The sequence below is a fragment of the Limnospira indica PCC 8005 genome, assembly GCF_000973065.1.
Classification (GTDB): Bacteria; Cyanobacteriota; Cyanobacteriia; order Cyanobacteriales; family Microcoleaceae; genus Limnospira; species Limnospira fusiformis.
Map to the genome: position 1 here is coordinate 4,983,514 of NZ_FO818640.1, position 115,343 is coordinate 5,098,856.

Below are 115,343 nucleotides of genomic sequence, written 5' to 3' on the forward strand. Positions count from 1 at the left end.
CTTATTTTTGCATTATGTATTATACTGTATTTATTTTTCACACATATAGGTGGTAGTTAGTATGTTATAGTCGGCCAACAGTAATTTCTACTATCTACAAAACAAATAATATAAACCCGGACAAGCACATCACGTAGCAAAAAGGCACCTCAATTACGATGAATTTAGTGGAGGTAACTACCCCGCACAAACCCCTCCCCCAAAGGATAGAGTATAGAACGCCCCCCATCCGACCGACAGACTTCTGTAGCCGCACACACAAGCGAGGGAGGAGTTGTATTATAGCCAACAACACTCCCACACAGAAGATAGAAGACCCGACCTACCCTGAGGGAGAGTGAATATATTGGTGTAGTTGTAGGTGAAAAAGAGAATTGTTTAACTTTGGAGGAAACGGACACCCCTACTCCACCACTAAAAGTAATTTTGAGGGAAGGAGTAAGAGTTTCCGATTAATAAACCTTAAAAATAACACACACATAAATATGAAAAATACGGGGGACCCTTGACCACAGCTTTTATTAACAGGAATAACAAATCACAATATTGGCGAGAAAAATAAACCAAAGGACGGATAATGTTGTTCAAAAAATGGCTTAAATACCGCTCTATTTATTGTTGATCCCCCAAAAAAACCAGTATATTATCTCCCCTTTTTTAGAGAACCGGGGGGAAACTTTAACCCCACTTATGGCGCTAGAAAGTTCCAAGATATTCCGGATATGGTGGGAGAATTCCGGGAAAGAGGATGAGATTGGAGATGTGGTTTAAAAATTGGGGGATTATCCCCCTTTTTGAGGAATCTTTATTATGACTAACTTTAATATTTATTCTAGTAAATTTGGGCAATCAACCGATGACTTGCCAGAAGGTGAAGTCAATCTGTATTTAACCAATGAAAGGGTACAGGCAGTTATTGACTCAAATACTAATTTAGTCAAATTAACTGATTTATCCTGGAATAATATTACTAATAAACCTAGCGCTTTCCCCCCATCTACTCATTCCCATAGCTGGACTGAAATAACGAACAAACCGACTATCTTTGCAAGTGACTGGGCAAACGTGGCGGATAAACCAGCTACGGCAACCCGTTGGCCTACGTGGTCTGAAGTTACAAGCAAACCGACAACGTTCACGCCTTCAGCGCATACTCATGCTTGGGCTGACATTACGTCAGGTGTTCCAGCTACCGCTTCACGCTGGCCGTCTTGGGCTGAAGTGACTTCTAAACCTACTACGTTTACTCCTAGTGCTCACAACCATGCTTGGAGTGAGATAACATCTATCCCAGCGACTGCCACTAGGTGGCCTACGTGGAATGAGGTGACAGGCTCACCAACTACGTTCCCCCCAACACCGCATAATCATGATGCTTCTAATATTACATCTGGTATTATCGATGTTGCTAGACTCCCTGCTGCTGCGTTGATAGGGGATACCACATACTCAGCGGGTAGTGGTTTAACTCTTAGTGGTACTACTTTCAGTTTACCAGTAGCTACCTCTGGTAGCGGTACATTTGTAACCAGTATCACCCAAACCGCTAATGGTATCACCGCTAATCTGGGGACTCCCCCGAATACAACATATAGCGCAGGTACAGGTATATCGTTATCAGGTACAACCATTATTAACTTTGCGCCTCATCAATCCACTAACCTTTCTATTTCTGGTACAGGTGACACTCGAACAATTACAAGTTCTACTGGTACTGACGTAACTATACCTGTTGCTACAACTTCCACCGCTGGTTTAATGTCTTTGGGAGACAAGACTAAGTTAAATGGAATTGCTGCAAGCGCAAATAATTACGTTCACCCAACTACAGATGGTAATTTACACGTACCTGCCACTGGTACCACAAACAACGGTAAAGTACTAACTGCGGGTGCAACTGCTGGTAGTTTGAATTGGACAACATTGCCTACTGCTCCAGTCACTTCAGTTGCTGGTAAGACAGGCGCTGTAACTTTAATTAAGGGAGATGTTGGTCTAGGTAACGTAGATAATACTGCTGACTCAGTTAAAAGTGTATCAAGTTCAGCTACATTAACTACAGCTAGAACAATTGCATTATCTGGTGCGGCTACAGGTACAGCAACCAGTTTTAATGGCAGTGCTAATATTACTATTCCTGTTACCAGTTTAAATGCAGCTAATCTATCTGGTACTGTACCAAATGCCAGTATATCTGGTAGCTATAGTGGTATGACTAATTTAACTGGGTCAGGTACAGTAGACTTTGCTAAATTTTTAGGTAATGCTTCAGATACTGTTAATTTACCTAGCTTTAGTTGGACTGGCGATTTAGATACAGGTATTTATCGACCTGTTGCTGACCAGTTAGCAATCACAACTGGTGGTGTACAACGAGCTTTATTTAGTAGCGCTGGTATAACTGGTAATTTAGTGGGTAACGCTTCAACTTCAACTACACTTCAAACAGCTAGAACTATTAATGGAACTTCATTTAATGGAAGCGCTAATATAACGATAACTGCAAATACTCCAAATACATTAACAAATGGTACAGGATTAACTGGAAATAATTTTAATGGTAGTGCTGCTACTACATGGGCTGTAGCGTATGGGACTACAGCGGGAACAGCTTGTCAAGGTAATGATAGTAGATTATCTAATGCTAGAACACCTACAACTCATACTCATTCAAACATTGCATTAACCGCAGGAGATGGTTTAAGTGGTGGTGGAACATTAGCAGCTAATAGAACTTTTGATGTAGATTCAACTGTCTTAAGAACCTCTGGAAATCAAACAATAACCGGAATTAAAACATTTAACATAACAAATAATCCAGTAACTTTTACGACTAATGAAAGTTTCCCCGATGGAAATATGCTTATTGATTTTAATGTTTGGAGGGGGTTTGACATACGCCGAATAGGGTCTATTGCTAGTACGGCAAGTTTAGTACTAAATAGTAGAGTTGGAGGAAATAGCTGGGCGTTTTCTTATCAGGGAAATTATTCTATGCTACTTGAAGCAGAGCCTAATCCTAGAGTATTTATATATCATGGTATTAATTTTCTTGAAAATAGTGTTTGGAGAAGTGCTTCTCCCAATCCATATACAATGCAAGTATATAACAATCAAATGTATTTCATAAAAGACCCTGGTCTAGGTTCTTCAAACATACATACTAGATTTCGACTAGGTGTCACAGGTATTGCGTACATTAATGACAGCGGGGATTATGTCAAAGGGTCTTCAGATATCAGGTTTAAAACTGTTTTAAATGAGAATGTTAATAGCTTAGATTTAATCAAAAAATTGAATGTAATTAAATTCAAATACAATAAATTAGCAGAGTTGCATGGCTTTTGTGACAAAGAAGCCAAAATAGGTTTAATCGCACAAGAAGTTCAAGAGCACTACCCAGAAGCGGTTGAAGTAGTTAAAAATGACCACACAGATAGCCCTGAAGTTGACGACAAAAAAATAGATTATCTGACGATTCTTTATGAAAAATTAGTTCCTTTATTAGTGGCAGGGATTCAAGAATTATCTCAAAAATTAGACGCACTAGGTAAACCCACAGCATCTACAAATGGTAATATCAGTAATTTACCGACAAGCCCTATCGGTTTAAGTGTAGGTGATTTATGGTGTGACACGGATAACGATAATGTAATCAAGCAGGTGAGATAATGTCTAACAAATATGATATATCTGAAACTAATTGGTTTTTAGCTTACAATCAATATTTTATCCAAGAAGATGATACCCCACACGGGAGTAAGCGATTGCCAGATATATCAGGCAGTAAATTTGTTAGGATATTATTTGATGCTGACCAGGTTTCCACTTATTGGAAAATGGCGGGTTGGTTAAAATTTTACGCATACAATGATGTCAAACAGAATATGATGGTTAAACGTGAGATTGTCTGGCTTAATGAATATCAAATAATTGAATCACCACCATATAGCAGCTTTTATGCGGTATTTGACCCGTTAGAACGGATTAAATGGTTTACCCTTTATTTTTGGAGATTAATGTAATGAATATAGTATCAATCTGTCAAAGATTCATAATTATTGAATTAGCTTTGATAATAATTGTGGTCTTGTGTTCAACGTATGCGATAATCAAGGAGAATAAAATTATCGAATCAAAACTAGATTTAAATAATCATAAGTTAGGTATATTATTTGAGTTTTTACAAAAATCGTTAGAACAAATAATCTGTAAACAACAGTTAGAGAGCAAAAAACAATCACCTCATCTCCCAATCAACAGAGATGATATTGATGATGATGGTTGGCGTAAGCCCTAGCTCCTAACAGCTACCCCAATAACTTAATGGCCCCCTATGGTTTCTGACTGTAGGGGGTGTCTATGTATTTTTCCGTTTCAGGCCTGAATATTCAGGCCTGAAAAAAGTTAAAAAATCATTTAGCCTATCCCGTTTCAGGCCTGAATATTCAGGCCTGATAGAAGTTTATATGAATGCCTACCCTATCATGTCCAGATATTACCCAGAACTGAGTTACCCCCAACAGATAGCTTTACCTACAACCTACGACTAAGATTTTGGAGGTGAACTGATTATGTTGGTATCGGTTTCCGCACGGGATGATTACCATCAAAGATTGGAGACTTGCTGAGGATTATGTGGGTATCGATTCCCATCTCGGTAATTGTCACCAGTTGAAAAGTTGTTTAGGGGTATCGGGTTGGAGTCGGTAGATGATAGCCCATAGTTTCCCCTCACCGAGGATTATGAATTAGACCCATAGATAACCGGATAGGCGATCGCTCATAGGTTTACCTTACCTATAGGTCTAGTCCATGGAAAGGCGGTCTGATATCTTTGTACATTGATAGGTGTATCTTTGTACATTGATAGCTTGGGGAATTATCTTCTGCTGTTGTCGTGGTTGATTTTGAAACATATCCTCCCCCCAACCGGAACAAACACTCTTTGGGGAAACGACCGACGTGATAGCAGTCAATGGTGAGGTACGAACCGATAGGCTTGCCATTGACGGGTATCACAAGGGAGTTAACCTATCGGTGTCTGGTTGGGGGGTGATGTAGCTATTTGACAGATTGATTAAGTTGTGCTTATTGATTAACCCGTCAATAATTAAGTTTTGTTGCTAAGGGATATGCACTAATCGTCCCATGTGCTAAGACTAAATGGAGTGCATTTAGAGTGTAACGGTACGACTATCGGGTTGAGTAAATCCCGGTTATCGCAGTCAGGGTAGGGGTTTAATCGAAACCGAAATATCTGGATCGAAACCCGGTTTAAAGGCTATAACTCCTATTCTACCGTCACTCTAATGCACTCAATGGCGATCACACATTTAGGAGTGAGTGCAAAATGAAACCCCCTAAGCATTTAGCCTAGGGGGTGTTGTATTGTGGGTTTATTGGGGGTTAATCATCTAGCCGATAAATTAACCTAAGACCTGTTTTCATTTCTGGGGATTCTGGGTCAATACCGTGATTGAGTAATGTTTGCTTTGCCATCTCTAGTGGCAATGGTTGCCTTTGGTGTCGTGTTAGGATACCTAGCTCTGTAGCAAGGTTACGGCGTTTTTTGTACTTGCCATCATTAACCGCCACACTGTGACCAAACGAACGCGCCCTGATTTCCTGTGGTATCCCGTTCATCTCTCCCAGTTGGTTGGCTAGATGTCGGAAAGCGTAGGTTTGAGTAATTCCCCAATTGTGACGATTAAGCCATAGTCTGTGATTGCTATTAAAACCGTTAGGGTGATTAGATGTTGTGATAGGCAGACAGACGTTATGAATCCCAAGACGGTCAATTAAAGCCTTGTCTTTTGACATTGGTATTGCTAACCTTTGACCTGTTTTGGTGCTACTGCCAAAGTAAGTAAACTCACCAATAACCAGCACTAACTCAAGGTTATTAGGGTCAGATATGGCCGGGAAAGTAATGCCGTCAATCTTGACTGCTTTGTTTAGGTTTTGGACTGCTGCTATCTCTGATGGTCTCAACCCGTATAAAGCGCACATTGCTGACACCCAACACCAACCATCACGAGCTTGACGTTCCCTTGGATTCTCATAATCAGTGTTACGCTCCTTGTCTAGCAAGCCTAGCAAGGTATCCAAGTCTACACTCTGGGATTCAGCAAATACTGTCTGGGTAGGGTTAATCTTTTCCATCTTCTCTAGTGCTTTTTTGCAGTCAGCACGTTCCGCTACCTGTCTTAATCGATAGTACCTGTCTCTAAATGTTTTACTACCTACCGGACTATCGCCATTCTGTAACGGGCTATATAGCGCTTCTTTAATACCCTCCCAGGTAACGTAAGCATCCCAATCTGTAACTTTGTTAAATACACCCAAAAAACAGTCCTGAAACGTTCTAATGTCACTAGCAATATCACGAGAGCGTTTCCGTTTGGTGTTACGATGCACTCCATTAAAGTAATCATCTTCCATCTCTTTAAACACTTGACGATAGGTGATTAAGTCATTCTCTAGGGGAGTTTTGGATTCATCTAGGATAGCAGCCTTGTACCAGTCCAGCCATTCAGATACTGACTGGAATTGTCCTTCAAGGGATTTATGGACTAACCAGGCTTTGTCAACAGCCCTACGGATACCCTCAGAAGTAAATTGACAATTGCATCCCCGTTGTTTACGTCCCCCGGTTTCTGGGTCATTGGTGATATCTAACTGAATCGTCCCCCGGTTACGTTTAATCCTGACACCCTTGGGACATTGTTTACGGGATAGGTTGAAAAATTCAAGCATATCCTCAAAGCCTTGATATACACCACTGTGTGTACTGTTTGTACTTGCACTCATTTTGCACTCACTCCTAAATGTGTGATCGCCATTGAGTGCATTAGAGTGACGGTAGAATAGGAGTTATAGCCTTTAAACCGGGTTTCGATCCGGACGGTCAGCCCATGATGCAATAGCCAGGATTTACCTGAGTATTAACAAAGGTGAATATTTCGTGCTAGATGCGGATATAGCAAAATGCTTTGACCGAATAAACCATGATTATCTACTGTCCAAAATTCATTGCCCAAACAGCCTGAAAAGAGACCTAAAACAATGGTTAAAATCAGGTGTTTTGGACAACGGCGTGTTTGAGGATACAAAAGCAGGGACACCACAATGAGGGGTGATAAGTCCACTCCTAGCTAACATCGCACTGGATGGTATGGCAAGGCACATAGAAACAATGTATCCTAAGAAAAGGAACAAGCCACAAGCTACCACAATAAGATACGCCGATGATTTCGTGGTCATCTCAAAAGACCTAGAAATTATTGAACAGTGCAGTGCAAAACTGCAATTTCTGAATGGTTAAAACCTGTAGGATTAGAAATCAAATCAGAAAAGACCCGAATTTGCCACACGCTCAATCCCATTGAGTATAATGGCAAGACTGAAAACCCGGGTTTTGATTTTCTAGGATTCAATATCAGGCAGTATCCGGTAGGAAAACATAAGTCTGGAAAAACCGGGGGGGACAACAGGACGATTAATAGGTCATAAAACCCTCATCAAACCCAGCAAGAAAGCAGTTAAAGCCCACACAGAAGTGATTAAAGACGTAATCAAACAGCACAAAACATCGCCTCAATTAACCCTAAGAAGTCAACTAAACCTGATGATTCAGGGATGGTCAAATTATTATTCAAGGGTCGTCTCATCGGAGACCTTCAGAAAACTAGATTATATAATCTGGGAAATGTTAAGGGCATGGACAATATCAAGATGTGGAAGGGCGAACCTACATGAAAAGCTAAGAAACTATTTCAGGAATGAAACGGTTAAACTTAGTAACGGAAAAACAAGGCACGAAAGTTGGTTATTTAAAGCCAATGATGGAACCACACTATGGCAACATGATTGGACTCCATTGGTCAGACATACCCTAACACGCCCGGAAGCAACACCATACGACGGAAACTGGACTTACTGGGCAACCAGGAAAGGACAAGCAACCGACACGCCAAATAGGGTAGCAAAACTACTCAAAAAGCAAAAAGGTAAGTGTACCTGGTGTGGGCAATACTTTACCCCATCAGATATAGCTGAAGTAGACCACATTGTACCTCGAAGCCAAGGTGGAAAGGATGAATACAAAAACCTTCAGTTACTACATCGCCACACCCGCGATGATAAAACAGCTCTTGATGAAGAGAGGTTGCTGTACTCTTAACAGGGAGGCAGTCAAACTAGGAGCCGTATGAGGTGAAAGTCTCATGTACGGTTCTGAATGGGAGGGGGTGAAGGCGACTTTACTCTCGACCCCTAATCGTCGTCTAGCCCAGAGGTGGGACTCTTCCCAAGCGTTACTTTCGGTATGCCCTACCGTAGTTGCATTTCTGCCAATCCTGTTTAGATTGAAGCAAATATACCTCAAAAACTGATTTGTCTAGTTCCTGTGAATCTTTTACCTGCTGCCAGGAGGAAGCTAGAACAATGCAGCCAAACCGCATAGATTCAATGGTCAAGGTTCAGTGTACGCCTTGAGGCAACAAGGTTTTTTAAGTGGTTGGTTACCTTTATCCACGCTCAATCGGTGTAGCATTTATCTAGTAAGCGTGTCAAGTAAAACAGCGATGTTGTTCGAGAGTTGATCAGGTCTTGGGCTGACGGGCACTAAAGTACCCGTGTCGCCTTTCATCCTTGCTCTCTTGAGACAAGGTTTTCATGCTCCAGTGCTGTTCGTATAACCTAGAATAATGTCGATCTCATGTTTGATAGCTTTAATTGGGGGGCTGGTGTGATTATTGTAAATCTGATTTTATCCTTAGCGATCGCCATTGTAGTAGCGATCGCCATCATTTTAATTGCCTTAGAATGGCAGCATCGTAACCGTCCGGGTAATGACCTAGAACTAAGAGCCGTCAATTGGGAAAAGACACCCACAGAACCCCAAAGACTCCTCCTCAAAGGAGAATTTGAACTCTGCAACCGGACCAAGACCCTAGAAATAATGGTGCCGGAGGTGACAGCCAAAGTCAAACTCCTATCTGATGGGAGTTTAGCCAATACCAGGGTAAACACCCGCATCATTGCCGCCCATGAAGCCACCACCCCCAGAGCCGATGATTACTGGTTAGCCTATATCGTCAAAGCGCGCCAACTCACCCGATTTCAAGTAATTATCGACATTCAAAGCCCAAACCTCAAGGAACTCCAGTCAGCTTGGGTACAAATTCGCTACGTCACCTATGGACCCCAAGGCAGAATACCCAAAGTCCGCCATTTGGTGATTCCCATGCAATACCCAGATCCGCAAATCCCCCCCACTCCTCGCCCCGTAGAAGGCGGCGGTCAAGTATTCCCGATCCGCACCCATCTCCTAGCGCAACTAGATGATCCCGTGGAAGTAGTGCAGCGTTATGTAATGCCACACGCTAAACCGGGAGATATTGTTACAATGGGAGAAACTCCCCTAGCCTTAATTCAAGGTAGGTTCCGCCACCCAACGGAAGTCAAACCCGGATGGGTAGCGGTGCGAATTTGTTACTTTTTTATGCCCACCTCCCCTCCAGCCTAGCCACCGCCTGCGGACTGCAAACCCTGGTCGATATAGTCGGTCCGGTGCGGGTTTTCGGAGCCTTTGTCGGAGGCGCTATTGGCAAGGTATTAGGTCATCCAGGCGGGTTTTACGAATTAGCAGGGGAACAAGCACGCCTTATTGATGATGTCACCGGAACCTTACCACCTTACGATCAATTTATTGTTCTTGGTCCAGAAGACCCTCAAGGGGTAGTTAACCGTATTCGCCAAGCGACGGGACTAGAAGCGGCCATTGTAGACGTTAACGACTTGAAAGCGGTTAAAATATTAGCAGCTACTTCACTTCTGGTTTATCTACGGCTTTAGTGGAGCGATCGCTTAGAAGCAATCCCGCCGGAAATGCTGATGAGCGCACCCCATTAGTTCTGATCCGTCCCGAATCGGATCAAAGCCTTTAACTCTGCCTAAAATGATCTACCAAGACCCCAAAACCCCACAATTCACATGAATTTATTTCCTTCTCCCAATCAAACTCAGGCGACAATTCGCGCCTTTCAATACCGCGATTTAGAGGCTTTTGAGCGTTTGTCTCAGCTTACCCAGCCGGTAGATGAGCCATGGCGCGAAGACCGCACCATTGACCCGGAAACCAAACAACTGCGACTCTGGTATGGCTTACTCCGATTTCTGAGTTGGTTTCCTAACCCCTGTCAGCATCTATTTAATACCTATGTGGCGGAACAGGGGGGACAGGTTCAAGGAGTGATCAGAGTTTCGCCGTTTAACCGTACCCGTAGCACCTGGCAGGTTAAACGAGTGTCCGTAGACCCCAGCACTTCGTCTAGTAGTATTGGTTCCCAACTGTTGCGATACTGCTTTGAAACTATCTGGGAAGCTAGAACTTGGGTTTTGGAGGTCAATGTTAACGATAAAGATGATTTGGCTCTATATCGACAAAATGGGTTCCAACCTCTGGCTAAAATCACTTACTGGTCTGTAGAACCTGAATTGCTGGCTGATTTAGCCCAATCTGTGGCGGATGTCCCTAATCTACTTCCGGTCAGCAATGCTGATGCTCAATTGTTGTATCAATTAGATACGGTTTCTATGCCTCCCCAAGTCCGACAGGTGTTCGATCGCCATATTCTCGATTTTCAAACTAATGTGATCAGAGCGATCGTCGATGGAGTGCGACAATGGCTTGATGGCATCGAACAGGTGAGCGGTTATGTGTTTGAACCCCAACGGAAGGCGGCGATCGGTTATTTTCAAATCCAATTGTGTCGAGATGGTGGCCAACCCCATCAAGCTGAATTAACCGTTCATCCTGCCTATACTTGGTTATACCCAGAACTTTTATGTCAAATGGCTCAATTAGTCCAAGATTTTCCGCCTCAGTCCCTGCGACTGGCTTCGGTGGATTATCAACCGGAACGCGAAGCCTATTTACAAAAAGTCGGAGCGGAGCCGGTGGAACACACTTTGCTAATGTCGCGATCGGTTTGGCACAAATTGCGTGAGTCAAAAACGATCGCCGAACCTCTCCAATGGTCGGAAGTTCTCCAAAGTTTGCAACCATCGAGAAAGCCAGTTCCTGGGGGAATGTCATGGCTGGGACCCATGGAGCATCATCAGACCCATGATGATCAAACCAGCACTGCTGATTCCTCCAAAATTCCACCCCAAACTATCGCCGAGAGTAGTGCGCCAGACCCCAATTAAACCTGCCGATGAATGACATCATCCCCAAAGGCTATATATCAGCCCTAGGCTTAGATATCGGTCGCCGTCGCATTGGAGTGGCTGGCTGTGATGGTACCGGATTAATCGCCACCGGGTTAACTACTATTGTCCGCACCCACTTTGAGGCGGATTTGGCCCAGTTTCAAGCCATCATCCAACAGCGCCAGGTGCAAATTTTGGTCGTCGGTTTACCCTATTTGAGCAATGGAGAGTTAGGAACCCAAGCCCGTCAGATCCAAAAATATACCCGACGACTGCAAAAATCCCTGGCTCTACCCGTGGAATATGTGGATGAGCGCTTAACATCTGTGGAGGCTGAACAGATGTTAAAAGGGCAAAAAATCCCCTTGTCTGAGAATAAGGCGCTAATCGATCGCAAAGCTGCCGCCTTGATTCTGCAACAGTGGCTCGATCAACGCCGAAACAAATCCTAGGGGTTAAGATATCACTGTTATGGTATTCTTTCTGGTGCAAGTGGATCTGTATCAATTGTACCCATCGGTACAATTAGCATTGCCTTATTCTTTTTGAGCAACCATACTACTTTCAAAAATCATGCCATCCCAATTTTCCGACGAGAATATCCCCGAACCAGAGGCCACTACCCTAACTGATGAACAAGGGCGATCGATTGAATGCACAATTGAGTCATCTTTTAGCCTAGACGGGGAAGAATATATTTTGCTGCTTCCCCTCGATACCCCGGTGGAAATCCTCACTTGGTCTGATGATGAGGATGAAGAGGTGGCGGTTCCGGTAGAGTCAGAAGCGGTCATAGATAGTATTTTTGATACGGCTAAAGTAGTTCTGGAAGAACAAAACCTTACCCTCAAACGTACAGCAGTCACCTTGACTGTGGCTGGGGAACTACCAGAGGACATTTTTGATAATGATGTGGAAGAGAATGGCTCTGTGGGCGGGGGGGAAGAAGATTATGAGGAACTGTTAATGCTCACCACTTTTTATCATGAAGAACAAGAATATGGCATTTATACTCCCCTCGATCCATTTTTTATTATGGCTCGTATGAATGAGAAAGGTGAACCCCAATTGCTATCTTCTGAAGAGTTAGATAAAATTGAACCACTACTACCGATGATTGAGGAAAAACTCTTTGGAGATTTTAGCTAAAAGCCGAACTGCTAATTGAGCAAAAGTAGTTATCAGGAATTGATAGAATAGGTTATGGGACGGATTTCTAAAGGTATTTTTTACACCGTTGTACCATTAGTTTGGGTGTTTTTTGGGTGGCAAGGATGGAGTTGGTGGAGTTGGGCTAGTTCCCCCCCTGTAGATGAAGATGCGATCGGAGAAAATGCTAAATCGGAAACTGCTATCCTGATTTCAATTCCCCCAGGAACATCTAGCCAACAAATTGGTCTCGATTTGGAAAGCGCTGGCTTGATTAGATCATCGACAGCTTGGCGGTTATGGTCTAGGTGGTTGGTTTTCCGAGACCCAGATGGAGAATTTAAAGCGGGAAATTACCAGCTATCTCCTACGGAGTCCCTCAGTGCAATTGCCGATCGCATTTGGACTGGGGAAGTGATGCAAACCAGCTTTACCATTCCAGAGGGGTGGTCGATTCAGGAAATGGCTGAATATTTCCAAGCCAAAGGATTCTTTTCGGCGGAAGAGTTTATCGCACAAGCTCAACAAATACCATTCGATCAATATCCATGGTTGCCGCAAGGATTACCTATACTGGAAGGATTTTTATATCCTGATACCTATGTTCTGGCTAGTGATTTGATTACCCCTAAAGCGGTGATTAACCAGATGCTAACTCAATTTGAAAGGGTGGCGCTACCAATTTATCAACAAAGCCGAGACAGACACAATCTCGATCTCAATGAATGGGTAGCACTGGCTAGTATTGTGGAAAAAGAGGCGGTGGTGGCTGATGAACGGAATTTGATTTCTGGGGTGTTTCATAATCGCCTCAGAATGGGAATGCCATTGGCTGCAGATCCTACGGTAGAATATGGTTTGGGGATTCGCCAAACTGTTGACCAACCTCTAACTTTTAGACAGGTGGAAACTCCGGGACCTTACAATACTTATCTGAATGTGGGACTCCCACCAACAGCGATCGCCTCCCCAGGTGTGGCTAGTTTAAAGGCTACCCTAAATCCAGCCGAAACAGATTACCTCTATTTTATGGCTCGGTATGATGGTACTCATATCTTTAGCCGCACCGGAGAGGAACATAAGGCGGCGATCGCAGAAGTTGAACGACAACTCGCTAATCAATAAAAATGTCATGAGTTACTCTGTTTTAATGTAGGATGGTAGAGTTCAACTCTACGATCAGCTATGTCCTGGGGAAAACTTTTAGAACCGGATCTGGTTCTGGGCGACTCGATTATGCAGCTTACACCTGATATCCTTCATCAGTATGATCTCAAAGGACTGGTGTTAGATGTCGATGAGACTTTAGTACCTATCACCACCCAGGAAGTCTCTGATGAGTTGCGAGAGTGGGTAGAAAATGTTAGACCCCTATTTTCCCTCTGGTTAGTTAGCAACAATATCAGCAATACTCGCATTAGTGGTATTGCTAACGCCCTGGGTTTACCATACATTAACGCCGCCGCTAAACCCTCCCGTCGGAAACTTCGTCAAGCGGTCGATGCTATGGATATCCCCACCGGTCAAATTGCAATGGTCGGCGATCGCCTATTTACCGATGTTCTGGCGGGAAACCGTTTGGGAATGTTTACAATTCTAGTGGAACCCATGGTGGACCCCATGCAAACTGGTATATCTTTCTCAACTAGATCTATCGAAGTTTGGATATCTAAACTCTTTGGCGCTGTTTTGAAAAGTTAACCACTCCCAAACCTCCCCCCCCTCTCCCCTCAACAATTATGACCTGTACTATTGTTGTCAAAATTGGTACTTCCAGTTTAACCCAGTCGGAAACTGGAAACTTGGCGCTGTCAACCTTGGCGACTCTGGTAGAGACTTTAACCGATCTACGCAGAAACGGAAATCGCGTGGTTTTGGTGTCCTCTGGTGCGATGGGAGTAGGACGCGATCGCCTAGGATTAACCGAAAGACCTAGGGCGATCGCCCTTAAACAAGCCGTCGCCGCCGTCGGACAGGGGCGCTTGATTAGGGTTTATGATGATTTATTTACTACCCTCAAACAACCCATCGCCCAAGTCTTGCTAACTCGCGGAGATTTAGTGCAACGCAGCGGCTATGTCAACGCTTATAATACCTTTCAACAACTGCTCAAATTAGGTGTCATTCCTATTGTCAATGAAAATGATACCGTCGCTGTCGATGAATTACGGTTTGGGGATAATGATACTTTATCGGCTTTAGTGGCTAGTTTAGTAGAAGCAGATTGGCTATTTATGTTAACTGATGTCGAAAGCCTTTATTCCGCCGACCCTCGCAGTAACCCTCATGCTAAACCCATTCATTTAGTTACTAATATTCAACAGTTACAAGAATTTCAAGTCGAGGTAGGTTCCTCCCGCAGCAGTTGGGGGACTGGGGGGATGATTACCAAAATTGAGGCGGCGCGTATTGCTACCAGTTCCGGGGTGCGTACTGTCATTACTGATGGTAAACATCCTACTAATCTTAAAAAAATTCTCAGCGGAGATGCGATCGGTACTCAATTTGAACCTCAATCTCGCCCCGTAAATTCCCGTCGCCACTGGATCGCTAATGTCTTGGTTCCTATGGGTAAACTTTACCTTGACCCCGGCGCAATTAAAGCTATTAAAGAGGGGGGAAAGTCTCTCCTAGCCGCAGGAATTATCAGGGTGGAGGGAGAATTTAACCCTAATGATTCTGTGCAATTATGTGATAATGAAAGCCAAGAATTTGCCAGGGGTTTAGTTAACTATAGTAGTTCCGAAATGCAGAAAATTAAAGGTTGTCACTCGGAACAAATCCCCGAAATTCTCGGTTATTATGGGGCGGAAACTGTCATACATCGAGATAATTTAGTCATCCTGTAGCCGGGTTTTTTAGCTGTCAATGCCACCATAGATGATGACGTTTATCTATGGTCATATAGGCTGGGTTTCACCGTCACCTAGGGACTGGGGGGATACATAGCGCCATCTGAGCAATCACTATTCATAACAAAAAATACCCAGGCTGATCTATTCCTATGATTGGACCATTTAACCACAGAACCCAAATCAGATGATTTATAATTACTGTGGGATTCGACCCATAAACAAGGAGGATAACTCATGGTGGGTAGTCGGATAGCAGCCGACTTGTGGCTTAGTGATTATATAACATCTTGGGATATTTATGCTCACGGTGTCATCAGGGTTCTACTTTCTCAGCAGACTGCCTATCAGAAAATGGAGATTTTAGAAACCGTATCTTATGGTCGGGTTTTGGTTTTAGACGGGAAACTGCAATCATGTATGGTTGATGAATTTTTATATCATGAACCCTTAGTGCAACCCGCCTTGATTTATCATGGGAAACCCCAAAAAGTTCTTATATTAGGAGGTGGAGAAGGTGCGACTGTGCGGGAAGTGTTGCGCTGGCATACCGTGAAAGAAGTAGTGATGGTAGACCTAGATCAAGAAGTGGTAGCAGCCTGTAAAAACTATTTACCCGAAATGAGCGATCGCGCCTTTGATGACCCCCGCACCACAGTTAATATTGACAACGCGATTAACTTCCTAGATAACAGTTCTCAACAGTGGGATGTGATTATCTCTGACCTGTCCGACCCGGTAGAGTCAGGACCATCTTTTCAACTGTTTACCCAAGAATATTTTAGCAAAATGGCGCGAGTCCTGAAACCCGATGGTTTCCTAGTAGTACAAGCTGGCTCAACCGCGTTAGCTGGATTGAGGTTTCATACAAAAGTCGCCCATACCATCAATCAAGTATTTCCCCATATCCAAAGCTATAGCAGTGATGTTCCCAGTTTTGGAGAACCTTGGGGGTTTGTGTTAGCATCTAAACAGCCGATTTCCTCCCGACCTGACCCGGAATCAGTTAATCAGTTATTAGCTACCCAGACGAAGGGAGGGTTAAGGATGTTAGACGGAAACACTCTGTTAGGATTATTTCAGATCCCTACCTACCTAAGAAATGCGATCGCATCTGAAACCGAAGTGTACACCCTAGCCAACCCCCCTCAAAATCACTCGATAAATAATTGGGGGTGAATCTGGGCGAAAACTGTGTAAAAATAGTGGATAGCTGCGATCGCATCTTAACCATAATATCCAATCGATCTAAGAGAAAATCTATCTTTAAAATCCCCTATGGAAAGCCTATTTTTACAACACCTTCACAGTCCCCAACGTCCAGTAATCATCTTTGATGGCGCAATGGGAACTAACCTACAAGTCCAAAACCTCACCGCCGAAGACTTTGGGGGGAAAGAATACGAAGGCTGTAACGAATACCTCGTCCATACCAAACCCGAAGCCGTCGCTACCGTCCACCGCCAATTTTTGCAAGCTGGCGCTGATGTTATTGAAACCGATACCTTTGGGGGGACTTCTATCGTCTTAGCAGAATATGACCTCGCCGACCAAGCCTATCAACTGAATAAAACCGCCGCCACACTTGCTAAAAGCGTCACTGCTGAATTTTCCAGCCCCGAAAAACCTCGCTTTGTGGCAGGTTCCATGGGACCGGGAACTAAACTCCCCACCCTCGGACATATTGATTTTGATACCCTAGAACGTGCTTTTTGTCAACAAGCAGAAGGCTTATTTGATGGTGGGGTAGACCTGTTTATTGTCGAAACCTGTCAGGATGTCCTGCAAATTAAAGCCGCCCTTAATGGTATCGAAGAAGTATTTAAAATGAAAGGGGAACGGCGACCAATTATGGTATCCGTAACTATGGAGGCTTTTGGAACTATGTTAGTCGGTTCCGAAATTAACGCCGCCCTAACTATTCTCGAACCCTATAAAATCGATATTTTGGGACTAAACTGCGCCACCGGTCCCGATTTAATGAAGGAACACATCGCCTATTTATCAGAACATTCCCCCTTTGTGGTCTCCTGTATTCCTAACGCTGGTTTACCGGAAAATGTCGGCGGTCAAGCTCATTATAAACTCACCCCCCTAGAGTTAAAAATGGCTTTAATGCACTTTATAGAAGATTTGGGAGTACAGGTGATTGGCGGCTGTTGTGGAACCCGTCCTGACCATATTAAAGCCTTGGCGGAAATTGCCCAAACCTTGACCCCAAAACCTCGCCATCCTCAGATTACACCCTCGGCGGCTTCTATCTACAGTACCGTGAGTTATGAACAGGAAAACTCGTTTTTAATTGTAGGTGAAAGACTCAACGCCAGCGGGTCTAAAAAATGCCGGGATTTACTCAATGCCGAGGACTGGGATGGTTTGGTCGCCCTCGCTAAAGCACAGGTGAAAGAAGGGGCGCAAATTCTTGATGTGAACGTGGATTATGTGGGTCGCAACGGAGTCCGAGATATGCACGAGTTGGTATCTCGACTGGTGACTAATGTTAATTTACCTCTGATGTTGGATTCTACGGAATGGGAAAAAATGGAGGCGGGCTTAAAGGTCGCTGGGGGGAAATGTTTACTTAATTCTACTAACTACGAAGACGGGGAACCTCGGTTTTATAAGGTGTTGGAATTGGCGAAAAAATACGGCGCTGGTGTGGTGGTGGGAACCATTGACGAGGAGGGAATGGCGCGGACAGCCACCAAAAAGTTTGCGATCGCTAAAAGGGCTTATAATGATGCGATCGCCTTTGGTATCGCCGCCACCGAAATCTTTTTTGACCCCCTAGCTTTACCTATTTCTACCGGAATTGAAGAAGACCGCGAAAATGGGAAAGCCACTATTGAAGCCATTAACCAAATGCGCCAAGAACTCCCCGGCTGCCATATTTTATTAGGGATATCTAATATTTCCTTTGGTTTGAACCCGGCGGCGCGACAGGTGTTAAATTCAGTGTTTTTGCACGAAACCATGGCCGTAGGTTTAGATTCGGCTATTGTGACTGCTAATAAAATCCTACCTCTGGCTAAAATTGAACCCGAACATCAAGAAGTCTGTCGCCACTTGATTTATGACCAAAGACAGTTTGATGGGGATGTTTGTACCTACGACCCGTTAACTAAATTAACCACCCTATTTGAAGGTAAAACTACTAAACGCGATCGCAGTGGTGATGCTAATCTACCAATTGAGGAACGCCTCAAACAGCATATCATTGATGGGGAACGCATAGGCTTAGAAGATGCTCTCGCCGAAGCCCTCAAAAAGTATCCACCCCTAGATATTATTAACATTTTCCTATTAGACGGGATGAAAGTTGTCGGGGAACTATTTGGGTCTGGTCAAATGCAATTACCCTTTGTTCTCCAGTCCGCCCAAACCATGAAGGCGGCGGTTGCTTACCTAGAGCCGTTTATGGAAAAATCCGAATCTGGAAATAACGCCAAAGGAACCTTTGTAATTGCCACAGTTAAAGGAGATGTTCACGACATCGGCAAAAACCTAGTTGATATCATCCTTTCTAACAACGGTTATAAAGTCGTTAACTTAGGCATTAAACAACCCGTTGATAATATCATTGCCGCCTACCGAGAACATAACGCCGACTGCATCGCCATGAGTGGTTTACTGGTAAAATCCACCGCCTTTATGAAAGATAACTTAGAGGTATTCAACCAAGAAGGAATTACCGTTCCCGTGATTTTAGGCGGTGCGGCTTTAACCTCCAAATTTGTCTATGAAGACTGTCAAAACACCTATAAAGGGCGGGTCATTTATGGGAAAGATGCCTTTTCCGACCTCACCTTTATGGATAAATTGATGCCAGCCAAGAAATCCGGAAAATGGGAAGATTTCAAAGGCTTTTTAGATGAATTTGTCGAAGATGAAACCATCACGGCTAATGGTGATAATCAACAGTCAGCACAACCAGACCAGCCAGAACCTGACACCCCCAAAGTAGTAGATACCCGACGTTCCGAAGCCGTAGCCGTAGATATAGACCGTCCTACCCCGCCATTCTGGGGGGTAAAAGTTCTGGAACCTGCGGATATGCCCTTTGATGAATTATTCTGGTATTTGGATTTACAAGCCCTAACCGCCGGACAATGGCAGTTCCGTAAACCCCAAGGACAGCCCAGGTCAGAATATAACCAGTTTTTAGAAGCTAAAGTTTATCCAATTTTGGCAGAGTGGAAACAGCGAATTATTAGCGAAAACCTACTCCACCCCCGCGCCGTGTATGGTTATTTCCCCTGTCAGTCGGAAGGGAACACGCTGTTAATTTATGACCCCGAAAAAATTAAGGCAGGAGAAATTTCCGAACCAATTACCAGTTTTGAATTTCCCCGCCAGCGGTCTGGTCGTCGCCTCTGTATTGCTGACTTTTTCGCCCCTAAAGATAGCGGTCAAATGGACGTTTTTCCGATGCACGCGGTTACCGTCGGACAAATCGCGACAGATTACGCCCAGAAGCTATTTGCTGCTGATGATTATACCAATTATTTGTATTTTCATGGTATGGCAGTACAAACGGCTGAAGCTATGGCAGAATGGTTACACGCGCGCATTCGCCGCGAGTTAGGTTTTGGTGGGGAGGATGCTGATAATATTCGCGATATCCTCAAGCAGCGTTATCGAGGTTCCCGTTACAGTTTCGGCTATCCGGCTTGTCCGAATATGCAAGACCAATATAAACAGTTAGATCTGTTGAAAGCAGAGGTGATTGGTTTATATATGGATGAAAGTGAACAGCTTTACCCGGAACAGTCTACTACTGCGATTATCACTTACCACCCAGCGGCTAAGTATTTTAGCGCCTAACAATCTAAGTCGGGTGGGGAATTTCCCACCCAAGTATTTTTAAGAACCATGGCGCTTTAGTAAAGAAACTGTGCCGAGTACACCTAATCCTAGGAATCCTAAAATTGATGTGGGTTCGGGTACGGTAGCCCGACGAGTTGCGGTCCAAGTTCCCGAACCATTTGGAACCTGTGGAATGCTAGAACCACTGACACTCCACTCATTAGCAGTCATTCGTGAGTTAAACCCCGTCCGGACATTGAGAACCCAGGAATTATAAGTAAATCCAATTCCTCCGGTGTTGGCAATACATCCGGCAGAGGTACAAGGAAGGAAACCAGCTAGTAACTGCTCATCAAAGGGTCGAAAAAAATGAGCCCCACCTAACCCGGGGATGGGCGAGGAAAAACTCTGTACTAGAAAAAAGTTATCTTCCTTCTTGATATCCAAAGGCGGAATCCTGCACCAAGGAGTCACACACATATCTATAATTCCCTCAAAGGGTTTTCCGGCGTGAATAAGTTCTCCTGTCCCCAGTAAGTTACCATTGTGATCAAAAAACTCTAGGTCATAGAAGACAGACCGATGATTGGGGGTTCCACGATTCGCCAAAACATCCCAGGCGTGGAAGGTAGCAGCATGACTAGGGGTGGCTAATGCGATCGCACTAACCATAGTCACACCAGCAGATAGAGCGATTTGATTACATAAATTTTTCATAGTCTTTTGGGTTAGGTTTGGATATATGCTCAAAATAATGGCAACAACATCCCCTCCCGACTCTGAATCTTCCCCCTAGAGTCGCTCCAACAATTATCACGTAAAACTCCTGGGAGGGTTGGAAGCTCCGTGATTTATCGCGGAGAGGAAAACCGACTCAAGCGGCTGACCGCCGCCAGCACCCCCTTGCGGGGTGGAGGGGTATGGTTGCCCCTCCATGGAGCTATGGTTGGCTCCGACTCCCTTGCGGGGTAATGTTTGCTTCGCCAATGTTCAGAGTCGGTACTATCCAAATCGCACGTCCTTAACCCCTTAGAGATGTTTAACGATTCGGTTCTAGGGCCTGGAACTAGCACGCATTCCAGGGTAGGAACTTTAACTCTTGCTCTGAACGTAGCCAGTTAAGGCTATAGCTGGTCAGCTACCTGAAAGGGGGGCACGAAGCCCCTGTGCTTCAGCCGGGGGTGCTGACCAAAATTTAGAGTTGTTATATGATAAGTAAACAGAATCCCACTCATGAATAAAAGGGGGGTTATGTAAAAAAGCGATCGCTCTTATATAAATCTTTGGTAAAGTTTGAACAGACCAGTACCCCAGGGCAGGGAAAAATCAATATCCAATTAGGGCATATCGGCAATCTCAGACTCTCTGGAGTGACACCAACCTTGATCCGCTATATTTTTTGAGGTTTAACCGGACTGAGAGTTAGATTGATTGAAATGGATAATTGGTTGATATATAGATGAAAGTGAACAGCTTGAACCCGGAACAGTCTACTACTGCTATTATCACTTGCCACCCAGTAGCTAACTATTTTAGTGCCTAATATCTCTCTACTCAACTATCTCTATTAATGAGGTAACTAATCATGAAAGTTTTTGTGCATACCCGCACCATTTTTAAAGCCGAACCTCTCCCGGCTAATCAACTACCTACTCATAAAAAAATCGAAGTTCCGGCGGGCGCTAGTTTTATCGGTCGGTTTGAGATTCACCGTCTTCCTTGGCACGAAGATCATCATCATGTTATCCTCGCTTCTAATTTGGGTTCAGGAGAACAAAATCGCAGTTGTAGTTGGTATGTTCCGAAGGTTCATGTTGATATATTTGAATGTCTTGCTAGGGTGAAAACTGAGGGTTTAAATTTGAGAAGATCCCCTAACCCTAATGATAGTAATAACATTATTGAAAAGCTACCATTAGGAGCCTTTGTTGAAATATTTGATGCGACTTATGTTAATCAAAATCTAGGGATATGGTGGTCTGGTCGCCCTTTATGTACCGCAGACCAACAACATTGGTTTTCTAACGCATATTCTGATCCCAAAGTAGGCTGGATGTCCTCAAAACATTTAGACATGACGGAGCTAAAGTATGATTATGATAATAGAGACCAAAGGATAGTTCCTCGTTAAAAATCAGTAATTTTTGATGTCTAATCTGACTACTGCTATTATCACTTACCACCCGGCGGCTAAGTATTTTAGCGCCTAATATCTCTCTACTCAACTATCTCTATTACTGAGGAAATCAATCATGAAAGTTTTTGTGCATACCCGCACCATTTTTAAAGCCGAACCTCTCCCGGCTAATCAACTACCTACTCATAAAAAAATCGAAGTTCCGGCGGGCGCTAGTTTTATCGCTTGGAATAATAGTCGTTATTTGGAAGACGGACATTATCAGATGATTATAGATTCCGATTTGGGTTCAGGAGAACAAAATCGTTCTACTTCCTGGTATATTCCCAAGGTTCATGTTGATGTATTTGAATGTATTGCTAAGGTGAAAACTGAGGGGTTAAATTTGAGAAGATCCCCTAACCCTAACGATAGTAACAACATTATCGAAAAGCTACCATTAGGAGCCTTTGTTGAGATATTTGATGCGACTTATGTTAATAAAAATCTGGGGATATGGTGGTGTGGTCGCGCTTTATGTACCGCAGACAAACAAAATTGGTTTAATGATGCACAAATAGGGTGGATGTCCTACAAACATTTAGACATGACGGATCTGAAGATTCACGATATCTATTAATAGTTAAGAATGATGACTTTTTGATGTTCAATCTAAGTCAAGAGTTTATACAGCTTGTTCACCAGTCGCTTAATACATTGCCCTCACCCTAAATCTGGATCCCAAAGAGGGAGAGGGACTTTGAGAGGTGATCAGATTATTTCTGAACAGGCTGTAATGGGGGTTGGGGATGAAAAAGGCGGGGGTTGATATTGCCAGGAATAACCCACCGCCTTAACCTAGAGTCGGGAAAATCTCAACAATCTACATATCTACATCAGCTTTGTTGGCGATTTGACTCATACCCCAGGAAACTAAGGAGAGGACGATAGAACCCCATAGGGCTGGCCAAAATCCATTAATGGTAAAACCGGGGGTAAATTGTGCGACTAGGTATAGGGAAATGGCGTTAACGACAAAAAGGAACAAACCTAGGGTTAAGAGGGTTAAGGGTAGGGTGAGGATGGTTAAAATTGGTTTAATAATGGCATTTACCAACCCCATAACGATCGCCCCTACAGCAGCAGCCTGCCAACTATCCAGAGCAAAACCCGGCACTAAATAAGCGGTAATGGACAGCGCAATAGCTGCTAACAGCCAAGTCAAGAAAAAATTAATCATCAATACAGTTTAACCTCGTCTTTGGTTTCCCATTGTAGTGAAAAGGCTGCTTTAGTTCGCTATCCTGGAGATAGATTGTGGTTATTCGAGATATTTTTATGGGACTTTTGGCATTGAAGAGGATGATTGGATCATTAGCGATCGCCTTATGGGTAGGACTAATATTAACTATGGGACCGGGGTTAGCCCTAGCTGAGAACCCGTCCCACCTGTTTTTTAACCACAGCTTGCTGCAAAACCGCGATTTTTCGGGTCAAAAACTACCCGCCGCCGAATTTGCCAACTCCAATCTGGAATATGCTAACTTTGACGAAGCCGAATTGCGAGGTTCTGTGTTCAGTCGGGCAATTATGCTGGGGGTGACGATGAGAAAAGCAGACCTCACCTATGCTATGGTGGATCAGGTAGACTTTTCCCAGGCAGACCTAAGCGATTCGATTTTTACGGAAGCCCTGTTTTTGGGGTCTACTTTTGCTGATACCAAAATCACTGGCGCAGACTTTACCGATGCTATTTTTGATCGGGAACAGTTGCGCCAACTCTGTCTGAGGGCAGAAGGTGTCAACTCTAGGACCGGAGTTGATACCCGCTACTCCCTGGGGTGTCGTTAGGCTTCAGCCTTCGGGGTCTAGTTGATAGGAACACCAATCACTCCAACTTCCGGCATACAATTTTCCCTGGGATAAGCCTGCCAATTCCAGGGATAACAAATTGGCGCAGGCTGTGACTCCTGACCCACAGTAAACGATAATTTCCTCAGCTTCCTGATACTCAGTCCACCGCTGCTGTTGTGTAGACTTCACAAAACCTTGATCATCGGTGACTTGTTGCCAGGGTAAATTCACCGCGCCGGGAATATGTCCGGCTATGGGGTCTATGGGTTCATGTTTGCCTAAATAGCGGTCATGGTCACGAGAATCAACTAAAATCACCCCAGGCTGATCCTTGCGCGCTTTCACCTGTTCATAACTTACCACCCAATCCGATCGCAATTTGGGGGTAAACTTAGCAGGTGGTGAACCTGGCAACTCTTCAGATACGGGATAACCCGCCGCCTGCCAACTCTTAAAGCCACCATCGAGTAAACTAATGCGATCGTGACCCATATATCGTAACAGCCACCACAGCCGCCCAGCAAAGGCAAATCGGGCATCATCATAGGCTACGACATGAGTTTCCCCAAATTCAATCCCCATTTTACCCAATTTATCCCCTAGTTCATCGATATTGGGCAAGGGATGACGGCCCCCATGTTTAGTCACTGGTGAAGACAGATCCCGGTTGAGATCCAGATGAAAAGCGCCTAAAATGTGACTCTCTTGATACTGTTGTTGTCCCCAAGCTGGATCAGCCAAGGCAAAACGACAGTCCACAATTTTCACCTGGGGATTATTTAGATTTTCGCGTAACCATTCGGGGGAAACAATCGGTTCAGTATTCACCATTAAAATTCCATCTCCCTGCTATCGGATTAGCGATATTTGCACGGGGTATTATATCATATATTGGCAGTTTTTAGACAAAATTCCCCCGATTTTATCCTCAATCATCACCGATTCCTATAGTCTCGCCCAATCAGTATAATTGACATTGAACTACATCCCCCAGGTAAAAACTTGGAAAATAGACGATTGTTAGATATGATACATATTGTTATCACTAAGTCTGTTGAGAGCGGATGTCAGCACTTATCCTAGTTGGTAGGATGACTAACCCTCTCTGTGCGGACATCTTAATCTTTCGATAACCTTAACCATGGCTACTGTCTCGCCTATAACTATATTTTCGTGGGCTATGGTTCACCCTTTGAACATTACCAAATTGAGATTATGAATGACGATAAATCTTTACTCCCAAAACTCTGGCATTGTTTAGCGATCGCTGACACTGCTGCTGAAGTTGGGGCTAACCTAGAACAAGGTTTAAACTCGGAAGAAGTTGCGAAAAGACAGGAACAATTTGGCTTAAATCGCCTGGAAAGTAAGGGCGGTAAACATCCGATTATCCGATTTTTAGAACAATTCAATCAACCTCTACTTTATATCCTCATTATTGCTGGGGGTATTAAGTTTTTATTAGAAGGATGGCAAAGTGCTAATGGTTGGGTGATTTGGGCGGTAGTGCTGATTAATGCTATAGTTAGCTTTATCCAAGAAACTAAAGCGGAAAATGCGATCGCCGCCCTGTCATCGTCCATAGAAACGGAAGCGACGGTATATAGAAATGGTGAAAAAAACAAGGTTCCTTCATCGGAAATAGTCCCTGGGGATATTGTATTTATAGCTTCTGGCGATAAAGTTCCGGCAGATTTGCGCCTGGTAGAAACCAAGAATTTACAAGTTAATGAATCCGCCCTAACGGGAGAATCGACGGCGGTGGAGAAACACCCAGATACGGTAGAGGCAAATGCCTCTCTGGGAGACCGGAAAAGCATGGGTTATGCTGGCAGTTTTGTGACAGCAGGACAAGGGCGAGGCATAGTTATCGCTACTGGGAAAAATACGGAAACGGGGCGGATTTCCCAGTTAATGGAAAAACAAAATAATCTGATTACTCCCCTAACTCGGAAATTTGATAAATTCAGCCGCCAACTGCTTTATATTATCCTGGGAGTGGCAGCGTTGACGTTGGCGGTAGGGTTAGGATATGGGCAGAGTTTAAACGATGTGTTTGAAGCGACGATCGCCCTAGCAGTTAGTGCAATTCCGGAAGGTTTACCAGCAGTGGTAACAGTCGCCCTAGCTATTGGGGTTTCTCGGATGGCTAACCGCCATGCTATTATTCGGAAACTCCCGGCTGTGGAAACTCTGGGAAGTGCGACGGTTATTTGTTCTGATAAAACGGGAACTTTAACGGAAAATCAAATGACGGTCCAGCAGATTTATGCTGGGGGTGAAAATTACCAGGTTTCGGGTAGTGGTTATACACCAGAGGGGAATATATCCTTAGCAGATGAAGAGATTAACTTAGCATATCACCCTGTCCTTGAAGAATGTTTGCGAGGGGGGATGTTGTGTAATGACTCCCATTTAATTCAGGAAGAAAATACCTGGAAAGTTGTAGGAGACCCGACGGAAGGGGCTTTAATTGTTAGCGCGCGCAAAGTGGGATTTACCCTGGCTGCATTGGAAGCAGAAATGCCTCGCCAAGATGTGATTCCCTTTGAGTCAGAATATCAATATATGGCGACTTTGCATGAATCTAGCGATCGCCAAACATTGGTAATTTATGTTAAGGGTTCGGTGGAAGCTATTGTTTCCCGCTGCGATGAAATGTTAGACTCTGACGGCAGAATCATTCCGGTAGATGCTGCGGAAATTCATAAACAGGCTGAAACTATGGCAGCTTCTGGGTTACGGGTATTAGCGATCGCCAGAAAAATCACCCAGCAAACTACCCTAGACCATGAGGATATTGCACAGGGGTTAGAGTTTCTCGGCTTACAGGGAATGATTGACCCCCCACGCGAAGAAGCAATTAGGGCTGTAGCGGCCTGTAAAAATGCTGGTATTCGGGTCAAAATGATTACGGGAGACCATATCATCACCGCTAGTGCGATCGCCTCCCAAATGCGCCTGAAACGGTCGGGGAGAGTTATTGCTTTCACCGGAGAAGACCTTAGCCAGATGGATCAGCAAGAGTTTATTAACGCGGCTGAAGATGGCGTGGTATTTGCGCGGGTCGCCCCCGAACAAAAATTTCGCCTGGTGGAAGCGTTACAGTCTCGGGGAGATATTGTCGCCATGACGGGGGATGGGGTCAATGATGCGCCGGCGCTTAAACAGGCTGATATTGGTGTGGCTATGGGACAAACGGGAACCGAGGTGGCTAAAGAAGCCTCCGATATGGTTTTGACGGATGATAATTTCGCTTCTATTGAGGCGGCGGTGGAAGAAGGGCGCACGGTTTACCGTAATTTGATTAAGGCGATCGCCTTTATCTTACCTGTCAATGGCGGGGAGTCCATGACTATTGTTATTAGTGTCCTCCTCGACCGATTGTTACCTATTCTCTCCCTACAAGTCTTGTGGTTAAATATGATTAACTCCATCGCTATGACGGTTCCCCTGGCTTTTGAACCTAAGTCTAAACAAGTGATGGAACAACCCCCCCTCTCCCCTAATCGACCTCTGTTAAATAAGCCACTACTCCTGCGAATTCTGTTGATTTCTGTCTTTAACTGGGTGCTGATTTTTGGAATGTTTGAATGGGTGAGGATGACTACCGAAGAAGAAGCGATCGCCCGGACCATGGCAATTCAAGCCCTGGTATTTGGGCGGGTATTCTATCTTATTAGTCTCAGTCAAATTGGCGAAACTCTCTCCTCCAAACTACTGGGGAAAGATACCGAAATCGCCCAAGCGCCAGTAATTTGGATTGGTATTGCTGTTACCATGGTTCTACAGGTCATCTTTAGTCAGGTAGGCTTCATGAATACTTTGTTCAGCACTGCGCCCCTAGACCTGCAACAATGGTTAACCTGTTTCCTGGTAGGTTTACCTATGATTATCGTGGCGGCGATCGCTAACCGCATTGACCCACCCAACCAACTTGCCCAAAATTAACCCTAGATACTAGACAGGGGGCAGTAAATAGCTCATAATTAATCATTATTAATTAATTTCCCGCTTACCTTGGTCTGTCCCCTGTTAAAAATCCTATAAATAATATGAATCCTGAATCGACACTAAACTTACTTAAAGCCTCTTTACCTGATAGTCAACTCCCCTCTAGTTTTGGCGTTTACTTTAAAAATACTCTGGTCGCACTCTGTCACGCTTTAGAAGACCATCTTCTACAAACAGGTGAAGCTACCGGAGAAAAACCCCTGGTTTTAGTGACTTTTCAACAAGGAAAATGGTATCTCCAGGAAGCCGATCGCTATTTGCAAATCGCCCAACTTTCCCGCCATGTTGTCATTAGCGCGGTACCTGATAGCGGTTTTGCGGAACATCCCACAGGTCAATTAGATAATGTTTCCTTGATTAATCTGGAACCATCTGATAGCCTAGTAGAGGAGTGGAACCTGTTAATTATAGCACCTGGATATAGGGCGATGGTTCTTTGTCATGAATTATCAGAATCTGAATATTTGGCTAATGCGAAACCTACCATTGACACGGAACGCAAATTTTATGGACTCTGGACTTTTGATAAAGCCCTAGTAGACCAAACTACCGAAATATTAATTAATCGCTTCCGTAACTATAACCCGGAATTAGGCGATCGCCTCTGGGAATCTTATCAAAATATTACTGCTACCCCTAACCCCACATTTCCCGACCTCAGCACCGTAGTTTCTCGGATTGTTACATATTTACAATCATCACAACAAGAATTAATCTCCGTTAATCGCCAAAATAGACAACTCTGGCAATTGGAAGGACAAGCCAAACGAGTTAGCCGGAATTTAAGCGCCAACAAACTGCAAGCCCTATTACGCATGGCGCAACAAGTAGATGAACGCGACTCCTTTAACCCTTGTGCTTCCCTACAAGTCGCCGCCTTATGCGAAACCATAGGTCAGATTTTAGACCTACCAACCGTTAAGCTGCGACGGCTGAAATTAGCAGGTTTATTGCATCGTATTGGTCTGGTATCTGCACCCCCAGAAGTGTTTTTAAAAACTCCCTCCGAAATGGATGAAGCCACCCAAAAATTTTGGCGCGATCGCGCATCTATTGGTGGTAGACTATTGGAAGCTATGCCAGAATTAACAGTAGTGCAACAAGTGGTTAACCACCACTTAGAAAATTGGGATGGTAGCGGAGTTCCTGATGGTCAAAAAGGAAAACAAATCAACATCAAAGCCAGAATCTTAGGGCTAGTTAGCTATTTTCAAGAACTAACTCAGCCCAGAGGAAACCGCCCAGCTTTGACCTTAAAAGATGCCCTAAATGAATGTGAAAAATACAGCGGCACTAGATTTGATCCGGCTGTGGTGAACTCCTTAGCCACAGTAATTAGGTTAACGGAAGTGGGTTTAATGCAGTTACCAACTCAGCCGACCCAACTCCCGAATATCTGGCTAGAAGAAATCACTAATCCCGCCTATTCTGAACATCCAGAATCACCCAAAATTACACATTAATAACCTATGATTAATCATCAATCTGCATCCCTAAATATCGAAGACATTAGAAATGGTAGAATCAAAGACCTAGTTAATGCTGATTTATCCGGTCTTGACCTGTCCGGGGCTGATCTGGCTGACGCGGACCTTTCCCAAGCCAAGCTAATGGGGGCGAATTTGTCGGGGGCGAATTTGGCTAGGGCGATCGTTAGGGCTAACCTCCGAGGGGCTAATCTTACGGGGGCTAACCTCATACAGGCAGATTTTCGCAATGCTGACCTGCGGGGTGCTATCTTATTAGATACAGACCCACGAGAGGCTACCTTTGCAGGGGCTTTTCTCACCGGGGCGGTATTTGGTAATCTGGATTTAAGTGGTGTTAGTCTCCAATCGGCTGATTTGCGCGGGGTGAGTCTGTCTCGGGCGATTTTGCAGGGCTGCGACCTGAGAAATGCTAACCTTTCGGGAGTGGACTTTTCCCAAGCTGATTTGGAAGAGGCTAACCTGAGTGGCGCAGTCTTGCGAGGGGCGAATTTGCGAGGGGCTAACCTACTTTGTGCGATTGTCGAAAATACACAATGGGGCGGCGCTTGTCTTGATGAGGCTTGTTTAGATGGTACTCCCTTGGAGTCAATTCGCCAAGGCGATCGCCTTTAACCTCACCAAGATATCACTCAAGGTGCGCTACCTAGCCGATAGTCAAAATATAAGCCTCATGGATGCGAATATTGGGAACAGTCAATCGGACTATTTGATTAGTGACCGTAATTTGCTCCCGTTTGACGATCGCTAAATCCTTAACCACCGCTTCCCCACTGTCTGGAATTCGGGAGATAGTCAAATTTAAAGGCTGTCCAGGCTGTCCCAAACCAAGCTGCTGAAGATTTCTGAGAGTCAGCGTAACAGTAGCTTGACGGGCGGAAGGACCTTGCTCAAAATAACCAAAGAGGACTTGGGCTTGATTTTGACCATTAGACTGACTCGCCAAACCAATCACTCTGGGGTTATTTCCCTGAGTCCTCACCCTAGTGCTAAAGCCATCAGAATAGGCTTTATAAACCCACCAAACCGCCCTAGGTGCAAAAGGTCCCGGCTGCACCAAACCATCAAGACTTTTGTTAAAACAGTTATTTGGACCCCCCCCTTTCGGCTCCCAACAGGCTTTGGCGGCGGCAGAAGCGCCCCCCTGTTCTGTATAATACAAATAGGCTAAATTTTCGGCCGGTCGATATTGGGCAGTCGGTCCAATGATTTCGTTAACATCCAATCGCTGAATTCTTAGACTGCGATAAGCTGGGTTCTGTCGAAAACTCTGGTTAGCATCTCGGATATGGGGTGCGATCGCATTAATAGTTTGATCATTCAGTTCATGCCAAGATAATGAGTTAACCTCAAGATTATTGTCTCGGCAATAGTTTAAAAAAGCCCTCAAAAAACCCTTATCATACTTAGTAATACTCGGCCCACCAATAATCACATCAGAGCCTAACTCTTCCCGTAAAACCCGATAAGCCCTTTTGTAGGTTTCAAAAAACTGTTGTCTGGTTCCATGCCAAAACGGATCGCGCAAATCGGGTTCATTCCAGATATCCCAGAGCATCTTTTTTCCCTTATGTTCTCTAGCCAAATTCCGAACATGGTTTTCCCAGCGAGTATAGTCATCATAGGGCCACCCCCGTGGTCTTCCATATCCCCAAGTATCACTGAGTAACAACTGAAATGTTGCTCCAAATCCAGTTAAGCGCCGATAAAGGTTGAGGCGAGATGTCCGCCACAGTCTCGGTTGCAGGGGTTCAATTAGATGATCTGGCGGTTCATCTTGTTCAACTCCATACAGAAAACCACTCATAGATTGAACGCCTGGTTGAGTGGTGGCAAAATCAATGGTCAAATCCCCTTGAGTTTGAGCGATCGCCGGAATTATGCTCACCCCAACAAATAGCAATCCTCCTGCTATTGCCAATAACACAGAAAGCCATTTAATTCGCCCAATTCGGCGCAAATTAGTTAATTGTTTAATCATTGGTCAATTCTCAGTTAATCTTGATACAGTCATTTCAGTAATCATACAATAGGCTTTAAAAGTGTCTCTCCTCCCGGTTTACTAATTCCCCTGTGGACTGGGGCGGGTTTATTAATATAGTCGTCGGCAGTTGAGTTGACAACGGAACCCGCCCCTACAATTATTGATTATGAATTATCAATTCAATTGTCTCTCCTCTTCCCCTGTGGACTGGGGCGGGTTTATTAATATAGTCGTCGGCAGTTGAGTTGACAACGGAACCCGCCCCTACAATTATTGATTATGAATTATCAATTCAATTGTCTCTCCTCTTTCCCTGTGGACTGGGGCGGGTTTATTAATATAGTCGTCGGCAGTTGAGTTGACAACGGAACCCGCCCCTACAATTATTGATTATGAATTATCAATTCAATTGTCTCTCCTCTTACCCTGGGGACTGGGGCGGGTTTATTAATATAGTCGTCGGCAGTTGAATTGACAACGGAACCCGCCCCTACAATTATTGATTATGAATTATCAATTCAATTGTCTCTCCTCTTCCCCTGTGGACTGGGGCGGGTTTATTAATATAGTCGTCGGCAGTTGAGTTGACAACGGAACCCGCCCCTACAATTATTGATTATGAATTATCAATTCAATTGTCTCTCCTCTTACCCTGGGGACTGGGGCGGGTTTATTAATATAGTCGTCGGCAGTTGAGTTGACAACGGAACCCGCCCCTACAATTATTGATTATGAATTATCAATTCAATTGTCTCTCCTCTTACCCTGGGGACTGGGGCGGGTTTATTAATATAGTCGTCGGCAGTTGAGTTGACAACGGAACCCGCCCCTACAATTATTGATTATGAATTATCAATTCAATTGTCTCTCCTCTTACCCTGTGGACTGGGGCGGGTTTATTAATATAGTCGTCGGCAGTTGAGTTGACAACGGAACCCGCCCCTACAATTATTGATTATGAATTATCAATTCAATTGTCTCTCCTCTTACCCTGGGGACTGGGGCGGGTTTATTAATATAGTCGTCGGCAGTTGAATTGACAACGGAACCCGCCCCTACAATTATTGATTATGAATTATCAATTCAATTGTCTCTCCTCTTCCCCTGTGGACTGGGGCGGGTTTATTAATATAGTCGTCGGCAGTTGAGTTGACAACGGAACCCGCCCCTACAATTATTGATTATGAATTATCAATTCAATTGTCTCTCCTCTTACCCTGTGGACTGGGGCGGGTTTATTAATATAGTCGTCGGCAGTTGAGTTGACAACGGAACCCGCCCCTACAATTATTGATTATGAATTATCAATTCAATTGTCTCTCCTCTTACCCTGGGGACTGGGGCGGGTTTATTAATATAGTCGTCGGCAGTTGAATTGACAACGGAACCCGCCCCTACAATTATTAATTATTAATTATTAATTATTAATTATTAATTATTGCCTGTTGTTAACTGCTTACCAGGGACTGCTAATCATAGTAAAACCAGCCCAATAATAGGTGGTGAGCAAAATTCGCCATTGTCCGGGGTTTAACCGTATATCAATTATTGAGTTGCGAATCTTCTGAAGTATTATACGCTATTGTCGTAAGATGTCCTGCAAATATACGACTAAATCATGGCTCCGACATTAGAGCTAAGGTCCCCAAATCGCTAATGTTCCAATTTGGATGCCAAGATATAGGTAAAGCGGAAAAGGAGGGTGATAAATTTGTGGGGGCGGGTTCCGCAATTAGTTAAGGTTCCCGACGACAATTTTAATCAACCCGCCCCTACCTACCCTCCTAGCTATCAATCAGGAATCAGCAATTAACGCATGGTGACGAATTCTTCACCGCTGCTGGGATGAATACCCATTGTGTTGTCGAAATCTTTTTTGGTAGCTCCCATATTAACAGCGATCGCAACTCCTTGGATCAGTTCGGCTGAGTCTTTACCCACCATGTGAGCCCCCAAAACGCGATCGGTATTAGTTTCCACGATTAACTTCATTAATACCTTTTCATCAGCCCCCGTCAGACTGTGGAACATGGGTCGGAACACAGCCCGATAGCATTTAATCCCATCACCGAATTTTTCTTGGGCTTGGGCTTCTGTCATGCCTACTGTCGCCGCCTCCGGTTGGGAGAATACCGCTGTAGCGATGTTATCATGGCTGATGGAGCGCGGTAAATGACCAAATTCCGTATCTGCAAAAGCCCGACCTTCGGCGATCGCTACTGGGGTCAGGTTCACGCGGTCTGTGCAGTCTCCCACCGCAAAAATATTAGATTGAGTCGTGCGGCTGTCTTGAGTTACAGCGATCGCCCCTTTAATCGTTTCTACCCCCGCATTTTCCAGGTTTAATCCATCCAGTTTAGGCTGGCGACCTGTCGCACACAACAGAGCATCTACAATCAACGGTTCTGTATCATCACCTGTTAGGGTGAGTTTCAGACCTTCCTCCACTTTTTCGATTTTTTCAATGGTGGTATTAGTGCGGAAATTCACCCCATGCTTGGTCATACCCTCTTGAATATGGCTCCGCAGGTCTTGATCAAATCCCCGCAGGATCAGGTCACGCCGGATAATTTCTGTGACTTGGGAACCTAAACCATTGAGGATACCCGCAAATTCTACCGCAATATAGCCACCACCCCAAACCGCGAACCGTTTTGGTTGTTCCGGCAGCAAAAACATATCATCAGAAATGATACTATGTTCAATGCCGGGAATCTCTGGGCGCACCGCTTTCGCTCCCACTGCCACCAGAATTTTATCGGCGGTAATTTTGCGATCGCCTACTTCTAGTGTATGGGCATCAATAAATTTAGCGTATCCATCAATAAGTTCCACTCCGGCTTTTTCCAAAAAGCTGATATGGAGTTGGCTTAACCGTTTAACTTCCGTATCAACCGCTTGGGTGAGTTTTTGCCAATCAAAGCTACTCTCCACCTCACTCCAGCCATAGCCTACCGCGTCCTTGTATAGGTGGGAAAACTGGGAAGCATAGACCATCAGTTTTTTGGGGACACAACCCCTGATCACACAGGTTCCCCCAACCACTGAATTTTCAGCGATCGCTACTTTCGCCCCATAGGAAGCCGCCCGTTTCGATGAAGCCAACCCCCCTGAACCTGCACCAATCACAAACAAATCATAATCGTATGCCATACAATAATAGCCTCTTGTCTAAAACATCAATTTTCTAAGATGACTTGGATCGCCCAATGACTTCCAATATATTTTACCCCAATCAGTACCCGGCTCCAAATTTGTGGAACTTATTGCCCACCTGACCAGTCCAGACCATGAGAAATCAATTACCATCTAATTCATAATTGATAACTCTTGACGTATAATGGCGGTCATCATCTTTGGCTCAAATTTTGCTGATCGCAGTTGAATTAGTCGTATGATTGGGAAGTAATCATCTGGTTAGCAAGTTACAATATTATGAGAATTTGTCCCCCCAAAACTGTGTCTAAATTTCTGGTGGTGTTCCCACTAATTGGCAGCACCATAACTGCCATGTTTCCGGCGCAAGCGTTGACCCCACAACAGCGCCAGGAATTTCAGACCAATTATCTGCAAGGATGCCGAGCCGGAATGGCGGCTGAGAATATTTCCCCCCAAAGAGGAGAAGCCTTTTGTAATTGTACCTTAGATCGTTTAAGTAAACTGCCAGATGACAAATTATTGGCGCTAAGTAATCTGACAACTCAACAGGAAATTATGGCAAATCGAGATTTTCAAGCAGCTTTTATGCAATGTTCTCCCACCTTGATAAAAGATTGAAGTGAGTTGTTGATTGTCAGGAGGACCAGGGTAGAAGTTGCCCTATCTCTGGCAACCTAGTGGATAATAGAGGTATTTTACTGATATTTTAGGTAGAATTTCCCTGTATAGGAATCCACTGGAGTTATAGAGATAGAAACTATGAGTTTAAACGTCGCACCCTATGGCTCCTGGAAGTCGGCTATCACCACCGACTTAATTATTAAAGGGGCAGTCGGGTTGGCAGATCCTGCCTGGGATAGCGGTGATATATACTGGATCGAGGGACGACCCTCCGAAGGGGGACGCAATGTGATTGTGCGCCTAACCCCCAAAGGCGATCGCATTGATTGCACTCCGGCCGCTTTTAATGCTCGTACCCGTGTACATGAGTATGGGGGAGGATCTTATACCGTCAGTGAGGGGACGGTATATTTTTCTAATTTTGCTGATGGACGCATTTACCGTCAGGCGATCGCCTCAGTTGCTCAACCCACCGAAATTGTACCCGAACCTATCACCCCAGAAGGAAATTTCCGCTATGCTGATTTGCTCATAGATACCCGCCGGGGACGTTTGATTTGTGTGCGGGAAGACCACAGCCAACCAGGAGAACCCGTTAATACCCTCATTAGCCTTAACCTTAACAACCCTGAAGATATCCAAATCTTAGCCACTGGGGCCGATTTTTACGCCTCCCCTAACCTCAGTCAAGACGGCTCGCGTCTCTGTTGGATTTGCTGGTATCATCCTAATATGCCTTGGGATGGTACAGAATTATGGGTGGCTGAAGTTACCGAAAATGGGACTTTAGACCAACAACAACGGGTGGCAGGGGGAGTCCAAGAGTCAATTTTTCAGCCTCAATGGTCTCCTGATGGAACTCTTTATTTTGTAAGCGATCGCGCTAACTGGTGGAACCTCTACCGGGTTCGTGATCAGAAAATTGAGCCATTATTTCCCCTCCCGGCGGAATTTGGACTACCTCAATGGGTCTTTGGGATGTCTACATTCGGTTTCATCTCCCAACGGCGGCTTTGTTGTGCCTATACTCAAAATGGTATTTGGTCCTTAGCTACTTTAGACCCAGAAACTCAACAATTACGTTCCTTTGATGTTTCCTATACCTATATTTCCTCCGTCAAAGTTCACAACAATAGTATTTTGATGTTGGCATCTTCCGCTACTGAACCGACCGCCTTGGTGCAATTGGATCTCAATGCTGGAGAAATGAATGTCGTGCGATCTTCCACCGAAATAGACCTAGACCCTGGTTATTTATCGGTCCCAGAACCTATTGAGTTTCCTACCGAAAATGGCCAAAGCGCCTACGGCTTCTTTTATCCACCCCAAAATAAAGACTATGTGGCTCCTGAGACCGAAAAACCACCTCTCCTAGTCAAAAGCCACGGCGGACCCACGGCGGCGACTTCTAGCAGTCTCAATTTGAAAATTCAGTATTGGACCAGTCGCGGTTTTGCCGTATTGGATGTTAACTATGGTGGTAGTACCGGCTATGGTCGGGAATATCGCCAACGTCTTCAGGGTAACTGGGGAATTGTTGATGTCGCTGACTGTGTTAATGGTGCTAAGTTTCTGGCGGCGCAAGGGTTGGTTGATGGCGATCGCATGGCGATCGCTGGCGGTAGTGCTGGGGGTTATACTACTCTGTGCGCCTTGACTTTTCATGATGTGTTTAAAGCTGGCGCTAGTTACTATGGCGTTAGTGATTTGGAGGCTTTAGCTAACGATACCCATAAATTTGAGTCTCGCTATCTTGATGGCTTGATTGCACCTTACCCAGAAGGTCGGGATTTGTATATAGCCAGGTCGCCTATTCATCATAGCGATCGCCTCAACTGTCCCATTATATTTTTCCAAGGACTCCAGGATCAAGTCGTCCCCCCTAACCAAGCTGAGAAAATGGTGCAAGTCCTCCAAGCTAAAGGCTTAACCGTCGAATATGTCACCTTTGCTGATGAACAACATGGCTTCCGTAAAGCTGATAATATTAAGACAGCCTTAGAGGATGAGTTTCAATTCTATATCCGTGTATTTGGGATTGGTAACTAATAGCTACTCCCAGGGGAATGATTACCGGGGAAATTAATTGATGCTTGATTCTTGATTCTTGATAGTTAGGAATTATCAACTATTTTCCCCATAAAAAACTGCGACATTAACCAAAATATAATCTTCCTTAATTCCTAACCAGAATTAGGGGAGGTTAAACCGATATATGTCGCCATCTGTTTCCCAATTATCTACATTGTCTCGTATACTCTCTAATTACCGGAATCAGCGTAAATAATGTTTGCTGTTCCCGTTGGATATTATCCACTAAAAACCGCTTTTGTAAAGATTGAACCGCCCACAATAAATCCGAACTATTATGGTTAGTATTCTCTAGCAAATCCGCCATAGACACACCGGAATCTGATGCCGATAACCGCCCCATTACCTGTTTTTCCAAATCCGATAATTGCTGCCAAAAATAATCTAATATATGCTTGATTTCTGGCAATACCAAGATAGAGTTATTGGCTAGATATTGCTTCACACTACCACCAAAAAACTCTTTTATTGTCCGGGATACAATTTTCAAAAAGCCGGGATTACCACCATATATATCTATCAATTCTTGCCAATTATCAGCGTCTAACAAACTGGCAGAAGTCAAAATATTATGGGCTGAATCTGACCCCAAGCCTGCTAATGTCAAGCATTTAACCCGATGATTATTATTAGTTAACTCGATTAATTCTTGAGGCAAAATTGAACTATTCATAATCAAACAACTGTTATGGGATAGTTCGCCAATCGTTTTAAAGAATAATCGATAACTTTCGTAACCCGGTTTATAGCCTCCCACCAGGTTATGAGGATTTAAAATCGCCTGCACATCGTCTAAAATGAGCAAGCAGCGATGTTGTCGGAAAGATTCCATGACTAATGATAATTGTTCTGCTAATTGGTGGGATGGGTTTTGAGCTTCTGCGACTGTGGAAGCGTAACTGATGGTCAGGGGTCGGATATCCGGGTTGGGGGGAGGCAAAAATTGGGTTAAATAAGTTAAGATTGAAGATAGGGAAGGTAGGGTGCGTAAACTCCGCCAAATCACACAATCAAAATGGTCTTGAATTTGTGGTAAAAGATGCAGGGCGACTGCGGTTTTACCTATACCACTAAGGCCCAAAATCGAGACTAAATGACTGCGATCTTGTAGTATCCAATTTTTGAGAGTAGCCACTTCTTCTTGGCGATCGCAAAAATAATCCCCATTAGGTATATCAGTGCGATCGATACGCCTGAAGGACTCAGTGTTATATGGTTGCGTGGTAGTTTCACCCTGGGGAGGTGGGGAATTTGTTTGAGTAACTGTATCAATGGTAACAAATTCTTCGCTATTGGACAAAGCCGGAAGTTGTAGCCTCTGACAAGTCGATCGCAAATTAGATTTATTGATTTCCTCTCCCGACGCTTGGGAAAGGGTTTTCCATAGCAGATAAGCCACCTTTTTGGCATGGGGTTCGCTACAGTTGTAGCCCGCGGCAATTTCCGAGTATTTTTGATTTTGGTAAGTCCCCTGCAAAATTGCTGTCTCCAGGTCATCTAGGTGTTTTCCTGTTTGGATCAACACTAGACCGTCAGCCCATTCGATAATTTGTTGAACTTCCATAATACTAATAAGTGTTATTACTTATTCAAATTGTCTCATCTTCGCCAGTAGCGATCGGTGATCAGGGGACAAGGGACTCGTAATGAATAACACCGGATCACAGAGAAAAACAGCCTATATATCTGTGATCTGATAACTCCCAACCTGTGACCGAAAACAACTATCTGAGTTGAGGGAGAGACCAGGGACAGGTAACAGACGGCATAGAATCCTTGAGGCTGTCCTATATATAGCAGTTCCCGGACTGATGAGGTACTTTTCAAAGCCCCTCTCCCTTTCTGGGAGAGGGGTTTGGGGTGAGGGCTGTATTTCATAGAGATGAGAAGCGCTATATATGTTATATATTCGGAAAATGTCTAGTAATGGTCTCTTATCTCTGGGAATTTTATACCACTTTTGACAACTTTTGACAACTTAATACTACTTTAGACTACCTTATCCCACTAGCAATCACTCCATCCTACTCAATCAAACTTTATCCGACTTGGGAAACTTTTGCCTACCATTTCGCGACCAGCAAGCTGAGATTTTCCGAAAAAAGTAGATACACAATCCTACTTTTTGCTGCTGACATAAAGAATTTAGTTTGCTATAAATGAAAGTGGGCAGAGTTAAAGGTTAGCTACCAATAACTAATTCGTCCAGATTACATACTGGAATCCTTTATTTTATCAGAGTTCGTCTATGTGTAGGTATGTGTTCACCACCCATGTTAATAAGTTGACCATACCTACCTTTTTGAACTAAAGGGCATCTATCACCTGAATTGGCTATAATTGCTGGCAATGATTAAATATCATCGTCGGGGCTGAGTATGGCAAAAATCACCATATTTGATAGCAATTTGATAGCATATCCTTGGCAAAAAATAGCCTCGCAAATTCTCGCAAAAAAAGAAGCGTAAACCATGAAAATTAGCCAAGAAACTCACCTGAATGATTTAATCCAACAAGTCAAAGACGCTCAAGCCCAATACGCGACTTACAGCCAAGAACAGGTAGACAAAATTTTCCAAGTCGCTGCTTTAGCCGCCAACGCCTCCCGGATTAATCTGGCTCAAATGGCTGTAGAAGAAACCGGAATGGGAGTAGTAGAAGACAAGGTAATCAAAAATCACTTTGCTTCTGAATACATTTACAACAAATACAAAGGCGAAAAGACCTGTGATGTTATCGAGTCTGATCCCCATTATGGCTGGCAAAAAATCGCCGAACCCCTAGGAATTTTAGCGGGAATTATCCCCACCACTAATCCGACATCTACCGCTATTTTTAAAGCCTTATTAGCCCTGAAAACCCGCAATGGTATTATCTTTTCTCCTCACCCCAGAGCCACAGAATGCACCATTAAAGCTGCCAAAATTATCCTAGATGCGGCGGTAGCTGCTGGCGCACCAGAGGGAATTATTGGATGGATAGATAACCCAACTCTCCAATGGTCTCAACAGTTGATGCAGCATCCTGATATCAGCCTAATTTTAGCAACAGGCGGACCGGGAATGGTGCAGGCTGCTTATTCATCTGGACATCCTAGCATGGGGGTGGGTTCCGGGAATACTCCCGCCATTATTGATGGGACTGCTGACCTGAAAATGGCTGTTTCTTCTATCTTAATTAGCAAAACTTTTGACAATGGTATGATTTGCGCTTCTGAACAAGCAGTGATTGTTCAAGATGAGGTTTATACCAGCGTTAAACAGGAGTTAATCGCCAGGGGTGCATATTTTCTGAAACAGCAGGAAAAAGAAGCCATCCGACAACTGATTCTTCAAGATGAGCGATTAAATCCGGAAATTGTGGGTCAGTCGGTGCAAAAACTAGCAGAAATGGCAGGTATTCAAGTAGAAGAAAATACCAAAGTTCTGATAGGAGAGGTTACAGAAGTTGGGGTTAATGAACCTTTGTCTTATGAAAAGCTGTCGCCAATTTTGGCAATGTATCGGGCTAGTAGTTTCCCCGCAGCAGTTGAGACCGCCCAAAAGTTAATTATTTTTGGTGGTAAAGGACATACATCTGTTTTGTATACTCACCCTGGGAATAGCGAACATATTAAATATTTTGAAAATCGTTTGCACACTGGGCGGGTATTAATTAATAGTCCTTCATCTCAGGGGGCTATTGGCGACGTTTACAATTTCCGACTGTCTCCTTCTTTGACTTTAGGATGCGGTAGTTGGGGGGGTAATTCGATTAGCGAAAATGTGGAACCACACCATTTATTAAACATTAAAAATGTCGCGGAACGTCGGGAAAATATGTTGTGGTTCCGAGTGCCGCCCAAGATTTACTTTAAGGGGGGATGTTTACCAGTAGCCCTGGGAGAGTTACGGGGTAAAAAACGGGCTTTTATTGTGACGGACAAACCTCTGTTTGATCTGGGATTAGTTACACAAGTTACGGAGGTGTTAGACCGGATAAAAGTACCTCATTATGTGTTCTATGATGTGGAACCAGATCCGAAACTTTCTAATATTAATAAAGGGGTGGAACTTATGAATAGTTATCAGCCCGATATGATCATCGCTTTTGGTGGCGGTTCCCCCATGGATGCGGCTAAAATTATGTGGCTGATGTACGAACATCCACAAATTGAGTTTGACGGTTTAGCCACGCGATTTATGGATATTCGGAAGCGGGTTTATGCTTTACCAGAACTAGGAAATAAAGCTATTATGGTGGCAATTCCTACTACTTCTGGGACGGGTTCTGAGGTGACACCTTTTGCTGTGGTTACCGACGATCGCACGGGGATTAAATATCCTCTCGCTGATTATGCCCTGACCCCAAATATGGCGATCGTTGACCCGGAATTAACCTTAAATATGCCGAAAAAACTAACGGCTTATGGTGGTATTGATGCGGTGACTCACGCCTTAGAAGCCTATGTCTCAATTTGTGCGTCACAGTTTACTAATGGACTGGCATTAGAAGCATTAGGGTTACTGTTTAAATACTTGCCTTCTGCTTATCAAAATGGCGCAAAAGACCCGAAGGCGCGTGAACAGGTGCATTATGCTGCCACTATTGCTGGTCTGGCTTTTGCTAATGCTTTTTTAGGTATTTGTCATTCCCTAGCACATAAATTAGGCTCGACTTTCCATTTGCCTCACGGCTTGGCAAATGCTTTAATGATTTCCCATGTAATTCGGTATAATTCTACGGATGTCCCTTTTAAACAGGCGATTTTTCCGCAGTATGAATACCCCCAAGCTAAACAGCGTTATGCAGAAATAGCTGACTACCTCAAATTAGGCGGAAATACCCTTGATGAGAAGGTAGAAAAATTGATAGAAGCTGTGGAATCTCTCAAGCAAAAAATTGAGATTCCACTGACCATTAAACAATCACTAGACATCGAAGAAAAGGAATTTATGAGTAACTTACCTAATTTGGCTAACCAGGCTTTTGATGACCAATGTACTGCTGCTAATCCCCGTTATCCGTTAATTGCTGATTTGCAGAATTTGTACGCTACTGCTTATCATGAACCGGCTGTTAAAAAAGCACCGACTCACCCAGAATCTCAGCCGGAAAATACGGCGCAAACTCAACAAAAACAATATCTGGAAATGATTGACAAGTATTGTCAAGGTGGTGAGTCGGCTATGGCTGTTGGCGACCTGGATAAGGATACATTAATCGGGTTAAATGATGCTTGGTGGAAAACTGGGGTTATGTAATCCCATGTAATCGAGGATATTTCCATCAAATTTACTTGACTTTCGGCTTTTGGCGATCGCTATAACATAGCGATCGCCATTTGATTGACCTGTTTTGAGTAATCATCACTTGACCAAATTCTCCCCAACTATCTGGCTATTGCTGAAAATGCCACCCGCCCAAAAGTTAAAAAAATGTTAATTTTTACCAGAATCATCAAAAAGTATTGTATGATGTATGCAATTTATAATAGCAAGGAAAATATTAATATGACTACAGCCACTAAAGTTAAGGCTTATGCGGCTTTAAATTCCGGTGAAAAATTGCAACCTTGGGAATATGAACCAGAACCTCTACAGGTTGATGAAGTAGAAATTCGAGTCACTCACAACGGCTTGTGTCATACGGATCTTCACATGAGGGATAATGATTGGAATGTCAGTCAATATCCCCTGGTTCCCGGTCATGAAGTGGTTGGAGAAGTTACAGAAGTTGGGGAAAAAGTGACTTCTCTACATAAAGGCGATCGCATAGGGGTTGGCTGGATTAGAAATTCCTGTAGGTCTTGCGACCATTGCTTACAAGGAGAAGAAAATATCTGTCGCGAGGGCTACACAGGTCTGATTGTAGGTCATCATGGGGGATTTGCTGACCGCCTACGGGTTCCCGCAGATTTTACCTATAAAATACCCGATGCTTTAGACTCCGCCAGCGCCGCCCCCCTATTATGTGCCGGAATTACCGTTTATAGCCCCTTGCGGACCTATATAAAACACCCGGGGATGAAAGTTGGGGTGATGGGAATTGGCGGACTCGGACACTTAGCGATTAAGTTTGCTAGGGCTATGGGGGCTGAAGTTACGGCGTTTTCTACTTCCCTAAATAAACAAGAACAAGCTAAGGAATTTGGCGCTCATAACTTCCAACAATGGGGGACGGCTGAAGAAATGAAGGCGATCGCCGGAAGTTTTGATCTAGTGCTTTCTACTATCTCTTCAGAAACTGATTGGGATGCGGCTTTTAGCTTGTTAGCTAATAACGGGGTTTTGTGTTTTGTGGGTATCCCAGTTTCGACTTTAAATATACCCCTAATTCCTTTGATTTTTGGTCAAAAAGCTGTGGTGGGTAGCGTTGTCGGCGGTCGGCGGTTTATGGCGGAAATGCTGGAGTTTGCAGCCGTGAATCAGATTAAACCGATGATTGAAACTATGCCATTAAGTCAAATCAATGAAGCTATGGATAAGGTAGCCGCTAATCAAGCCCGCTATCGGATTGTTTTACTAGCTGATTAGCCAATAGTTGCAATCACGGCTAGATTTACCAGGTTATAGCGCCAAGATACTTGCTGAGAATTTTGGCGCTAATTTCTACTGAAAATTTGTCGGGGAACTGGTGGCGGATAATTTGGCGATCGCATCAATTATTCCCAGGGAAAAAGCATAACCGGGGGGACAGGGTAATTCATCTGTGGAAAGGGGTAGTGATTCCCCTACCGTTGATAATAATGGCGGTTCTGTCGTCGTTTGGATGCTTTCACAATAGTTAACTCTCGTGATATAATCAGAGGGGGTTTTCCGAAAACTAGGCAGACTAAAAGTTCCCAAATCTGTCGGGTCTTTAGGTTGCCAATTTTGTTGGCGTTGGTTATCCGCATCTGAGATTTTACCCCCCCATAAAACCGCTACATAACCATAACTATCACTTTGGCGAGGAATCGCGGCTATTTGTACTCCATGATTATTAATAACTTGTACCTCAAAATAATGGCTAGGTATGGCAATTAATTGTGAGAGTTGGTCGATAAATTTTCCCGTGTCTAAATAGGCTGCATTTTGCAGATTAATATAAGTAGATAATGATTGAATTGCCTCTAAATTACTGGGGCGAATAATCGGTTCATTTCGTGAGGTAGTGGGTTCAATCTTTGATGATTGTTGGGTGGTTTTTAACACAGAAAACAGGGCTATAGATGCAGCGATCGCACTCCCAAACCACAAATACCTACCATAGACATTTTTCGCTTTTCGAGGCTGATTGAGGTCTTTTAATGCCGCTGAAGCTGATGTATAACGGTTACTTAGACCTGGCGAAATTAGACCATCTAAAACTTCCGCTAATTGAGAACTAACCGCATTTTCCCCCAGCCAATCTCGCCATACCCAATGATTATCACCATCCACCAAATTAAACGGTGATGTATTCGTTAATAAATAAATACAGGTCACACCTAAACTATACAGGTCACTGGCAAAAACCGCTTTTCCTCGTAATTGTTCTGGGGCGACAAATTCCGCAGTTCCGATGCTAGTTCCCGTTTTAGCCAGGTTAGTTCCCGTGTGGAGTTTACTCGCCCCAAAGTCTACTAAAAAGAGAAGTTTATCGCTTTGTCTACGGATAATATTAGCGGGTTTAACATCCCGATGAATTAGGTTTCTGGCGTGTAGATATTGTAAAATCGGTAAAATTTGATTGAGGATATCTCGGATTTTGCTTTCCCCAAATACCCCCCTTTCCGCTAATTCTTGTTCTAAGGTTTCTCCCGGAATGAACTCTTGGATAATATACTGTTGTTCATCTATGGAAAAATATGCCAAAAATTTGGGAATTTGGGGATGGTTAAGCACCTGTAAACTTTGGGCTTCTCGACGGAAGAGGCGAGAGGATACTTTAGCATCATTAGTCAGAAGGGTGAAAAATTGTTTAATCGCACAGGGAGGGTGATTAGTTTCGCTTTCATCTATACCTAAATAGGTTCTTCCAAACCCCCCAGACCCAATTTCTCTCAATCCTCGATAGCGATCGCCTAACTTTAATGACTGACCGCAGCGTTCACAGGATACAATATCCTTGGGGTTTTCGTGGCGACAGGCGGGATTAAAACAAAGACTCATAGTTTTTCCCTGGGACATAGTTATCCCTTAACTCTAACACAGATGCTAAGACTATGAGATAATCAACTGTTGATGATTATAATGTCCGTCTGATGAATACAAGCGATAAAATCAAACCCGACTGGGCTGGTGGTGATTTCCTCTCCCAATTTGTGAATCTTCTCATCCAAACTAAGCCAATTTTCAACCTCATGAAATATCAGGCTAGGCGGGTGTTAATTAAAACCGCCGAAAAGAAAGGCATTCCCTGGCGAGAAACTTATCAGCAACTCGAAGGGTCTGGCGTAACAGCCTTACTCCCAGAAATCACTGATACCACAGTAGTTTACCCCGACTATTATCAAGTTCCCTTTCATGCTTATGATGAAGGAAATCTTTGCTGGAAAGCTGCTTTTGAGGCGGAGTCTGCTACCTATTCAATGGCTTTGCGAGTATGGCCAAAAGAGGATTTATCATGGCTAACAGCCCAGGAAAGGTTGCGGCACAGTTTTCATCAGGTTTTAGAAAACTATAGCCCTAACCCAGTTCATGATATTTTAGATATAGGTTGTTCCGTGGGAATTTCTACCCAGGCTTTACATAGTTATTATCAACACAGACAAGAAACCTCAATCCGAACAGTAGGCTTAGATTTATCTCCCTATATGTTATCGGTGGCAAAAATGCGGGATACTCAAGGAAAAATTAGTGAGTGGAAACACGCTAACGCTGAGAATACGGGTTTTCCTGATGATTCTTTTGATGTGGTAACTTTGCAATTTGTGATTCATGAATTACCGCGAACAGCCACGCGGAAGATATTTAAAGAAGCCTTACGAATTTTGCGATCGCATGGTGTGTTAGCCATAGTTGATAATAACCCCAAATCCGCCGTCATTCAAAATCTGCCACCCGTGCTATTTACCTTAATGAAAAGTACAGAACCCTGGACGGATGATTACTATACCTTTGATGTAGAAACCGCCTTATCTGAATGTGGATTGAACTATCAAACCACCATCGAAACTGACCCTCGTCATCGAACTATTATTGCCATCAAACCTTGATTTAAAAAATAGGGCGCTATTGCGCCCAAGTGAAAATCGGCGTTTTTCTAGTTAGGACTTATTGCCAAAAACCTGTTTGCGTAAAGCGTTAACTTCCTGTACTAATTCCTGGCGGGTGGAGGCTTTCAGCAAGTAACGGTAGACAAACCAAGCCGCATATCCCATGCCAATCAACTCAAAAGTGGGAGCTACCAAGGGAATATCATTGAGGGCATCAACTACCGCAAATAACACCTTAATTGTGACCACTGCCACCACAATTAACAGGATAGTAACAATAGGTTTTTGATACTCTCCAAAAAACTTGGAAACATAACCTGGTAGTTCCGACAAAAAGACAACTACTTTCTCTTTGATTTCTTCAAATTGTTCTTTATTCGGTCCCTGGTCTGGTGTGGGTGTCATAGTTCCTCCTTCGGGGGAAGCTGTGGTGGGGTTGGCACTTTTGGTAGGTTCTACCATGTTAAATCTCCTTCGACTTAATACAAGATTATCGCTATTGACACTCCCAGCCCTAACAGGACGGGGATTCTTGGGTCTTCGGGGAGCGAACGCTTAACCCCTCACCAAGCATCTTCACCGCGTGTCCCACGGCTGCAAGTCCACGCCTTGAAGTTGAGTTTTTCGGCGAATATCACCCCTACCCTATCACAGAGACGGTCCGCTAGTTTCCAGAAGAAATACCGCCTGGTATTGCAGATCTATTCCTGCAATTGAGTCACTTTCATAGATCACCCTTGCGCCGGGCTAGGTTTCAGGCCCAATTATCCGGTAAACCGCATTTTTCCAGGGTGTCCCTATCCTGCAATAGTTCTTTAGTGGGTCGATCTACTTGAATTTTGCCATCTCCCAAAATTAGCGATCGCTCTGTTACTCGGCTTACCCATTGTAGATCGTGGGAAGCAATCAATAGGACTTCGATAGGTAAATTAACCAAAATTTCCGCTAAGTTACGCCGCCACCACGGGTCTAGCCCATTGGTCGGCTCATCTAAAATCAAAATGGTAGGATTTAGGGCTAGAATGGCTGCTAAGGTGGCTAAACGTTTCTGACCCCCTGATAGTTCATGGACAGACCGATGAGCCAATTTAGCTAAACCAAATTGGGCTAATAATTGATGGGCGATTTCTGAGGCTTGCTCATTACTAACCCCATAATTACAGGGACCGAACATGACATCCTCAAAAATGGTCGGCATAAATAGCTGGTCGTTAGGGTCTTGGAAACCAAAACCTATCTGGCGGCGTATCTGTCGCAGGCTTGACGGTTCTACCAAGGTTCCCTGAATCCAAATCTTGCCACTGTTAGGAGTTTTTAAGCCAATTAGGGTTTCCATCAGTGTACTTTTACCCGTCCCCGTTGGTCCGAGAAGCCCTAGACGTTCTCCTGGGTTCAAGCTAAAGGAAATTTCCCGCCAAATTGGCTTTTCCCCAGCATAGCTAAATGTCAGATTCTCAACTCTTATGCTACAATCAGATTCCCAATGCGATCGCTTCATCAAAACGCCGTTTATCTTCAAGATGGTCTTGGGGAATTCATAATTCACAGCGGAACCCACCCCTACCCAATTATTAATTATAGCCGGGTTTCTACCGCAGAAGTCAAGAAACCCGGTTTCTCAAAGAAACCGGGTTTCTAACCAGTGATTATTCGCCGTGGGGCGGGTTTATTAAGATGGTCGTGGGGAATCCATAATTTACAGCGGAGGCGCGCCCCTACCTAATTATTTATTAGAAGTCAAGAAACCCGGTTTCTCAAAGAAACCGGGTTTCTAACCAGTAATGATTATTCGCCGTGGGGCGGGTTTATTAAGATGGTCGTGGGGAATTCATAATTCACAGCGGAGGCGCGCCCCTACCTAATTATTTATTAGAAGTCAAGAAACCCGGTTTCTCAAAGAAACCGGGTTTCTAACCAGTAATGATTATTCGCCGTGGGGCGGGTTTATTAAGATGGTCGTGGGGAATTCATAATTCACAGCGGAGGCGCGCCCCTACCTAATTATTTATTAGAAGTCAAGAAACCCGGTTTCTCAAAGAAACCGGGTTTCTAACCAGTGATTATTATTCGCCGTGGGGCGGGTTTATTAAGATGGTCGTGGGGAATTCATAATTCACAGCCGAACCCGCCCCTACCTAATTATTTATTATAGCCGGGTTTCTACCGCAGAAGTCAAGAAACCCGGTTTCTCAAAGAAACCGGGTTTCTTAAGATGGTCGTCAGCCCTTCATAATTATTAATTATTAATTATTAATTATTAATTATGATTGGATTCCCTCCTGCATAGTTTGCAACCATTGAATCAGACAATCGAGCTGCTTACTAGGAGGTAAGGCCCCCAAGCCACGAATCTTTACCTGTTTGCGACCGTAGATAAAGCGAGGCTGTAAATGTTCAGGTAAATTCTGCTTTAATAAATTCCAGGCGGGTTCTTCCATAGGTGTTTCTAAAACAATATTCTGCTTAGAATCATCCGGTCTAATGCGAGCAAACCCCAACTTTTTAGCGATTTGTTTTAACTCCATTACCCGGAGTAACTGTTGGGCTGGTGCGGGAATTTTACCATAGCGATCGCTCCAATCTTCCTCAATTCTACTTAACTCTTCCGAATCCTGACAAGATGCCACCGCCCGATAAGCACTCATTTTTTGATCTAAATCTGTGATATAATCTGATGGGATGAATGCCGTCAAAATCAGATCCACCTGAGTATCATCGACCTGGGGAATTTCCTGTCCGCGTACCTCTTGGATAGCTTCCTGTAGCATTTCGGTATATAAATCAAAACCGATCGCATTCATTTGACCCGACTGTTGAGCGCCCAAAATATCCCCAGCGCCGCGAATTTCCAAATCTCGCATCGCCAATTGATAACCAGACCCCAACTGGGTAAACTCCTTAATCGCCCTCAGTCGCTTAACTGCATCTTCTGTTAAAGCCGCCTGTCCGTCACCTTTAACCGGATAAAATAGCCAAGCGTGGGCTTGAACTCCCGCCCTCCCCACACGACCGCGCAACTGATACAATTGTCCTAGCCCGAATTTATGGGCATCCTCGACCAGAATAGTATTAACACGGGGGATATCTAAGCCCGACTCAATAATGGTCGTACAGACGAGAATATCAGCCTCTCCGGCGCTAAAAGTGAGCATGATCGACTCTAACTCTCCAGCTTCCATTTGACCATGAGCGATCGCCAATCTAGCACTAGGGACCATTTCTCTAATCGCCGCCGACTTCTCCTCAATACCCTCAATGCGGGGAACCACATAAAACACCTGTCCTCCCCGATCTAGTTCCTGACAAATCGCCGCCCTAATAGTTTCCTGGTTTAATGGTCCTAAATGGGTTTGAATTGGGCGACGAGAGGGTGGTGGGGTTGTAATTAAACTCATTTCTCGAATACCTGATAACGCCATATACAGCGTCCTGGGAATGGGAGTCGCCGTCAGAGTCAAAACATCCACATGAGTTTTTAGGGCTTTAATTTTCTCTTTTTGATTCACCCCAAACCGCTGTTCTTCATCCACTACCAACAGTCCCAAATCCCGAAATTTAATATGTTTAGATAACACCGAATGCGTACCCACAATAATATCTATTTCTCCGGTCGTTAACTTTTGTTGAATCAACTTTTTTTCACTAGCGCTACGGAAGCGATTAAGCAATCCAATTTCAATGGGATAAGGCGCAAAACGTTCTTTTAGTGTGTGATAATGTTGTTGGGTGAGAATCGTTGTGGGGGCGAGAAATGCCACTTGTTTCCCCGCCGTAACTGCTTTAAAAATCGCCCTAATTGCTACTTCCGTTTTCCCAAAACCGACATCTCCACACACCAGACGATCCATAGGGCGATCGCTTTCCATATCCCGTTTCACATCTTGGCTACATTTCAGTTGGTCGGGAGTCGGTTGATAGGGAAAAGAATCTTCCATTTCCTGCTGCCAAGGTGTATCATCGGGATAGCTAAATCCAGTTTTTTGGGAACGTTCGGCGTAAAGTTTCAGCAAATCAACCGCCAATTTTTTAATGGACTTACCCACTTTTTCCCGACTTTTTTCCCAGGCTTTACCCGTCAACTTATTGAGTTGGGGAACCTTCGACTCTGACCGCCTTAGACGGGATAAAGTTCCCACCTGATCCGCCGCCACTCTTAGGGTTCCATCTGCATATTGTAACACTAAATAATCGCGGATTTCTTGATTAATAGTCAGGCTTTCCAACTTCACAAATTTACCGATTCCATGTTGGCGGTGAACCACATAATCTCCCGGTTGTAGTCGATTCGGATCTACCTGTTTGGAGGCGGCGCGGCGGCGTTTGCGGATATAACCAGAAGTAGCTAAAGCGTGTTGACCATAAAACTCTCTGTCCGTGATAATAACTAAACGGAAGGTGGGGAGAATAAACCCTTCTAATTCGGCTAGTCCCGTATATTTTAAAGCAATGGGGGTATTACGGATTAATGAGTCTATGGCTGGATAGTCGCGGGGGTTGGGTATAAATTTAGATGGGCAATCATGTTCCGATAACAAAGCCACTGAGCGGCTAGGTTGGGCGGAAATTAGAAAGACTGTAAATTGGCGATCGCGTTGTTGGCGAATCACCTCGGCAATTTTTCCGAATTGGTGGGGAGTCACCGGGACGGGACGACTGGCTAAGTTTATCGATGCCGTGGAAGCCTGAATAAGAGGGGATTTATAATCAGCCAGTTCACTGAGATACAGCCTATCAAAACGATTTTCAACCGTCGCTAGGGACTCCCGGAAGCATTGATGAATTGCCGGAATTTCCACAGATATCCCTTCTGCTGTTACCAGCTTACCTTGTTCATTTTGCCACTGTTCATCGATATGTTCAAACCAGCGATCGCCATGACCTGCACATTGGTCAGGTTCATCAATTACCGCTAAAGTTAATTCCGGTAGATAATCAATTAAAGAAGCTGGCTTGTGATATGCTAATCCTAACAGATGAGATAGTCCGGTTTTCGTCTCCGATATCTGAGCCGATTTGAGAGTTTCTAGGGTCTCCGTAGATAGGGATAAATTCGCTTCGATAATCGGAGCAAAATTCGTCGGCGTGAGAATTAGTTGCTCAACCCGATCAAGCGATCGCTGTGTCACCGGGTCCAGTTCCCTAATTCTTTCTAACTCATCCCCAAACCATTCCAGACGCACCGGAAGTTCTGAAGCCACCGGGAACACATCTACAATATCTCCCCGGCGACTCCACTGCCCCTCAGTTTCCACCACTGCCACCCGTTGATATCCCAACTGGGCGAGTTTTTCGTCTATGGTTTTTCCTTCCCAGGTCATCCCCAACTTCAGGGTTAGACAATAACTCTGGAAGTCACTCACCGGAGGGAGATGAGGTTGTAAAGACCTCTCTGTAGCTACCACCGCCACCGGGTCTGCTTTCCCTGTGTTTCTTGCCACTAAGTCCGCTAATACCTGCATCTGTCCCCAGACCATCTCTTCGCTATAACTGGGTTCATAGGGGGATGCTTCCGAGGTCGGGTAAAAGTGTACCGTCTGCCACCCCATCACCTCTAGCTGGGCTGACCACCTACCAGCCTCTTCCAAAGTAGCTGTTATCACCAATAGGTTTAACCCAGCTTCCTGGGCTAAAGCTGAAGCCGTCAGTCCTTTGGGAACACGGGGAAGACCGTTAAGGTGAAGGGCTTGCTGTTGGTTCAGTTTAGTCAGAAGTTCAGCCGTCAGAGGCGATCGCCCCAAGGCCCGAACTACAGCAGAAAAGGTCATAAGTTAGCCGACTGACAACGAAATATTTTTATATTCTATAACCTTTGGGCTATTTTGACGGCAACTTCTCTGATTTCCCCCACTTACCCTGATTGCCTATTTATCAACTCCACATCATCCGCCCATTTCCCTTCTGCCTTTTGATTACACTATTATCAAGTATTTATACTCCCAAACCATGCCCCTCCCTATTCCCAGTTATCCATCAGAGATAGGTATGGACAATATCCGTCGGGACTGCTATCCTATTAATCATGCGAGGAAGTAAATTCATAAGGCTTCATGAAAAAATTATTACCATCTGTAAAATTACCGCCCTTACGGCAAATTTTACTCCTACTGTGTTGCTGGACAATTGTACCGTTCTTCTTAGTAGAAGTAATCATGATTGTCTCCGAACCCTATTTATTTCGCGGACTCTATCAATACGACCCTGATATGGGGTTTAAAATTCGCGGTCATGCTAACGGTAATAATCAATTTGGCTTCAATGACCGAGACTATCCCCTCCAACCAGATCCTGATATATTTCGGATGCTCATTCTCAGCGACTCTTTTAATTGGGCTGGTGGTCAACAAGGCAACTATACCGCTTTATTAGAAAACCAATTTCGGGAACATTACGGACAGCATCAAGTCGATGTCATTAATGCTGGATATCCCGGAACCCATACCGCCGAACAACTAGCCTTATTGAAAAAATATGGATTGCAGTATAATCCCCATTTAGTCGTCTTGGGTTTTTTTGTGGGGAATGATTTTCTTGATGCTGACCCCTATCGAAAACGAATTATTGTTAACGACCTTTACATTGATATTGACCGCCGTCAGGAGTTAATAATATTTGGCTATCCGATTATTCCTAAATCACGACTCTTATTGTTTATTCAACAAAAATATAAAATCTTTCGAGAAGCCGCTAGGTCTCAACAGTCCCATCAACTCTCCCAGAGTCAGTTAGTGGCGACTACCGAGGCGATCGCCTTAGACGAACCCGAAACATCCCCAGGTATTCTGTCCCTGGAGAAATTTCTGGATGTAGAACGTGGTCGGATGAGTTTCTGCAATATCGAGAAGCTACAAAATGGCGATCGTGATGCTAACATTAACTATATCTTGGATAGCATCTCAGAAATGAATGCCATTCTCCAAGCCAGGAACATTAAGTTTATCGTGGCTATCTATCCCGACGAATACCAGGTTAACGACCACTTGTTAAATCAACTCCAGTCTACCTTTTACCTAAACTTAGATGATTATGACATTACCTGTCAGCAAAATATCCTCATCTCACATTTGGAGTCAAACAACATTCCCTATATTGACCTCACTCCTAGATTTAGAGTAGAACAACAAAACCGCCATCTCTATCTATTCCAAGAACCCCATTGGAACTCCCACGGAAACAAACTGGCTAAAGATATCTTGTTTGAACACTTAGTTAAAATTACCGACTCCGTATTCGCACCCGAGGAAAAATGAACCAAGAAAAGTTAAAAATTTCCCAAAAATTACCGATAAAAGCCATTGTTAATAACCCAGTTTGTAAATTTTTTAGCCAAACCTTAATTATCGCGGGAATTACATTTCTGCTAACCGAGGCTACCTTCAGGATTTATCACAGAATTAATCCCACATTTGTTTTCTATAACCGTTCATATAATCGTTGGCGAGGAAGACCCCACGCCCAAGATTTTGACTTTCAACTAAACTCCCATGGCTTTAAAGATGTGGAATTTACACAAGCAAAACCGGAGGGTATTTATCGAATGTTGGGAATTGGTGATTCCTTCGCCTTTGGAATAGTTCCCTATCACTATAATTATTTAACCTTGATTGAGAAACAGCTAAACAGCCAAGATAAAAATATCGAAGTGATCAATATGGGAATTCCTGGCTTAGGACCCGCCGCCTATTTGGCTTTATTGATTAATGAAGGGTTAGTGCTTAATCCTGATAAAATACTCCTATCCTTTTATATTGGTAATGATTTTATCGACAATCACCTAACTTCCCTCGATAGAAATAAGGAAACCTTCTATACCGTCGCCTTTTTACAATCTTTGATTAAACTCCAAACTCAGTTTGAAGGGACTGTCTATAACCCCAATAACCTCGAATATAAAGACGACCACCCCACCTTAACTGATGAGTCCTATCTTGAACAGGTTTCTAACCTAAGTCGTATGTTTGATATTAGGACAAGGGACGGCATTTTCCTAGGGTTTTTTGAAGACGCTATGGCGGATATTCGCCGCATTAAGGAGATTTGCGATTATCGAAATATTGACCTAACCATTGTGATTATTCCTACCGAGGTACAAGTCAATAAACAACTACAATCCCAAGTTATTGATATCCTCAAGCCTGATGACCCCCAAGGTTTGGATTTTGAGCACCCTAACCGCCTCCTACGCGATCGCCTTTCTCAATACAATATCAACTATATCGACTTATTAGATGATTTTAGGCAGGTTTCCCAAACCACCCGACTCTACCGACCTAATGACAGCCACTGGAATATCGCCGGAAACGCATTGGCCGCGGAATTAATTACCAAACATCTACTTACTCACCACTTCAACTCTGACGGGGATTAGCATAAATGTGGAATTTTGTCAAGCCCCCTAATTTTGGCCTAAAAAATACTCGTGCATCGCGGCGAAATCTTCTCGAGTCTCTATTCCCGAAATTGGTCAATGTCACTACGGCTTTACTGGCTTTGGGTTCCTATAATCTCTCTTGTAGCTGACATAACCCACACCAAGAGGAGCATAACCTATAGATTCCACTCTATCATTAACATTGGGGCTTGTCAAGTACCGATTCTCTCGTCAGATTTTCTGCGATAATGAGAACCATTATCATCCCAAAATTTACAGATTGATTTAATGTTTGTATCTAAAACCATGTTTAGATAATCCTAGATTATGTTTTATAGTCAGAAACCGGGAATTTTTGTGATTGACGATATTGTAGTGATATTCTATAACTCAGGGATTCAATAAAAGTCAGCACCCCCGGCTGAAGCACGGGGGCTTCGTGCCCCCCTTTCAGGTAGCTGACCAGCTATAGCCTTAACTGGCTCCGTTCAGAGCAAGAGTTAAAGTTCCTACCCTGGAATGCGTGCTAGTTCCAGGCTCATGAACCGAATCGTTAAACATCTCTAAGGGGTTAAGGACGTGCGATTTGGATAGTACCGACTCTGAACATTGGCGAAGCAAACATTACCCCGCAAGGGAGTCGGAGCCAACCATAGCTCCATGGAGGGGCAACCATACCCCTCCACCCCGCAAAGGGGTGCTGGCGGCGGTCATCCGCTTGAGTCGGTTTTCCTCTCCGTGATCAATCACGGAGCTTCCAACCCTCCCAGGAGTTTTACGTGAATTATTACTAATAATCTACATGAGTTGTAATTACTGCTCTAAAAACTGTTCAGGTAAAACGTCTAGCTCACCGAGACATTGGTGGAAGTGGTGGAGACCGAAAAGCGATCGCCATTTCTCGGCGGTGTCAAATAAGCCTACAGTCGCCCTAGTGGGTTCTCCGAATGTGGGAAAAAGCGTATTATTTAATGCCCTAACTAGCCATTATGCCACAGTTTCCAACTATCCGGGAACCACCGTAGATATTTCCACAGGAGACATGATAATTGGAGACAAAGCGATCGCCATTATAGACACCCCAGGGATGTATTCTCTCTTACCCATTACCGAAGAAGAAAAAGTCGGTCGAGACCTATTGATGACTAGGGGGATAGATTTGGTCATTCATGTAGTAAATGCCCAACATTTAGGGAGAATGCTAAACCTAACCCTACAATTACTAGAAGCCGGATTACCAGTTTTATTAGCAGTTAATCTGATTGACGAAGCCGACCATCTTGGTATTAAAATCAATGCTGAAGACTTAGAGGAAAAGCTAGGTATTCCCGTAGTGTTAATGGCTGCAGCCCATAATATTGGAGTTCAAGAATTAAAAACCAAGGTAGTAGATTATGTTGAGTCCAGTAGTGTATCCTCCGACCATAGAAATAGCGATCGCTCACATCGAATCTCTGTTATTGAAAGATAATAGTCTCCCCTCCTATACCCTCTCCCATAGAAGTTTAGCCCTACTAATTTTGCAGCGAGATCCCCAATTTTTGGAGACCATAAAAACCAGCCCCTATCGGGAAGAATACGATCTGGCTATTATGGAAGCCCAGGTCAGTCTTGATGTTCCTATTAGTCGTGCGATCGCCATTACCCGACAAGAAAAAGCCGGGAATATTGAAAAAGAAGTCTTAACCGAATCAGCCTCCGACACCTCAGACCTAGCCGAAAAATTGCACCAGATTACAGTTAATCCGATTACCGGGTTTCCTCTACTTTTAATCATCCTATATTTCGGCGTTTATAAATTTGTCGGTGAGTTTGGCGCGGGGACTCTAGTAGACCTAATTGAAGGCGGTTTTGAAACCTATATTAATCCCAGGGTAGATGCTTTCGTAGCCGCCGTAATTCCCCTAGAGATATTCCAGGATTTATTGGCTAATGATTATGGTATTATTACTCTAGGAGTTCGTTATGCGATCGCTATTGTCTTACCCGTAGTAGGGACTTATTTTCTCATGTTTTCCTTATTAGAAGATAGTGGATATTTACCCCGGCTATCTCTCATGCTAGATCAGTTATTTAAGATAATAGGCTTATCAGGAAGGGCGGTAATTCCCATGGTATTAGGCTTAGGATGTGATACTATGGCAACTGTCGTCACTCGCACCCTAGAAACTCGTCGGGAGAGGATGATTACCATTTTTCTCCTCGCCCTAGCTGTTCCCTGTGCCGCCCAGTGGGGCGTGATTTTAGGACTACTTTCCATGAAACCAACAGCCCTATTAATTTGGGGGGGATTTATCCTCTCCGTTTTTCTAATAGTCGGCGCATTAACTTCTCGGATTATTCCCGGAAATAGATCCGAATTTTATATGGAAGTTCCCCCTTTGAGAATACCCAAGTTACAGAATATCCTCATCAAAACCTATCTGCGTATGAAGGGATATTTTTGGGAAATAGTCCCCCTATTTATTTGGGTTTCCGTGTTTATTTGGATTGGTCATTTAACCGGAGTCTTTAACTGGTTGGTTGGTTTATTGGAACCCATTACTTTAGCCTTGGGACTACCTCGAGAAGTCGCACCTATTTTCCTCTATGGTTTCTTTCGTCGTGATTATGGCGCGGCGGGACTTTTTGATTTAACTCAAACTGGTATATTAACAGGTAATCAATTAGTAGTTACCGCCATAGTTTTGACTCTGTTTCTCCCCTGTGTGGCGCAGTTTCAGGTAATGGTTAAAGAACAAGGTTTGAAAATTACTCTGATTATGGTAGCATTGATTATACCTTTTGCTTTTACCATGGGATATGGTGCGAATTTTTTACTGGACCTGGTTGGGGTGAATTTTTAATGATTTCTCTCGTGAGTTTGGATCTGAGGGTAGATGCGATCGTTGTCGAGATTAAAACCCAACAGGACACTATCCTACATAAACTCTTTGCTATGGGAGTTATGCCAGGAGTACCTCTATTTTTAGAGCAACGTTTTCCCTCCTATGTTATCAAAATCGGACGTTCACGGGTCGCTTTAGATACCGAAACAGCTAAAACTATTTTTGTCGAGGTTAAAGCATCACCCTAAACCTATGTCAGTTCATCTTCTCAACCCTCACAGGTCCGAGACTCTCCCTCAAATAGAAAGTCACCAGTTGGGAGAGTTACCCTCATATCACCTACCCACATAGGAGTTTCCCCGTTGACTTGAAAAGGTCGCGGTTTTCCGAAGTGGGAAGTTGGGAGAGTCTCCCTCAAACGGAAAGTCACCAGTCGGGAGAGTTACTCTCATATCACCTACCCACATAAGAGTTTTCAGCTTGACTTGAAAAGGTCGCGGTTTTCCGAAGTGGGAAGTCGGGGAAGTCTGTCAAATATCACCTACCCACATAGGAGTTTTCAGCTTGACTTGAAAAGGTCGCGGTTTGGTGAAGTCGTAATTGGGGAGAGTCTCCCTCAAACAGAAAGTCGGAAGTTGGGGAAGTCGGTAAAATATAACCTACCCACATAGGAGTTTTCAGCTTGACTTGAAAAGGTCGCGGTTTGGTGAAGTCGGAAGTTGGGAGAGTTTTCCTCAAACAGAAAGTCGGAAGTTGGGGAAGTCGGTAAAATATAACCTACCCACATAGGAGTTTTCAGCTTGACTTGAAAAGGTCGCGGTTTGGTGAAGTCGGAAGTTGGGAGAGTTTTCCTCAAACAGAAAGTCGGAAGTTGGGGAAGTCGGTAAAATATAACCTACCCACATAGGAGTTTCCCCGTTGACTTGAAAAGGTCGCGGTTTTTAGAAGTCGGAAGTTGGGAGAGTATCGGTAAAAGAGAAAGTCGATAATTGGGAGAGTCAACTATCGACTATTAATCATTAACTGTTTAGGGGGATGATAGATTATGATTGGGAGTCAGGACGTACTAACCATTTAGAGATTTGATTCATAGCCCCGATTAGTAACGCACCCGCCATCAATAGACCGATCGCCGGTGTGAAAACAGGTTCCCAGAGTTGATACCAAAGTTCTAATCCCAGGTTAACCCCCATAGATTTACCCAAAACAGCGATCGCCAACCATAGGAAACTCAATAACACCAAAAACACATCAGCTACCAAAAGGCGGTTCAACCAGAGAATAACTTGTTCTTTCATGTTCGGATTCTGCTAAAATATTTATCTAAATAGTCATTCTAGGCAATCTGTGTCAATATGGTTCGCTACACCCTCCCCCAAAGTCCAGAAATTATCCTGTCTGTCCGGGGTAAAGACTCCCCTAAAGCCCGTGACCAGGCTATGGATAAACTTATGGAACTTATGGATGATGGAAAATTACCCACTGAGTTGGAAGATGGCTTTGGTCCAGAGCAGTTTGTGGAGGTTAAGGAAACCTCTATGGCAACTACTGGAGAAGAAGATGCTGTCACGGAAGCTGTCCAGACCCTTAGCAACCTCGCTTCACTCAAGTTAAAAATGATGGAGTCTCGCGAAGAAGCCCTAAAAGCACGTGACCAAATTGATATCCTCTTTAGTGACCAAACTACCACCATGGAAGAAATTACTGACCTCAAAGAAGGGTTTAAGGCTTTGAAAAATTTTGCGGTCGCTAACCTTCGCTACCGGGAAGCGCGCAGCCATGCTGAGGCTGCTAGAATGGTTTTAGATGAAGCCCTAAAGTCTTCTGACAGCCACTCCCCCCCTCAAACCGATACCCCCAACGACAAGAAAAAAAACTGAGACTACATTGATTTACCGCGTCAGAAGTCAGATCTAAATTAATTCATAATTCAGAATTTGTGACTAACAATGATTACCTCAAGTCATCAAAAAAGTGATATAATTGTTATAGGTGGTGGTATTATTGGGTTATCTGTGGCGATCGCTCTCCAATGGCGAGGCGCAACTGTCACCGTCTGTAGCCGCAATACTCAAGAGGCGGCGGGATATGTGGCGGCGGGGATGTTAGCACCCCAGGCGGAAAGAATTCCCCCAAGTCCTCTGCTTGATTTAGCCCTCCGTAGTCGATCGCTTTATCAACCTTGGACTAGACAAATTCAAGACCTCACTGGCTTAGATACCGGTTATTGGCCTTGTGGTATTCTCGCCCCCGTTTACCAATATCCCCACCAAACACAACTACCACAAACTCCTGAAAGTCCCGCTATCTGGCTAGAAGCTGATCAGCTGATCACTCAACAACCCGGTTTAACTTCAGAAGTGGTTGGAGGATGGTGGTTTCCACAAGATGGTCAAGTTGACAACCGCCGCCTATTAATGCGATCGCTAATTCATGCCAGCCAACAATTAGGCATCCAAATTAGGGATGGTGTAGAAGTCCAAGAAATCGCCACCACCACTAATAAAATTAAGCAAATCAACACTAACCAAGGGGCGATCGTCGCTTCCCACTACATTCTCGCAGCCGGAGCTTGGTCAGGTCAAATCCTGCCTATCCCAGTATACCCCATAAAAGGTCAAATGTTATCACTGCGAGTCCCTAGTGATATTTCCCAACTACCCCTAAAACAGGTTCTATTTGGGTCTGGTATTTATATTGTACCTCGTCGTGATGGTTTAATCGTCCTGGGGGCTACCGCTGAAAATGTCGGCTTTCACAAGAGTCTCACCCCCAAAGGAATAAATACTCTCCTCTCAGAGGCTACCCGACTTTATCCCGGACTCGCAGAGTTTCCCATTGAGGAATTTTGGTCCGGTTTTCGCCCTACTACCCCCGACGAATTACCTATCTTGGGTAGGAGTCCCTTTGAGAATTTAACCCTAGCTACAGGTCATCACCGTAATGGTATTTTACTAGCCCCTATTACCGCTGAATTAATTGCTGATTTGGTATGCTATGACAAATCAGACCCTCTACTAGAATACTTCTGCTGGGATCGCTTTTCTAGCTAATTATGTGGTGGCTGTGTCAGTCCGTTTCCCTGGTTAAAGCTGAAAGCCGATTTTTGGTCCAGTGGGTCGCTGTCACTGTGGCTGGGTTTCTGGTCAGTTTGCTATGGATAGAAGTGGGAGAACGTCCTGATGTTAATTGGTTGGTCGGAGTTGTTGGTGGGTTGAGTGTTGGCGGCGCGCAATGGTTTGTCCTCCGTCACCATATTTCTTACCCCTGGCGTTGGATTTTCGTTAGTGCGATCGCTTGGTGTTTAATGGGGTTAACTCCTATGGGTGCTATGGGTTGGATGGCACCGCGGACCCTTAACCTGTTTCTCCGTCTGTTTTATGGGGTCATAGAAGGATTCAAGGTCGGTGTGGCGTTGGGACTGTTTCAATGGTGGGCTTTGCGAGAGTCCGTATTTTGGGGTCGTCGCTGGGTCGTCGCTAGTGTTGTGTGTTGGAGTGTGGGATTACCTATAGGGTGGCTATTAGGTGGCATTTTGCGACAGTTGACAGGCTTTTTCTTGGGAGATGTTATTGGTTTGACCCTCACCTGGACTATAGTTGCTGGTCTCACTGGAGTTGGTCTTATGCAACTGTTTTGGACTCAAGTCAGAATTAGGCAATAGATTGACCCCTCTGGGCTGCCCTAGCCAGTACAGCCATATATATGCGCCCACATTTTCCCATGATACTATTATAGGTCAAGTCGCATAATATGTCAATAGTAAATTTGGGAATTAATCAGAGAGAGACAGGAAGGGGTGGGAGGAGTTTTTGGGCATGAGTTAGATTAGTGACTAAGAGTCAAAAAGGCTGCACATTCAACATGGGAGGTTTGTGGGAAAAAATCGGCAGGTTGTACTTTGGTGAGTTGATAAATGCCGTTTTCGCAGAGTAGTTGTAAATCTCGTGCCAAAGTAACGGGACGACAACTGATATAAACAATGCGTTGAGGCTGTAGATTTAAGAGAGTTTGAATAACAGTGCGATCGCATCCTTGTCGGGGTGGATCTAGCACAACTATATCTGGCTGAAATGGTATTTCTGGCAAGAGTTTTTGGACGTTACCGACGCGAAACTCTACATGATTAATATCATTTAAATCAGCATTAGAAATAGCTTGTTCTACCGCCCCAGCTTGGGACTCCAAACCGATCGCCCTAATTTCTCCTGGGGGGAAATTCTGTCCTAATTGCTTGGCTAGGGGTAGAGTAAACGTGCCGATACCACAGTAAGCATCTACTAGAATTTCGTGACCCTGCAAATTCAACTCCGAGGAAATAGCTGATAACAGAGATTCCGCCGCTTCCGTATTGACTTGAAAGAAATTGTCCGAAGTCAAGCGCAACTTTAAATCAGCAAATATCTCATGTATATAAGGTTTGCCGATGAGACAATGGGTATTTTTGCCAAGGATAGCATTAGTGCGATCGCTATTGATATTAAGACAAACTCCTACCAATTGTGGATATTGCTGTAGCCAGATATCAGCCTGTTCTTTAAGTTGTGGTAAATTATTATCTTTGACTACAAGAGTGAGCAAAATTTCCCCTGTGCGCCGCCCTATGCGAAAAGAAAGATGGCGGATAGTGCCAGTGTGTTGTTGTTCATCATAAACCAGCCACCCGCGATTTTGGATATCCTGTTTAATGTTAGCCAATAAAGGATTGAGGCGCTGATCTTGCACCGGACACTGATTCAAATTAATTAACCGATGGCTGCCCTTTTGATAATATCCAGCTTGTACCTGACCTGTAGAAGATAATCGTAGGGGATAGGTAACTTTATTGCGATAGGCTAAAGATTGAGGGGAGGGCAAAACTGGGGCTACTGGTGGTTCTATAAATCCCCCCATTTTGGTTAACGCATTAACTACTAAACCCCTTTTGGCTTCTAGTTGGAAATCATAATCTATATGCTGCCACTGACAGCCCCCACATTTGTCAGCAACAATGCAATGGGGACGGATACGGGATGATGACGTTGTGATCAGTTTAAGTATTTTGGCTTCTGCGTATTTAGACTTAACCCGTGTGAGTCTGACCAAAGCGCGATCGCCTGGGACCGTATCTGGGACAAACACAACTCGGTCTTGATATCGTCCGACTCCGTTTCCGCCTTCTGCTAAATCTGTAATTGAGACTTCTATCTGTTGACCTTGCTGCCAAGTTGCCATACTTTTAAATCCGATAGTGTGAAATGAGCAGGTGAAAACCTCTGGGAGGCTTTTTCGTAGGATAAGCGTTTTTTCGGTTGGTGTCTGTAGCCCTCTGTAGTCCTGAATCGCTAAACTACTTAATGTTAGTGGTCTGAGAGCCATTAGGGGAAGCCTTATGGGAAAGCGCGAGTTAACGACTCCCTCAGACCGGGACAATCTGTTCATGATGCGATCGCCAGAATATATCAGTGGGTCAACCTGAATAATACTAGTAAGCATAAGCCGTACCGATAACCCCCAGCATTTAGACTAGGATCGGTATGAGGGGAAACTTTAATGTACCATTCTCAATAGGGGGGTAGGCTGTCAAGGCTATCTCGACCGGAAATTATTGTTTATCTGTTTGAAAAACGATGACTGTAGTAAGCCAAGTTATTCTCAAGGCCGACGATGAACTCCGTTACCCGACCACTGGGGAACTCAAGAATATTAGTGATTTCTTGAAAACTGGTGAGCAAAGGTTGCGGATTGTCGATACACTTACCGAAAACGAAAAAAAGATTGTTGACCGTGCTAGTGCACAACTGTGGAAGAAGCGCCCAGATTTTATTGCCCCCGGTGGTAATGCCGCTGGACAGCGGGAACGTTCCTTGTGTTTGCGGGACTATGGCTGGTATCTGCGTGTAATTACCTATGGCATTCTGTCTGGAGATAAAGATCCTATTGAAAGCATTGGCTTGATTGGGGTTAAGGAAATGTACAATTCTCTGGGTGTTCCTATGCCGGGAATGGTAGAGGCTATCCGTTGCCTCAAGGAAGCATCTCTGGCGCTTTTGGATGATGAAGATGCTAAGGAGGCAGCCCCTTACTTTGACTTTATTATCCAAGCTATGTCCTAACTAGGGATTGTTTGGGTTTTTAGCTATAGGCACAAACAGCCCCATGTCTAAAGGCTATTCTTGGGCGATCGCATCCCAGGGTCGGCATGGGGTTGATTTTGTTAATTATTTGGCTATGATGGGTCTGCCATCAGATCTTTAAAACTGAAGGAGTCGGTGTTAATGAGTATTAATAGAACAGAGATAAATTGGGAACACATCGGTCATGCTAACTATGTGGTCGCTATGGCTGCCATGGATGGTGCCCTTTATGCAATTACTCAAGATTATAAGTTGTGGATTAGGGTGGCTGTCCCTGGGGATATTAACTGGCAGGTGATTGGTCAGGCTAATCAGGCTGTCGCTATGGCTGCCGCTAATAATATGTTATTTGCTGCTACCCAAGATGGCTCCTTCTGGGTCCGTGAAGGGGTGGCTGAGGATATCAAGTGGGATAAGATTGGTCAGGCTGAGAAGGTGATAGCCATGACCGCCAGTGACGGTAATCTCTATGCTGTTACTTCGGATAATAAGTTATTGACTCGGGAGGTCAATACTCAGGATATTCCTTGGGTCGAGATTGGTCATGCTAATAATGTGGTGGGATTAACTGCTACGGGTGGAAAACTTTATGCTGCTACTTCTGACAATAATCTCTGGATGCGCGATACTGTCCACGAGGATTTGATCTGGCAGCAAATTGGTCATGCTAATAATGTGGTGGCTATGGCTGCTAGTGAAGGGAAATTGTTTGCTGCTACTTCTGATAATCGTTTATGGATACGTCCGTCTGAGGCTTCTTAACGGGATAATTGATCACCCGACTTTAGGGTGCGTCAGACCCCCGACTATGGCGATGAGAACCGGATAATTATCAACTGACGCACCTTCCCCCTTCCCCCTTCCCCCTTCCCCTGTAATTCCCCGGTGGGGTAGGGCGGGTTTATGGCTCTGGTCGTGGGGAATTGAGAATTGACAGCAGAGGCGCGCCCCTACAATTAATAATTAATTCGGAAATAGGGTTGACAGGTGGCGGGGAGTAGTGGTATTATATTGACATATTTATAAATAATTGGATATTTGCAAAAATAAAAAAAATGTCAATACTCCGATTATCTAATATAATACCACGATTCAGCGACAAAAGCAAGCAACCCCACCACAAAAATTTTTTCGCAACATTTCTTAATTTTTGTTTACAAAACTTAACATAGTGTGAGTTTTGAACAAGCGATCGCGAATTATGGGGATTATGGAGTGGCGGGTTATAATGGAGGTTTTTAAAAACGGAAATCCGACTAATAAACCCGCCGCCATTTAGGAGTAGCTAACCGCGATGAAAAGCCTAGGTATGGTGAGCGCCATTAACACGCAATACCTCTCCGGTGACATAACTACTAGCGACAGGAGAGAGTAAAAAAGCGACAGCCCAGGCGATATCTTCAGGTTCACCAAAACGCCGGAAAGGAATTTCTGCGGTAATTTTATCGCGGACTTTATCAGGGATTTTTTGAGTCATTTCGGTATTAATAAAACCGGGTGCGATCGCATTAGCGCGGACATTAAAACGAGCGCCTTCCCGTGCGATAGATTTCATCATCCCAATGACAGCAGCTTTAGTGGAAGCATAATTAGTTTGTCCAGCATTACCGCGATCGCCTGAGATAGAGCTAATAGCGACGATAGAGCCAGCATTCTGGTCATACATACCTTGAATAAAAGGCTGAATGGTATTTTTCACCCCTTTAAGGTTAACAGCAATAACCTGATCCCAATCTTCATCAGTCAACTTAGTAAAGAAATTATCGCGGGTAATACCAGCATTAGCGACGACACCATAAACAGTCCCCAACTTCTCGCCAATTTCCTTAGCAGCGGACTCCATACTGTCCAACTTAGTGACATCAGCTTTAAGCGCCAGTCCACCTGGGGGAGTTTCCCCGTCAATGACATCAATAGATGCAACTTTCGCGCCAAACTCGACCAATAACTTCACAATAGCCGCGCCGATACCCCGTGCGCCACCAGTGACAATAATCACCTTATCCTCAAGTCCTAAAGAAACCATTTATCCTCCTTAAAAAAACCGAAAAAACTACACACGCTCAATAGCAAAAGCCGTACCGCCACCAGTACCATGACACAAAGCGGCGAGACCCAAACTCTTATCATGTTGTTCCAAAGCATTAAGTAAAGTCACAACAATGCGGGAACCGGAAGCGCCAATAGGGTGTCCGAGAGCGATCGCCCCACCATTAACATTCAACTTATCTTGAGAGACCCCCAACATTTTATCAAATAACAAGGTACTAACAGCAAAAGCCTCGTTATTTTCAAACAAATCGAAATCATTAACCGACATTTTCAGGCGACCCAGTAATTTCTGAGTAGCGAAAATCGGCACTTCTGGAAACCGCCAACTTTCACCACCAGCCCAAGCGCCGCCCAGCACTTTAGCCAGAGGTTTCAAGCCATACTTTTGTACAGCAGCCTCACTAGCCAAAACAATCGCCGCCGCACCATCAGAAATTTGGGAACTATTCCCAGCAGTCAAGACCCCATCTTTCTGAAAAGCCGGACGCAACTTAGCCAAACTTTCCAAAGTAGTCTCAGCGCGGATACCCTCATCAGTATCAATCACCTGAGTTCCCTTACGGCTAGACACCTCAATGGGGGAGATTTCATTTTTAAACAATCCCTTTTCGGTAGCTTCCGCCGCGCGTTTTTGGGAGTAAAAAGCCACCTCGTCCAAAGCCTGACGACTGAAACCATGTTCAGCGGCCAAACGTTCAGTTTCATCCCCCATACCGTCTCCGGTAGTAGAGTCTGTCAAACCATCATAAAGCAGAATATCCATCAACTGCTCTGGGGCTCCCATAAGGAACTTATAACCCCACCTAGCGCGGTGAGACAAAAAGAACCCCGTTTGCGACATACACTCAGTCCCCCCTGTCAGCACTAGATCAGCCTCTCCAGCTTTAATAGTGTAGCAGCCATTGATGAGACTCATCATAGCAGAAGAACAAACCATATCAATGGCATATCCATCGACTGTAGCGGGTATACCTGCTTTCAAAGCGGCTTGACGGGGTATTAGTTGTCCGTGTCCTGCTCGCAACACATTTCCGAAAATATAAAGATCCAAGTTTTCACCGGAAACCCCAGCTTTCGCCAGTGCGGCTTTCATTGCATGAGCGCCTAGGTCAGCCGGAGAAAATCCAGATAACCCCCCCCCAAACCTACCTAGGGGGGTGCGTGTTGCGGAGACGATATAAACTTCTGTCATTAGTCCTCCCAAAATACCCAGTTCGATACTAATTCATCGAATTTTGCAGTTGTACTCTATCACTGGCTGTTGAACTGAAGGGAATTTGTTAGGTTTTTTTAACTTATGCTGGACTTGTAGGGGAAAATATGGAGAATTACCCAGAAGTCCAGCGGTAGGTCTGTTGGTTTGAGGGGACGGAGAGGGGACGGAGGAAAGTTTAGGTTTCTTCGGACTCTTCGATAATGGAACTTCTGTCTAAAATCAATAGGTTTCTGAGTTGGTCGGTATCCATTTCGGTGAGCCAGTCTTCGCCGGAACTAACTACTTGTTCGGCTAAGGCTTGTTTACTTTCTATGAGGTCATGGATTTTTTCTTCTAAGGTTCCGGTACAGACAAATTTATGCACTTGTACATTGCGAGTTTGACCAATCCGAAATACCCTATCGGTGGCTTGATTTTCTACGGCTGGGTTCCACCAACGGTCAAAGTGAAATACATGGTTAGCGCGGGTTAGGTTTAAACCGACTCCCCCAGCTTTGAGAGATAAAATCATCACCGGAGGTCCCTGGGGGTCCTGTTGAAAGCGATCGACCATTTGTTCTCGCTGAAGTTTCCGACTTCCCCCATATAAAAACAGGATTTCTCGATTTAACTTGGCTTCTAAATAGGGTTTTAAGAGTTTACCCCATTCGGCGAATTGGGTGAAAATCAAAGCGCGATCGCCTTCTGATATTAACTCCTCTAACATTTCATTTAAACGCTGCAACTTCCCAGAATAGCTAGGGTTTAGGGTTGGCGATTCTTTCTTAGCTTTGGTTTTCGCACCTAATAATAAGGGATGATTACAAACCTGCTTTAATTTTACCAATAATCCTAAAATCATCCCGCGTCTTTGTATCCCGGTAGAAGATTCAATTTCTGAGAGTGATTCATCTACCAACTTTTGATATAAACTAGCCTGTTCTTTGGACAGAGGACAAAATACGTTATTTTCTTGCTTTTCGGGTAAATCTTGAATAATATCTTTATCGGTTTTGAGGCGACGCAGAATAAAAGGTTGTACGAGCGATCGCAAAATTTGCAATGATTCAGTATCCCCATACTTTTCAATGGGAATAGCAAAGCGACGCTGAAAAAATGGTCGTTGTCCTAGATAACCAGGATTCAAAAACTCCAAAATTGACCATAACTCAGATAACCGATTTTCTACGGGAGTTCCAGTTAAAGCAATTTTAAAATCCGCCTCTAAGGTCTTGACTGTTTTCGATTGTTTGGCTTCGGGATTTTTAATATTTTGCGCTTCATCTAAAACCACACCCTGCCATTTTACTGATTGTAATTCGGACTGGTCTCGATAGGTCAAAGCATAGCTAGTAATTACCAAGTTTTTGCCTTTAATAGCCGGGGGAAAAGCCTTTCCTTTGGCTCGTTTATCTCCATGATGAACCAAGGTTTTTAAACAGGGTCCAAACCTCTTAACTTCCCGTTCCCAGTTCCCTAAAACGGAGGTAGGACAAACCAATAAAACTGGATTTATCAGATTTTCTTGTAGCTGTAAATGTAGCAAAAAAGCAATCAATTCTATGGTTTTTCCCAACCCCATATCATCAGCCAAACAAGCACCCAGACCCCATTCTTGCAGAAAATTCAACCAACCCGCACCTCGGGCTTGATAAGGTCTTAACTCTCCCTTAAAAGTGGGGGGAGTAGCGATCGCATCAATGGTACGATTATCAGTTAAAGCGGTTAACAAGTCCGCCAACTTCCCTCCAGCTTCAAAATCAACGACAGGGAGTCGTTCAATAGTTTGAGTATCTCCAGTAGATAAACGCAAAGCATCTTCCAGAGAAAGATTCATCTGTTCTTTCCGACTCGCAAAAAAAGCCTGAGCGGCTTTAATGTCTCGTTCTCGCAACTCGACCCATTCACCGTTAACCTCAACTAGCGGACTATTTTTTGCCACCAAACGGTCAAATTCTGCCTTAGATAAACTTTGACCACCTATGGCTAACTCCCACTTAAAATTTAACAGACTTTTTAAACCCATTTTCCCAGAAGTTTTACCCCTAGGAGCATTGGCTTTAATCCGCAAACCCAAACGACTCGCCCAACCTTCACGATTACTTAATCCTGGTGGTAAAATGACCCCCAAGCCACTATCATTAAATCGCCAAGCTACACGAGTAATAAACTCATAAACCTGACCAGATTCGAGCCAGCAGCCCTGGGGACTAGCTTCTGACAAACTCTTCTCCATCAGCGGATATAATTTACAAGCTAATCCTAAACCAGCCAGGAGAGTTTCTTGGGGATAACGAATCGTCCTTTCCCGATAAATAAAAGCCTCAACTGGGTGTTCCCAAATAGTCGCCGCCTCAACGACAAAATCAGGGTCATCAATAGCCTGTAAACCATATTCTAAACGCCAGTCTTTAGTTTTTCCCTGGGGAGGTTGCAGACTAAAACTCGCCCTAAATAGGGTTTGTTCGACCAAAGACTGTTGGAGGGGAAACATCCAATTCTCTAAGCTGGTCTGGAGGGTATCTATTTCCTCCGTATCAGCTTCTATGTAGCCGCCAGCATCATCGGCTAAACCATGCAACCACATTCTAACCACAGGGGTGAGAATGGCTACATTAGTTAAGGCTTTGCGTTCGACTTCTTGGGCAATAGGACGCACCTGGCAATCAATGATTGCCCCTAAAGCCCCTAATATCAAATCCTCAGCACTTCCGGGCAAAAATAGGGCAGAAAAGATAGATGAGCCCTTCTGTGGCTGTAGGGGCGATAAACCGTACATTCGACAAACGGTCGGCATTAAGCCAGCAAATTTTAACAGGCGGGCGCGATCTGTGGCACTATCAAGAATGGGCTGCCATTGGGCGATCGCTTTTGAGTCACTGGCGCTAATCACAGGTAAAAATTTACGCCTAGCCAGAAGGTCTAAACTCCAGCGGTTTACATGAGACCAAAACCGGACATCCTCTCCTAACCAGTCTAAATCTATCGCACCTAAAGGTAAGGACTCGAACAGGTCAAAAGCATCACTGGGGTTCAGCCGATACCCGGTAACTAACCAAGGATACAGGTAGATATCTGCGGCTTCTGCGGCTTCTGTGGCGGCGGAATGAATGGGGGTAAGATGACCAGTATGGCTGTCAATATGGGTGGGAAGGGGGATCGCTTCTGTGATAGTCTCGGGAGAGAGTTTAGATAAGGCTATATCTTGCCCGAGAGACCATTGGGAGAGTTCCTCCTCGGTCATAGCGAAACTATAGGGCGCTATTTCCGACGGGTTGTCCTGTTGTGCGCCACCCCCCCGCCAAGTTTCCCCCCAAATGAAGACATAACTATCGTCCGGGTTAATCCGCCAAGTTCCATGTAAAATAGCCATATTGCCCCCCAGTATCTACTAGCAACCGGTTAAATTCTAAGCGATCGCGTGCTATGGTCGCTCTGTTCTTCAGAATTAGCCCAATTTCGAGAAATATTAGCTCTGGTTCAAACTTTCCAGAAGTGATATACAATAGGTGTCAACATCCGAGAGCTTAATTTAATCGCAGATTAGTTGAACCAATTAGGGCGATGCGCTACCATACCAAGTATGGTGCGAGACCTTCGGGTATGAAATAGAGCTGAAATGGGCGAAATAACTACCCGGTGAGGACTTCAACCCCTTGGTTGATTGGGTCGCATCCCTGACCATCCCATAACACAGCCTGATTTTTTGGCCCACCTTCGAGACTTCCAATATGGTTGCCAAGGTGAAGCGTCTAATCAGGTCTAAGACTGCCCGACCCATGCTGACATGGGCGCATTATCGATTCAAACTAACCCTGAGACATCAAGGGGAAATAACTGAACAGTTGTAGATGTGACCGAAGAATACACCAGCAAAACCTGTACTCACTGTGGTCATGTCCATTCCTAGCTAGGTGGCTCAAAAGTGTTCCGATGTCCGGAGTGCGGGTTCACTCTACCACGGGACTGGGACGGTGCTTTTGGAATCTTTCTAAAAGCTTTGCGGGATACCGCCTCTGTTACCTTAACGGGTAATAGTGCTATCGTCGCATTGTCCGGGAACAACCGGAAAAATGTCGCGTAAATGTATCAGTCCCTTGATATCTCTTGATGTAAACATCAGATGATCACAAACAGTCTGGCTTACAGCTAGGCTAATTACTGATTGACTGATTAAACCCCTCCCACGCTCGATGTGTCAACTGTGCCAACATAGCTGAAAATGTATCTTTAAAGGTGGCAGCAGCGATCGGTACTGAAAAATAAAAAATAGGCAGGAAAAATTTTCAGCCTGGGGTATGACTCCCCCATAATGGGGCGGGGAGATCTTTAACCCATTGCGATCGCATCTACAAAAACTGGATAGGCGGATACCTGGGATGGTTCCCCTGTTTTTGCTTAGGTGGGTGTCAAGATGGTGAGAATTTGTGATAGCAGGAAGGAAGAGAAAATAGATGCAAGAAATTGATAAGTCGATATCCTTTGATGGACGGGATATTAGACTCAAGATTGGATTACTAGCGCCGCAGGCGGGGGGAGCCCTGTTAGTAGAATCAGGAGATACATCAGTTCTGGTAACAGCAACTCGTGCAGAAGGAAGACCGGGAATTGATTTCCTGCCCCTATTAGTAGATTATGAGGAAAGACTTTATGCTGGTGGTCGTATCCCCGGCGGATTTCTACGGAGAGAGGGTCGCCCCCCAGATCGCGTTACTCTCACCAGTCGCTTGATTGACCGCCCCCTACGTCCTCTCATTCCCGGTTGGATTAGAGATGATATTCAAATAGTTGCCACTACTTTGTCTATGGATGAGCAAGTACCACCGGATGTTCTGGCGGTAACAGGTGCTTCTGTGGCTGTGTTGTTGGCGCGAATTCCTTTTTATGGACCTATGGCGGCGGTGCGTGTGGGATTAGTGGGAGATGATTTCATTATTAATCCTACCTACAAGGAAATTAGAAACGGTGACCTCGATTTGGTGGTGGCTGGGTCGCCCCAAGGTGTGGTCATGGTGGAGGCGGGGGCTAATGAATTGCCAGAACATGATGTGATTGAGGCGATCGATTTCGGTTATGAGGCGGTCATGGATTTGATTAAAGCCCAAACTGAAATTATGCAGGAATTGGGGATTGAGAACCCGATCGAAGAACCGCCACCAGAAGATCCGACTTTGATAGAATTTATCCAAGAACGGGTTACAGAACCAGTTAAAAAGGTTCTGGGTCAGTTTGAGTTGACCAAAGATGAACGGGATGCTGCTCTTGATGTGATCAAAGAAGAGCAAATTGTCAGTGCGATCGCACTAATGCCAGAAGATGACCCCATTAGCTTGTTCAATACCGAAAATCCTAAAGCCGTGGGGATGATCTTTAAAGACATCACCAAAAAACTCATGCGACAGCAAATCCTCTCCGAGGGAGTGCGGGTTGATGGTCGCAATTTAGACCAGGTGCGTCCGGTGTCCTGTCGGGTGGGATTATTACCAAAACGAGTCCATGGTAGTGGTTTATTTAATCGCGGTCTAACTCAGGTCCTCTCTATTGCTACTCTGGGGACCCCCGGAGATGCTCAAGATCTTGATGACCTCCACCCCCAAGATGAAAAACGCTATATGCACCACTACAATTTCCCTCCCTATTCTGTGGGGGAAACAAGACCTATGCGATCGCCAGGACGTAGAGAAATTGGTCACGGTGCTTTGGCGGAAAGGGCTTTATTGCCTGTGCTACCATCAAAAGAGCAGTTCCCCTATGTGATTCGGATTGTCTCTGAGGTGCTATCCTCTAATGGGTCTACTTCTATGGGGTCCGTTTGTGGGTCCACTCTGGCTTTGATGGATGCTGGGGTTCCCATTGTCAAGCCTGTGAGTGGCGCGGCGATGGGTTTGATTAAAGAAGGGTCGGAAGTTCGTATCCTCACAGATATTCAAGGGATTGAAGACTTTTTGGGAGATATGGATTTTAAAGTCGCAGGTACCGATAGTGGTATCACCGCCCTACAAATGGACATGAAGATTACTGGCTTGTCCTTGGATGTAGTCGCAGATGCGATCGCCAAAGCTAAACCCGCGCGGCTGCATATCCTCGAGAAAATGCTGGAAGTCCTACCCAAACCTCGTCCTGACCTGTCTCCCTTCGCACCTCGCCTGCTGACATTGAAAATTGATCCAGACTTAATCGGTCTGGTCATTGGTCCGGGAGGTAAAACCATTAAAGGAATTACCGAAGAAACAGGCGTTAAAATTGACATCGACGATGATGGCACTGTTACCATTGCCTCTACAGACAGCGAAAACGCCGCCCGCGCTTACCAAATTGTTCAGGGTATGACCCGCAAGCTAAACGCCGGAGATGTCTATGTAGGGAAAGTTACCAGGATTATTCCTATTGGTGCTTTTGTGGAAGTTCTACCTGGAAAGGAAGGCATGATTCACATTTCTCAATTAGCAGAATACCGAGTCCCCAAAGTTGAGGATGAGGTGGCTGTTGGAGATGAGGTCATCGTGAAAGTCCGCGAAATTGACCCCAAAGGTCGGATTAACTTAACCCGCCTAAAAATACACCCCGACGAAGCCGCCGCCGCCAAGGCTGCTGCTAGTAGTGGCACTGTGCAATAGTTGACCTAATTGCCCTCTCCACAAGCGTTTCCCCGCAGTAGGGGCGAAAATTGTTCGCCCCTACAATTGTTTATTAATCATCCTCGGAATCTGTGAGGGTTAATTTTACACTATATATGCGCCCACATTTTCCCATGATAATATTGTAGGTCAAGTCTCATCAGATGTCAATAGTCAATCTGGTAATTAACCACAGAGAAGGGTGAGGGGAATAGGGGAGTTATTTGTCCATGATGGACTATTCCCATATCCCCAGTTTTTCTAGTTAAAATTCCGACTCAAAAGCCCCAATATCAATGGTATCGTTGACAATGCGAGGGAATCCGAGACCCCGGCTGTCGAACTCTCCGGGATTAACAAAACCACCAGCAAAGGTATTATTCCCGGCATTAATTGCTGGTGAATTTTCCAAAAGAGCAATAGTTGGGATGAGTCCTCCATTATTAGCCAGGGGAGAGATGAGAGCATCCACAGGGTCATCTGCGCTGCCGATTATATCACCATTTACCCCATCAGTTAAGCCAGAGGCATCACTGCCATCTCCAATCAAATTACCCCCACCACTGTTAAAGGCAAATTCAGGAGCCGCTGCGGCATCAGGACCGAAGGGAGCGGTATTATTAGTAATCAAAGTATTTTGGAGACTAGCACTACCACCAATGTTGCGGACACCGCCACCACTGGCGATCGCTGTATTATCAACAATGGTACTGTTGGTCAAAGTCAGATCAGCAACAGAGTTAAAAATCCCGCCGCCGATTTGAGCCGAGTTATTAGCAATAGTGCTGTTGGTAACATTAACCTCTCCATCAATAATAATGATGCCACCACCATTAACAGCCTGATTATCAGCAATAGTGGAATCGATAACATTCAGAATTCCCGAATTAGCGATCGCCCCTCCATTATTAGCCGCATTGCCTTCAATCAGACTGCGGATAATAGTAACATTCGCATCAGTAGAGACAATAGTGATCGCACCGCCGCGACTACCAGAAGTAGTGCTTACAGAAACGTCTAGGTCAGTTCCAGGTGCCAAACCATTAGCCAACCTTAACCCATCAAAAGTCATCGTCCCCGTATTGACCCTAAACAGGCGAAACTCATCAGTCAAATCCGGATCACGCTGAATCGTCAAATTATTGGCTCCCGGACCGTCAAAATAAATATCTCCATTGAGAGTTGGTAATGCACCCACCAGATTAATTGTTCCTGATTCTGCCTCATCAAGAAAAGTAATTTTTTGTGTGCCACCCAAATTCACAGCATTGATAACCGCCTGTCGCAAAGACCCTTCAATACTGTCAAAATAGGCTTCTTCAGTCGTATCAAGACTATCAGTTAACTGCCTGACCCCAGTACCATTAGCTAGAATAGTTAACGTCCCCTGGTTATCATTTGAGTCAACAATATAAAAATCAGATTCGGCCAAGCGGAAAGTCAAAGACTCATCAGCCTCCGCGTGGTCATCATCAAGCGGCACCAACTCCAGTTCAATTCTACTTTCACCATCAGGAATCGTCACCTGTGCCGTTTCCCCGTCTGTGGGAATCACTTGACCATCAATTTCGAGTTGATAATCTTCCAAAGAAATCCGATTTCCTTCCAGATCCAAAGTTATCTCAAGATCCCCAAAATTATCAGGTTCGCGACTAATCCTCAAGACCGCATTACTAGAGCGAGTGATAGTCGGAGGGTCTTGTTCCCAATCCAGACTAGACTGCACAGCATCGGGAGTAAGCACCTGTAGGGAAACTGTGGCGATATCATCATCGAGAATCGTCAAAACCGTACTAGGATTGATAGTGCCAGCCTGACCTAGGATTTGCTCCTCTCCGTCCACAATCGCCACAAAATTATCATCTAAGTCTAGTTGCAGTGTTCGGTCAGGCTGCACCAGGGTATTACCCAGAATTTCAATAGGAACCCGGGCTTGTGTTTCTCCCTGAGCAAACTGAATTGGTATCACACTACCAACAAAGTCATCTCCTTCAGTGGCTGTAATTCCAGTTAAAACCACATCCACAGAAGAGGGAGAACTCAGATCCCCGGACCGCAACAATTCCACCACCATGGTGGTATTTCGCTCATCCCCCTCTTCCACCTGATATTCAGACTGACCAAAATCATAAGTTGGGGGTGAGTCATTATCGAGAATCAATAAAGTAGCCGTAGGATGAGTGACACCTGCGCGTCCCCTCGGTTCAAAATCCTCAAAAGATAAGATAATCGACTCGGTGGGTTCAGCTATTTCGTCATCAACAATTTCCAGGGGAACCCTAGCGACTTCTTGACCCGGCGCAAACTCCAACCGCACCTCAGTCTCGACAATATCAACTCCCGGCGTAGCTGGATTTTCCGGACCCGGTTGCAAAACCACAGTTACAGATGATGCATTGCTGGCATTACCACCGCGCACCACCACGACAGTCTCAGTTACACCATCATCTTCCGAGACCTCAAAAATACTGCGACTGAAATCATAGGTGGGGATATCATCATCGTCGATAATAATTAATTCAGCGGTGGGGTTCTCCTCGCCTACCAGTTCCCCTTCTGCGGGAACCAAACTTAACCGGAGATTTCGATTAGGTTCAGTCACCAAATTACCCAAAATGGTGATGGGAACAGTTTGGGAAATCTGATCAGGTTGGAAATTAATAGTTATCTCCTCTGGCTCAAAATCTATTCCCGGAACAGCAGTAATACCACTTAACTCAACGGTGACTGAAGATGCTTCCCTAATTCTGCCAATTCTTTCAACAGTCACAACTTCTGTGACGTTGGTATCGGAACCCTCTAGGGTGGTGAACAAACTCTGACTGAACTCATAGCTAAATGGTCCGTCATCATCCAAAATCACTAGGGTAGCCTCGGGGTTCTGGCGGCCTGGTTGTCCCCCCTCAATTTCCCCGGCTGTACTCTCAATAAAGAAGTTGGTAAAGGATAAATTGGCGGTTCTGGTGGGGTCTGGTTCGGTATTGGGAATTAGTTCAATTTGAACGGTGGCGCTGGTTTGTCCCGCGTCGAACATGACTGGGGTGGGATCGGGAGTGGGCTCAAAATCTCGACCAGGTTCAGCAGTAATGGGTGTAATTGCCACATCGACTCGTGAGGGTGCCTCGGTGGCGAAAGAACGCTCAATGGTGACTTCCACAAATTCAGGATTATTAGGATCATCTCCCTCAACACCTATAAAACGACTGTCGCTGAAGTCATATAAAGGGGGACTGGGGGGTGGGTCATCATCTATAATAGTGCCAGTGGCCGTATTCCCTCCGATTTCGGCGATATACAAAAATCCTGAGTCGTCTAAAACGACTTCTATGGTTCTGTCTAGCTGAAAAATATCATTAGCAATGGGGGTGATCAAAAATTGGGTGGTAGTAGCGTTTTGGTCAAATATTGCGGTTCCGCGATCGCCATCAAATCTAACGGCTCCGCTAACTGTGTAGTCTTCCCCTAAAATAGCAGTCCCACCTACGGAAAAATCTACGGCCAAAGGCACTCCCAAAGAATCTGGTGTGCGGGTTAATGTATAAACTAAACTGTTGCCACTATCTTCTTCTACGGCTTCCGGTTCAATAGTGAGGCTCACCTGAGAAGTTGATGGCAGATTTAGCGCCGGTAACTCTGGAATGGGTGTCGGCGTCGGTTCTGGGGGCGGGGGCGGTACTGGTGCGGGTTCATCATCTTGGATGTTAATGATCAACTCATTCCTTTGGCCAATACTGGCTCCCCCAGAGGGATCGGCTAGGGTTAAGGTAACTGGTCTCGGTCCGTCAGGGGTATCGTTATCGACTATAGAAACGGTAAATTCTTTGAAGGTTTCAAAGGGTTCAAAAATTACGGGAATTTCTGCGATCACGTCAGCGGTGCTATCACCAGCTACTACTAGAGTTGCTCCTACTCTATCAAGAGGAGATCCGGTTCTGGTGATGGGGATTTGCAATAATGACTGATTTTCGTCAGCGTTGACGCTATCTTCCCAAAATTCCAAGACTGAGGTAATGCTGGTGATGGATTTGGTAAAGTTGCCACTGTTGAGAATGGTGCTATCTGTGGCTTCTAGTAGCACTAATCTCTCTCTGGTTTGGCGATCGCGAATTAGGGTATCATTCCCCTGCTGTGCAATTTCTAGATCGGCAAATTCCAGACCATTAGCTAAAGCAATTAGGTCAAACCCCGGTCTAAAGTCTGTAATTACATCGGTCTGACCGCCATTGAACCCTACACCAATTACAAATAAATCTGACCCCGCGCCCCCGGTTAAGGTGTTAAAACCACTACCTGTGTAGAGAATATCATTACCGCGATCGCCAAATAGCAGATCATCTCCCTCCCCCCCTATCAGCGTGTCAGACCCCTGACCGCCATAAATAGTGTCGTTTCCTGACCCGCCAACTATAGAGTCATTCCCCGCATTTCCCAGGATGAAATTGTTTCCTTCCCCCCCATAGATAACATCATCCCCTAACTCACCGAATAGGGTATCGTTACCTGGTCCGCCGAACAAATAATCATCCCCCTGTCCACCAAATAGCAAGTTATTGCCTTCACCGGCGAACAGCGTATCATTCCCTTGAAACCCCAAAAGGGTATCGTCCCCTGCTAGACCTTGAATTTCATCATCTTCTGAGGTTCCCAACAGTAAATCCGGGTCTGGAGTGCCAATAATAATGTTTACCATCTTAACGATACCTTTCCTTATAAGTCCTTTTTGCTAACTTGATCAAGTCAGCGCACAATATCACTTGGATTATGGATCATTGCATAATCCACATAATTCCGGATCTAACTAAGCAACTTAGCTATTCTATGCTGCTGTTGCTGTGAGGGTCTCTTGAATTGATTTAAGTTTACCCATAATTTTTTGAATATCAACAATACCAGAGTTTTTGTTTTCTGTTTTCGAGGGGAAGTCCCCAGACTTAACCGTGGGTAACTTCAGATCCTCTGGTCTTGAACATCCGGGATTAGGGTAGATGGGTACAGGGACACAGGGGCGGTCAATGTAACGGTTTGTCACAGAAGCCCATCATAAAGATTAAATATCATTACAAGGTTAGTCAAGTTTGTACATAAGCATGATACTCTCTATGAGTGATTACGAACACCTTAGATTGAGAGACGAGAAACACTTTGAATTTAGATATGGATAGATACCCAGCTTGTTCCCTTCGTCAAGATGTTAGCGAGTATGTGGCTGATCTCCAGCTACACATGACACTACAGGCTCGTAACCTCATCCCTACTTTAACTAAAACCAAAGAAAATGATAGTCGGGAGGAGATGCTTCAGCAAACTCAGGCTTATTTTGAAAAAATAGCTTCTCGTCAGGCTAGTTAACAGCACAACGGTTACACTCAAATAAATGCAGCCCGAAAAACTCGAGTTATCTACTTCTCGACCTCGGGCTTTTTTCGTTTTTCGTTAATAAACAGCCCAACCGCAACGCCGTCTTACCTCAGTTTTTGACCTGGACGAGCCAGGTGGGCACCACTGCCGAGCTTCAAGTTTCCGGGTACAATGCCCGGTATACTGCCACTCGATTCTAAGGGGTTCCCTTGTTTTTAGAGTTATAGATCAAAAAAACATTTTGGCAGTCACCAACGTCACAGCCGGACCTTGTTGCCATTATAGCGCTTTCTCAAAAATTGTCTAGGGGTTAACAATGGATCATGCAAATCCCTCTCTCTCCCCAGAGGGCTGGCCCGTCAATCTGCTCGCCCCCAGGCCAGCAACTCGCGATCTGGGATGGTGCGCTAGAAGGGAGATAGAGAGGGGGTTGACTTTTGCCCCTGGCTTTGCTATTATATTAAATGATGGATACATTTTAACAAACTAAAAATAGCAAAGTTTCAATTATATAAAAGTATGATATCATGAGTTCCGGTGGCTGTCAATTCTAGGGGCGGCTTGGCGTGAACAATTTTTTAAAATTGCTTAAAAAATCAACAAAGACATCAGAGGATAAATCAACATTTGTAAACAAAATACACAAATTTTGTCTGGTACAGATAAAATAAATATTAAGAGATTATTAGCAGTAGCTTTTATCGTCAGAGGTGCAGCAAATTAAGGCATCTGAATCAGTCGAAACTCAACTAAGCGATCGCCGGAGACTGTTTCAGAACTTGTGTGATGAAAAAGGAGATCCTCAACATGAAAGAAACAGAAATCCTAGAGCGATATCTTAGGGGAGAAAGAGATTTTCGTGGAATCGATTTAACCGCAGCCAACTTGATTGGTGCTAAATTAATCGCGGCTAACCTGTCGGGTTCTAATTTAAAAGAAGCATCCTTAGCTCGCGCTTACCTGGAACGATGCTTTATGTTAGAAGCCAACCTGAATGGGGCTTTTTTGTATGGTACTAACCTTAATTATGCGAAACTGCGAGATAGCTGCTTAATTGAAGCTGATTTAACTAAAGCAGACTTGAGCGGCGCGCAACTTCATAAAGCTAACTTAAGGGGAGCAAAACTCAGCGGCGCGGTGATGTCTTGGGTGACACTTTATCGCGCTAATTTACCGGGTGTGAATCTCTGTGGCGCTAATCTTAATGGGATTAATTTGCGATCGGCTAACTTAGAAAAAGCTAACCTAAATTGGGCTAATTTGACGGGAGCGCGACTGAGTGGGGCTAACTTGCGAGGAGCGCAATTAAACGGGGTTAAACTTGAAAAAGCCTTTCTGAATGGCTTAACTTTAGAAGCGATCGACTTTAGTAGTTTAGAACTGAGTGAAATTAAACTCAGTGGCGCTAAAATGGCAGGTGCTAACCTACAGGGGACTAATCTCAAAGATTCCCAAATGCGGTTTATTCGCTTGGATGAAGCTAACCTACAACAGGCTAACCTACAAGGTAGTAATATTCGCGGGGGTCAGTTTATTAAGGCTAATTTGATGAAGGCTGACTTGCAAGAATGCGACTTGAGAAATGCGGATTTGAGCAATACTAACCTGAATTTGGCTAACCTGCGAGGTGCTGACCTCACGGGGGCTAACCTTCGGGGTGCTTACCTTTGGGGTGCTAATTTGGATGGTGCTAACCTTGAAAATGCTGACCTGCGCGATGCTAGTTTCCGCGATGCTACCCTCAATGGCGCTATCCTAAATGGTGCTATCCTAACTGGTGCAATTATGCCAGATGGTCGCATTAGATAATGGAACTCCCCCCTCTCCCAGGGGGGTTGCTTTTTGATTTTGCCTGTGCTACCCCGGAAAGGGTGGGGCGGGTTTATTAATATCCGGGTGGGGGCGGAGAATTGACAGCCGGAGAGGGCGGGTTTATTAAGATAGTCGTAGGGATGGAAAATTGACAGCAGAACCCGCCCCTACAATTAATAATTAATAATTAATAATTAATAATTATTACCCTCGTAGCGTCAGAGGGATAACCTATCGGGTCAACGGCAAATTTTATTCATCTGATGCAGAATATCGTGGTCAAGAAACCGGGTTTTTCCCCAGAGGTCAAGAAACCGGGTTTCTGAATGATTAATTATCGGTGGTGGGGCGGGTTTATTAGTATCCGGGTAGGGATGGAAAATTGACAGCAGAACCCGCCCCTACAATTAATAATTAATAATTAATAATTAATAATTATTACCCTCGTAGCGTCAGAGGGATAACCTATCGGGTCAACGGCAAATTTTATTCATCTGATGCAGAATATCGTGGTCAAGAAACCGGGTTTTTCCCCAGAGGTCAAGAAACCGGGTTTCTGAATGATTAATTATCGGTGGTGGGGCGGGTTTATTAGTATCCGGGTAGGGATGGAAAATTGACAGCAGAACCCGCCCCTACAATTAATAATTAATAATTAATAATTAATAATTATTACCCTCGTAGCGTCAGAGGGATAACCTATCGGGTCAACGGCAAATTTTATTCATCTGATGCAGAATATCGTGGTCAAGAAACCGGGTTTTTCCCCAGAGGTCAAGAAACCGGGTTTCTGAATGATTAATTATCGGTGGTGGGGCGGGTTTATTAGTATCCGGGTAGGGATGGAAAATTGACAGCAGAACCCGCCCCTACAATTAATAATTAATAATTAATAATTAATAATTATTACCCTCGTAGCGTCAGAGGGATAACCTATCGGGTCAACGGCAAATTTTATTCATCTGATGCAGAATATCGTGGTCAAGAAACCGGGTTTTTCCCCAGAGGTCAAGAAACCGGGTTTCTGAATGATTAATTATCGGTGGTGGGGCGGGTTTATTAGTATCCGGGTAGGGATGGAAAATTGACAGCAGAACCCGCCCCTACAATTTTATATGGTAATTATGGGAAAAACAAAAAAGTTACAAAACTAACTATCATCTAGGATGGTGTCAAGATTATATCATTAGTTCCGGTGGCTGTCAAGGATTGAGGCGGATTCTGGTGAGGCAATTTTTTAAAATTGATTAAACAATCAACCTATGATAGTGGTCAGACCTGGAAAAACTGTGCAGGTGATAGTATAACAGAGAGAAAGCCAGTCGCCTTTGAAGGCTTGCCGTGAGTTGGTCGAAGGGGGCGGAGCTTGAAACCCATGATTTTGGGTAAGTGATGAGTAGGGTTGTCTGGCAATGGCTTCTAACTTGTAGTGTTAAGACATACCAGGTTAACAGTACCGCTCATAATAAAGCTCGGCGTTAAATTGTCGATAGGAGGGCAGCCGTGCCGACGAGCCAAGACCAAAAAATAATCGCTATCTTTATGGAAGAGGCGGGAGAACGCCTCGAAGAACTTAGTACGGGGTTGAAGGATCTGCCAAAAATTATGGCTGACTCCGATCGCGAACCGATGATTACTATGTACAGAGCGGCGCACTCGATTAAGGGAGCCTCGGCTATGTTAACGCAACAGATGCCGAGTTTAGCCAGTATTAATAAGGTCTCTAAACGACTTGAAGATTGTTTTAAGTCGGTTAAAGACACTCCCATAAAAGCTGATAGCAAGGTTGTTACACTGTCAAACAAGTGTTATGAGGTACTAAAGAACCTGATTGAAAGGGCACAAAGTCCGTCGGGTTTATCAGTGGAAATGGGGGAAAAAATTGCTAAGGCTGCCCTTCCGGTGTATGATATGCTGGAGAAGCATCTAGCGGATTTGATGAGTGGCAAGGCAACACCTGCGGTGGCGGCGGCTTCGTCTGGGGGAAGTAAACCGGTACCGTCAGCGCTGGCTAAGGTGACGGCGGTTCTGAAACCGATGTTGCAGGGTTTGAGCAAACCGGAATCTCCGGCGCTACGGAAACAAATAGCGGGGCTGTGTGGTCATTTGCTGAAAATTGCACCAGGAGTGGAACCTTGGCAAAATTTAGTGAAAACTACCCATGGCGCGATCGCTAATCCCAAGGCTCCTTTCCCGGTTCTGAAAAATACGGTAATTAAGGAACTTCAGCAGGCGGCGAAACTCCTGGAAGCGGGAAAAGCTGATGCTATAGCGCCTAGTGATGCTCTAGTTAAACTGGGAAGTAGCCAAGGGAGAGTCCCGGCGACTGCTAAGGAAATTACGATACCAGCAGATCCGAAGGAAGTGGTGAAGGTGTTACTGAAGACTTTTAACAAAAAAGAACTTCAGGCGATCACTCAATTGTTGATCAAGCACATCAAATCCTGATTGAGATTCTAAGTGGAATTATCCAAGCGATCGCTGATGGCGACTTCAACCTGTCGAGGTAAATCAGCGATCGCCCCAGAAACTCTTTCCTGTAACTCATTTAACTGTTGCTGTTGAAGGGCTCCCCACTGGGGTAGTTGATTGATAAACTGCTGTAAATCGACAATGACATGGGTTAAATTCTCGACCTGTTCTAACTCAGGTCGCTGCTGAAACTTTCGCACAACCAATTCCAACTCTCCCTGAATAGCATCGATCGCCTGTTCGAGGGCATTTTGGCGCTCTAAAATATTCTGGAGAGTCCCATTAAGGGTAGTTAAATTATCGGTCAGCGCCGCCATGTCTAAATTAGCGGTAGATTTGAGGGTGTTGATATTAGCAGAAACAGCATTAGCCTGAGCAATATGATTTAACTGTTCGATCGCCTGAGTGTTCAAGTCAACGTTAGCTTTGACATTGAAAGTAAGCGATCGCAGATATTGCTTTAACAGATAGCGGTTAACTAGACCAATAGCTATAAAAATCAAGAGAGGAATGCCGCCATATAATAGCGATCGGCCGGTGAAAGTGGCGACAGTTCCCACCACAGTGACCGCCAAACCGACATATTCAGCTATTTCTAGTAGATTACGGTAATGCAACATTCTGTTAATTGAGACTATTACTTGGCAAAATCATCCGAGCTAAATTCAAATATATTAACACCCCCAAGACATCAACGGCGGTGGTAATAGACGGCGCAGACATCAAAGCCGGGTCTAATTTGAGCGACCGGAACAAAAAAGGCAAAGCGGAACCGGCCACAGAAGCCAACAGGGAAATGGCCAATAAACTAATACCAACTGCGATCGCCACTGCTATTTGACCGGGGACAATAAATACACTAGCCCATATAGTCGCCAAGGTCCCCAAAATGACACCCAGTACAGCACCGGCGATCGCCTCCCGCCGAATTACCTGGAAAGATCCCAAAGACCAAATTTCATCAGTATTCATCCCCCGAATTACGACGGTGGAAGACTGAGCGCCGACATTTCCCCCAGTTCCGGTCAATAGGGGAATAAAAAAGGATAAGGCTACCACGTCTTGGAGAATCTCTCTCTGGGTCTTGAGAATAGAGGCGGTAATACTATTGGTCACTAACAAGACTAACAGCCAGACGACCCGGCGGCGGGCTACGGTGAGTAAACTGATCTGAAAATAGTTATCTCCGTCCGCCTGTAAGCCACCCAAGGCGTAGATATCTTTGGTGGTTTCCTTCTCGAGGATATCCAAGATATCATCAACGGTAATAATTCCGACGAGTCGCTTTTCACGTAAAACTCCTGGGAGGGTTGGAAGCTCCGTGATTTATCGCGGAGAGGAAAACCGACTCAAGCGGCTGACCGCCGCCAGCACCCCCTTGCGGGGTGGAGGGGTATGGTTGCCCCTCCATGGAGCTATGGTTGGCTCCGACTCCCTTGCGGGGTAATGTTTGCTTCGCCAATGTTCAGAGTCGGTACTATCCAAATCGCACGTCCTTAACCCCTTAGAGATGTTTAACGATTCGGTTCTAGGGCCTGGAACTAGCACGCATTCCAGGGTAGGAACTTTAACTCTTGCTCTGAACGTAGCCAGTTAAGGCTATAGCTGGTCAGCTACCTGAAAGGGGGGCACGAAGCCCCTGTGCTTCAGCCGGGGGTGCTGACTATCGACGACAGGAACTGCTAGAAAATCATATCGCTGAATGATGCGGGCGACTTCTTCTTGGTCTGTATAGGTTTGTACAGAGACAAAATCCCGGCTGAGGATTTCACCAACGGTTTGCTCTAACTGAGCAGTTACTAAGTCGCGCAGGGAGAGAATGCCAATTAAATGGCGATCGGAGTCGGTGACATACAAAGAATAAACGGTTTCGGTAACATGGGCTAAACTGCGAATACGCTCTAAACTCTGACCTACGGTGTACTCTTCCTTGAGGGAAATGTATTCAGGAGTCATAATTCGCCCGGCTGTGTCAGCCTCATAACCTAGTAATAAGGCTGTGGCTTGGCGTTCAGATGGACTCAGTTCGGCAACTAAGCGACGCACGACGGCGGCGGGTAGTTCGTCAAATAGTCTAGCGCGATCGTCCGGGGACATTTTATCGACAATATCGATGACTTCCTGGCGTTTGAATTTTTCGCACAATGACTGCTGAACGCTAGAGTCGAGTTGCTCATAAACCTTGATCGCCTCATCCTTGGATAATAGGCGAAAGGCAATGACCTGCATGGTTTCGGGTAATCCCTCAATGGCTTCGGCAATGTCCGCTGGTTGGACTGGAACTAAAATAGCCTTGGCAGTTTGCAGATCTCGGCGTTCTAACAATACTTGTAGTTGCGATCGCACTAATTCCCTCAGTTCTTTACGCGACATGGTAGACAGGGGAACGGATGGTTGAGGGTTTTGAGTCAAGGGATGATCTCCAAAACTGCTACTGAAAATCTTAGCGTGACATGAGCGATCGCTGCTCCTGCCCAGAACTTTTCTAACCAGAAACCCGGTTTCTTTTAGGTTCCTTGGGTAGGGGCGGGTTCAACGGTTAACCATACCCCACACCAGCCGACTGTCTAAACCCGCCCCAGTGATAGAAACGGGCTTTCTTTTAGATTCCTTGGGTAGGGGCGGGTTCAACGGTTAGCCGTACCCCACACCAGCCGACTGTCTAAACCCGCCCCAGTGATAGAAACGGGCTTTCTTTTAGGTTCCTTGGGTAGGGGCGGGTGGGAGGGTTAGCCATACCCAACACTAGGCGACTGTCTCAACTCGCCCAAGGGATAGAAAGAAGCGTTTACCTTTGCCTTGGAGTTGTAGAAGTCCAGATTGGTGTCAAGGGACTTAATGCGATCGCTTTTTTGTCCTAACTGGGAATTTGTACTTGTTTTGTCCATTTTCCCAGTAGGCTACCTTCCATTGGGTCAGTCTGATAACTTACTCCTTGCTTTCTCCCCTGGGACAGTTAATCCGGCTAGTGCGATCGCTTAACCTGGTGGGATTCTGTCTGGACTGATTTAGGATTGTGTATATCAGGTTCATTAGTTCGTTGTCTCTGGAGTTAACTTCAGTAATTAGTTTCTGGTTTTGTTTCATCAACTGCCAGACTAAAAAAACTGTAATTCCATCAGTTCCTAGCTTGACTATCTCAGGTAATGTATTAGAATTCATCGTTGTTTGTTTTGTCTTTTTTTAAGATTAATTCATTATAGTCAGTGGTTTTGGCTAAATATCTTTCAATATGTTTTAAAGTAAGCCAGACCAGTTGTTTGTCCCCTTGACATTCGCTTCTGACTGAACTTCTTAATCTATCGATATCTTCTTGATTTTTTTTGACATTAATTTGGAGTTCAGTATGTTTTGCTGAAAGATACCAAATACCTCCCGAAAAAGAAATAAGCCAACCAATAATTAAAGCAATTTTTTCAATTTCTAGATGCATAAAGTTAGAAACTCCTGTACTTTCAAAAACTAAAATTAAGTTTTGAAAAAATTGCTGGTAGTTCGTTTTCGGGTAATTCGGATAGACTCCCAATCACCCGAAAAATTTAGACCGTTGGCAAATTAGAATTGTGGTCTACTAATAATTCCTGAATTCTCAAATTTTTGGTAGAATGACAATTGTCTATCTATCTGTCTTGTCACAGAGCCATCCGGTTGTAACACTATATTGAACAATGTCTGAGCAGAAACTACGTTTAATCGTTGAACATCAGGTAGTTGGTTGCGTTCGACTTGTGCCTGGTAAAAAGCCTCAACAAATTCGTAAAGTTCTACGGTAGCGTCTACGTTTTCAGCTTCCGAACCTAATGACCCCAGCAAGGTTTTTAAGGTTGAACCATCTGGGAGATGGTTGATTAATTGAGCGAGAGAGATATTCATGTTAAGCTACAAAAGCCTCAATTATTACGTTAAACTTTAGATCCATTGTAGGATGATTTTCGATCCATGTTGCGTTTTTGAAAAACCGGCGGCGGACTCCTAGCTTTCTAATTGTCCAGGAATTATCTGTAAATTCTTCTATGGGCGGATAATTAATCAGTTGTGGTTCTTCTGTAACGTATACAGTTCTTTGTCCTGTTACCCAGCCAAAACTCCCAGAATCATCACGATAATGCCCTCTGATAAGCAGCATTGACCTATAGCCATCATAGGGATTTTTCCAACGCCCCCAATCAGTTGAAAATTTAAACCTCAATAATGAGTTTTCAGTAATTGGGGGGTTGTGAATTATCCATTCTTGGGTAGGCTGATAGCTTGAAGCTATCAGTTTCCATGCACCATAAGCGTCGGTAAAATCCATGCCTTATTTGATAAGTAGGCGGCGTTCAAAACCAGCGTTCATGACGCTCTTACCATTTAGAGTCCTACCGTTACTATTGTAATACGTCAAAGCCTCGTTTATTTTTTCCTTTGTGCAAAAAAGTCTATAAGTAATTGGCGGTTTGGTAGTGCCGTTGTTGCACTGAACGGCAAGCCTTACTAACAAACCAGTTCGCATTAATTCCCCGGTGTCATACACTGGATCATTAGCGTTGGCTTCTTCTACGGGGTATACGCCTAAAACATCTTTAGTTCCGGCTGTATACATTACCGCACTGGCTCTAAAGACTCTAACTTTAGTACCATCCATTGCCTGACAGAGTTGTGTTCTAGCCATTAATATTTTGTCCTTTCTCTATTAACGAAAATCAGCCCTTACGCGATCGCGGCAAGAAGTAATTTTCCCAGTACCATCCCAGGCTTTGCCAGCTAGTTTTTGGATTGCATCAGAAACTTTGTTTGTGGGTACATAAATATCAGCCCCAAAATATTTGTCACTTTTCCGATAGTTAATCCGCATTTTCATCAAGAGCCCCTCTTTGACTGCTTGATTTGCCTTTACCATTTGCGCGGTGACTTCACTAGCGTCTGTGTGGGCTGTCATTCCCAAGTGCTCAGCAATGCCATCGTATCTTTTAGAAAGCCGAGCCGCCACTTTCATGGTTCCCGTCCCCCCTGGCGCTGGCGCATCCCAACTATAAATTTTCGTATTTTCTAAACTTGGCATCCAATACCCGCCTTGTTGCTTCAAAACTGCTTACTACTTCATTCATAGCAGACATTTTTAGGAGGTGGAACATATACGGAAACCTATAGGGTTTCCGGATATGCAAGGAGTTTTGTTTGGTCTAAAAAAAGTGTTGGGGTTGTCTTCTAATCGGGATTTCTATATAGATGACCGTTGTAGTCACAGAGCAGGATAGGCTCATTGAGCATCTCTAAAAACAATTTTGCTTCCCTAAAGTAGACGTACCCGACCGGACGGCGGCGCGGCGGTTTGATTTTGTTACCCAATATCGTCACTTCTGGAGATGTGATAGGGAACGCTTGGGCTGGATTTTGGTTGGTCGATGTAAATACTTTGGAGTTGTCAAACTCGATCTCCATCACCTCGCAGATGCGCTGGTAGAGATTGACACCTTCCGCCGTGCTGGTCGCAAAAACAAACGATTCTAACCCGGAGGATTTGTCCCGATAACTAACCGATTCCCTTCCTTTGCGGAACCGGAACTGCTGGGGCTGTAGAAAGTGCTGGAAAATTCTTTGTGCCAAACTTCTGATATTGGCTTTCGTCAGCAAGTCCCCGACTCCGTTTGGATTTTCCGTTTTTCCCACCAAACGGAAACCGACTCTCGCTTCCAGTTGTCGGTAGCCTTTCTCCACATCCTCAATTCTTTCCAAAAAGTACAGCACAACTTTAGGAGCGCCCCGGTAACTGATACCCGTTGAGACTGTGCTATCGGATTTTTCGCTACTGCCGCTGCCCTCGTAGTGGATTTGCAGGATTTGCCTAATTAGTTCCTTATCGTTCCCGGTCAAGACAACTGATTTGTTTTCGGAGCGATCTGGAAAATATTCTATTGTTCGGTGAAGCCCAACCTCCTTAGATGTTTTTCTGTCGGAAGGATGCCACTCAATATAAGCCGGGCGAGAACTCGCGTCTCCTCTCCATCTGGGGATGGTATCTCCGTCGCTGTTTCTTAGATTGCGCGCCGGATAGTTGGTGCTTAAATTGGGGAGTTTTGGGTTGGATCTATAACGCAGCTCTGGATAACCCGCCGCCCAAGCATCAAACCAGTCGTCAAATTTTAGGTCGCTGGCATTGAGGAGATGATCGATCATCTTCTCCATCCATCCGAGCTGAGACAACTGCAATGCCAAAGCTGACTCGGAACCCGCCATCAGCAGCTTGTAATCTGGGTTTTTTCTGTCAGGCTGCAGTTGGTAAACATCCCAGTTGGGTTGCAATTCTATTCGGACTCGTTCCGGGCGCTTATCCGAGAGTTTCGTGATGCGCCTTTGGCGAGCCATCATGATATAAGTTTGTTGGGTTAGCCTTCCAACATTTGCCATAAATACTCCCTCTCTCAGCCGATTAATTTACACAGGAATCCACTCCTCATAAGTTCCCTGGTCTGTTAGTAAATCCCCTAATGTTTCAAAGAAAGTAGAGGCTAATGATTCCATACCCTCCCACTGTTGTTCATTTACCCAGTCAAAATATTCATCTGCTTTAATCTTAGACCAGGTTTCCTCTACCTTTTCAGAAACGATAAAAGGCGACTGTCCTTCTTTCCCCCAAGTCTCCTCCTTATCTAACAACTTAGCTGCTACTTTCCTGGTGTTAATATAAGTTATGACAAACAGTGCTTTTTTAGCAACCTCTTGAACCGCATATCTAAGCGACGACAAGGCTTCTACCAAAGTATCCTTAATGGTTGGGTTAATCATACACATGGCGGCGATCGCGCCTTCTCTAATTCTTAGAGTTGTTGTCGCCGTGCTTCCTACCTTGCCTGCAACTAAAGCAGCCAGAGATTTTCCGACTGTCTCTCCCAAGGGAACATATAAAGCGTTAGCTGCTTGTTTTAAATCATCCATCATTTTTTGGTCAGATGCTGCCCAATCAAAATTATACGCTTGAGAAACTCCTTGGGTTAATTTGCCCATTAGTGTAGGCACTGTTACCCCCAAAAAACCGCCTACAAAAGCCGGGTGGGCTGCTACTAAACTCCCCACACCCGCACCAACAAGCCCTACAGCTTTTCCACCAACAAGCAGCACAGTCCCGGCAATTACACCACCCGCTAGAAGCCCTGCTACTTTAGGAATCATAGGGGCTTCTAATAGCCAATCTTTGAAAAATCCCCAGTTGCCTTTTTTGATGTTTTCTCCAATAGCTAAGGCACCACCTTTAAGACTTCCGGCCCATTTCTTAAAATCAAAAGATTTTAAAATCTGAACCTCTTTATACAGTTGAGATGAAAAAGCATTAAACCATTGTGCTGCGATTTCCTTGCCAGCTACAGCGGTTGAAGTTAGTTCTTTCAGGTCTACACCTACAACATTAGACATAATTTATTAACCTATTTCGTGGTCATTGTTGGGCAACAATCTTTCTCGGCGGCGTTGGCTTGGCGACTTTCCAGTAGACAAGTTGTCAGATTTAATATCACGAATCTCCATTAACTCGTCATTAGTTTTGATGAGGCGGGGCTGCTGTTCCCGACTGGGGGCTGTCTTGGGTTTATCCTTAAACCCAGATGCTGTCATGGCGTTATAGTAATTCATCAACCAAGAACGTTTAAACTCTTCAAAGTCGCCGCCCCCAACTGCTGATGCTACATTTAAATATTCCAGATGCAGCCGGAAATCTAACACAGCGATCGCTTCTTCAACTCTGCTCTTAGTGTCATTTTTCAACTTAGCCTTTTCCTGTCCTGCCGATGGCGGTTTTTTCCCACCACCCGAATCCGGCTGGGAATTACCCGAACCCCTTGGCGCTCTTCTTTTACTCATGATAAAACTATGACCTTAATTTTGCCGCTATCCCTATTAAAACCTCATAGAGGTCATTACTTTTAGCCCTAAACTCATCAACCTCTATTTCATAGTCGTGAATCTCCAACAAATCTGGCAGCATGGCTTCCGTCGTGTCTTCATCATTCAAATCAAGTTTAGGCTCCTGACCTTTCTTGTTATCCTTTCCAAAACCCTTTCCAGCCCCCCAGTGTTTTTTACCAAAAACATTAAACTCAATTGGCAGTGTAACCACCTTCGAGATAATGGGAATTCCCAACCCGTCTAAAATCGCCGACGTTCGATAATACAACTTAGCCAAAGTTCTATACATTCTCGTCATTATATAGGCTAAACGAATCTGGATATTTAGCCGGTTGGCGCTATCACCTTTTAACTCAATCAAAAGTTCAGTCTGAGCCTTTAATATTGCCCCCAATGAATTAAACTTTAACTCAATAGTCTGGTCGCCTTCTTGAGCTTTGTTAGTATCCTGAACCTTCACGGTAACCGGAGCGTCAAAACCATAATTATCTATGGTTTTGAACAGGTCAGACATTATTTCCAAATAATCTTTGTTTATATGATTTCCGCGCCCCTCTGGCATCATCATATTAGCTGGAACCTGGAAACTCTTATCTAGCAACTTCCTTACCCCTAGGGCTTTATGGATTTCCCTAGTCATTTTAATCAAATCTTCACAACATTCTTTATTCATGTCCCTCAATATTGGTAAACTTGGCGGCGGTTCTGGTTGATAATTGTTGACCCATCTACACGGGAAATCTGGATGGTTTATCCCGTATACACCTAGATAATATTTGTGTTGAATAATCCAATACCAATCGAGCAATGTTGTATTATTAGTTATTCCTCCCGATGGGACAATAGCTGTAGCCAACACAGACCCCATGGTGGGCCTTCCCGAGCCTAATACTGTTAGCGACTTATTGTAGTATCTCGGACCGTTCAATCTAGTAGCTCGCCCCGCTCTTTTTACGGTTGTATGTAATCCTATTTGAGTAGTATGACTAGATAACCCTTCTTCCTTCTGCTTACTGGCTCTCCACTTGTTAATGGATGCTATATTTGTGTATCTTAAATTAACTCGGCTAATCGCAACCCCTGCATTATAATAAATAGAAAAACTCAACCCTAACTCATACGGTAAATATCTGAAGGTTGTCCCTACCAATGATTCTAGCAAAGCCCTATTTGGTTCACTTACAACGGGACCAGCAAACATTTGATAATACGACAAATAAGGTATACATAAATAGCCAGTAAAACCTGGAGGGGGACCGGGAATGCTTGTATCAATGCTACCGGCATCCCCTGCGTTTTCCTCTTCTTCACCACCACGGCGATTGTCGTCGCCTTCCTCATCCCTATCATCCTCGCAAACATTCCGAGCAAAAGTAACAGTCTTGCCAAACATGGTCACGCTCATGGTTTGCTCACATTCCCCAAGATAAACCGAGACATTGGCATCATTAATGCTGTCAATTGTTCCCCCAAAACCTTTGGGGTTGCCATCCTCATCAAGGTCTACAAATCCGTGAGCAGTGCTGCCTATCTTCTCAGCTTTTATGCCTCTCCTAGTTCTGCCATCTTGTAAATCTTCAGCCTCTGCGCTTATTTTTGGCTTCATTGCCTGGGCAAATTCAACTATCCCCCCCACGTCTATCTCAATGTCTCCATCGTCGCGGGGAAATCTTACTCGCGCTCTGGGTTTGTCGTCGGCTTCTAGTCTTTTAACCTCTCTTTCTATGACATCTATAGCTTGCCTATAGTTGCGATTCCTTACAATGTCTCTTGTCCTTCGGCTACGTTCCTCTACTTCTCGCATGGTTCGCACTCCTGCCTCAACTCAGGAAATAGTTGCAGCCATCCCTCTTTGGTCAATTTTCGTCCGCCAACAACCCATTCCCGTTCCATTGTTTCTATGGGTTCCAAGGAGACAAGTTTAATGGTTTTCCGTTGTTTTAGGGTGGGAACAGACAGGGGGCGATAGGGACTAACAGAATCAGACAAAAAAGCTGCAATTGGCAACACTTCCAAAAATGGAAAGATATGGCACAAATACTCTATTCTTTCCAGCCATTGCTCAAGGACAAATCGATAATTTTCGTCTTGGGCTTGAGAGAGCCTTCTTTGCCTCTCTTCTGGGGAAGGAAAATCAACAATGGTTTTATATTCTTGGGGAACATGAGCCAATGCTTTTAATTCTCTACAAATCAAATATCCATCGGCGGGGCGACCGGGTAGCAAAAAATGGCGGTTAAACACATCCTTATTTGTAGCTATAAGAATCTCTAACCGCTTATCCCATAGATGAACAGGATTAACCGCAGATTCTAAGGATAAATCTACCGGATAATTTTCTAAGTCATCTAATCCATAAAAAGCTATCATCATGTGTAAGAACTCTCCATAATTAAAACAGTTGTCGAACCTTCTACTACTTTACCCCATATCGCGTCAGTCGGAATAAATCCTGATACATTACCGGGATAATAAATCTGACCGGGTGGCATTCTGAATGGGTGAGTAGTTGCATTATTTCCCGATGCACCCAACCCCCAAAGCAATTGAGTTTCTCCCTGGTTCTGAATTTCAAAATAAGCACGGTTGGGATTAGCGGGGGCGATTAATATAGGATTAGGTCCGACTGTTATTGTGTTCATCAAGGTGTTAGCCGGGCGTTTAGCCATCAGTATCAAGTCTAACTCTATCCTGTATTCACCCTCTATATAAATGGTGTCATAGCCGCGATTAGCACTTATTGATCCACCGCCTAATATGCCGTTACCGTAATCCTTAAAACTTAAACCTAACTGGTCATCTACTCCAAATATTTTTACCTCATTGGCAGTTAAATAAGGGTTGATTAGAGGCACATAAAACCGCCGCCCTCGGTTTTGGATAACCGGACAAGCTGCCTCAACCCAAGGATTTGACGAGCCTTTTCTTCTCAGTAATTGCAAACCAAACTTAGGGTGATTGCTCTCTAATTTCATTAATTTAGCTGCCCTTTCCGCCGCTGAATCCTCTGGGTAAAATTCGGGATAAGGAGAACGAGTAAAACTCGGACACCAAACTGATGCAGTGAGACTTTCTAAAAAAGCATTAGCTCGCCATAGCCACCTGGGGTCAATATGGGCAGAAATGGCAGTAATAGCATTAGAAACATTCCACAGTGTTAACGGATTGCTCACATAACCACTGGCATTACCCTGATTAATTTCAAATGAAAAGGTGTCGGTTTCTGATAAGCGATTTTCTGCCATAGGTTAAGGATTTAATAAGTATGGTTTGGCGGCAGAAGTCATGCCATTGGTGTAGTCAACAATTACGGGATAGTCGGTTAAACTGATGGTGCATATTAACGGATATTGTCCATCTCCCCTAACGTTAGGTCGGATAGAAAAATCACAATGTTTTTTGGCGGGTTCGGGGTTCAGTGCGGGGCTAAATTCTGCGATGTGTTGATGTATGACTAAATGCAGTAAAGCACTGGCTAAGTCGGTTTGGTCAAAAGGATAACTGCCTATACCAGGTTGAAAGCTACCAACAAACGGATCTACGATTTTAATCGCGCCATCTTCTATATGAGCCTCTAGCTCGTCAATATCCAGGTTGACAACAGAATCCTCTTCATTGAGAGTTAAATCCATAATGTCTTTTCCTGTGATGTTAATCGTCAGGTCTTTTTGTCTTTGTAGCAATCGCCGCCCCATGGCTAAGGTTAAGGCTTCTAGTGTAGTTTCGGAAAAATCGGGATAGACTCCCGGCGTGATGTTCATGTGAGAAAATAGAAGTGGTTACTTCCATTCTACGATAAATGCCTATTCGATTTGCAATGCGTCCTACCGGTGGCGGGGGCGGCGGGGGCGCTTATTATAGATTTTCCAAGTCGGGGACGGTTCAACTGGCGGCAGGGGAAGAGGTGGAAATTATCCCCTCCACATCGTCCCCGGTGAGGCGAGAAATTTCCATCAAGGGGGAAAATCCATTCTCCATCAGATGGGATGGTAGCGATCGCTCATTGCCAGTATTTGAAGATGCGACCTATTTTGATAGCAGCGACGGGGGAATCTCTCTTTTTGCGACATCCGCCACCACCCAGACGGTAGAACTCTGGGTTAGACAGGAAACGGAAATTGATTATGACTTAGGACAAGAATCAGGAGAAATAGACGATATGCCAATGCCGGATTTATCTGTTAGACCTTTTGGACCGTTACCTAACCCATACCTTCATGCTCCTAATGCTATCTACAACGCCGCAGATGACTCGGATAATATCAAATATGGACAATTGGCAACTGTAGCATCAACTTTATATCAGTTTGATGTGTTTTTTCCTGGGCAAATGTATAACTTCACCATCAAAGGGACAAGTAGCTATCAACTACAGCCTGGTGAAGTAATTAAAGTGTTCTTGTGTCCACGCGAAATCATGGCAATGGCTTTGGCTCAAGTAGCCGTTTACAAGTGGGAATTGTATAGCGATATTAACATGAACCATCTAGTTGACTGGGTTAAAGGACATAGTGAAGCGACGACTGTGGAATCCCTAGAAGGAGGCTTTAGTCTTGTTCCCACAATGAGTAAGCAGATATTGTTTTTTGACACTTTCCCAGATGAGGAGACCGATCGCTTTTTGTGTAACTGTTCTTACACGCCTAATCTAGCCAACCCCAAAGAGGGTGGAGAATTTACTATCAACGACCTGACTCCCCCCTTCGGTTATTGGTAGATCTACCTGCGGTAAATAAGCGATCGCCTTAATCTGAGTTTTCCTAAGATGGGGGGGAAGCGATCGCATTACCGGCTGGCGAACAAATATAGGAGAGGCTGATCCGATCGCCCGCCGCCAATCCCCCAAGTCTCCGAGTTGATTCCATCTGGCTCAGTCCGTCCACTACAATAGGTAAACAGGAAGGGCGATCGCTTAATCCGACCATCTGGGCAACTAGGGAGAAACCATAGCCAAGCCAATTACAAACCTATGAAGAAAAACCGAATCGGTCAGGCTTCCATTATCCCCGACGCGATCGCCTACAGAATTCAGAAGCAGTGCAAATATGACTGGCAGCGAACCTTACTAGCAATCTTGATGTACACCGGCGAACGAGTGGGAGCTGTGAGGTTACTGCGAATCCCTGACGTTTATGTTTCCTCAGCTTCCCGTGTTGTCCTGCCAGAAATAACTTTTCGATCCGAAACTCGTAAGCGCGCGGGCGGGAAAGATGGGGGAGTCCGCCAAGTTCCCATTTCCCAAAAACTTAGAGAGATTCTCGGAACCTACCGCATCGGTGGCGGCGAGTTTCTGTTTCCTAGCCCATCTGATATATCCAAGCCCGTTACCGTTCAGGCGATCGATAAGTTCCACCGGTCGGCGATCGCTCGTCTGGGATTAGAAAGCGAGGGCTACTCGCTCCACAGCTACCGCCGCACTTTCATTACCAAGCTCTATAACAAGGGAGTCAATACCAGAACCATCATGGCTATCACAGGTCACAAATCTATGGCATCTTTACAGCGCTACATTGATGCCGATCCTCAAAAAATCCGAGACGCGATTGATGAAATCTAAGGCGGCGATCGCTATCAGTGTTATCCAGGGAGAAATGGGTTGCTGCTATGCTTTGGAGGGCCGAACGCCACACACCGCCTTAGATACTTCCAATTTTAGCGCTAAACTTGGCACTTTGGTATTTTGGACAAAACATCAAATATTCTTACACACGGCAAACGACGCTAACCAGTGTACAGTAGCACTTAGCGCCGTTTTAGGTTGGGAAACGCTCCTTGATTTTTCTGTGAAATCACAAAATTTTTGGGGGTATAAAATCTCCTTTGGGGGAAATCTTAGGACGCGCCGCCGGGGAAATTTCCACCACCCGATTTAAGTGCTGGAAGTTTCTCTAGGATAGTTTCCAGAGACCAGTCCAACTCGATCCACTGTTCTACCTGGTTGGCGATCGCCTTCGCTTTTTCGCTGAGATGAGGACCTGCCAGATAACAAACCTGCTTTTTCCCCTGATAAAGATAAGCGTACTTATTGCCGTTTGTGTCTTGGGATGCTGATTTGGTTTTCCAGCGAACGGTTAGGCGATCGCTCTGGGAAGTTTTCACCGGGGATAAATTTTCGTCACCCTGGGTGACGGCTACCCATCCTAGATATTTAACCTTGCCCTGTTCGCGCAACCTTTCCAGAGACTTAATCACGCGGCATTGTAGGAGTCCAGTAGCTTGGCTAATTTGCTTTATATCCTGATTCGGGCAACTTCTGAGACATCTCAAGACATCCTGATCATCCCAGCCTGGATCAAACGGCTCTGGATTTTCAAGTTCCGTCACCCTGGGTGACGAAATTGCTAAGGAAAGCTGCCCCGGTGTGGATTGTCTTTTCATCGGCTGGACCCCCTGCCATCATCATCTCCGGTGGTGATAGCTCGAGTATTTATAGCCAAAATTGCCAATTGTGAGTTTTTGGCTATGCTGCGAACCAGGAAAAGCCTTGCCACAAAAGGACGATTGTCATAAATTAGGGCGCTTACTATATCAATATCACAGGCGATTCGGGAAAAAGCAGCGTAATCCTTTTTAACCAGGTCTCGAAGTTCCAGCACTTCGGACTCAAGTTCCCGCACTTTAGACTCAAGTTCCAGCACTTCTGGGGGAACGGTCGGGATGGTATCAGTAATCTGATGAGCGATCGCCGACACCGGGGCAGGTGATTTTTTAACTTTTTCGTCACCCTGGGTGACGGAATTGGTGGCTTGATGCGCGGCGGTTTTGTCACCGGTGATAGTTTGGGGATTAGAGTTCTGTCTGTTCATGGCTAACATGAGGGTAATAGGTTCGGGGAGCCAGAAAATAAATAGCACCCCCCGCTGGAACGAGGGGCGCTTGATTTACTCTGACACCTGCTGGAGGATCTCTTTTTTGATTTCCTCCATCTGCTCTTTTATGCTTTCCTGAAAATCACGGTTGGCCGCTAGTCTTTGCTCTAATCTCTCCTCATGAGCCTTGATGTAATCCATGAACCGCGACGACAATGCCTCCAGCAGGTCATTTACTTTGCCGCTTGTTGTCGGCTCAGTTGCCCGCCCTTGATCTCCAGCATTCCCCTGGCAATCTGCTCCACCAGTTCCGAGCGGTTTAGATCCACCTCCTTCGCCATCTGGTCCAACATATCTATCGCGCTTTGAGTCACTGTTAAAGTTACGCGACTCTTTGTTTCCCCGTACTGACCGCGTTCTGCGCGGTTTCCGTATAGCTTGGTTCTTTTCATCTTGGTGGTCCATAACGACTCATCAAAAAAATAACACGAAAGGTATTTACATACACATACATACTATGCTATCTTAAAAATCAAGTAAGTGCAAAGTATGTACTTACCCTTAAATCTATCACCTGCGGCCAACTGAGGAAAAGGGGGTAGGCGGCTCTCCCGGTGGATCTGGGACAGCGATCGCATTAATTGCGAACTACGAGCGCCTCTTTTAACTCACTTCCTGCGGCCACTATTCGAGCGAGAGAGATAAAAAGCCGGATATTGAGAGCGGGGAAGTTGATAGATGTAAGCGATCGCCATGAGGTTGGTTAAGCGATCGCACCAGTCAACCCTATATATAAGGTCAAAGCCTATGGTGAATAGAAAAGCTAAGGCCGCAGAATTGCCTAGCGGGTTTCACCGCCTAGACAAAAAACATCAGCGGATCTTCTTGGTTACTTGTTTAGCTTGGATGCTGGCAGACCGACAAGTTGCGGCTAACGGGCAGCAACAAATCGGACGGCATTTAAGAAGGACTGCTCAAACAACTGTGTTCAAACTATCTGATGAGGAGGTAGCCCACTACATTGCAGAAATAGAGGATTCCCTACAGCGGAATCCCCAACTAGCCGGACCCATTGGTTTGGTGTTCAAAGTTCACAACTCGTAATTCCAAAAGGAAGGGGGAAACCCGAAATTTCCCCCTACCCACCATCGTCCTTTAGCAAAAGGAATTTGAATATGAGCGATCCTAATTCGCCCCGTTCAGTCATCAGTATAACATCTGATGCTGCTACGGGTCAACTCAACTTGTCCGAATCACTAACACCAGAGGAGGTTTTTGCCTACCTGAGTTTAATCAGCAAAATGCTCGAATATACACCCGATGAATTGGAGGAAATCCTATGGAAACACCAGACAGAAGAGAGATTCCGCTCTCCCATTCTGCCGTTTCCGACACAGCAAAATCCGTCCTTTTAGCATTGCTGCAAAATCCTAGCCTTGTCTATGAGTTGCCATTAACAACTCAGCAGGTTGGTCGGCTGCTAAAGGAAAGCTGGTATCTCGCCAATGAAATGCTGGCAACTTACCAGAGGAGTAATGGGGATGAACTGAGAGCGATCGTTTTAAGCGGTCGCCCTAACGAGGAGGTGAAAAACTACGATGTCAACTAGCCCCAGTAACGACCCGTTTGCACGGATCAAACTTCAGGCTGCGGCTACTTCCAATCAGGAGCTAACCCGTTGCCTACAACAAATGATTGAAGTTCTGGAGTCACAAAACCCCGACTACAGAGAAGTTAGAAGTCAACTGCTTAGGGCTACCTGCCTGAGTTATGAAGTAGTGCGACATCTCGATGCTGCCAGCTTTAGTCTCGGTCAGTAAATAAAAGGGCTTGGGGCTGCTTATCTCAAGCCTTCCCCAAGCAAGCCAGTCAGGAGTTTCTGATGCGAGAGTTATGCGAGCGATCGCTTTCTCTTACTCACCATTGGCGCTTAATCATAGCACCATCTGACTGGTTAATGCTAGACGTGCGCGCGCCGTGAGGATATAGGCGATCGTCTCTCTCCCCATCTGGATAGATAGGCGATCGCTTCCCCCCCCGGTGTCCGCCAATCAGTTACACCAGCAATCTGGAGACAGAAAGGATGAAAAAATTAACCAACGAACAGAAAGTCGCTCAACTTAGTATCTTGCTGCAACACTTAGAACCCAAAGCCTTAAACACATTGCACAAATCGTTTTTGGATCGGTTTAATCAGGAGATTGCAGTCAACCCCCAAAAGCAGTATGTGAAAAAAATGCTTGATGCGATCGAGAACGGGGAAGTTGTTGCTAACCATGAATCAAGCGCGGGCGATCGCCTTCTCATTTCTATGGCTTGGCAGATGTTCTCGGCTAGTCCATCTGTTCAGGAGTTTACTCACTTTGATGAGTTTACCCGACAAGCGCTTGCATCCTACGCGGTTGCTGCCCTGAAAAAAACTAAGTTTTTCTTAGAAATAGCCAAAACCTTTATCACCGAAGACCATGGAGAATCTGGAGAATGAAATCTACTTAGGCGGCCTGCTAGATATCGCCGCCAGTATTGAAGATTACGCCGAGAGGATTAATGTTCGCCTTGATGGTTTTTCGAGGGAAAAGCCAGAACATCTAGCCGAAGTGATTGGTTATCTACAACTAATCAAAGACCTAACCACTCAAGGATTAAAGGAGGCTAAAAAATTGTGACCAATGACCGCGACCATCTGGACGAACAATTGAGGCGACTGCCAGGGTTTAAGGAGGAGGCTTTAGATATCAGCTACATGGTGAGGAAACTCTACTATGATATCGACCAGATTTTTGGCTACTGCTTTAGCGACAAACTCACTAAACCCCACGCCCAAAAGCAATTTCTCAACAAACTAGAGAAATTTGTTACCAACACCCAGGAAGCCGGGAAACTCATTCCCCAACTCATTGAAAAAATTGGAGGCTCTGATGATGACTAGCACAAACCAGCAAAACCCACAAACCCAATACACCAAACAGCTAAAAGAGGAAGTCTTAAAGTCCATTGAAAACATTAGCGTACAGGTTTCCTCTTTGTGGTTAAAAGCTCAAGTCCCGAATCCCGATGAACCCTTAACCAGGGAAAACATCAGTAACTACTTGGAACAGCTAGCACGGGTTGTGAAAGTAGAAGCCAACAACTACAGCGAGAATCTTCCCGACGATGAGGATAAACATTCCCCTTACGAATGGGTTGATTTGACAGTAGATGCAACCTCGCTTATGGACTGTTTATTAAAAGCTAAGGCAAGTATTGATAACACCATTGCTCATCTAAGAGTTATCGATTTTGCCACTAACGTTAAACCATACCAAGATGTTGACATTTACGCAGCACACCTTAACTACTGCCATGAGCAAATTTCTACAGACTTGGAAAATGTACTTGCTGAATTACAAGATCTAGATTTCACCGCCTGATGAGTCCTGACCGGTAAAGGACGAAACTTCCTCCCGCTGCTGGGGGGAAGTCGCGGATAACCGGGTGATTCCCTCCGCATTGATGACTAGCCCCCCTACTACGAAATGGGAGGTTTCCCTCCCCACAGTTTTACTGGGGGCAGAAGTCAGTAATCATTTCTAGCTGGGTTCCAACCCCGGCTAGATCTTAGGCGAGTTTACTCCCCCGGATAGAATGGGCGAAAGCCGTAACAGCTTCTTGGGAGTGATTTTCCACCATACTTAACAGGAAAAATGAATAGTTTAATAGTAGGCCTTGACGTTAGTTCGTCGTGGTGCGATGCCGTGTGGTTGGAATCGATGCCAACCGGTGCTGTGCGGGATTTTTTCGACTCCCCAGCATTTGCTGAGTGTCACCGAAAACTGGAAGCGAACGCGAAGTCTATCCAGTTTCTGGTGTCTTTGGAGCCGTCTGTCGTGGTATTAGAGCCGACCGGAACTTATAGCAGGTTCTGGATTGACTCTCTCCATCGGGAAGGAATCCCAGTCTTGAAAGCGGATCAAACCATGATCAAGGACAGTCGGAAAAGCTATGGGGGAACTTCCAACAAATCTGACCCCTATGATGCTCTCATCATGGTGATTACTTACTTTCAGCACTACCAAACCAATTATGATCGCCGGTATTGGGTACGGGAGCGGCCGCCAGCGGTTGCCAAAATTGAGCAATGCCTGAGAGATATTCAGTCCTTTACCAAGCGGCGCACTCAAGTCATAAACCAAGCCAAGTCGCGGCTGGTCTATGAATTCCCAGCTAGGGCTAAAGTTCACGTAAAAAGAGAAGCTGGGAACCTAGATCCGGACAAACTGCCAGCTTGGTGGGCTTGGGCTTGTGGCTGGACTTCCCAAGGTAGTTGGGAAATTCCCAAAGGGGTTAAAACCAAGTTTGACAATGAATACGCGAAAGCGATCGCGGCGGGTGAAGGGACTGGCATTAGTGTAGTGACTGCCCGACTAGCCCAACAGATTTGTATGTGGCATCAGTCGGAGGCAATGGTAGAGCAGGAGATGCTCGGCTACCTGAACCTTCCAGAATTTGATTGTTACCACCGGGTGTTTGATAAGTTCGGTTTTGGTTCCCGCGAACGAGGCTGGCTGCTCACTCGGATCGTACCCTTTGATGAGATGTTTAAATGCCTTCCCAAGTCTAAAGCCATGCGACGATTCCGGCAGTTGTGCGGGTTGGGGGCTACTCAAGTGCAATCTGGGCAGGCTGACACTCGTAGCAGTTTTACCGGAAGTAAAGAGGCGCGATCAACCTTGCATCAGTTTGTTGTACGGGCAATCGAGAAGGGGACTCATCGCGAACAGAAACCGGGTGGAGGTGCGATCGCGACGACCCCCTACGATTGCCTTTCCAAATCACCAGAGGCTCAGTCTCTTAGACTCTACTGGGTGACTAGAGCATACCACAAAGGGAACAAAGTTTCCGGGGGCGGCGCTCAAGGCTGCCAGGAATGCCACATCCAGAAAGCTGGCTGAGACTTTATTTAAGGCTCTGTGGGATATGCGATAATCTACTTCATTCATAGTCTTATTACAAAGCCCCGCTAACTAATTGTCTCGGCGGGGCTTTTTATTGTTCAAAGTTTGGGGGTAGGATAGAACTGATACTGACAGAGTTACGTCCTGTTAGCAGATTAACTGAACATTGCTTGACAATACTCAACAATCAGTCTAAGCTAGATAAGTACACAACCAGCGAGCTAAATGCCGAAATATACATCACCGAGTGAAACGGCTCAATACTTTGGTGTATGCTTACATACTTTAAGAAGATGGGAAAAAAACGGCAAAATTCAAGCGCTCAGGACACCATCAGGGCAGAGACGATATGATATTGCCTCCTACACGGTCTCATCAAACGAGAGAACGCAACGGGCAATTATCGCTTATGCCCGCGTTTCAAGTCGCGGACAAAAAGCAGACCTTGCGCGCCAAGTTGCAAAGTTACTCGAGGTCTACCCCAACGCCGAGCTCGTCACTGATATCGCCAGTGGTCTTAATTTCCAAAGAAAAGGACTTAGAGCCATTTGGGAGCGAGTCCGTAAAGGCGATGTCGGATTTATTGTGGTTGCCCACAAAGACAGACTCGCCCGTTTCGGGTTTGACCTCATCTCTTGGTTGTGTGAACAAGATGGTACAAAAATCGTGGTTCTCAAGCAAGACGGTTTATCCCCAGAGCGAGAATTGGTTGAAGACATCCTTGCCATTGTCCATGTCTTCGGTTGCCGACTCTACGGACTCAGAAAGTATAAGTCTGCAATCAAAGAAGATCCGGATTTATCCAAGCCTTGAACTGGAAAAAACCTGGAAAAAATGGCTGGCGGCTTGCCGTTATTGTTTTAACCAAGCCATCGCTATGCAGCGAAGCTCGACGCGGATGATTGGTAAGCTGAAGTTAAGAAATCTGGTAATGCAATCAGATTTACCTCAATGGGTGAAAGAAACGCCTTGCCATATCAGACAAAACGCGATATTTGACGCATATCAAGCATATAGGGCAAGCCGTGATGCCAAGTTCAGAAGTATTCGTAACCCACGACAGACAATCAAATTCAATGATTCTAACTTCACCAAAGGAACATGGTACAGCCAGTTAACAAAAACACTATCGTTTAAGGCAAGTGAACCGGTACCAGTCAGATGTGAGTACGGCACTCAATTAGTTTATCGGCGCGGCCTATGGTTTGCTATTTTCCCTGAACCCGTAATCGCAACGCATACATCTTCCCAAAAAATAATTGCCTTAGATCCTGGTGTCAGAACTTTTTTGACCGGATATGACGGCGATAAAGTCATTGAAATTGGCAGTGGTGACATGGGACGAATCGTGAGATTATGTCAATATTTAGATGATTTAATTAGTCGTTCAACTAAGGTAAGTGCTAAACAACGCCGTTCAATGAGAAAAGCGGCTAATCGGATTCGAGAAAAGATTCGGAACTTAATTGATGAAGTACACAAAAAAACAGCTCATTATCTGACTAATAACTATGGATTAATTTTTCTTCCTCGCTTCGAGTCCTCCCAAATGGTAGCCAAGTCAAGAAGAAAAATTAGATCTAAAACAGTCAGAAGTATGCTGACTTGGGCTCATTATCGATTTAAGTTAATTCTGAAACATCAAGCAGCAAAGCGTGGTTGCGTGGTGCTTGATGTGGGCGAAAGTCACACATCTAAAACCTGTGGAGCGTGTGGACATCGCCACGCCCAACTAGGTGGTGCGAAGATACATAAGTGTCCCCACTGTGGTAGTCAAACACCTAGAGATGCGAATGGCGCACGTAATATAATGTTACGTGCTTTGAGGGATTCCTCCTTTACTGTCAGCAATGATGGTATTGCTATAGTTACAGTCCGAGCATTGTCAATCAATGTTCAGGAATGTTCAGCTTAAATGAATCAGTGCTGATTGATATGACCAAAACTAGGCCGAGTGACGTTAAATAAGTAGGTCTCTGTAGTCGGTCCAACAATCCCGGTGGTAGTGATATTATAGGCTTGCTGAAATTGAATTACAGCATTTTGGGTCTGGCCGTCAAAAAAACCATTAATCGGGCCATTATAGAAGCCTAACTCCCTTAACCGCCTTTGAATGCGCCGCACATTTTCTCCGGCGTTACCCATTGCTATATATGTATTAGGATTAGTTGCCACAGGTCTGACGACGAACCCTGGACCGGCTGGAGCTGCGGGTATGATGGGGCGTTGGATAGTAGCCCTAGCTAAATGGAATTGGGTGGTGGGTCCCACTTGACCTGTTTGGGTGATGGCATTATCCCGTTGGAAGCGAAGGACAGCCACGCGGGTAGATTCACCAAAAACCCCATCAATCATCCCTGTATAGTACCCTAATTGCTGTAATCGCTGCTGAAGTGCAATTACATCTGCTCCCCGACTTCCCAGCAGGAGAATTGAGGAGGGATTAGATTGGTTCATGGAAACATTGGTAGGGTTGGAAGTGATACCACCATGACCCAACACCTGTTGACTGGCGAGAAGGCTTTGGGTAGTGGGTCCAATAAAGCCTGTGGGGGTGAGACCGTTCACCATTTGAAAGTTACGAACGGCTTGGAATGTTACCTCATCATAAAAATTGGTAATTTGACCTGGGAAAAAACCGAGTCGTTGCAATTCTCGTTGTACTAAGCCGACTATAGGGCCAAAACTACCGGGACCAAGGCTAACATTTCCAGCGAGGCTACCTGTGCCGCGATTGAGAATGGCTAGGGTGTCTTCTGTAACTAGACCTGTGGCTGCAATTAAGTTGGCTTGCTGAAAACGAATGACGGCATCCCGGGTGATTGGTCCAAAATATCCGGTGGAGTTGTTGTTGAAAAAACCAAGATTTCGCAGGCGATTTTGGAGGCTGGTAACTCCGGGTCCGCTGTCTCCTAATCCTAAACCGATTAATTGGCGATCGCTGACTGGGATAGTATTGAGAGGCCGACTGATGGCGTTCTGGTTGGTTGCGATCAAAGCCACAACGGTATTAGGACCTACTATGCCATCTTGGACTAAACGGTTATCGCGCTGGAACCGAATAACTGCGTTTTGAGTTTCCTCACCAAAGTATCCGGTGGCGTTAGCGCTTAAATATCCTAATGCTCTGAGGCGGTTCTGAATTTGGGTAACTTCGGGTCCGAAATCCCCAATAGCTAAAACTGCCTGGGCTGCATGAGTTATGCTCAGAATCAGCAGCACTGTCCCTAGAGACAGAAGCCACCGATAGGCTAGAGTAGATAGTTTTCTGTTGAGAATGAGTTGCTGAGGATTTTCGTAACTCAGGGCGAGGTACAGATAAGCATAGGATTCCATCATAATTCTTCAGGAAAATATAGGAATGGGAAACACTTAACCCAAAAAAACCTAAGTTGCGGCTTCCCTTTCCATTATATCACTTATACCAAACCTGCGCGATCGCATAACATCGCTACAACCACTGAAAAAGCGGTAATTCCCAAGGCTACCCAAGGACTTTGACCTTGACTAACAGCGAAAGATGTGGCTACTCCAGCCCCTAAGCCAGCGGTCACGGCTGCACCAATCGGATCACGTTCTGATTCGGGTTTATACATAGTCTTTAGAATGATAAATTCCAATGGCTGCCACTGTAGCACCATGATTGAGAGGGTGGATGCAAAAGTTGCTAAATTGAAATTAAGGTTTAACTTTAGATAAGTTTCTTAACATTCGGTGGGTAAATTCGGGGGGTTTTTTAAGAAAGTTAACAAAATCGGCTCTGGGTCAGCAGGGGCTGGTATTTCCTCTCAATTCATCCTCACAGGTCTAGGGCTGCTATTCCCACCTGTCTAATTCTTGAAGGGAGTTTTGGAATAGGCTAAGAATTTGGTCTCTGCGGGTTTCAAAGTTGGCGGCACCCCAGATAAAAATTAATCCGCCGATCAAAACTACTATCCATTTTAAAAAGGAGTAAACTGAGTTTAAAATGATTAATTGATTGACAATATTAATAACAAATGTGGCTGTACCAATGTACAGAAAAGCACGAGTTTTTAGGCTTAAACCAGCACCAATGGCGATTAAACTAATGAGACCGGGAATAATTCCTACCCATTGACTTTCTAATAAGGAGATTACGCAAATTAAGCTAATACTGATGATGCGGATTAGGTGTCGAAGGGGTCGGCGTTGGGAACCTTTTAAGTAGGGTTCCACCTGTATAATATATAACATTGATAAAGCGGGAGGGGTGATTAGCCACAGTAAATAAGTATCTGCTGGACTGGCGAGAATGGCTTTTAAGATTACCCAATTGAGCAGAAAAATACTAATGTAAGTAAAGCGAATATTTTGACTTAATTCGGCTAGGAATACATAGAAAATGGCGGTGATGACGGTGGCTATATACCAGGAGGGTAGTTGGGGGGGATTAATGAAACTATGAATAATTGCTATAGCTCCTATTGGGAAAATGATGGCAGACCGTCGCCAGGGTGTCTGTGACCATCCCCAATTTTCCCAGGGGAATATATAGAAATAATAGGCAATTAGAGAAGCGATCGCACCTATCCAAGGAAACAGAATATTTCCCCATCCCAGGACATCAATCATATAATAAAGGATGGCTACGGCTTGCAATAAACCCAAATAAACCCAGATATCTTGTGGTTGTTGGTGGGGATGACTGCGACCCTGTACGATCGCATAACGACTGAGAAGGATGCCACTTCCTAACCCTACTAATGCACTAGTATTTCCGGGCATAAAAGATGATATTACTAATAATACACTAGCGATTAACCAATGGCAATGAGCGATCGCTTTAATTTCTGCCGCCGCCAGGTTCAAATATCTGGCTAAGGTTGATGATAAGATCCGATACAGATAGACGAAGCTGGTAGTTAATACGGTGAAGGCGACTAATTGATTAGCTAGGGGTTGGGAACTCACTTGCTGGAATAACATTTCTCCGGTGGCGACGGATACTCCGACTATTCCCAAATAAACTAGGGGTTTTAATGAAGAATGTCGCCGTCCTACTCCTATTAAAATAAAGGCAAATCCCAGGCTATTTAAGCCAGTCCATACGGCTATTTCATTAAATCGCAGAACTGTTCCCAATATACCATATAATAAAGGGATAACTTGCAGGGATTTGGGTAGACTCAAATCTGGGTGTTTTTTGTGCCACAAATCACCGCCTATTTGGACAATAATTCCTAAAGCTGTATTAGCGATCGCCAACAGAATTAAAGAGTGCGGTAAAAATGCCAAGATTTCAGATACGAGTAATTGTATCCCCCAAAATGTTCCATAAATACCATTATCAAAACTGCGAGTTGACAGAGTGGCTGTCTGAGTCCGAAATACTATGGCTGCTACAGTTAAAGCGATGATTATGACAGCGAATAAACTCGGTTGTCTTTGTTGTTGAAAAACTAACAGAGAATGAAAGGTGAGCAGTAGTAACTGTATCGCCGCCAGTGAAGTTCCCCACAGGTCTGCTGCTTGTCTATAGAGTTGGGATAACGAGGCTTCCCGGTTGAGTAAATTATGCCGTAATATCCACAGACTATTAAATACTATGGCGTTAATAAGTAACCAGTCTAAGCTAGAAATTATCGGGAATTCCCAGAGGATAGCGGTTAAGAAACTGAGACCAAACCCTACAGCGATCGCCGCTACAATTAGCCGACGTATATAATAGGAGTTAATGGCAATTATGACGGTGCTTATACCTAAAGATATCGCCCGAATTACAGGTATTTCGACTGTCAACAGTTGCGCGACTACTGTAGTCACAATGGCTAATTCAGCGGATTGTTTTTGTTTTGAATTGCTACCATATTTCCCGACAAAAGTCAAGCCCAAAGGTGTGATTAACCAGATTAAATTGACAGGTTCAATGCTATTGCTAAGTAGGAGATAGCTACAACCCGCCAAGACTAAACCTAGATAAAAACCACTTTTTCCCCAACTATGATCTGGGGTATCATATCGAGATATAAAGTAATGATGACTGGCGACATATAAGCCAAATTCTGCTACCATTAGCGACAATAAAATTATCGACCACTCGGTATAGTTAAGAGTAGGAATTAGCCAGTTGATGCTACTCACCAAAGCTAGTAAAGCGGTGATATGGGTTACATATACTCGAAATGGTGGGCGATAGTTTCGGCGTTTAGTAACTACGGCTAAGGTGAAAGTTGAGGCGATTAAATTAAGCGATCGCGTGAGAGGATTAATCACCCCCAACAAGGCTAAAAAGACTCCTAATAATAATGCGATTTGCTCGCCAAATAATGCCAATTTACGCTTAGGTATTTGATACAGCCACTCAGTAACCGCCAGCATCAAAATCAGATAGGGAAACCAGGTTAAGCTAAGTAGTGACCAAGGGTAATTTTGGCTGTTAGTAATTTCAGCAGCAGTGATAATAGTAGTTTGTCTCATACCACTAGGAATCATGAGTCCTAGTAACCAAACCATCTGTAATCCTATGGTAAAGATTACTAATAAATCCCGCCGTCGCCAAGAGTTTCGCAGGTGTTTAGTCCAGATAGAAATTACCAAAGCGCTAATTAGAAAACCGTGCCAAGGATAGGATATCAGAGAAATTAACCACCCTAAAAGTAGTAATCCGTAGCCGCCACGATTTATTAAAGGTGAGGAAAAATAGTAGATTAACCAGCCACAAATCCCTACAGCCAACCCTAAACCATTAAGGGGGAGTTCGGCGACAAAGATGCCGCGACTAAGGATAATAATTAGGCTATAAATTAACAGCGCGATATCACGATTAGCTAAGGGTTGATGATTGAGTTTTTGGCGAGTATAGAAGGATATAGATGCGGTGATAATTACGGCTAAATAAATGGCAATTATGGGAAAGTTTGACCAACTCCACCCCCAGTGAAGGGAACTGACAAGTAATAAATTGGCGAGTTGTAGCTTCTGGGGAACTGATGGTGTAGAATAGAGTTTAATGGTGGTACTGGATAGCAGGAAGGTGGCGATCGCAATGGTGATCCATCCTAGGGGATATCCCCATAATCCCAAGCCATCCATTGCCCAAAAATTGAGGGGAATTAACAGTAAGGTAACTTGACGCAAAGTAGCAGCAGTCAAGGTTAAGTTATTCTGTTTTTCCGTCCATTGGCTACCTACCCAAAATGCCAAAGTATAAGCTAGTAATACTCCATATTGTGCAAAAGCGGGGAATCTTTCCCACTGACTCGCCGCCAGTACGCCGGAAGATACCACCACCATAAACAGTCCTAAAAATAGCAGCCAACGCACACTGAGTTCAGCTTTGAAAGACTGTAATAATTGGGTAAATACGGGGGTAATGTTGGGCGGTAATGTGGCGGTGAAAGTAGTTTGAGGTTCCCTAATAATAGGTGGTTGAGCTTTCCTAACAGGGGGATGATATACGCGGGAAGGTGGCGGTAGGGGTAGAGGTTGACTTAGATGCAGCTTACAGAGTTGTTTAACCTGTTCTTGAGAAATTAAACCTAATTCTAGCCAATATTCCAAACCATCCAACAGATCTGGATTATCTGGATTAATGATAACTTTAACCGCGATCCATCGTTCCCAGGGTGAGGACATAGTTTGAGGATAGTTAATTCATGTTAATAGGTGAGTGGAACCATTCTGGCATCGAAAAATGATTTTGGCAAGATTTGCCAAGTTGATCGCCTAAATATATAATGAAGCTAGTACAGGCGAAAGGATGGGGAATTTGTGCCAATTAATCAACTGGCTGATCATCCATTGCCTTGGTTAAGGAACTAAAGCAGTTACATAGATGGCAGATTGGGGAATTTAGTTCCTAGGGACCCCAATTAAAACAGTGTCATAATTTCGGTAGCGGTAGGGATGAACTGTGAATAGGATCAAAGCATAAACCAACCACCACAGTTCAAACCCAGCCATGATTTCAGCGACTAAATTACCATTTCTCTCTCTTCTTCGTCTAATGGCTCAAATGCGGGCTAATCTTAATATCATGTTGTTAGAACATTATGATCAGCTTACCCAACTATTAGTGGTGATACCGAAATTGTCACTGATGTTCAATGCCATTAGATTAACTCTGGGTTAAAATCACAGTTTCGCCTGTTTCAGCAGACCGTCTAGCCGCATCAGCTACTTTCAGGGTATAAAGACTATCTGCGACAGAAACATAAAGAGGCGTTCCGTCAAAAAGGTGATCGAGAACCATAGTAGTATCCCGCGCAAACAAACCGCTACGACTTCCGACTTCAATGGGTTGAGGAGTATCTCCCCGTAGTAATTTGCCCTCTTTTGGGGTAAATATCAAAGTTCCGGCTTCCCCATAAAGGGTAAAAAGGTTTTCGGACTCCCAAAAGGTTTCGCCTTTTCCGTAGACGACCTCACCAATGGTCCCACAGGTAAAGTGTAACTGAGTCTGACACCAACAGGAACGATAACGATCGCCATCGACATTCCAAAACCGACTCTGGGCGTTTACAGAAGCCACAGCACCAAATAGGTCAGTCAAACGATGTAAACGGGAAAGCGCCCCCACCAAGGGAAAACCAAACAGAGAATTTTGGTAGGTCCAGCGATCATAAGCCGGACGTTGGGGGTTAATAGTGCTGTAGCGGGCATAAAATATGGTTCCGATCGCCTCTAAAGATGGTTTAATAGAATTGTGCAATCCTCCCAAAAGTTCCAGATGTTCCACATGAAGGAGTTTATGGCGCATTGAAGCCAAGGCGAGCAACTCCTCACCCTCTTGAGGATCGAGACAAAGGGGATATTCAACCACCACGTGCTTATCATTTTCCAGGGCGGCTTTTGCGATCGCACCATGATCGCGGTTAATGGTGCTAATCATAATCAGGTCTAAATCGTCTCGCTGTACCAATTCCAGCCAATTAGGGACTAATTCCGCATTAAACTCTTGACAGAAGGCTGCTGTAGTTTCTGGACTATGACCGGTAACCGCCACTAAATGCGATCGAGGATCAGAGTTGAGGGTTTGGGCGCGGGACTTAGCAACATACCCAGTTCCCACCAAACCGACGCGAATAGTGGAAGGGTTAGAAATTGTATTAGAAAAATTACTGGCTGTCATCTACAGACTGATATATTTTAGGGAGATATGACTAAGGCTTAAAACCCTAGCTCATCCATTATTATCCCTTATGCTGACGACTATGCAACCACCTGGCCCTATAGGCTGGCCAGATAAGATATAAGCAATTGGGATGTAATTAGAAAAATTTATAACAAAAACCATTCATAATATGGCCGCGAAAGGTTTTACAACCTCGTGTTTTTCCTTTAATATCAGAAAGTGAAGAAAACCGAGACCACAGGGAGTTAGGCTAATATTCCCTTGTGATTTATATAGGTTTTTCTTATCGATTTTTTTGAGAACTTAGAGAGGAACACTGAATGGCTACTTACAAAGTCACTCTGATTAACGAAGCTGAAGGCATCAACGAAACCATCGATTGCGATGATGATACATATATTCTCGATGCTGCCGAAGAAGCTGGACTAGATCTGCCCTACTCCTGCCGTGCTGGTGCTTGCTCCACCTGTGCTGGTAAAATCACCAGTGGTACCATTGACCAGTCTGATCAGTCTTTCTTAGATGATGATCAGATCGAAGCTGGGTATGTTTTGACTTGTGTAGCCTATCCCACGTCTGACTGCACAATCCAAACTCACCAAGAAGAAGGACTCTACTAAGTTTCTCCAACCTGGTCAGAGAAGGGAGAACAGGTTATTTTGGTTACAGCGGATCTGTTCTTCCTTCCCCTATAGCCAGGATTTATGGAGATTGCTGCCCAGTGATTAAATAATTGTTCAGGGGTTCTAGTTGAGTCCCCGGAAAATAAAATTCCAAAATGCGATCGCTAGACCAACCCAACCGGGCGAGTTTATGCGATCCTATTTGGCTGAAACCGACACCATGACCAAACCCGCCGCCCACAAAATTATAGCCTTGCAGAGTTTGGTTAGGGCCATAAATCGGATCAATATAGAATAGGGTACTAATAGGAGGCCAAAAAGCACTTTGGACCTCATCCTTATGGATGGGGATAACACCCTTATCAGTTTGTACCTCCATTTTCAACACCCGGCCAGAGTGAGCCCTTTCCACCACCCTCACCTGTTGAATAGTGTTAAAATCTGCCAGGGGACTTTTGCGACGCTTGAGATAAAATTGCAGATGATTAGTCATGGCCTTGAGATCTGTTCGGTATTGCCAGCGAAAATCACTCCAACCCTCTTCATTAAAACCCTTCCTCAGACTCATAAACCGCCGGAAGTTCTGTTCATCAGCTAGGCTGTAGCTTTCCAGGTTCCACACATTTTGAGTAGTATCTAATACTGACCTGAGATAGGGTGGCTTGGGTCCATCCCAGACATCATTAAAATTAGCAGTAATGCCACCACTAGAGGAGAAATACACCGCATCGACCAATTCCCCGTCATAGGTCAGCACTAGGCCCCTGGTGTTAGTAATAGCGTTATCAGTAGATGGGTAAACCTCGGTTAACCCCTTATATACTTGACAATCGGTATTGGCACAAATTTGATAATTGTCCGCCTCAAACCGATGCAGATTCCGCAAGACATAGGTACGCGCTAAAATAGCCTGGGCTTCAATAGAAGCAGCGGGAGGCCATGCGCCCATTTCATGGGGTACAACTCCCCGCAAATAGGTTTCTAAGGGAACATGGTTAACCAGGGTATAGGTTCCGTAGGCATCTGGCTGGAGTTTTAAACTGCCTCCATAAACTAAAGCCTGGGGGTCATCTCTTTTCTTACCTACGGAAATGACATTCTGGGGAGCTTCAATTTTTAACTCTTGGCGGTTGTAACGATAGCCACCTAACACCCAATAGGGGACGGGTTTCTCTCTGACTACTTGGCTGGTGAAAGTAGGCTGATAGCCCTGGGCTTTTATGCTTTCTAGTAACCATCGGCGCAACAGGGGAGTTGAATAAGTTTCCCGAGAAGCCCAAACCTGCCATACATCGGGTTGCGCTAGTTCAACTTCGATGCCCATTTCTCGCCATTTGTTAGCCTGCTGTGCGGCGGTTTCATAGCTGCGGTGACTGCTAAAAATCAGACGTTCGTTAACTTGGGGTTCTGGAAGGGGTTGCATTTCCACCTGAATAACGGCGCTGAGGGTATGCAGGACTTGTTCACCTTCGGGGGTGGCAAAACGCAGGCTGAGATGGTCTCCAGGTTTGGCTTGCAAGACGAGGGTATCTGTGGGGGTTTTACCAAATTGCTGCACTACGCCTACTTCTAGGATAGGGTTAATTTCTTCTTGGGCGATCGCTTTAGTCGGTGTCAGTCCCAATAAACATCCGAACATTAAAACCATTGGCAACTTGCCTAAACTCTTAGAAACAGACTGACCACTACTCCGGGAGTATAGGTTAGGTTGGGGGGCTGTTATCGCGTTTATCATCTCGGCTCTCAGATATCAGGACACGCTATCCATTATGAATGCTCAAACCAAAATCTCCCGCTAGAATTGGATCTAACAGGAGATATGGACAATATTTCCGAGTGAAATTCGCGCCTAAGACTTTTGTTCACCTTTGCGACTGACAAGGGAGAAAGCCGCGCCAACTGCTAGGAGTCCTAACACCATAGTAGGTTCAGGAACTTGCACACCTCTGATGGCATTCATATTTTTCTTGCCGATATCAAGGGCAAACACAACGTCATTATAGTCTCTGTCACCACCACCGACGATATCTTCAAAAGCTAACACCAGATAGCCAGATTGTTCATAGGCCATCACTTGTTGGAATCCATTTCTGTTCCGGCTGGAGTCAACATATAAACGAGTGGGGTTGCTGCGTCCATAACCATCTGAATTTAGGAAAAAGTCTAGGGTAGTTCCTCCTAGGACTTTACCCAAGCTGACAAAATCACCCGCTTGTAAAGGATTAGCGGTTGGGTCGTTGTGAGAATTTCGATAACCAGTATGAGTTGAGCAACTGCTAGTTAGGCAGACAATATCATCAAATAGAATAGTGTCTGATATGTTGGTAGCGCCTGTAGCAGAAACACCTAACTGGTTGCGATACCATGCACCCTCACTGAGGAAATGCACTTTCACTTCATGGTTGAAATCTAATGTTAGTTTACTCAAATCTAGCTGACGACTAGAAACAAATGAGGGGTCTAGGGCTTGATATTCGGTGTGGATATAGTCATTAAAAACACCGGAGTTAATCAGCCCTTGAAAGTGTTCATCGGCTCGTTGAATAGTGAATGCAGCAGCGGAACCAGCAACGGCTAGGGTAGTTGTGACGGCTGTAAATGCTGCAAGGATTGTGGATTTCATGGGGGTTGGTCTCCGTAAGTTTTAAGATAGCAGTTCAGTAAGATGCGAGTC

General features: G+C 44.6%; 93 protein-coding genes, 1 other RNA gene and 5 pseudogenes. 53 read left to right on the forward strand and 46 right to left on the reverse strand.

Translation table 11 applies throughout. The annotated features are described in order from the left end of the window. Positions 1-810 precede the first annotated feature (810 nt). The gene (locus tag XZ46_RS30770) at positions 811-3,672 is read left to right on the forward strand and encodes a tail fiber domain-containing protein (protein ID WP_071829381.1); all 2,862 of its coding nucleotides are present in this window, start codon (positions 811-813) and stop codon (positions 3,670-3,672) included. Then, positions 3,672-4,025: a hypothetical protein gene (locus XZ46_RS22025; RefSeq protein ID WP_048894879.1), complete on the forward strand. Its 354-nt coding sequence runs from the start codon at positions 3,672-3,674 to the stop codon at positions 4,023-4,025. The genes XZ46_RS30770 and XZ46_RS22025 overlap by 1 nt, the downstream gene beginning before the upstream one ends. 1,384 nt (positions 4,026-5,409) lie before the next feature. Here XZ46_RS22025 and XZ46_RS22035 read toward each other — a convergent pair. Continuing rightward, complete coding sequence (locus XZ46_RS22035; protein ID WP_008054038.1) at positions 5,410-6,813, reverse strand: site-specific integrase; 1,404 nt, start codon at positions 6,811-6,813, stop codon at positions 5,410-5,412. A 79-nt stretch (positions 6,814-6,892) separates the two neighbouring features. Here XZ46_RS22035 and XZ46_RS22040 point away from each other — a divergent pair. The 10 genes and pseudogenes from XZ46_RS22040 to metH form a co-directional block, all read left to right on the forward strand. Next, positions 6,893-8,185, forward strand: a pseudogene (locus XZ46_RS22040) (group II intron reverse transcriptase); the annotation flags it as partial. Positions 8,186-8,722: 537 nt separating this feature from the next. Next, positions 8,723-9,953: pseudogene (locus tag XZ46_RS22045) on the forward strand (F420-0:Gamma-glutamyl ligase). A 46-nt stretch (positions 9,954-9,999) separates the two neighbouring features. Then, complete coding sequence (locus XZ46_RS22050; protein WP_006668590.1) at positions 10,000-11,217, forward strand: GNAT family N-acetyltransferase; 1,218 nt, start codon at positions 10,000-10,002, stop codon at positions 11,215-11,217. Positions 11,218-11,225: 8 nt separating this feature from the next. Further along, positions 11,226-11,672 carry a Holliday junction resolvase RuvX gene (gene ruvX / locus XZ46_RS22055; protein ID WP_006623646.1) on the forward strand — a complete coding sequence of 149 codons (447 nt, stop codon included), beginning with the start codon at positions 11,226-11,228 and terminating at the stop codon, positions 11,670-11,672. A gap of 121 nt (positions 11,673-11,793) precedes the next feature. Beyond that, positions 11,794-12,369: a DUF3727 domain-containing protein gene (locus XZ46_RS22060; RefSeq protein ID WP_006668591.1), complete on the forward strand. Its 576-nt coding sequence runs from the start codon at positions 11,794-11,796 to the stop codon at positions 12,367-12,369. Between the two features lie 54 nt (positions 12,370-12,423). Beyond that, positions 12,424-13,494: an endolytic transglycosylase MltG gene (gene mltG, locus XZ46_RS22065; protein WP_006623644.1), complete on the forward strand. Its 1,071-nt coding sequence runs from the start codon at positions 12,424-12,426 to the stop codon at positions 13,492-13,494. 60 nt (positions 13,495-13,554) lie between these two features. Next, complete coding sequence (locus tag XZ46_RS22070; protein ID WP_006623643.1) at positions 13,555-14,070, forward strand: YqeG family HAD IIIA-type phosphatase; 516 nt, start codon at positions 13,555-13,557, stop codon at positions 14,068-14,070. 38 nt (positions 14,071-14,108) lie between these two features. Continuing rightward, on the forward strand, positions 14,109-15,218 hold the full coding sequence (gene proB, locus XZ46_RS22075; RefSeq protein ID WP_006623642.1) for a glutamate 5-kinase: 1,110 nt from the start codon (positions 14,109-14,111) through the stop codon (positions 15,216-15,218). A gap of 240 nt (positions 15,219-15,458) precedes the next feature. Continuing rightward, positions 15,459-16,400: a spermine/spermidine synthase domain-containing protein gene (locus XZ46_RS22080; protein WP_006668593.1), complete on the forward strand. Its 942-nt coding sequence runs from the start codon at positions 15,459-15,461 to the stop codon at positions 16,398-16,400. Positions 16,401-16,499: 99 nt separating this feature from the next. Next, on the forward strand, positions 16,500-20,045 hold the full coding sequence (gene metH / locus XZ46_RS22085; RefSeq protein ID WP_008054045.1) for a methionine synthase: 3,546 nt from the start codon (positions 16,500-16,502) through the stop codon (positions 20,043-20,045). 39 nt (positions 20,046-20,084) lie between these two features. Here the strand turns inward: metH and XZ46_RS22090 are convergent, their stop codons facing one another. Then, a complete protein-coding gene (locus XZ46_RS22090) occupies positions 20,085-20,744 on the reverse strand; it encodes a PEP-CTERM sorting domain-containing protein (protein WP_008054047.1) in 660 nt (219 codons plus the stop codon). A gap of 66 nt (positions 20,745-20,810) precedes the next feature. Between XZ46_RS22090 and XZ46_RS37025 the strand changes: the two genes are divergently transcribed. The 3 genes from XZ46_RS37025 (at position 20,811) to XZ46_RS22100 (ending at position 22,783) form a co-directional block, all read left to right on the forward strand. Further along, the gene (locus tag XZ46_RS37025; protein WP_071829382.1) at positions 20,811-20,999 is read left to right on the forward strand and encodes a hypothetical protein; all 189 of its coding nucleotides are present in this window, start codon (positions 20,811-20,813) and stop codon (positions 20,997-20,999) included. A gap of 613 nt (positions 21,000-21,612) precedes the next feature. Continuing rightward, a complete protein-coding gene (locus XZ46_RS22095; RefSeq protein WP_008054049.1) occupies positions 21,613-22,158 on the forward strand; it encodes a hypothetical protein in 546 nt (181 codons plus the stop codon). A 121-nt stretch (positions 22,159-22,279) separates the two neighbouring features. Further along, positions 22,280-22,783: a hypothetical protein gene (locus XZ46_RS22100; protein ID WP_006623638.1), complete on the forward strand. Its 504-nt coding sequence runs from the start codon at positions 22,280-22,282 to the stop codon at positions 22,781-22,783. Positions 22,784-23,026: 243 nt separating this feature from the next. On the opposite strand, the gene XZ46_RS22105 is transcribed toward XZ46_RS22100, so the two are convergent. Next, positions 23,027-23,383 (reverse strand): phage holin family protein, encoded by a 357-nt coding sequence (locus tag XZ46_RS22105; protein WP_008054051.1) that lies wholly within the window; start codon positions 23,381-23,383, stop codon positions 23,027-23,029. Positions 23,384-23,460: 77 nt separating this feature from the next. On the opposite strand from XZ46_RS22105, the gene XZ46_RS22110 reads away from it, so the two are divergent. Further along, positions 23,461-23,994, forward strand: coding sequence for a pentapeptide repeat-containing protein (locus tag XZ46_RS22110; protein ID WP_008054052.1), 534 nt, complete (start codon positions 23,461-23,463; stop codon positions 23,992-23,994). 3 nt (positions 23,995-23,997) lie between these two features. Here the strand turns inward: XZ46_RS22110 and XZ46_RS22115 are convergent, their stop codons facing one another. After that, positions 23,998-24,828: a sulfurtransferase gene (locus XZ46_RS22115; RefSeq protein ID WP_008054054.1), complete on the reverse strand. Its 831-nt coding sequence runs from the start codon at positions 24,826-24,828 to the stop codon at positions 23,998-24,000. 384 nt (positions 24,829-25,212) lie between these two features. Between XZ46_RS22115 and XZ46_RS22120 the strand changes: the two genes are divergently transcribed. The 3 genes from XZ46_RS22120 to XZ46_RS22130 all read left to right on the forward strand — a co-directional run bounded on the left by XZ46_RS22120 (position 25,213) and on the right by XZ46_RS22130 (position 30,113). Continuing rightward, positions 25,213-27,948, forward strand: a complete 2,736-nt coding sequence (locus XZ46_RS22120; RefSeq protein ID WP_048895246.1) for a cation-transporting P-type ATPase — start codon at positions 25,213-25,215, stop codon at positions 27,946-27,948. A 104-nt stretch (positions 27,949-28,052) separates the two neighbouring features. Continuing rightward, entirely contained in the window at positions 28,053-29,474 is a 1,422-nt protein-coding gene (locus XZ46_RS22125; RefSeq protein WP_008054057.1) for an HD domain-containing phosphohydrolase, read from the forward strand. Between the two features lie 6 nt (positions 29,475-29,480). Next, positions 29,481-30,113: a pentapeptide repeat-containing protein gene (locus tag XZ46_RS22130; RefSeq protein ID WP_006623631.1), complete on the forward strand. Its 633-nt coding sequence runs from the start codon at positions 29,481-29,483 to the stop codon at positions 30,111-30,113. 31 nt (positions 30,114-30,144) lie between these two features. Here the strand turns inward: XZ46_RS22130 and XZ46_RS22135 are convergent, their stop codons facing one another. Together XZ46_RS22135 and gor are read right to left on the reverse strand one after the other, a co-directional pair. Beyond that, positions 30,145-31,479 (reverse strand): GH39 family glycosyl hydrolase, encoded by a 1,335-nt coding sequence (locus tag XZ46_RS22135; protein WP_008054060.1) that lies wholly within the window; start codon positions 31,477-31,479, stop codon positions 30,145-30,147. A gap of 1,812 nt (positions 31,480-33,291) precedes the next feature. Beyond that, positions 33,292-34,635: a glutathione-disulfide reductase gene (gene gor / locus XZ46_RS22140; RefSeq protein WP_008054061.1), complete on the reverse strand. Its 1,344-nt coding sequence runs from the start codon at positions 34,633-34,635 to the stop codon at positions 33,292-33,294. Positions 34,636-34,917: 282 nt separating this feature from the next. On the opposite strand from gor, the gene XZ46_RS22145 reads away from it, so the two are divergent. Together XZ46_RS22145 and XZ46_RS22150 are read left to right on the forward strand one after the other, a co-directional pair. Next, positions 34,918-35,259, forward strand: a complete 342-nt coding sequence (locus XZ46_RS22145) for a hypothetical protein (protein WP_006623628.1) — start codon at positions 34,918-34,920, stop codon at positions 35,257-35,259. Between the two features lie 141 nt (positions 35,260-35,400). Beyond that, entirely contained in the window at positions 35,401-37,311 is a 1,911-nt protein-coding gene (locus XZ46_RS22150; RefSeq protein WP_008054063.1) for a S9 family peptidase, read from the forward strand. A 187-nt stretch (positions 37,312-37,498) separates the two neighbouring features. Here XZ46_RS22150 and XZ46_RS22155 read toward each other — a convergent pair whose 3' ends face one another. Then, positions 37,499-38,917 (reverse strand): helix-turn-helix domain-containing protein, encoded by a 1,419-nt coding sequence (locus XZ46_RS22155; protein WP_008054065.1) that lies wholly within the window; start codon positions 38,915-38,917, stop codon positions 37,499-37,501. Between the two features lie 907 nt (positions 38,918-39,824). Here XZ46_RS22155 and adhE point away from each other — a divergent pair. Both adhE and XZ46_RS22165 read left to right on the forward strand, forming a co-directional pair. Beyond that, positions 39,825-42,596 (forward strand): bifunctional acetaldehyde-CoA/alcohol dehydrogenase, encoded by a 2,772-nt coding sequence (gene adhE, locus XZ46_RS22160; protein ID WP_008054067.1) that lies wholly within the window; start codon positions 39,825-39,827, stop codon positions 42,594-42,596. A 174-nt stretch (positions 42,597-42,770) separates the two neighbouring features. Continuing rightward, the gene (locus XZ46_RS22165) at positions 42,771-43,868 is read left to right on the forward strand and encodes an NAD(P)-dependent alcohol dehydrogenase (protein WP_008054069.1); all 1,098 of its coding nucleotides are present in this window, start codon (positions 42,771-42,773) and stop codon (positions 43,866-43,868) included. Positions 43,869-43,943: 75 nt separating this feature from the next. Here XZ46_RS22165 and XZ46_RS22170 read toward each other — a convergent pair whose 3' ends face one another. After that, positions 43,944-45,467, reverse strand: a complete 1,524-nt coding sequence (locus XZ46_RS22170) for a serine/threonine-protein kinase (protein WP_048895463.1) — start codon at positions 45,465-45,467, stop codon at positions 43,944-43,946. A 92-nt stretch (positions 45,468-45,559) separates the two neighbouring features. Here XZ46_RS22170 and XZ46_RS22175 point away from each other — a divergent pair, with 92 nt between their 5' ends. Then, the gene (locus XZ46_RS22175; protein ID WP_006623621.1) at positions 45,560-46,513 is read left to right on the forward strand and encodes a class I SAM-dependent methyltransferase; all 954 of its coding nucleotides are present in this window, start codon (positions 45,560-45,562) and stop codon (positions 46,511-46,513) included. Positions 46,514-46,564: 51 nt separating this feature from the next. Here XZ46_RS22175 and XZ46_RS22180 read toward each other — a convergent pair whose 3' ends face one another. The 3 genes from XZ46_RS22180 to mfd form a co-directional block, all read right to left on the reverse strand. After that, positions 46,565-46,975: a CAAD domain-containing protein gene (locus XZ46_RS22180; protein WP_006623620.1), complete on the reverse strand. Its 411-nt coding sequence runs from the start codon at positions 46,973-46,975 to the stop codon at positions 46,565-46,567. A 292-nt stretch (positions 46,976-47,267) separates the two neighbouring features. Next, a complete protein-coding gene (locus XZ46_RS22185) occupies positions 47,268-48,011 on the reverse strand; it encodes an energy-coupling factor ABC transporter ATP-binding protein (RefSeq protein ID WP_006623619.1) in 744 nt (247 codons plus the stop codon). A 763-nt stretch (positions 48,012-48,774) separates the two neighbouring features. Further along, entirely contained in the window at positions 48,775-52,278 is a 3,504-nt protein-coding gene (mfd, locus tag XZ46_RS22190) for a transcription-repair coupling factor (protein ID WP_008054073.1), read from the reverse strand. A gap of 282 nt (positions 52,279-52,560) precedes the next feature. Here mfd and XZ46_RS22195 point away from each other — a divergent pair, with 282 nt between their 5' ends. From XZ46_RS22195 to XZ46_RS22215, 5 genes are all read left to right on the forward strand, one after another. Next, the gene (locus tag XZ46_RS22195) at positions 52,561-53,760 is read left to right on the forward strand and encodes an alginate O-acetyltransferase AlgX-related protein (RefSeq protein ID WP_008054074.1); all 1,200 of its coding nucleotides are present in this window, start codon (positions 52,561-52,563) and stop codon (positions 53,758-53,760) included. Further along, a complete protein-coding gene (locus XZ46_RS22200) occupies positions 53,757-54,878 on the forward strand; it encodes an SGNH/GDSL hydrolase family protein (RefSeq protein WP_008054075.1) in 1,122 nt (373 codons plus the stop codon). The genes XZ46_RS22195 and XZ46_RS22200 overlap by 4 nt, the downstream gene beginning before the upstream one ends. A gap of 805 nt (positions 54,879-55,683) precedes the next feature. Continuing rightward, complete coding sequence (locus XZ46_RS22205; RefSeq protein WP_006669496.1) at positions 55,684-56,352, forward strand: FeoB small GTPase domain-containing protein; 669 nt, start codon at positions 55,684-55,686, stop codon at positions 56,350-56,352. Next, the gene (locus tag XZ46_RS22210) at positions 56,276-57,727 is read left to right on the forward strand and encodes a ferrous iron transporter B (RefSeq protein ID WP_006669497.1); all 1,452 of its coding nucleotides are present in this window, start codon (positions 56,276-56,278) and stop codon (positions 57,725-57,727) included. The genes XZ46_RS22205 and XZ46_RS22210 overlap by 77 nt, the downstream gene beginning before the upstream one ends. After that, on the forward strand, positions 57,727-57,957 hold the full coding sequence (locus XZ46_RS22215; RefSeq protein ID WP_006623612.1) for a FeoA family protein: 231 nt from the start codon (positions 57,727-57,729) through the stop codon (positions 57,955-57,957). Before XZ46_RS22210 ends, XZ46_RS22215 begins: the two co-directional genes overlap by 1 nt. A 368-nt stretch (positions 57,958-58,325) precedes the next feature. On the opposite strand, the gene XZ46_RS34720 is transcribed toward XZ46_RS22215, so the two are convergent. Together XZ46_RS34720 and XZ46_RS22220 are read right to left on the reverse strand one after the other, a co-directional pair. Further along, complete coding sequence (locus XZ46_RS34720; protein WP_071829383.1) at positions 58,326-58,565, reverse strand: hypothetical protein; 240 nt, start codon at positions 58,563-58,565, stop codon at positions 58,326-58,328. A gap of 187 nt (positions 58,566-58,752) precedes the next feature. After that, positions 58,753-59,007: a DUF8620 family protein gene (locus tag XZ46_RS22220; RefSeq protein WP_006623610.1), complete on the reverse strand. Its 255-nt coding sequence runs from the start codon at positions 59,005-59,007 to the stop codon at positions 58,753-58,755. A 57-nt stretch (positions 59,008-59,064) separates the two neighbouring features. On the opposite strand from XZ46_RS22220, the gene XZ46_RS22225 reads away from it, so the two are divergent. From XZ46_RS22225 to XZ46_RS22235, 3 genes are all read left to right on the forward strand, one after another. Then, positions 59,065-59,589, forward strand: a complete 525-nt coding sequence (locus XZ46_RS22225; RefSeq protein WP_008054082.1) for a hypothetical protein — start codon at positions 59,065-59,067, stop codon at positions 59,587-59,589. A 69-nt stretch (positions 59,590-59,658) separates the two neighbouring features. Continuing rightward, positions 59,659-60,762: a glycine oxidase ThiO gene (thiO, locus tag XZ46_RS22230; RefSeq protein ID WP_006623608.1), complete on the forward strand. Its 1,104-nt coding sequence runs from the start codon at positions 59,659-59,661 to the stop codon at positions 60,760-60,762. Between the two features lie 2 nt (positions 60,763-60,764). Then, positions 60,765-61,373: a hypothetical protein gene (locus XZ46_RS22235; RefSeq protein WP_008054084.1), complete on the forward strand. Its 609-nt coding sequence runs from the start codon at positions 60,765-60,767 to the stop codon at positions 61,371-61,373. 164 nt (positions 61,374-61,537) lie between these two features. On the opposite strand, the gene rlmD is transcribed toward XZ46_RS22235, so the two are convergent. Continuing rightward, a complete protein-coding gene (rlmD, locus tag XZ46_RS22240; RefSeq protein ID WP_006623606.1) occupies positions 61,538-62,923 on the reverse strand; it encodes a 23S rRNA (uracil(1939)-C(5))-methyltransferase RlmD in 1,386 nt (461 codons plus the stop codon). Positions 62,924-63,318: 395 nt separating this feature from the next. Here rlmD and XZ46_RS22245 point away from each other — a divergent pair, with 395 nt between their 5' ends. Together XZ46_RS22245 and XZ46_RS22250 are read left to right on the forward strand one after the other, a co-directional pair. Further along, a complete protein-coding gene (locus XZ46_RS22245; RefSeq protein ID WP_006616661.1) occupies positions 63,319-63,804 on the forward strand; it encodes an allophycocyanin subunit alpha-B in 486 nt (161 codons plus the stop codon). A 162-nt stretch (positions 63,805-63,966) separates the two neighbouring features. Next, positions 63,967-64,587 (forward strand): PQQ-binding-like beta-propeller repeat protein, encoded by a 621-nt coding sequence (locus XZ46_RS22250; protein ID WP_008054089.1) that lies wholly within the window; start codon positions 63,967-63,969, stop codon positions 64,585-64,587. A 541-nt stretch (positions 64,588-65,128) separates the two neighbouring features. On the opposite strand, the gene phaB is transcribed toward XZ46_RS22250, so the two are convergent. From phaB to XZ46_RS22265, 3 genes are all read right to left on the reverse strand, one after another. Further along, positions 65,129-65,851, reverse strand: coding sequence for an acetoacetyl-CoA reductase PhaB (gene phaB, locus XZ46_RS22255; RefSeq protein ID WP_006623602.1), 723 nt, complete (start codon positions 65,849-65,851; stop codon positions 65,129-65,131). A gap of 27 nt (positions 65,852-65,878) precedes the next feature. Then, positions 65,879-67,069, reverse strand: coding sequence for an acetyl-CoA acetyltransferase PhaA (gene phaA, locus XZ46_RS22260; protein ID WP_008054090.1), 1,191 nt, complete (start codon positions 67,067-67,069; stop codon positions 65,879-65,881). A 199-nt stretch (positions 67,070-67,268) separates the two neighbouring features. Next, the gene (locus XZ46_RS22265) at positions 67,269-70,445 is read right to left on the reverse strand and encodes a sll1366 family intein-prone helicase (protein WP_008054092.1); all 3,177 of its coding nucleotides are present in this window, start codon (positions 70,443-70,445) and stop codon (positions 67,269-67,271) included. Positions 70,446-70,764: 319 nt separating this feature from the next. Between XZ46_RS22265 and XZ46_RS34725 the strand changes: the two are divergent. Continuing rightward, positions 70,765-71,156: pseudogene (locus XZ46_RS34725) on the forward strand (zinc ribbon domain-containing protein); the annotation flags it as partial. Positions 71,157-71,526: 370 nt separating this feature from the next. Next, positions 71,527-73,689: a polyribonucleotide nucleotidyltransferase gene (locus tag XZ46_RS22270; protein ID WP_008054097.1), complete on the forward strand. Its 2,163-nt coding sequence runs from the start codon at positions 71,527-71,529 to the stop codon at positions 73,687-73,689. 265 nt (positions 73,690-73,954) lie between these two features. Here the strand turns inward: XZ46_RS22270 and XZ46_RS22275 are convergent, their stop codons facing one another. Further along, a complete protein-coding gene (locus XZ46_RS22275; protein WP_048895247.1) occupies positions 73,955-78,379 on the reverse strand; it encodes a Calx-beta domain-containing protein in 4,425 nt (1,474 codons plus the stop codon). A 464-nt stretch (positions 78,380-78,843) separates the two neighbouring features. On the opposite strand from XZ46_RS22275, the gene XZ46_RS22285 reads away from it, so the two are divergent. Then, entirely contained in the window at positions 78,844-79,038 is a 195-nt protein-coding gene (locus XZ46_RS22285; protein ID WP_006669505.1) for a hypothetical protein, read from the forward strand. A 93-nt stretch (positions 79,039-79,131) separates the two neighbouring features. Here the strand turns inward: XZ46_RS22285 and ssrS are convergent. After that, positions 79,132-79,316: non-coding RNA, 6S RNA (gene ssrS, locus XZ46_RS30795), on the reverse strand. A 538-nt stretch (positions 79,317-79,854) separates the two neighbouring features. Between ssrS and XZ46_RS22290 the strand changes: the two genes are divergently transcribed. Together XZ46_RS22290 and XZ46_RS22295 are read left to right on the forward strand one after the other, a co-directional pair. Further along, positions 79,855-80,856 carry a pentapeptide repeat-containing protein gene (locus XZ46_RS22290; protein ID WP_006623595.1) on the forward strand — a complete coding sequence of 334 codons (1,002 nt, stop codon included), beginning with the start codon at positions 79,855-79,857 and terminating at the stop codon, positions 80,854-80,856. A 1,506-nt stretch (positions 80,857-82,362) separates the two neighbouring features. After that, positions 82,363-83,307 carry an Hpt domain-containing protein gene (locus XZ46_RS22295; RefSeq protein WP_006623594.1) on the forward strand — a complete coding sequence of 315 codons (945 nt, stop codon included), beginning with the start codon at positions 82,363-82,365 and terminating at the stop codon, positions 83,305-83,307. A gap of 8 nt (positions 83,308-83,315) precedes the next feature. Here the strand turns inward: XZ46_RS22295 and XZ46_RS22300 are convergent, their stop codons facing one another. Both XZ46_RS22300 and mgtE (XZ46_RS22305) read right to left on the reverse strand, forming a co-directional pair. Beyond that, the gene (locus XZ46_RS22300; protein ID WP_006623593.1) at positions 83,316-83,951 is read right to left on the reverse strand and encodes a hypothetical protein; all 636 of its coding nucleotides are present in this window, start codon (positions 83,949-83,951) and stop codon (positions 83,316-83,318) included. Positions 83,952-83,955: 4 nt separating this feature from the next. Further along, a pseudogene (mgtE, locus tag XZ46_RS22305) lies at positions 83,956-84,639 on the reverse strand (magnesium transporter); the annotation flags it as partial. Here mgtE (XZ46_RS22305) and XZ46_RS38460 point away from each other — a divergent pair. Then, a complete protein-coding gene (locus XZ46_RS38460; protein WP_423789599.1) occupies positions 84,599-84,778 on the forward strand; it encodes a hypothetical protein in 180 nt (59 codons plus the stop codon). The pseudogene mgtE (XZ46_RS22305) and the gene XZ46_RS38460 sit on opposite strands and share 41 nt — an antisense overlap. A 212-nt stretch (positions 84,779-84,990) precedes the next feature. On the opposite strand, the pseudogene mgtE (XZ46_RS22310) reads toward XZ46_RS38460, so the two are convergent. The 15 genes and pseudogenes from mgtE (XZ46_RS22310) to XZ46_RS22375 all read right to left on the reverse strand — a co-directional run. After that, a pseudogene (mgtE, locus tag XZ46_RS22310) lies at positions 84,991-85,704 on the reverse strand (magnesium transporter); the annotation flags it as partial. A 356-nt stretch (positions 85,705-86,060) separates the two neighbouring features. Next, the gene (locus XZ46_RS34730) at positions 86,061-86,219 is read right to left on the reverse strand and encodes a hypothetical protein (protein ID WP_155839128.1); all 159 of its coding nucleotides are present in this window, start codon (positions 86,217-86,219) and stop codon (positions 86,061-86,063) included. A 40-nt stretch (positions 86,220-86,259) separates the two neighbouring features. Continuing rightward, positions 86,260-86,493 (reverse strand): hypothetical protein, encoded by a 234-nt coding sequence (locus tag XZ46_RS22315; protein WP_006623220.1) that lies wholly within the window; start codon positions 86,491-86,493, stop codon positions 86,260-86,262. Then, on the reverse strand, positions 86,483-86,764 hold the full coding sequence (locus tag XZ46_RS22320) for a hypothetical protein (protein WP_228116399.1): 282 nt from the start codon (positions 86,762-86,764) through the stop codon (positions 86,483-86,485). Before XZ46_RS22320 ends, XZ46_RS22315 begins: the two co-directional genes overlap by 11 nt. 122 nt (positions 86,765-86,886) lie before the next feature. Next, the gene (locus XZ46_RS22325) at positions 86,887-87,204 is read right to left on the reverse strand and encodes a hypothetical protein (RefSeq protein ID WP_006623222.1); all 318 of its coding nucleotides are present in this window, start codon (positions 87,202-87,204) and stop codon (positions 86,887-86,889) included. A 1-nt stretch (position 87,205) separates the two neighbouring features. Further along, positions 87,206-87,625, reverse strand: coding sequence for a hypothetical protein (locus XZ46_RS22330; RefSeq protein ID WP_008053796.1), 420 nt, complete (start codon positions 87,623-87,625; stop codon positions 87,206-87,208). 3 nt (positions 87,626-87,628) lie between these two features. Next, positions 87,629-87,982: a hypothetical protein gene (locus XZ46_RS22335; protein WP_048895248.1), complete on the reverse strand. Its 354-nt coding sequence runs from the start codon at positions 87,980-87,982 to the stop codon at positions 87,629-87,631. Between the two features lie 21 nt (positions 87,983-88,003). Then, complete coding sequence (locus XZ46_RS22340; protein ID WP_048895249.1) at positions 88,004-88,372, reverse strand: hypothetical protein; 369 nt, start codon at positions 88,370-88,372, stop codon at positions 88,004-88,006. Positions 88,373-88,518: 146 nt separating this feature from the next. Beyond that, positions 88,519-89,718 (reverse strand): hypothetical protein, encoded by a 1,200-nt coding sequence (locus tag XZ46_RS22345; RefSeq protein ID WP_048895250.1) that lies wholly within the window; start codon positions 89,716-89,718, stop codon positions 88,519-88,521. A gap of 27 nt (positions 89,719-89,745) precedes the next feature. Beyond that, entirely contained in the window at positions 89,746-90,720 is a 975-nt protein-coding gene (locus XZ46_RS22350) for a hypothetical protein (protein WP_048895251.1), read from the reverse strand. A 6-nt stretch (positions 90,721-90,726) separates the two neighbouring features. Further along, complete coding sequence (locus tag XZ46_RS22355; protein ID WP_006623227.1) at positions 90,727-91,164, reverse strand: hypothetical protein; 438 nt, start codon at positions 91,162-91,164, stop codon at positions 90,727-90,729. A 7-nt stretch (positions 91,165-91,171) separates the two neighbouring features. Further along, positions 91,172-93,013: a hypothetical protein gene (locus tag XZ46_RS22360; RefSeq protein WP_048895252.1), complete on the reverse strand. Its 1,842-nt coding sequence runs from the start codon at positions 93,011-93,013 to the stop codon at positions 91,172-91,174. Continuing rightward, a complete protein-coding gene (locus XZ46_RS22365; RefSeq protein WP_048895253.1) occupies positions 93,001-93,582 on the reverse strand; it encodes a hypothetical protein in 582 nt (193 codons plus the stop codon). Before XZ46_RS22365 ends, XZ46_RS22360 begins: the two co-directional genes overlap by 13 nt. Beyond that, the gene (locus XZ46_RS22370; RefSeq protein ID WP_048895254.1) at positions 93,579-94,454 is read right to left on the reverse strand and encodes a hypothetical protein; all 876 of its coding nucleotides are present in this window, start codon (positions 94,452-94,454) and stop codon (positions 93,579-93,581) included. Before XZ46_RS22370 ends, XZ46_RS22365 begins: the two co-directional genes overlap by 4 nt. 3 nt (positions 94,455-94,457) lie before the next feature. After that, positions 94,458-94,970, reverse strand: coding sequence for a hypothetical protein (locus XZ46_RS22375; protein WP_008053817.1), 513 nt, complete (start codon positions 94,968-94,970; stop codon positions 94,458-94,460). Positions 94,971-95,008: 38 nt separating this feature from the next. Here XZ46_RS22375 and XZ46_RS22380 point away from each other — a divergent pair, with 38 nt between their 5' ends. After that, positions 95,009-95,926 (forward strand): hypothetical protein, encoded by a 918-nt coding sequence (locus XZ46_RS22380; RefSeq protein WP_008053818.1) that lies wholly within the window; start codon positions 95,009-95,011, stop codon positions 95,924-95,926. A gap of 43 nt (positions 95,927-95,969) precedes the next feature. Here the strand turns inward: XZ46_RS22380 and XZ46_RS35570 are convergent, their stop codons facing one another. Further along, entirely contained in the window at positions 95,970-96,134 is a 165-nt protein-coding gene (locus XZ46_RS35570) for a hypothetical protein (protein WP_164468734.1), read from the reverse strand. A 44-nt stretch (positions 96,135-96,178) separates the two neighbouring features. Here XZ46_RS35570 and XZ46_RS22385 point away from each other — a divergent pair, with 44 nt between their 5' ends. Beyond that, positions 96,179-96,766, forward strand: a complete 588-nt coding sequence (locus XZ46_RS22385) for a tyrosine-type recombinase/integrase (RefSeq protein ID WP_008053265.1) — start codon at positions 96,179-96,181, stop codon at positions 96,764-96,766. 275 nt (positions 96,767-97,041) lie between these two features. Here the strand turns inward: XZ46_RS22385 and XZ46_RS22390 are convergent, their stop codons facing one another. The 3 genes from XZ46_RS22390 to XZ46_RS38610 all read right to left on the reverse strand — a co-directional run bounded on the left by XZ46_RS22390 (position 97,042) and on the right by XZ46_RS38610 (position 98,483). Continuing rightward, positions 97,042-97,587: a winged helix-turn-helix domain-containing protein gene (locus XZ46_RS22390; protein ID WP_174447143.1), complete on the reverse strand. Its 546-nt coding sequence runs from the start codon at positions 97,585-97,587 to the stop codon at positions 97,042-97,044. Next, positions 97,584-98,015 (reverse strand): hypothetical protein, encoded by a 432-nt coding sequence (locus tag XZ46_RS22395; protein ID WP_048895465.1) that lies wholly within the window; start codon positions 98,013-98,015, stop codon positions 97,584-97,586. The genes XZ46_RS22390 and XZ46_RS22395 overlap by 4 nt, the downstream gene beginning before the upstream one ends. 75 nt (positions 98,016-98,090) lie before the next feature. Then, positions 98,091-98,483: a hypothetical protein gene (locus XZ46_RS38610; RefSeq protein ID WP_008053826.1), complete on the reverse strand. Its 393-nt coding sequence runs from the start codon at positions 98,481-98,483 to the stop codon at positions 98,091-98,093. A gap of 342 nt (positions 98,484-98,825) precedes the next feature. On the opposite strand from XZ46_RS38610, the gene XZ46_RS22405 reads away from it, so the two are divergent. The 10 genes from XZ46_RS22405 (at position 98,826) to XZ46_RS22450 (ending at position 104,867) form a co-directional block, all read left to right on the forward strand. Then, entirely contained in the window at positions 98,826-99,122 is a 297-nt protein-coding gene (locus XZ46_RS22405; RefSeq protein WP_006623238.1) for a hypothetical protein, read from the forward strand. A 235-nt stretch (positions 99,123-99,357) separates the two neighbouring features. Continuing rightward, complete coding sequence (locus XZ46_RS22410; RefSeq protein WP_006669629.1) at positions 99,358-99,627, forward strand: hypothetical protein; 270 nt, start codon at positions 99,358-99,360, stop codon at positions 99,625-99,627. Further along, on the forward strand, positions 99,617-99,838 hold the full coding sequence (locus XZ46_RS22415; RefSeq protein ID WP_008054200.1) for a hypothetical protein: 222 nt from the start codon (positions 99,617-99,619) through the stop codon (positions 99,836-99,838). Before XZ46_RS22410 ends, XZ46_RS22415 begins: the two co-directional genes overlap by 11 nt. Before the next feature lie 263 nt (positions 99,839-100,101). Continuing rightward, positions 100,102-100,503 (forward strand): hypothetical protein, encoded by a 402-nt coding sequence (locus XZ46_RS22420; RefSeq protein WP_008054202.1) that lies wholly within the window; start codon positions 100,102-100,104, stop codon positions 100,501-100,503. Further along, the gene (locus XZ46_RS22425; RefSeq protein ID WP_006623244.1) at positions 100,484-100,684 is read left to right on the forward strand and encodes a hypothetical protein; all 201 of its coding nucleotides are present in this window, start codon (positions 100,484-100,486) and stop codon (positions 100,682-100,684) included. Before XZ46_RS22420 ends, XZ46_RS22425 begins: the two co-directional genes overlap by 20 nt. Beyond that, complete coding sequence (locus XZ46_RS22430) at positions 100,681-100,947, forward strand: hypothetical protein (RefSeq protein WP_006623245.1); 267 nt, start codon at positions 100,681-100,683, stop codon at positions 100,945-100,947. Before XZ46_RS22425 ends, XZ46_RS22430 begins: the two co-directional genes overlap by 4 nt. Further along, positions 100,937-101,428 (forward strand): hypothetical protein, encoded by a 492-nt coding sequence (locus XZ46_RS22435; protein ID WP_228116400.1) that lies wholly within the window; start codon positions 100,937-100,939, stop codon positions 101,426-101,428. The genes XZ46_RS22430 and XZ46_RS22435 overlap by 11 nt, the downstream gene beginning before the upstream one ends. 339 nt (positions 101,429-101,767) lie before the next feature. Continuing rightward, a complete protein-coding gene (locus tag XZ46_RS22440; protein ID WP_230428073.1) occupies positions 101,768-102,949 on the forward strand; it encodes an IS110 family transposase in 1,182 nt (393 codons plus the stop codon). 228 nt (positions 102,950-103,177) lie between these two features. Continuing rightward, positions 103,178-103,765: an IS607 family transposase gene (locus XZ46_RS22445; RefSeq protein WP_006669633.1), complete on the forward strand. Its 588-nt coding sequence runs from the start codon at positions 103,178-103,180 to the stop codon at positions 103,763-103,765. Next, complete coding sequence (locus tag XZ46_RS22450; protein WP_071533553.1) at positions 103,686-104,867, forward strand: RNA-guided endonuclease InsQ/TnpB family protein; 1,182 nt, start codon at positions 103,686-103,688, stop codon at positions 104,865-104,867. Before XZ46_RS22445 ends, XZ46_RS22450 begins: the two co-directional genes overlap by 80 nt. Before the next feature lie 5 nt (positions 104,868-104,872). Here XZ46_RS22450 and XZ46_RS22455 read toward each other — a convergent pair whose 3' ends face one another. The 4 genes from XZ46_RS22455 to XZ46_RS22465 all read right to left on the reverse strand — a co-directional run bounded on the left by XZ46_RS22455 (position 104,873) and on the right by XZ46_RS22465 (position 112,043). Beyond that, complete coding sequence (locus XZ46_RS22455; RefSeq protein ID WP_006623250.1) at positions 104,873-106,291, reverse strand: peptidoglycan-binding domain-containing protein; 1,419 nt, start codon at positions 106,289-106,291, stop codon at positions 104,873-104,875. 80 nt (positions 106,292-106,371) lie between these two features. After that, positions 106,372-106,548, reverse strand: coding sequence for a hypothetical protein (locus XZ46_RS35575; RefSeq protein ID WP_008054248.1), 177 nt, complete (start codon positions 106,546-106,548; stop codon positions 106,372-106,374). Positions 106,549-106,768: 220 nt separating this feature from the next. Next, positions 106,769-110,548, reverse strand: coding sequence for a hypothetical protein (locus tag XZ46_RS22460; protein ID WP_006623252.1), 3,780 nt, complete (start codon positions 110,546-110,548; stop codon positions 106,769-106,771). Between the two features lie 481 nt (positions 110,549-111,029). After that, positions 111,030-112,043, reverse strand: coding sequence for a Gfo/Idh/MocA family protein (locus XZ46_RS22465; protein ID WP_006623254.1), 1,014 nt, complete (start codon positions 112,041-112,043; stop codon positions 111,030-111,032). Positions 112,044-112,366: 323 nt separating this feature from the next. Between XZ46_RS22465 and XZ46_RS22470 the strand changes: the two genes are divergently transcribed. Then, a complete protein-coding gene (locus XZ46_RS22470; protein WP_008054250.1) occupies positions 112,367-112,666 on the forward strand; it encodes a ferredoxin in 300 nt (99 codons plus the stop codon). A gap of 82 nt (positions 112,667-112,748) precedes the next feature. Here XZ46_RS22470 and XZ46_RS22475 read toward each other — a convergent pair whose 3' ends face one another. Together XZ46_RS22475 and XZ46_RS22480 are read right to left on the reverse strand one after the other, a co-directional pair. After that, positions 112,749-114,404: a SpoIID/LytB domain-containing protein gene (locus XZ46_RS22475; protein WP_048895255.1), complete on the reverse strand. Its 1,656-nt coding sequence runs from the start codon at positions 114,402-114,404 to the stop codon at positions 112,749-112,751. A gap of 114 nt (positions 114,405-114,518) precedes the next feature. Next, the gene (locus XZ46_RS22480) at positions 114,519-115,292 is read right to left on the reverse strand and encodes a DUF4114 domain-containing protein (RefSeq protein ID WP_048895256.1); all 774 of its coding nucleotides are present in this window, start codon (positions 115,290-115,292) and stop codon (positions 114,519-114,521) included. Positions 115,293-115,343: the final 51 nt, after the last annotated feature.

Coding starts and splice junctions, on each gene's coding strand:
- XZ46_RS22200 (WP_008054075.1), top strand. CDS start 53,757: ATGAACCAAGAAAAGTTAAAAATTTCCCAAAAATTACCGATAAAAGCC.
- XZ46_RS22480 (WP_048895256.1), bottom strand. CDS start 115,292: ATGAAATCCACAATCCTTGCAGCATTTACAGCCGTCACAACTACCCTA.
- XZ46_RS22035 (WP_008054038.1), bottom strand. CDS start 6,813: ATGAGTGCAAGTACAAACAGTACACACAGTGGTGTATATCAAGGCTTT.
- gor (WP_008054061.1), bottom strand. CDS start 34,635: ATGGCATACGATTATGATTTGTTTGTGATTGGTGCAGGTTCAGGGGGG.
- XZ46_RS22135 (WP_008054060.1), bottom strand. CDS start 31,479: ATGATTAAACAATTAACTAATTTGCGCCGAATTGGGCGAATTAAATGG.
- XZ46_RS22405 (WP_006623238.1), top strand. CDS start 98,826: ATGGTGAATAGAAAAGCTAAGGCCGCAGAATTGCCTAGCGGGTTTCAC.
- XZ46_RS22475 (WP_048895255.1), bottom strand. CDS start 114,404: ATGATAAACGCGATAACAGCCCCCCAACCTAACCTATACTCCCGGAGT.
- XZ46_RS22285 (WP_006669505.1), top strand. CDS start 78,844: ATGGATAGATACCCAGCTTGTTCCCTTCGTCAAGATGTTAGCGAGTAT.
- XZ46_RS30770 (WP_071829381.1), top strand. CDS start 811: ATGACTAACTTTAATATTTATTCTAGTAAATTTGGGCAATCAACCGAT.
- XZ46_RS22270 (WP_008054097.1), top strand. CDS start 71,527: ATGCAAGAAATTGATAAGTCGATATCCTTTGATGGACGGGATATTAGA.
- XZ46_RS22455 (WP_006623250.1), bottom strand. CDS start 106,291: ATGATGGAATCCTATGCTTATCTGTACCTCGCCCTGAGTTACGAAAAT.
- XZ46_RS22360 (WP_048895252.1), bottom strand. CDS start 93,013: ATGCGAGAAGTAGAGGAACGTAGCCGAAGGACAAGAGACATTGTAAGG.
- rlmD (WP_006623606.1), bottom strand. CDS start 62,923: ATGGCAACTTGGCAGCAAGGTCAACAGATAGAAGTCTCAATTACAGAT.
- XZ46_RS22420 (WP_008054202.1), top strand. CDS start 100,102: ATGAAAAAATTAACCAACGAACAGAAAGTCGCTCAACTTAGTATCTTG.
- XZ46_RS22425 (WP_006623244.1), top strand. CDS start 100,484: ATGGAGAATCTGGAGAATGAAATCTACTTAGGCGGCCTGCTAGATATC.
- XZ46_RS22225 (WP_008054082.1), top strand. CDS start 59,065: ATGGTTCGCTACACCCTCCCCCAAAGTCCAGAAATTATCCTGTCTGTC.
- XZ46_RS22365 (WP_048895253.1), bottom strand. CDS start 93,582: ATGATGATAGCTTTTTATGGATTAGATGACTTAGAAAATTATCCGGTA.
- mltG (WP_006623644.1), top strand. CDS start 12,424: ATGGGACGGATTTCTAAAGGTATTTTTTACACCGTTGTACCATTAGTT.
- XZ46_RS22335 (WP_048895248.1), bottom strand. CDS start 87,982: ATGGCTAGAACACAACTCTGTCAGGCAATGGATGGTACTAAAGTTAGA.
- XZ46_RS22300 (WP_006623593.1), bottom strand. CDS start 83,951: ATGTTGCATTACCGTAATCTACTAGAAATAGCTGAATATGTCGGTTTG.
- XZ46_RS22175 (WP_006623621.1), top strand. CDS start 45,560: ATGAATACAAGCGATAAAATCAAACCCGACTGGGCTGGTGGTGATTTC.
- XZ46_RS22410 (WP_006669629.1), top strand. CDS start 99,358: ATGGAAACACCAGACAGAAGAGAGATTCCGCTCTCCCATTCTGCCGTT.
- XZ46_RS22350 (WP_048895251.1), bottom strand. CDS start 90,720: ATGTCTAATGTTGTAGGTGTAGACCTGAAAGAACTAACTTCAACCGCT.
- adhE (WP_008054067.1), top strand. CDS start 39,825: ATGAAAATTAGCCAAGAAACTCACCTGAATGATTTAATCCAACAAGTC.
- mfd (WP_008054073.1), bottom strand. CDS start 52,278: ATGACCTTTTCTGCTGTAGTTCGGGCCTTGGGGCGATCGCCTCTGACG.
- XZ46_RS22155 (WP_008054065.1), bottom strand. CDS start 38,917: ATGGAAGTTCAACAAATTATCGAATGGGCTGACGGTCTAGTGTTGATC.
- XZ46_RS22145 (WP_006623628.1), top strand. CDS start 34,918: ATGAGAATTTGTCCCCCCAAAACTGTGTCTAAATTTCTGGTGGTGTTC.
- XZ46_RS22150 (WP_008054063.1), top strand. CDS start 35,401: ATGAGTTTAAACGTCGCACCCTATGGCTCCTGGAAGTCGGCTATCACC.
- XZ46_RS22265 (WP_008054092.1), bottom strand. CDS start 70,445: ATGGCTATTTTACATGGAACTTGGCGGATTAACCCGGACGATAGTTAT.
- XZ46_RS22440 (WP_230428073.1), top strand. CDS start 101,768: ATGCCAACCGGTGCTGTGCGGGATTTTTTCGACTCCCCAGCATTTGCT.
- XZ46_RS22315 (WP_006623220.1), bottom strand. CDS start 86,493: ATGAATTCTAATACATTACCTGAGATAGTCAAGCTAGGAACTGATGGA.
- XZ46_RS22340 (WP_048895249.1), bottom strand. CDS start 88,372: ATGCCAAGTTTAGAAAATACGAAAATTTATAGTTGGGATGCGCCAGCG.
- XZ46_RS22325 (WP_006623222.1), bottom strand. CDS start 87,204: ATGAATATCTCTCTCGCTCAATTAATCAACCATCTCCCAGATGGTTCA.
- XZ46_RS22245 (WP_006616661.1), top strand. CDS start 63,319: ATGACTGTAGTAAGCCAAGTTATTCTCAAGGCCGACGATGAACTCCGT.
- XZ46_RS22115 (WP_008054054.1), bottom strand. CDS start 24,828: ATGGTGAATACTGAACCGATTGTTTCCCCCGAATGGTTACGCGAAAAT.
- XZ46_RS38610 (WP_008053826.1), bottom strand. CDS start 98,483: ATGGACCACCAAGATGAAAAGAACCAAGCTATACGGAAACCGCGCAGA.
- XZ46_RS22210 (WP_006669497.1), top strand. CDS start 56,276: ATGTTGAGTCCAGTAGTGTATCCTCCGACCATAGAAATAGCGATCGCT.
- XZ46_RS22275 (WP_048895247.1), bottom strand. CDS start 78,379: ATGGTAAACATTATTATTGGCACTCCAGACCCGGATTTACTGTTGGGA.
- XZ46_RS22025 (WP_048894879.1), top strand. CDS start 3,672: ATGTCTAACAAATATGATATATCTGAAACTAATTGGTTTTTAGCTTAC.
- XZ46_RS22445 (WP_006669633.1), top strand. CDS start 103,178: ATGCCGAAATATACATCACCGAGTGAAACGGCTCAATACTTTGGTGTA.
- XZ46_RS22060 (WP_006668591.1), top strand. CDS start 11,794: ATGCCATCCCAATTTTCCGACGAGAATATCCCCGAACCAGAGGCCACT.
- XZ46_RS22250 (WP_008054089.1), top strand. CDS start 63,967: ATGAGTATTAATAGAACAGAGATAAATTGGGAACACATCGGTCATGCT.
- XZ46_RS22465 (WP_006623254.1), bottom strand. CDS start 112,043: ATGACAGCCAGTAATTTTTCTAATACAATTTCTAACCCTTCCACTATT.
- XZ46_RS22355 (WP_006623227.1), bottom strand. CDS start 91,164: ATGAGTAAAAGAAGAGCGCCAAGGGGTTCGGGTAATTCCCAGCCGGAT.
- XZ46_RS22185 (WP_006623619.1), bottom strand. CDS start 48,011: ATGAAGCGATCGCATTGGGAATCTGATTGTAGCATAAGAGTTGAGAAT.
- XZ46_RS22290 (WP_006623595.1), top strand. CDS start 79,855: ATGAAAGAAACAGAAATCCTAGAGCGATATCTTAGGGGAGAAAGAGAT.
- XZ46_RS22205 (WP_006669496.1), top strand. CDS start 55,684: ATGAGTTGTAATTACTGCTCTAAAAACTGTTCAGGTAAAACGTCTAGC.
- XZ46_RS22105 (WP_008054051.1), bottom strand. CDS start 23,383: ATGATTAATTTTTTCTTGACTTGGCTGTTAGCAGCTATTGCGCTGTCC.
- XZ46_RS22215 (WP_006623612.1), top strand. CDS start 57,727: ATGATTTCTCTCGTGAGTTTGGATCTGAGGGTAGATGCGATCGTTGTC.
- XZ46_RS22370 (WP_048895254.1), bottom strand. CDS start 94,454: ATGGCAGAAAATCGCTTATCAGAAACCGACACCTTTTCATTTGAAATT.
- XZ46_RS22165 (WP_008054069.1), top strand. CDS start 42,771: ATGTTAATTTTTACCAGAATCATCAAAAAGTATTGTATGATGTATGCA.
- XZ46_RS22330 (WP_008053796.1), bottom strand. CDS start 87,625: ATGGATTTTACCGACGCTTATGGTGCATGGAAACTGATAGCTTCAAGC.
- XZ46_RS22120 (WP_048895246.1), top strand. CDS start 25,213: ATGAATGACGATAAATCTTTACTCCCAAAACTCTGGCATTGTTTAGCG.
- XZ46_RS22345 (WP_048895250.1), bottom strand. CDS start 89,718: ATGGCAAATGTTGGAAGGCTAACCCAACAAACTTATATCATGATGGCT.
- XZ46_RS22090 (WP_008054047.1), bottom strand. CDS start 20,744: ATGAAAAATTTATGTAATCAAATCGCTCTATCTGCTGGTGTGACTATG.
- XZ46_RS22415 (WP_008054200.1), top strand. CDS start 99,617: ATGTCAACTAGCCCCAGTAACGACCCGTTTGCACGGATCAAACTTCAG.
- XZ46_RS22130 (WP_006623631.1), top strand. CDS start 29,481: ATGATTAATCATCAATCTGCATCCCTAAATATCGAAGACATTAGAAAT.
- XZ46_RS22375 (WP_008053817.1), bottom strand. CDS start 94,970: ATGAACATCACGCCGGGAGTCTATCCCGATTTTTCCGAAACTACACTA.
- XZ46_RS22390 (WP_174447143.1), bottom strand. CDS start 97,587: ATGAAAAGACAATCCACACCGGGGCAGCTTTCCTTAGCAATTTCGTCA.
- XZ46_RS22395 (WP_048895465.1), bottom strand. CDS start 98,015: ATGAACAGACAGAACTCTAATCCCCAAACTATCACCGGTGACAAAACC.
- XZ46_RS22100 (WP_006623638.1), top strand. CDS start 22,280: ATGAAAGTTTTTGTGCATACCCGCACCATTTTTAAAGCCGAACCTCTC.
- ruvX (WP_006623646.1), top strand. CDS start 11,226: ATGAATGACATCATCCCCAAAGGCTATATATCAGCCCTAGGCTTAGAT.
- XZ46_RS22235 (WP_008054084.1), top strand. CDS start 60,765: ATGTGGTGGCTGTGTCAGTCCGTTTCCCTGGTTAAAGCTGAAAGCCGA.
- metH (WP_008054045.1), top strand. CDS start 16,500: ATGGAAAGCCTATTTTTACAACACCTTCACAGTCCCCAACGTCCAGTA.
- XZ46_RS22070 (WP_006623643.1), top strand. CDS start 13,555: ATGTCCTGGGGAAAACTTTTAGAACCGGATCTGGTTCTGGGCGACTCG.
- phaB (WP_006623602.1), bottom strand. CDS start 65,851: ATGGTTTCTTTAGGACTTGAGGATAAGGTGATTATTGTCACTGGTGGC.
- XZ46_RS22095 (WP_008054049.1), top strand. CDS start 21,613: ATGAAAGTTTTTGTGCATACCCGCACCATTTTTAAAGCCGAACCTCTC.
- XZ46_RS34730 (WP_155839128.1), bottom strand. CDS start 86,219: ATGGACAAAACAAGTACAAATTCCCAGTTAGGACAAAAAAGCGATCGC.
- proB (WP_006623642.1), top strand. CDS start 14,109: ATGACCTGTACTATTGTTGTCAAAATTGGTACTTCCAGTTTAACCCAG.
- XZ46_RS22435 (WP_228116400.1), top strand. CDS start 100,937: ATGATGACTAGCACAAACCAGCAAAACCCACAAACCCAATACACCAAA.
- XZ46_RS22470 (WP_008054250.1), top strand. CDS start 112,367: ATGGCTACTTACAAAGTCACTCTGATTAACGAAGCTGAAGGCATCAAC.
- XZ46_RS22125 (WP_008054057.1), top strand. CDS start 28,053: ATGAATCCTGAATCGACACTAAACTTACTTAAAGCCTCTTTACCTGAT.
- XZ46_RS22385 (WP_008053265.1), top strand. CDS start 96,179: ATGAAGAAAAACCGAATCGGTCAGGCTTCCATTATCCCCGACGCGATC.
- XZ46_RS22380 (WP_008053818.1), top strand. CDS start 95,009: ATGCCTATTCGATTTGCAATGCGTCCTACCGGTGGCGGGGGCGGCGGG.
- XZ46_RS35570 (WP_164468734.1), bottom strand. CDS start 96,134: ATGGTCGGATTAAGCGATCGCCCTTCCTGTTTACCTATTGTAGTGGAC.
- XZ46_RS22195 (WP_008054074.1), top strand. CDS start 52,561: ATGAAAAAATTATTACCATCTGTAAAATTACCGCCCTTACGGCAAATT.
- phaA (WP_008054090.1), bottom strand. CDS start 67,069: ATGACAGAAGTTTATATCGTCTCCGCAACACGCACCCCCCTAGGTAGG.
- XZ46_RS22180 (WP_006623620.1), bottom strand. CDS start 46,975: ATGGTAGAACCTACCAAAAGTGCCAACCCCACCACAGCTTCCCCCGAA.
- XZ46_RS22460 (WP_006623252.1), bottom strand. CDS start 110,548: ATGTCCTCACCCTGGGAACGATGGATCGCGGTTAAAGTTATCATTAAT.
- XZ46_RS35575 (WP_008054248.1), bottom strand. CDS start 106,548: ATGTATAAACCCGAATCAGAACGTGATCCGATTGGTGCAGCCGTGACC.
- XZ46_RS22080 (WP_006668593.1), top strand. CDS start 15,459: ATGGTGGGTAGTCGGATAGCAGCCGACTTGTGGCTTAGTGATTATATA.
- thiO (WP_006623608.1), top strand. CDS start 59,659: ATGATTACCTCAAGTCATCAAAAAAGTGATATAATTGTTATAGGTGGT.
- XZ46_RS22220 (WP_006623610.1), bottom strand. CDS start 59,007: ATGAAAGAACAAGTTATTCTCTGGTTGAACCGCCTTTTGGTAGCTGAT.
- XZ46_RS22170 (WP_048895463.1), bottom strand. CDS start 45,467: ATGAGTCTTTGTTTTAATCCCGCCTGTCGCCACGAAAACCCCAAGGAT.
- XZ46_RS22320 (WP_228116399.1), bottom strand. CDS start 86,764: ATGCATCTAGAAATTGAAAAAATTGCTTTAATTATTGGTTGGCTTATT.
- XZ46_RS22450 (WP_071533553.1), top strand. CDS start 103,686: ATGTCTTCGGTTGCCGACTCTACGGACTCAGAAAGTATAAGTCTGCAA.
- XZ46_RS22050 (WP_006668590.1), top strand. CDS start 10,000: ATGAATTTATTTCCTTCTCCCAATCAAACTCAGGCGACAATTCGCGCC.